The following is a 115,343-nucleotide window of genomic DNA, read 5'->3' as shown; positions in this document are numbered from 1 at the left end:
AGCGCCGGTCAAAGGGTTGGTGACACTCGATATCGGCTACAACGACAGCACGCTGCAGCGTCACTTCATTGGCTACGTCGAACGCTCCACCACGGCCAGCAGCACCCAGCAGGTGCTGTTCTGTCGCGAACTGGCGGCGATCCTGGCCAACCCGCTGCCGCTGAACCTGCGCCACGTTGATCTGCGCGCCGTCCTGGTCGAGATCAGCCAGCACACCGGCTTGCGCTTTCGTGTGCCAGACAAACCCTATGCCGGGGTTAAGGCGCCGTTCTTCTACAGCCTGGCCGCCGGTTACCAAGCGATGGACAGCCTGGCCCGGGTATTCAACATCCCCGACTTCATCTGGCAGCAGCAGGGTGATGGGGAGGTGTTCGTGGGCAGTTGGGCTGACAGCTTCTTTGGCGTTCGCCCGCCACTGCAGCTGCTGGCGGAACTGTTCGACGACTACCAGGGCAACCAAAGCGCGATGATTGCAGCCCTTCCCGGGTTACGACCAGGTGCAACGATTAACCACGGCGAGCGCATCACTAGTGTGGCCCTCGTCGATAACCAGATGGCCATCCGATGGACGACGCAATCAAGCGCAGCGTAGAGCGACAATTCCCCGAACTCACCGGCGGTTACCACCTGCCACGCTTTGCCCGGGTTGTCGCCGTGGCCGACGCCCCGGCCGGCGCCGGGATCTGTGACGACTTTCGGCCGCGCTATGCGGTTGATATCGAAGTCCTGGGGCCGGATGGCGAGCCAGACAGCAAACTGCCGATCCTGGCCGGGGTGCCGTTACCGCTGCCCACGGGTGGCGAGGAAATGGGCATTTATGCTTTTCCCGAGGAAGGCACCCAGGTGGTGGTGTGCTTTGCCTATGGCCTGCCGCACAAGCCCTATATCCAAACCATCCTGCCCCACGGCCTGAGCATGCCCAGCGTGCCGAAGGGTGACCAGGTGTGGCAGCACAGCGAAGCGTGTCAGCAGCGTGTCGATGCCGACGGCAACTGGCTACGCCAGACTGACGGCAAGATCCTGGACAAGGCGATCGAGCGGGAAGTGGAGGCCATGGGCAACACGGAGCGATATCAGAACCACACCAGGACGGTGGACGACCATTCAACCGAGTCGGTAGGCGGCATCAAGACGCTTGAGGCCTTGGGCGCGCTCAAGTTGCTGTCGGGCGGATCTGCGAGCATGGCGGCGGTGGATGATCTGCACCAAGCGACCGGGCGGGACTTGAACCTGGTGGTGGGGCAGAAGCACAACGCCACGGTGGGTGGCGATATGGAGGAAAGGATTGAGGGACTGCGTAAAAGCGTAGCTTCAGTCAGTCAGCGGTTGGTGGCACCAAAGAGCCATATCGGGTCTGAAAGCGTGAATATTTTTCAGATCCTTTGTGATTTGCTCAAACTCGTGGAGCACATGAACTCTCAAATAGCAGTACACACACACGGTCCTACGCCTGCTCCTTCTAATGCAGTTGCTTTTACTCAGTATGCTGAGTCTTCTAAAAGAATGGGCGAAAAAGTTGATTTGATTACTCTGTAATAGCTGTTAGTGAGTCGTAGTGGCAGTAAGGCGGTCAATATCAGCCTCTGCGATCGCTAGTAAATCTTGAAGTTCGATTGTTAGTAACTTCATGGAGTAAGAAGTCCGGTTCATTCGTAGTTTTTTGGCTTCCTGATGGGCATAATAATCATGATACTCCTCTAGTTTTTTAGCAAGCTCCTCATTAAGCTCCTTTCCCTCGGCAATAAATTTGTTTGCAAGTTCTTGAGTTGCATTCCTGCCCGCCTCATATATGGTTTGGCAGTCGGCGTTATTTAGATTGATCATTGAAACTAAACCTTTGACTCTCATGTAGATACGAACAATGTTTGCCGATATTTCTGGATCTATGTTAGCTAGGCATGAGTGCGCGGAGTCGTAAATAGGAAAAGGGTTATCTCCAATAGCGAAAATATCGACGCACGCTTCTCCTTCTGGTAGTTGCAGAAGGTCAGAGCCGTATTCAGAGTAATATATGTCCCATGCTGAGGTTAATTCGACCTTGATCAATTTAAGCGTGTTTCGGGTGTTTTCAAGGTTGTCGGTTTTTGATTTTTCGATTGAGAAGTTGTGAGCTTTTGTTGTCGCCTTGCTGGTTGCCCTTGCCCCTATATATGCGGCTACTAGGGCTATGAATACCTCTGCTGAGAGTGATTTCTCTATGGCTTTTGCAATAAAGTTTAGGATGTCAATTGATTGCATATCTGTATGTGCCTTTTGCTAATGGCTCTGGCTAGAGAGCACGTTCGCGGTAAATTTATATTGAGGGATGTTTATTTGTTACTCGACTTTGTTTGATGGCTCAAATGCCACGTTGAAGATTTCAACTGCCGGCATCATGACGTCCATGACTTCATTGGGCTCATACAGTGTGTAAGCACCAGTATATCCATATATATTCAAATTTAACTTATAGAAGAGAGTCAAGCACCGCATTAGACGACCACGCTCCTTCGCTTCTCTCTTTGCAGTCATTTCAGCGAATTTTGGGTGCGCAGAAGAATTCCTCAAATCTACCCACGCTTTAACTTCGTTTTTTGTGATAAGTCCTTTTTCAGCGAGGATTTTTAATGCAGCATTAGCGTGAATATTTCCCCATCGCATCACATGTGTAATGATAGTCTCTAAATGAATAGAGTTTATTTCGGTTTTTTTTAAAGTTTTAATTATTTCGTTTTTTTGGTTTTCGAAATCGGCATCTGCTCTTTCCGCTTCCAGTTCGGGAATGAACAAATCTATAAGCAGTCCTTCTATTGACACAGTAAGCGTCAACGCTGTAATCGACTGAGTGGCATTGAAGCCCTGCCATACCCGCTTCCATTGGCTAACTGTGCTGTTGAAAAAGCGCGGTAATTTTTTTTGAATTACTAGAATGTTTTGAAGTAGTTTAAAGTGATGAGGATCATTCCACTCATCTAGCGAAAGCATAAGCATGTGATTAATTGGTCTGGGGATTCTGGTTTGATTTATTTTTTTGTTTATGCTTCTGATATGGTGCTTCATATCGTCGCCGGCTCGCGTCGTTAAGACATATGCTGAGGGCATGGTTCCACTGGTGAAGCCGATATAAAACTTTAATGCTTCGAACAAACTGTCTATATCAAAATTTCCATTTGCATAAACTGTTGTGTAGTCCTGTTGATCGATGATTGAGACTTCGAAGTCGCTCAAGTCAAGCTTAGTCTGATTTCTTTTAAATGACTCGCCTGTAAGAGTGTCTTTGATTGTGTTTACTTTGTTTTTTGGGATATAGCTGGATTCTAGACTTTCAAACCAAAGGTAGTTTTGTTGCTGTACTGGAATGGTTTGCTTTGAGCAATGTACTATTTCGCTGAGAAAAAATTCACATTTGAATGGCGGGTCTGCGCTCATCATTGTTAAATGAAGTGCAAAGTTTTCCGCTTCCCATGTCTTGCCCTGGATGTCGACAGCTATGAATTTCAGATTTTTTGAATCATCTTCGTTATCAAATTGGTAGCTTTCACCAAAAGCGTCTAAATTTAGTCCGGTAGCGTTGGTGCAAATAAAGTCACAAAGTAGCGCCCCGGAAGCATTGATTTTTACAAGTCCGTGGCCGCTTAGCTTTAATCCATTGGCGCACGGTTGCCAGATAGTTATAGACACGAAATCGATAAGTAAGTCGTTCTTACGTACACCCTCTGCGTAATCTCTTAACGAAAACATCGCACTGTTCCCTGTAGAAGCTAACGGCACCTGATAACGGTTTTTACGACGTCGCATATGCCTGCTGTGAGTTTCGCCATTGCTGACCGTCCTGCTAGACATGGCAGTACGCCAGCCAATCTTATTGCTGTCAATTAGTCCATTACCCCTCATAGCTCAAAAAACGTCTAAGACGGAAAAAATAGCTGCAAAAAAGCACTTATCCCCCTCCCGCCGACGGGCTTTGTGTCCCTTTTTTGTGCAAACGGGTAGTGGGGTGCAAACGGTGCCCCAGCTCAAGCCCGCTGCGGGCTCTGGGGGAGGTTTCGCAATTGCACAGAGTGCAAGGCTTTGCAAAAAAGTGCAGTGGCCTTGCACATACGCCACGAGGCGGTAGGGGAGTGGTCACGCAGACGAGGTGCCCGGTTTACGGGGGCTATGGCTGTGAAAACCTACTGCAGGCGGTGTTTTCGTTTTCGGAACCGTTCATATCAGGGCTCAACCAGTCGCTTTCGGACCCTACGCAAAAACGACTGTGAGGCCCAGCCTGTCGGGGTTTCCAGCATTCTGCGGCATTGCACAGCATCACCATCAAGTTCAGGCTGTCAGTACCAATCCAGAGCGTGTGGAAAAACAACGCCGAAACGATGGGCGCATGACCATTTTCCAGACGAGGGGTGGGAAAAGGGTAATTTTAGTAATTGGTAGGTCAGAATTGGCTGGAGCCCTTATAGAACGTGGCTTTCAGCTATTACCTCGGAGGGTAATATAAGGTAACGAGAGAGGTAATGTTTTGTTCAGCCCCCCATTTTACTGGGTTTGGCAGCTCACTGGCATTACTGTCTCTGAAAGTAATTTTCTAACCACTTACTTACCTTATTATTATCTCTATAAATTTTACCAACTACCTGATTTTATTGAGGTTTATAAGGTTTTTGACAGCTCATTACCAAAATTACCTTTTTCCCATGGCTCAACATAAATCGTTCAAAACGCCTGTTGTGACCGTTTTCTGCAACCTGGTGCATTTTAGCCATGGGACTGCCATGGGACAGATCTTGTGCGCACCACCGGGCTGCAGCCCTTATAAACCGGGGGCCTTGGTTTCGAAAACCGCGAACGGGTAGTTTCGAATCTCTCCTTCACCGCCACATTCTACAAACACAAACCCCCGGTTTTCCTAGAGAAATCCGGGGGTTTGTGGTTTTTGGTGTCTGCGAAAATACCTCCGCCGCGCCAGCCGGTGTGTCTACGCTCGATCAATGGCGGGCGTTTAGAGTACAGAACATAAATCTGCCCTCTTTTCAGAGCAATGTTGATCGCCGCTTATATAAACCTTGAATCCCGGTACGCAGCCTTTTAGAGGCTGCTCTTTTCTAAACCTCATCAGCTTTTTGAAATCACACGACTCATGTATTGATTCAAGTCGCGTAGATCCTGAATGCTCCAAGAATGTGGCGACAACTTCACACCATTCTCTCGTAGGGTTCTTGGAATCAAGTCTCCATTTGGACGAAGTATTATCGATGAGACAATAACGCCCGGATAATCACCCAGCCGTTTCTTGAAGGCGGTTGTTGTAAGGTTTGGCGTAGGGGGATTGCTTTTATTCGCCAATGGCCCGGTTCCTTTGATATCTGTTCCGTGGCACATGGCGCATCTTTGCAAATAGAGGTTTTTTCCATTGGCATTATCCGCAACGGACAGTGAAGGTTGAATGAGCGATAGCAATCCCAGCGAAGCGATGAACAGTATTTTCATTTTTATAGGGTCTTGTTGTTTGAATCGGGTCTGAGTCGAGGATTTTTTACAACACAACCCCATGATTCGGCTAGATAAAATCGGTGGTTTTTGATTTTTCGGCGCCTGCAAGCACGTGATATGGGAATACGCAGTGAATCTGTTCCGTTATATTCCAACGCTCACTCAGTTGGTCCAATCAAGGAAGATCCATTGAAAGCATCCCTCGGCGCTCTGCTTCTGATCTGTGTAACCACCCCCGCACTTGCCAGTAATAACGCCATTGGCTTCCAGACTTCCACCCTGGCAGACCCAAGCAACGAGCGCCCATTGGAGATGGTCGTCTGGTACCCCAGCGCCACCACCGCCACGCCCGAATTGATCGCCGATAACGCCGTATTCATCGGCGCCCCAGCCGTGCGCAATGCGCCGCCGTCTATCGGCAAGCATCCATTGGTGGTGCTTTCCCATGGCTTCGGCGGTAATTGGGGCAACCAGGTGTGGCTGGCCAGTGCCCTGGCGCATCAGGGTTTTATCGTGGCGGCGGTCAATCATCCTGGTACGACCAGCAAGGACCGTCGGCCGGAGGCGGCCGCGCAGTTGTGGCAGCGGCCGGTCGATATCCGTCGGGCGATTGATGGGGTGATCGCGCAGCCCAAACAGTTTGGGGCAGTCGCTGATCATCGAATTGCGGTGGTAGGTCATTCACTCGGCGGTTGGACGGCGCTGGAAGTCGCCGGCGCACGTTTCGACCCAGAGCGTTACGCCCAGGACTGCAAGGTTCACTCGCAGTTGGCCCCTTGCGCGGTCTACCAGCAGATGAACCCCGCCAGTACTGCGGCTGCGCAGGCGCAGTTGGCGGCAGACTTGAGTGATCAGCGCGTCAGCGCCATTGTGTCACTGGACCTGGGCCTGTCCCGTGGGTTTACCGATGCCAGCCTCGCGGCGTTGCCGGTGCCGACGCTGGTGATTGCTGCGGGCGTGCCTTCAACGGAGCTTCCCGCCGAGTTGGAGTCGGCTGACTTGGCCAAGCGCCTGCCCCCGGCATCGACGCGTTATGTCGAGATCAGCGACGCGACTCACTTCAGCTTCATGGCGATCTGCAAGTCAGGCGGCGAGGCGCTGATCGAAGAGAGCTCGCCAGGCGACGGCATGATCTGCCGGGATGGCGACGGCGCGCGACCGCGTGAGGTGATCCAGCAGCAGACGGCCTCCCTGATCGTCGAGTTTCTGGGGCAAGTCAATCCGTCTCCTGAACCTGTTGCTCATACACAGTCCTCACCGACCCCATAAATGCCTGCATGGCTGACGACTTGATCCGATGCCGCCGGGTAATCAAGCCATACGGCGGCAGGCGCGGTTCAAACTCGATCGGCAGTACGGCCAGCAGGTGTTTGCCGGGGTATTCATTGACCACCGACAACGGTGTGACGCCCAACATGTCGGTCTGCTGGATCAGTGACAGCAGGGTCATGATCGAGGTGGTTTCGACGATGCTGCTCGGGATGTCGAGTTGAGCGTTGTAGAACGCCTGGTTGATGATCGAGCGCATCGGGCTGGGGTGTTGCTGCAAGACCCAGGTCATGCCTTGCAGTTGGCCCCAGCTCAGGTCCTGGGCCGTGGCGCTGGCCAACGGGTGTTGGGCGCCGACGATCACGCACAGGGCTTCCTCGCCGAGGCTGTCGAAGAGCAATTCATCGGCGCGGGCGCCAGGCGGGATACGCCCCAAAACCACGTCCAACTGGTCCTGCAACAGGGCCTGGACCAGCACGTCGCTGGTGTCTACCTGGATGCTCATCGAGAGGCGAGGATGACTCTGTTTGAGGGTGGCAATAGTGCGGGTCAGCAACCCGGACGCCAGTGCCGGAATCGCGCCGATGGTCACCCGGCCCAGGTTGCCGGATTCCAGCGCGGCCAGTTCTTCACGCATGCCTGACAGCTCGGCGAACACCATCCTGGCGTAGTAAATCACCGTTTCGCCAAACGGCGTGGCCCGCATCCCACGGGACATGCGCTCGAACAACTCGACCCCCAGCAGGTTTTCGGCCTCGTGCAGCATCTTGGTGGCGGCGGGTTGGGTCATGCCGATTTCATCGGCGGCCCTGCGCAATGAGCCCAATTCATCCAGAGCCAGCATCAAGCGCAATTGCCTCAGGCGCAGGCGGCTGTGGATCAGGTGCGCTTCGGGAATTCGGCTCATGGACAAGACTCGGGTCAGGAGGAGAGCACCCAGAGTTACAAGAATTGTGCAGGCTTGCCAAGGGGGAAGTGGGGGCATCTGGCGATAACCTCAGTGTATCGCCCTATCATCACCTTTGATTGGACGGTTATCACTCGTAGCGTTGATAGTTCATGCCATCCAACGGGCGATATCTTTTGTAACTGCGCCCCTATACAAGAACAACAATGCACGCCGTTTTAAGAGGAATCCCGCATGACCGCACCCCGCATTGCCATGGTCCTGGGCGACCCCGCCGGTATCGGCCCCGAGCTGGTGGCCCGGTTGCTGGCTGACCCTGTTGTCCGCGCCCAGGCCAATGTGCTGTTGATTGCCGATGAAGCGCAAATGCTGCGTGGTATGGCGATCGCCGGCCTGTCGTTTCCCTACCGCACCATCGACTCTCTGGATGACCTGGTGTTCAGCGACGATACGCCGCTGTTCTACCCCTTCCGAGGCGATGCCAGTTGTGACTTTGTCTATGCCCAGGCCAGCGCCAACGGTGGCCGCTACAGCCTCGACACCCTGCAAACAGGCCTGCGCCTGACCCAGCAAGGCACCACCGATGCCCTGCTGTTTGGTCCGCTGAACAAAACCTCCCTGCACATGGCCGGGATGGAGCATAGCGACGAGTTGCACTGGTTTGCCGAGCTGTTGGATTTTGACGGGCCGTTCTGCGAATTCAACGTACTCGACAACCTCTGGACTTCCCGGGTGACATCCCACGTGGCGCTGGCCCAGGTGCCAGGCTTGCTGAGCCAGGAACGGGTGGTGCAGGCCATCCAGTTGATCGACACGGCACTCAAGCGCAGCGGTTTGCCGCAGCCGCGCATCGGCGTCTGCGGGCTCAACCCGCACAACGGTGACAACGGCAGTTTTGGTCGTGAGGAGTTGGACATCATCGGCCCGGCAGTCAAGTCCGCCCAGGTCCTGGGGATCGATGCCGATGGCCCGTACCCGGCCGACACGATCTTCCTCAAGGTCCAGGGTGATGCCAATGCCTTCGATGCGGTGGTCACCATGTACCACGACCAGGGCCAGATCGCGATCAAGTTGATGGGCTTTTCCCGTGGCGTCACGGTGCAGGGCGGCCTGCCGATCCCGATCACCACGCCGGCCCACGGTACCGCGTTTGATATCGCTGGGCAGGGCAAGGCCAACGTCGGCGCGATGCGCCAGGCCTTCGAAATCGCTTGCCGCATGGGCCTCAACCGGCGCTAGCAACCCAAGTACTCAAGCGCTTCCACAAAAAAAATAATAAGTGGGAATCAAGATATGCAAACCAGCTCCCCGGCGACTACCCAGAGTCCGCCCGTTGTCGATCTTCGTTGGCTACGGGTGATTCCACCGATTGTCATCACCTGCATCATGTCTTACATGGACCGCATCAATATCGCCTTCGCCATGCCCGGTGGCATGGCTGACGAACTGGGTGTTTCTGCCAGTATGGTGGGCCTGGCGGGCGGTATCTTTTTTGTCGGCTACCTGTTCCTGCAAGTGCCCGGCGGCAAGTTGGCGGTACATGGCAGTGGCAAACGCTTCATCGGCTGGTCGCTGCTGGCCTGGGCGGTGATTTCGATCCTCACGGGCTTTGTCACCAACCACTATCAATTGCTGTTCCTGCGTTTTGCCCTGGGGGTGGCCGAGGGCGGTATGTTGCCGGTGGTGTTGACCATGATCAGCAACTGGTTCCCCGACAAGGAGCGCGGGCGGGCCAACGCGATTGTGATCATGTTCGTGCCATTGGCCGGCATCATCACCGCGCCGTTATCCGGCTGGATTATTGCGGCCCTGGACTGGCGGATGCTGTTCATCATCGAAGGCCTGTTGTCGGCGGTGGTGATGGTGTTGTGGATGCTGACCATCAGCGACCGACCGCAAGAGGCCAAGTGGATCAGTGAGCGTGAGCGCGATTACTTGATCACCACCCTGGCCGAAGAACAGAAAGCCATTGCCGCCAAGGCCGTGAAAAACGCCTCGTTGTCCGAGGTCATGGCTGACAAGACCCTATGGCATCTGATCGCCCTCAACTTCTTCTACCAGGCCGGTATCTATGGCTACACCCTGTGGCTGCCGAGCATCGTCAAGGAACTGACCCAGAGCGGCATGGGCAAGGTGGGCATGCTGGCGACCCTGCCTTATATCGCTGCGATGTTCGGCATGCTGATGTTCTCCAACCTGTCGGATCGCAGCGGCAAGCGCCGGGCATTTATTGCCGTGCCCCTGGCTGGCCTGGCGCTGTGCCTGACGTTGTCGGTGATCCTGCGTGAGCAGATCTGGCTGTCTTTTGCCGCGCTGGTGGGCTGCGGGTTCTTCCTGCAAGCGGCAGCGGGGATTTTCTGGACCATCCCGGCGAAAATTTTCAGCGCTGAAGCGGCTGGCGGTGCTCGTGGCCTGATCAATGCCCTGGGCAACCTCGGCGGGTTTTGCGGGCCGTACATCGTCGGCGTACTGATCAGCCAATACTCCCAAAGCATCGGCGTCTACAGCCTGGCCCTATCGGTGGCGCTGGCGGCGGTGCTCGCCATGACCTTGCCACGCAAGTGCGAACAGGCCTAAGACTTACCTTGAAGAGGAATCGAACCATGAATCAGGAAGTGCTCTTGCTGGTGCAAAAATGCGCCCACACCTTCAGTTTCTATGACGTGCAGACGGGGGCGGTGCTCAAGCACATCCGGTTGCCGGAGTTCCCGCACGAGTTTGTGGTGGACTCGAAAAACCGCTTTGCCTACGTCGGCCATTACGGCATCGAAACTTCCAGCCACGAAGGCGAGGGCGGTTGCTCGGTGTTCGTCATCGACCTTGAGCGCGCCGAGCATGTACGCACTCTGAGCATCTGGCCGTTCCGCCGCCCCCATGGCCTGGCGATGGATGATCAGGACCGCCTCTACGTGCTCAGCGAAGGCAACTCGACCTTGCTGATCTTCGATCAGCCCCACTTGCGTGATGTACCGGACCGGGCGATTCCTTCCGGCGGCTACAAGAGCCACCTGGTGGCTATGACTCGCAATGGCGAGACCGCGTTTGCCCTCAACCTGTTGAGCAACACCATCACCCGGCTCAAGCCCCAGGATCCGACGATTGCGCCGCTGCCCATGCAGCCGGGCAGCCAGCCGGAAGGCAATTGCTTCAGCCGTGACGAGCGCACGTTGTACGTGACCACGCGTGGCGATAACAGCATCGTCGCGGTCGACGTCGAGACCCTGAAAGTGACCCATCGTGGGCGTACCGGTGCGGACCCGACTCGGATCTACCGCGACCGCCAGGACCGGCTTTATGTGACCAATTACGGCGAACAATCGCTCTCGGTATTCAGCCCGCAGTTGGAGCAAATCCGCCGTGTCGAGTTGGACAGCACTGCCATTGCCATGAGCCTGCACCCCACGCGAGACCTGGCGTTTGTCACCCTCAAGGACCAGCGCGTGGGCATGCTCGACCTTAATACCTGGACCTTCGAGCGTTACTTCGAAACCCTACTGGAGCCGGATGTCTCCCAGGTCATCGTGCGGTGAGCAGCCTCTGCCTGCACGAACGCCTGGGCCTTGAGATGAACGGGGCTGCACCGATCACCCTGATCGACGCACACCATCACCTCTGGGACCTGGATTGCGGTCGTTACCCGTGGCTGCAAGGGGCGCCGGACCCGGGGTTTTTCCTTGGTGACTATCAGCCTTTGCGCCGGCATTACCGGGCGCCGGATTACCTGGCCGACAGCGCTGCGCACCGGGTGTTGGCCACTGTGCATTGCGAGGCCGAGCACGAGCGCAGCGATCAAGTGGGGGAGACCCGTTGGGTGCATGAGCAATATGCCCGCTACGGGTTCCCGAATGCGGTGGTGGCCCATGCCTGGCTGCATGCTGATAACTGCGCCGACATTCTGGGACAGCACCTGGAGTTTCCACTGGTGCGAGGTATCCGCAGCAAGCCGCTCACCGCTGCCACGCTACACCAGTCGGACACTGTGCGCGGCTTGTCGGGCAGCCTGCAGGACGAGCAGTGGCTCAGAGGCCTGGCGCTGCTGGAGCGGCATGGGCTGTCCTGGGATTTACGTGTGCCTTACTGGCATTTGGAAGAGGCGGCACAGGTGGCCGCGATGTTTCCGGGATTGACCATCGTGCTCAACCACATGGGCTTCCCGTGGGACCGCAGTGAGAGCGGCCTGGCCGGTTGGCGGCGAGGGATGCAGGCATTGGCGGCCCAACCCAACGTCTGGGTAAAGGTTTCCGAACTGGGGTTGCGCGACCAACCCTGGACGATGGAAGGCAACCGCGCAGTGGTTCGCGAAACCCTGGCCCTGTTTGGTATTGAGCGCTGCCTGTTCGCCAGTAATTTCCCGGTGGCTGGTTTGCGCATTGGTTATGACGCTTTGGTGCAGGCCATGGATGCCCTGTTGGATGGCTACGACGCAGTGCAGCGCGAAGGGTTTTTCTGGCGCAACGCGCAGCAGGTCTACCGCATCACGCTGTAGTCCCGAATAACAATAATGACGGTGCAATCCATGAATACTCTCGAACCTGGCCAGCGCGGCGCAGTGCCGTTGCTGCACTTTGAAAATGTCTGCAAAAGCTTTGGCGGTACCTTGGCCGTCAATCACGTAAGCCTTGAAGTCGAGGCCGGCAGCGTGCTGGCGCTGCTGGGGGAAAACGGCGCGGGCAAGTCGACATTGATCAAGCTCCTGGCCGGTGTGCATCGTCTCGACAGCGGGCGGATTCTATTTGACGGCCACCCCATCGAAACCGAGGCCGACCGCAAGGGCATCGCCTTTATCCATCAGGATTTGGGGTTGATCGACTCTCTGAGTGCTGCCGAAAACATTGCCTTTACCTGTGGTTTTGCCCGTCGCGGCGGCCTGATCGACTGGCGGCAAGTACGGCGCAAGGCCCGTGAAGCCCTGGCCCTGGTTGACGACAGCATTGACCCGGATACCCCGGTGGGTGAGCTGGAGCGCACCCAGAAATCCCTGGTCGCCATTGCCCGTGCGCTGGCGGTGGACGCGCGCCTGCTGGTGCTGGATGAGCCCACCGCGAGCCTGCCCGCCGACGACGCCGAGCGGCTGTTTGTGGTGCTCAAGCGCTTGCAGGTGCAAGGCGTGGGCATGATCTATGTGTCCCATCGCCTGGATGAGATTTTCCGGGTGGCCGATCAGGTGGCGGTGATGCGCGATGGTCGGCTGGTGTGCCGCAAGGCCATCGCCCAAACCGACCCCCAGGATCTGGTGCGCCAGATTGTCGGGCGTGAACCCGAACAACTCTACCAGGCGGCACCCTGCAGTCACGGCCCGTTGCTGTTGCAGGTGCGTGATATGGCGTGCGGCGGGGTCAGCGGTCTGTCCTTTGACCTGCACGCCGGGGAAATCCTGGCCCTGGCCGGGCTGCGTGGCGCTGGGCAGGAGCGCGTCGGCCGGGCCTTGTTCGGTTTGCTGGCGATAGACGCTGGCGAGGTGCTGCTCGACGGTGCGCGGTTGCGCACGCATTCGGCGGCCCAGGCCATGCGCCAAGGCTTGGGGTTGGTGGCGGGGGACCGTTGTGGTGAGTCGCTGCCAATGCCGTTGTCGGTGCGCGAGAACCTGTTTCTCAACCCATTGGCCAGCGGCAAAGGGCTGCTGGGCTGGATCTCGCCGCAGGCTGAGCGGCGCCAGGCCGAGGCGTTGGTCCGGCAATTCGATGTACGGCCCAATGCCACTGAATGTGCGGTGGAAACCCTGAGCGGTGGCAATCAGCAAAAAGTGGTGATGGCCCGTTGGTTGGAGATCACCGGGCGCCTGCTGATCCTCGAAGAGCCCACCGCCGGTGTCGACGTGGGAGCCAAGGCCGATATCTACCGGCTGGTGCAACGCGCCTTGGAGCGCGGCCTGGCGGTGTTGTTGATCTCCACCGATTTCGAGGAGGTGGCCAACATCGCCCACCGTGCCCTGGTGTTCAGCCGCTCGACTGTGGTGGCGACCCTGGGCAAGGAGGACCTGTCGCTCAGCAGCCTGTTACACCGCGCTTCGGCCAGCGATGCTGCCTGAACCCCTCTATTCCATTGAACTTTATCGATAACAAGAAGGCCTGCCATGAACGCTGATAATCCTGCCTCGGCGGTTAGCCCGAGGATCCTGACCCGCGACTTTTCGCGCCTGCTGCCGGTGTACGGCATGCCGGTCTTGTTGCTGGGGCTGATCGTGTTTTTCTCGGTGCTGCTGCCGGACTCGTTCCCTACGCTGCTCAACCTCAACTCGATCCTGGGCGACAAGGTGATCATCGCGATCCTGGCCCTGGCGGCGATGGTGCCGATGCTCACCAACAAGATCGACCTGACCGTGGGCTACGGCATTGTGCTGTGGCACATCCTGGCGATCAGCCTGCAGACCCGTTATGGCTTTTCCTGGCAAGCCTCGGTGCTGATCGTGCTGGCGGCCGGGTTGTTGTTCGGCCTGATCAACGGCTTGCTGGTGGAAATGGCCAGGATCGACTCGTTTATCGCCACCCTCGGCACCGGCACCGTGGTCTACGCCCTGGCGTTGTGGCACAGCGGTGGCCGCCAGGTGTTTGGGGATTTGCCAGAAGGCTTTCTGTTGCTTAACGGTGCCAGCCTGTTCGGTTTGCCGATCGCCGCGTTCTACGTGCTGGGCCTGGCGCTGTTGCTGTGGGTGGTGACCGAGTATCTGCCGATCGGGCGTTTTCTCTATGCGATTGGTGCCAACCCGAAAGCGGCCGAGTTGAATGGTATTCCCTGCCGGCGTTATGTGGTCGGGGCCTTTATGGGGTCGGGTGTGTTGACGGCGTTTGCCGGGGTGTTACTGGCCTCGCGTTTGCAGATCGGCCAGGCCAGCGTGGGCCTTGAGTTTCTGTTGCCGGCCCTGGTCGGGGCGTTTCTCGGCTCGACCACGATCAAGCCGGGCCGAGTCAATGTGTGGGGCACGCTGATTGGCGTGGCGGTATTGGCGGTGGGCATCGCCGGTATCCAGCAACTGGGCGGGGCGTTTTTTGTCGAGCCACTGTTCAACGGTGTGACCTTGCTGCTGGCCATCGGCATTGCCGGTTATGCGGGCCGGCGCCGGGTGCGGGTGCGCAATACACCGGCCAAACCCTGAACCATCATTTTTTTGGGAGAACCTTATGAGCCTTGAAGTGTTTCGTCGTACCCGCTTGCTCGTGTGTGTTGCCTTGATCTCGCTCGCCAGTATTGCCCAGGCTGCGGCAGACGAGTTTGTCGAACAGGCCCGGCAACGGGTGGAGGCGGCCACCCAGCCCTGGACCACTTGGCAAGGTCCGGACAGCGGGCCCGTGGCGCAAGCGGGCAAACAGGTGCTGTTTATCGCCTCGGACCTGCGCAACAGCGGTGTGCTAGGGGTCAGTGAAGGGGTCAAGGCCGCAGCGCAAGTCATGGGCTGGAAGCTGCGTATCCTTGATGGCCAGGGCAGTGTGTCCGGGCGCACGGCGGCGTTGAACCAAGGCATCGTGCTCAAGCCGGACGGGATCATTCTGGGTGGCTTCGACGCCCGGGAACAGCTCAGCACCCTGAAGAAAGTCCAGGCGGCCAAGATCCCCGTGGTGGGCTGGCACGCCGGACCAAGCGCCGGGCCGATGGCCGAGGAAGGCTTGTTCGTCAATGTCACCACCGACCCCGGTGATGTGGCGAAAATCGCCGCCTACTACGCTGTGGCGCAATCGGACGGCAAGGCCGGCGTGGTGATCCTCACCGATTCGCTGTACGCGGTGGCCACCGCCAAATCCGACGCTATGGCCGAGGTCATCAAGCAATGCAGCGGGTGCAGCCTGTTGGCGCTGGAAGATTCGCCGCTGGCTGAAACCTCGTCGCGCATGCCGCAGCTGACCACATCGTTGTTGCAGCGGTTTGGCGACAAGTGGAACTACACCCTGGGCATCAATGACCTGTATTTCGACTTTATCGGCTCGTCCCTCAGTCGCCTGGGGCGCAAGCCCGACCAGCCACCGCTGAGCCTGTCGGCGGGTGACGGCAGCGAATCGGCGTACCAGCGCATCCGCAAATCCAGCTACCAGGCCGCCACCGTACCGGAGCCGGTGACCTTGCACGGCTGGCAGTTGATCGACGAACTGAACCGCGCCTTTGCCGGGGTTGGGCCAAGCAACTATGTGACGGCGGTGCACTTGATCACGGCCAACAATATCCAGGTGGACGGCGGCCCGCGTAATACCTTCGATCCGGACAACGGTTATGCCGCGGCCTATCGCAAAATCTGGCAACGCTGAGGGCGAGGCTCATGACCGGTATCGAGATTTTTGACCCGCGGCTGCACAACATTCTCAAGCCTGGCAGCGTGTTGCAGCGCCTTGGCGGCGGCGCCATCTGGGGAGAAGGCCCGGTATGGCTACCCGCCGAACAGGCCCTGGTGTGGAGTGACATTCCCAACAACCGCATGCTGCGTTGGCATGAAGGGCAGGGCGTGAGTGTGTTCCGCCAGCCGTCGCATTTCAGCAACGGTAACAGCCTGGATCGCGAGGGCCGGCTGGTCAGTTGCGAGCACGGTCGCCGGGGCATTTCCCGTACTGAGTCGGACGGTGAGGTGCGGCTGCTGGTGGACCGTTATCAAGGACGACGGCTCAACTCGCCCAACGACCTGGTGGTCAAGTCCGATGGCAGCCTCTGGTTCAGCGATCCGGCCTACGGAATCATGAGTGACGTCGAAGGCTACAAGGCCGACAGCGAACAGGATGGCTGCCATGTGTACCGTTTCGACCCGCTCGCCAACGTCCTGGAACGGGTTGCCGATGATTTCCATAAGCCTAATGGCCTGGCGTTTTCGCCGGACGAATCCTTGCTGTACATCTCCGATACCTCGGCCTCCCATGATCCAGCAGGCTGCCATCACGTGCGCGTGTTTGATGTCGAGGCGGGCCGCAGGCTGGTCAATGGCCGGGTGTTTGCGGTGATCGAACCGGGGCTGCCGGATGGCTTTCGGGTCGATCATCAGGGTTGGTTGTACATCAGCTCCCTGGACAGCATTCAGGTATATGCGCCCGACGGCACCTGCCTGGGCAAGATCCATGTACCGGAGAAAATTTCCAATTGCACCTTTGGCGGGCTGCGTGGCGAGCGCTTGTTTATCAGCGCCTCGACATCGCTGTATGCCATCGACTTGAACACCCGGGGCTGTCAATTCGCAGCCGCTTGAACATCAACGCCGCGCCATAACAACAATAAGCGAGCCAGACATGTTTATGACCCTACCTTCGTGGTTGATCCACGGAGCGCTCCTGTGTGGGGTGCTCACCACCACCGCGGTTCTTGCTGAGCCGGAGCTTGACCGCCAGCAGGCCGCACAGTTGCTGCAGGCGCAGCAGGCCCGTGCGGTGCAGCCGTGGCGTGTGCCAAACGCAGTTGATATCGAACGTCAGCCCAACGCCGTGCTGATCCGCCAGGGCATGGCCTTGCTGCAGAACACCACGCGCCTGGCCGGCCCCTTGGTGGCGGATCCCGGCAAGCGTTTTTCGCGCAACAACCTCAACTGCATCAATTGCCACGAAGCCGGCCCGTCGGGGCTGCCGGGCAGCAAACCGTATGGGTTGGCACTGGTCAATGCGATCCACGACTACCCCAGGCTCGATATCAAGAGCATGCGCGTGATCACCCTGGAACAGCGGGTCGCCGGTATGTTCGGCAAGGGCGAGGCGAGCATGGGCGCGGACACGCCCGAGATGAAGGCGATCCTGGCCTACTTGAGCTGGCTGGGCAGTGAGGCGCAGCCGGGGATGAGCATGCAAGGCACGGGGCTGGCGCGTATTACCTTGCCTGAGCGAGCCGCCGACCCTGGTCGGGGCCAGGCCTTGTTCGGCCAATACTGTGTGCAATGCCATGGCGCCCAGGGCCTGGGGCTGAAGGCTCCGGACTTTGCCACTGGCGGCGGTTATGTGTTCCCGCCGATTGCGGGCGACGATACCTACGACGACGGTGGGCATATGTACATGGTGCCGCTGCTGACTCAATTCATTCACGCCAACATGCCGTTGGGCAGCACCGCCGACACACCATTGTTGAGTGTCGAACAGGCCTATGACATCGCCGCCTACATCAACAGCGAATTACCTCGCCGGCATGCGCCGCAACGGGGCGATGCCTACCCGGACCCCGCGTGGCGCCCGGCGGGTTTTGCCGTTCCTGAACACTTTCCCGATGACCCGACAGGTTATCAGCGTGCGCGTTTCGGCCCGTTCCCGACGCCTTCCGAATAGCCCTTTAACCCAACACTGACGGTTCCCCCGCCTCTGGGTCTTGTCGGCCTGGAAGGCTTCCTTGTGCCTATAAGAAAAGAGAGCAGCCATGAAACTTGCAGTAATCACACCCACGGCAATAGGGCTGGCACTGGTCACACCGATCAGTCCGTTGATGGCCCAGGAACACGGCTTTATTGAGGATTCGAGCGCCAACCTGCTGATGCGCAATTACTACTTCAACCGCGATTTCCAGGGGGCGAGCGCAACCCGCAACAAGGCCGAAGAATGGGCCCAGGGTTTTATCCTCGACTTCCGTTCCGGCTACACCCAGGGGCTGGTGGGATTTGGCCTGGATGTCAGCGCCATGAGCGGTTTCAAGCTCGACAGCAGCCCGGATCGCACGGGCACCGAGTTGCTGCCACGTCACGATGATGGTCGCGCGCCGGACAGCTATGGACGGGCGGGGGTGACGTTCAAGGCCAAGCTGTCGGCCACCGAGTTGAAGGTCGGTGAGTTGCGCCCGGATATCCCGGTGCTGCGCGCCGATGACGGACGCCTGTTGCCGCAGACCTTTGAGGGGCTGGCACTGACCTCCCGCGAATTTGAAGGCCTGACCCTGAGCGGCGGGCAGATCCGCAAGGTGGCGCAACGCAACTCCACCGATGACCAGGACATGTGGGCCAACCGTTTTCCGGGGGTTACCTCGGATCGTTTCAACTATGTCGGGGCCGAGTATCGCTTCAACCAGGAGCGCACCCAGGTGGGTGTATGGCAGGCGCAGCTCAAAGATATCTACCAGCAGCGCTATTACAACCTGACCCATCGCCAGCCTGTTGGCGACTGGACCCTGGCGGCCAAGCTTGGCTACTTCGTCGATCAGGAGCAGGGCAGTGCCAAGGCGGGCAACCTCGACAGCAAGGCCTGGGGCGGGTTGTTCTCCGCCAGCACCGGGCCGCACACGATGTTTGTCGGGTTGCAACGGGTCAGCGAGGGCACCGGCTGGCTGGCCCTGGCCGGCACCAGCGGCAAGACCATGGCCAACGATTCCTACAACAACAACTTCTCCAATTCCGATGAGCGCTCCTGGCAACTGCGTTACGACTTCAACTTCGTCGCCCTGGGCCTGCCCGGCTTGACCAGCCTGGTGCGCTACATCCACGGCTCTGATGCGAATGTCGGCCTGGTGCGTGATGGCACGTCATGGGAGCGCGATTTCGAATTGGCCTACACGGTGCAAAGCGGCCCGTTCAAAGACGTCAACCTGAGTTGGCGCAACTCCAGCGTGCGCAAAAGCTATGGCGAGGATTACGACGAGAACCGGTTGGTGGTGGCCTACAACCTGAATCTGTTTTAACGCTTCTGGTGGCCAGATAGCCGGTCTGTTTTTTTCAAGCCGGCTCTCCCACTAGAGATAACTCAAGCCTGATTTTTTTCTTAAAACGTATTACCCCAGGCTATCACTGGATGCACACAAGTGATTATCCAGCACCCGACCCCGTGGCTAGAGTTTGCGGACTTGAAGCGCTGCGGTGTCGGCGCTCTGCTCACCCGAAGGAGTTGAATAATGAAAATAAAATCCATCCGTACCCGTGTCTTCGAATGGAAGGGCAAGGTCGTGCCGCCCCAGGCGCACTTTTGCACCAATGCCAGCGACATCCTGTTCGAACGCGGTGACGCCATGGGCTCGTTCCGTTTCCATGGCTGGCTGGTGGTAGAGGTAGAAACCGATACCGGTCTGGTGGGCATCGGCAACTGTGCACTGGCGCCGCGTGTGGCCAAGGAAATCATCGACACCTACCTGGCGCCGATTGCCATTGGCGAAGACCCGTTCGACAACGAATACATCTGGCAGAAAATGTACCGCCAGAGCCACGCCTGGGGTCGCAAGGGCATTGGCATGGCGGCCATTTCGGCAATCGACATCGCCATCTGGGACATCATGGGCAAGGCCGTCAACAAGCCGGTGTTCAAGCTGCTGGGCGGGCGTACCAAGGAGAAGATCTGGACCTACGCGTCCAAGCTTTACGCCAATGACAACCTCGACCTGTTCCTGGAAGAGGCCCAGGGTTATTTGAACCAGGGTTTCACCGCGCTGAAGATGCGCTTTGGCTACGGTCCCAAGGATGGCCCGGCGGGCATGCGCAAGAACATTGAACAAGTGCGGGCCCTGCGCGAGCTGGCCGGGCCGGACGTGGACATCATGCTGGAGTGCTACATGGGCTGGACCCTGGAGTATGCGCGGCGGATGTTGCCCAAGCTGGCCGAGTTCGAACCGCGCTGGCTGGAAGAGCCGGTGATCGCTGACGATATCGAAGGTTATATCGAGCTGAAGAAGATGGGCATCATGCCCATCTCCGGTGGCGAGCATGAGTTCACCTCCTACGGTTTTAAAGACCTGCTGGAACGCCGTGCCGTGGACGTGATCCAGTACGACACCAACCGCGTCGGCGGGATCACCGCTGCGCGCAAGATCAACGCCATGGCCGAGGCTTGGTCGGTGCCGGTCATTCCCCATGCCGGGCAGATGCACAACTACCACCTGACCATGTCCACCACGGCCTCGCCGATGGCCGAGTTCTTCCCGGTGTTTGACGTCGAAGTGGGTAACGAATTGTTCTACTACGTGTTCAAGGGCGAACCGCAACCGGTCAATGGCTATATCCAGCTGGATGACCACACCCCGGGCCTGGGCCTGGAAATTTCCGATGAGTATTTGCACGACTTCAACATCATCGAATAAGGCGGGCCTGGCGATGCGATTGATTCAATTTGAAGACCCGCAAGGGCAACGGCAGGTTGGCTGTGTCGACGGTGCGCAGATCCAGGTGGTGCGCGATACCCGCTCTACCCGTGAACTGGCACTGAGTGCGATCCGCAATGGCATCAGCCTGCGGGATGAGGTGGCCAGGCGCGGCACCGACGCGGGGCCGTTGTATGCCGAGCTGCAGGACACGGCACGGGTCCTGCCACCACTGGACCATGAAGACCCGGCCCACTGCCTGGTCAGCGGCACCGGCCTGACCCATCTGGGCAGTGCCGCGACCCGTGACCAGATGCACCAGCAGGCGGACCAGGGTACGGCGGCGATGACCGACACCATGCGCATCTTCAAATGGGGCCTGGAAGGTGGGAAACCGCCGGCTGGCCAGCCTGGTGCGCAGCCAGAGTGGTTCTACAAGGGGGACGGCAGCATTGTGGTACGCCCCGGCGCGGACTTCCCGGTGCCGCCGTTCGCCGAGGATGCCGGCGAGGAGCCGGAGTTGACCGGCCTGTATGTGATTGGCGATGACGGGCAGCCCTGGCGCCTGGGTTATGCCTTGGGCAACGAGTTCTCCGACCATGTGATGGAGCGCCGTAATTATCTGTACCTGGCCCACTCCAAACTGCGTTTCTGCTGTTTCGGCCCGGAGCTGCGGGTCGGTGAGTTGCCGGCAGACCTGAGTGGCATGAGCCGGATTTTCCGTGAGGGCCAAGTACTGTGGGAGAAGCCGTTCCTGTCGGGTGAAAGCAACATGTGCCACAGCCTGGCAAACCTGGAATATCACCACTTCAAATACGCCCAGTTCCTGCGGCCGGGGGATGTGCATATCCATTTTTTTGGCACTGCCACCCTGTCGTTTGCCGACGGGATTCGTGTACAGCCGGGGGACCGTTTCGAGGTCAGTCTCGACGCCTTCGGTGCGCCGCTGCGCAATGGCATCAGGCTGACCGATGACGTACTGGCGATTGGCGCGATCAAGGCGTTGTGAGCCACCCCATGTTTTTCCAGGAGTCATCCATGTCTCAAATCAGTGGTCATAACTACATCGGCGGCGCCTACAGCGCGGCTGGCGATACCGTACTTCAGAGCTTCGATGCGGTGACCGGGGCGGCGCTGGACGGCCAGTTCATCCAGGCGACCCGTGAAGAGGTCGATGCTGCTGCCTTGGCGGCGAGCGCGGCGTATCCGGCGTACCGCGGTATGGCGGCGGCGCGCCGTGCCGGGTTTCTTGAGGCGATTGCCGCAGAACTCGATGCTCTGGACAGAACCTTCATTGACATCGTTTGCCGCGAAACCGCATTACCCGCTGCACGCATCGAAGGTGAACGCAGCCGTACCAGCAACCAGTTGCGCCTGTTTGCCCAAGTGCTGCGTCGCGGTGACTTCTATGGCGCGCGAATCGACCGCGCCTTGCCCCAGCGCCAACCCTTGCCACGGGCCGACCTGCGTCAGTGCCGCATCGGTGTCGGGCCGGTGGCCGTGTTTGGTGCCAGCAATTTCCCCCTGGCGTTTTCCACTGCCGGTGGCGACACCGCAGCGGCACTGGCGGCCGGCTGCCCGGTGGTGTTCAAAGCGCACAGCGGGCACATGCTCACCAGCGCCTGGGTGGCGGCCGCGATTGGTCGGGCGGTGGAGAAAACCGCAATGCCTGACGGCGTGTTCAATCTGATCTATGGCGGCGGTGTCGGTGAATGGCTGGTCAAGCACCCGGCGATCCAGGCAGTGGGGTTTACCGGGTCGTTGAAAGGCGGCCGGGCATTGTGTGATATGGCTGCGGCACGGGCGCAGCCAATCCCGGTGTTTGCCGAGATGTCGAGCATCAACCCGGTGCTCCTGATGCCGGCGGCATTGGCGTCTCGTGGTGAGGCATTGGCGGCGCAGTTGAGTGCGTCGGTGACCCAGGGTTGCGGCCAGTTCTGCACCAAACCGGGATTGTTGATGGGGGTGCGCTCAGCCGACTTTACGGCGCTGGTCGAAAAGCTCGGCACCAGCCTGGCCGCCTTGCCAGCGCAGTCCATGCTCAATGCCGGGACGTTGCGCAGTTATGAGCAGGGAGTGCAACGCCTGCATGAACACTCGGGGGTTCGCCACATCGCGGGCGCACCACAGCAGGGGAATCAGGCATGGCCTCAGTTGTTCCAGGCCTCGGCGCAGTTGCTGCTTGATGCCGACAAGGTGCTGCAAGAGGAAGTGTTCGGTCCCGCGACCGTGGTTGTGGAGGCGGCGGATGACGCGCAACTGCAGCACATCATCAGTGCCTTGAACGGTCAGTTGACCTTCACCCTGATCGCCGATGAAGCGGATCTGGGGCAGTGCGCGCCGCTGATTTCGCAATTGGAGCAAAAGGCCGGCCGCTTGCTGCTTAACGGTTACCCGACCGGCGTCGAAGTGTGCGATGCGATGGTACATGGCGGGCCTTATCCGGCAACCTCCGATGCCCGGGGTACCTCGGTGGGCACGTTGGCCATCGATCGTTTCCTGCGCCCGGTGTGTTACCAGAACTACCCGGACGCGTTGTTGCCGGCGCCGCTGAAAAATGCCAATCCGCTGGGGATTGCGCGCCTGGTGGATGGAGAGACCACGTCTGCACGCTTGATCGAGCACTAGCGCTGCTGCCAGTGCCGGATGATCCACCCGTACACCGCCAGGTTGACCAGCAACACCAGTGCGCCCAGGCCCAACTGGATCTGTGGCGTCAGCCCGGCGGGGTAAATCAGTGTCAGTACATAGTGCTCGATAAACCCCCCGCCATACCCTTCCTGCCCGGCCAGTTGGCGCAGCAGGTTTTCCCAGCGGGTCAGGGGGCAGGGCAGGTGGAAGAATTCGACCGCCATGCCCCAGGCTGCGGCGGGCAGGTGCAGCCAGATGACTCGGCGCCAGCGCAGGGCGAGCAGGCCACCGAACAGTACAAACAGGATAAAACACAGGTGAAACAGCACCAGGCTGTCGGCAGCAATGCGCAAAAGCATGTCGGGGTCGCTTGAACGGATGGGAGGCCAGTCTAAGGGATAATCAGTTGCTTGCAGGCCGACAGGGCCGTTATTGTGCTGAATCCTTTTAGTCCTTTGCCACGGATCTTTTGTGATGAGCGCATCGCGTACTGCTGTCGGCCCGATCAAGGCCGTGATTTTCGATATGGACGGGTTGTTGCTGGATACCGAAGGCATCTACACCGAAGTCACGCAGATCATCGCCGAGCGCTATGGCCGCACTTACGACTGGGGCATCAAGCAGCACATCATTGGCCGTGGTGCTCAGGACCTGGCTGAATACGTGGTCAAGGCGCTGGATTTGCCGATCAGCCCTGAAGAGTTCCTGCGTATCCGTGAGCCGTTGATGAGCGAGCGCTTTCCCAAGGCGCTGGGCATGCCGGGTGCCGAGGTGTTGGTGCGGCATTTAAGTGCGCACAATATCCCGATAGCCGTGGGCACCAGTTCGTCGCGTAACTCGTTCGAGCACAAGACCACGCTGCACCGTGAGTGGTTTAGCCTGTTCGGCACTATCGTCACCGCCGACGACCCGGAGGTCGGTGCTGCCAAGCCGGCGCCGGACATCTTCCTCACCGCCGCCCGCCGCCTGGGCGTTGCGCCCGAGGATTGCCTGGTGTTTGAAGACTCACCGTTTGGCGTGACGGCGGCCAAGGCTGCGCACATGACCGCTATCGCTGTGCCTGATGAAGCCATGGCCGACAGCAAGTACGCGCATGCCGACCAGATCATCCGCAAACTCGCGGACTTCGACCTGGCTGCCTACGGCCTGCCGCCCCTGCGCTGAATCTGTAGGAACGGCAGAAGGTGTTCAGGCGCTGAAACCGCCATCAATGGTCAAGCTGGCGCCGGTGATGTAGCCGGCTTCCGGCCCCACCAGATAAGCGACAAAGCTGGCCACTTCCTCGACATGGCCATAACGGCCAACCGCCATAAACCCGATCAGGCTCTCGGCAAACTCACTGTTGGCCGGGTTCATATCGGTGTCCACCGGGCCCGGTTGCACGTTGTTGATGGTGATGCCCCGTGGCCCCAGGTCGCGCGCCAGGCCTTTGGTCAAGCCCACCAGTGCCGCCTTGCTCATGGCATAGGGGCCGCCGCCGGCGAATGGCATGCGTTCAGCGTTGGTGCTGCCGATATTGATGATGCGTCCGCCTTCGCCCATGTGCCGGGTGGCTTCCTGAGTGGCGATAAATACGCTGCGTACGTTGATGGCCAGGGTCTGGTCAAAATCTTCCAGGGTGAAATCTTCCAGCGGGCCGACCGCCAGCACACCTGCATTGTTCACCAGGATATCCAGGCGCCCGAACGCCTTGACGGTGGCGTTTACCGCATTGCGGATGGCGTTCGCGTCGGCGCTGTCGGCGTGAATCGCCAAGGCTTGGCCGCCAGCGCTGATAACGCTGTTCTGCAGGGCCTCGGCCTTGGCGGCGGAGCTGACATAAGTGAAGGCAACGGCTGCACCTTGTGCCGCAAGGCGCTGGACGATGGCGGCACCGATGCCGCGGGAACCGCCCTGGATCAAGGCAACTTTACCGCTGAGGTTTTGCGTGGTCATGTCGATCTCCAGATCATTCAAGGCGAGGCTGCCTTGTTGTTGGAATTGAGTATCGACCTCGTTGGCCGGTCTCGGTAGACCGTGATTGCTATAGTCTGTGTAAACCAAAAGTTTAGAGTGTGGCGAGATGGAAAGCTTTGGCAGTATCGAATGCTTTGTGCGCAGTGCCGAAGGTGGCAGCTTTGCCGAGGCGGCCCGGCACCTGAGCCTGACCCCGGCGGCCGTCGGCAAAAGCGTCGCCAAGCTGGAGGCGCGCCTGGGCGTGCGACTGTTTCAGCGCAGTACGCGGCGCCTGACATTGACCGAAGCCGGCCAGTTGTTCCTGGAGCAAGTCGGCGCCAGCCTCACGACTATCCAGAATGCCGTGGCAAACCTGGCCAGTGCCGAAGGCCGGCCGGTGGGCACGCTCAAGGTGAGCATGGGCACCGTATTCGGCAATCGCTACGTGGTGCCCTTGCTGGCGGAGTTTTTGCGGCGATTTCCTGATATCAGCCCCGATTGGCACTTTGATAACCGTCAGGTCGACCTGGTCGGCCAAGGCTTCGATGCGGCCATTGGCGGCGGGTTCGAACTGCCCCAGGGAGTGGTTGCACGCAAATTGACCCCGGCCCACCGGATTTTGGTGGCCTCCGCCGATTACCTGGCGCAACGCCTGCCTGTGCGGGCCCCCGAAGACCTGGCGCTGTGCAATGGCATCCTGATTCGTTCGCCGCAAACCGGGCGCGTGCGCACCTGGCAATTGACCAACCGCGCCCGTGAGCAGCGGCCGTTGATGCTCAAGCCGCGCATGACCATGGGCGACTCTGAAGCGGCATGTTGCGCTTGTAGCCAAGGCTTGGGCATTGCGCTGGTGAGCATGCCGATGGCCGTGCCGTTCCTCGAAAGCAAACAGTTGCAACGGGTGCTGCCCGACTGGTACGTCGATGACGGCAACATCTCCCTGTATTACGCCGAGCATAAGTTGCTACCGGGCAAGACTCGGGTATTTGTCGACTTCATCATCGAACAGTTTGCCCAGCAACAGCTGGCGCAGCGGTTCCGCGCGGTGTAGGGGCGGAACTTGTGAGCGGTATCTGTTCTAAGCTGATACGAGCCAATGGGGCTTGCGACTGTCGAGATCAATCATGTCCAAATCACGCGTGTTGATTGTGTTCACCAGCCTGGCGTTGATCGCAGGTTCCCCGGCGCTGCTGGCCGATCCCGGCAATGGCAATGGCAATGGCAAGGACAAAGGCAGTGCCCATGGCAATAAAGGCGGGCAGGGCGGCTCGGGCAATCAGGGCCAGGGCGGCGGCAAGAAAGGCGGGGGTGGCGGCAATTACAGTGCGCCGCAGATTGATATCGGTGGCGTGCGGGTCATCCTCGGTGATAACCGCGACTACTGGCGCGGTGGTTCGTCCCTGCCGCCGGGTATCCAGAAAAACCTCGCCCGGGGCAAACCCCTGCCACCGGGGATTGCCAAGAAACTCGATGGCCGCCTGTTGGGGCGCCTGCCCCATTACGACGGTTACGAATGGCAGCAGGCGGGCACCGACCTGATCCTGGTGACGATCGCCACCGGGATCATTTATGAAGTGCTCAACGATGTGCTGAACTGATCGAAACCGGTCACTCAGCGTCCGAACTTCCCCGGCCAACCGATGACTTTCTTTGGCCGGGGTGTCGCATAGGTCCGCACCTTCGAGGTCGACAAGCCCAGCCTGACCAGTGATTCGGCCAGGGTCACGGCGGCGGTCACACCATCCACCACCGGCACGCCGGTGCGTTGACGGATCTGTTCATCCAGCCCGGCCATGCCGCCGCAACCCAGGCAGATCACTTCGGCCTTGTCTTCGCTGATGGCCAGTTCGGCCTGGCGCACAATCGCTTCCATGGCCCGCAACGGGTGCTCTTCCAACTCCAGCACCGCCATGCCACTGGCCCGTACCGAGGCGCAGCGCTCATACAGCCCGGAGAGCTTGAGTCGGTCTTCGATCAGCGGCACCGTGCGGTCCAGAGTCGTGACCACTGAGTAAGCATGGCCAAGGAACATCGCGGTGCTGGCCGCAGCGTCGGTGATGTCCACCACCGGCACGTTCAGCAACTCCTGCAAACCTTCACGGCCATGCTCGCCATAACCGGCCTGGATCACGGCGTCGAATGGCTGGTCGTAGGCCATTACCCGGTCCATCACCGCAATGGCCGCCAGGTAGCTTTCGAAATTGCCTTCCACCGATTCGGCGCCAAAAAACGGGGTCAACCCGACAATTTCGGTGCCCGCTGCCGCCACGCTGCGGGCCTGCTGGGCGATGGCTTGGGTGATGGATTCGGTGGTGTTGACGTTGATGACAAGAATGCGCATGGAATGTCCTTGATCAATGGCTGACATTGTCGACAGCGATGGCTTCGCCACTGATGTCGGCATAGAACGGTTGGCGCTTGGCGATCAGCAGGTACAGCACCCCGGCAATGCCGGCCCCAAACAACCAGGAGAATGGCGAGACGCTGGCAAACCCCGGCAGCAGCGCCAGCACAATGGCGATCACCGCCGCCGGGACAAACGCTGCCACCGCTCGCAGGTTGACCCCGCGGCTGTAGTAATAAGCGCCATTGGGGTCTTCGCTATACAGTTGCGGCACGTCGATCTGGCCCTTACGGATCAGCCAGTAGTCCACCATGATTACGCCATACAGCGGGCCCAGCAGCGCGCCCAGGCCGGAGAGGAAGTACACGATCACCAGTGGGCTGTTGTAGAGGTTCCACGGCAGGATCAGTACCGCGAGGAAGGCGCTGATCAGCCCGGCGCGGCGGAAGTTCAGGTACTTGGGCGCCAGGTTGCTCAGCACAAAGGCCGGGGCAACGAAGTTGGCCATGATGTTCACCGCCACGGTGACGATCAGGAACGCCAGGCAACCGAGCACCAGGAAGAAGGTATTGGGGATGGCTGCGATGATCTGGGTAGGGCTTTCGATTACCTGTCCATTGAGTTGGAACTGCCCGCCACACAGCAGCACGGTGATGATCGCGAACACCAGGATGTTCACCGGCAGGCCCCAGAAGTTACCGACCTTGATGGTCTTGCGGCACGGCGAGGAGCGGGCGAAGTCGCAGAAATTGAGGATCAGCGTGCCGTAGATCGCCAGCCACAAGGCGCCGCCGGCAAAGATATTGCGCCACATTTCGCCGCCGCTCAGAGGTTCGCGGATTGACCAGGCGATATTGCCGCTGGCCTGGAAGTACATCCAACCGGCCAGCGCCGCAACGGTCAGTAGAATCACCGGGCCGGCAAAACCTTCGTAGCGGCGGACCATTTCCATGCCGTAGGCCAGGATCACCAGTTGCACGAACCAGATGATCACAAAGCACGCCCAGCCCAAGGTTGAGAGGCCGAGGATCGCGTTGTGGTCGTAGTCGGCAAATCCTGGATGAATCGCCACCAACAGCACACGGAATACCACTGATGCGAGGTAGGTTTGAATCCCGAACCAGGCGATGGCGATCACGGCCCTGATCAGTGCGGGAATTTGCGCACCATGTATGCCGAAACTTATCCGGCTGATTACCGGAAACGGCACGCCGGTTTTCTGGCCCATGTAACCCGACAAGTTCATGAAGAAATACACCAGCGCCGCGCCGATCCCCAGGGACAACAGAATCTGCCAGCCGCCCAGGCCCAGGGCGTACAAGCCGATGGCAAAGGAATAGTTGGCGATGTTGTGCACATCGTTGGTCCATAGGGCAAAGATGCTGTAGCCGCCCCAGCGCCGGCCTTCGACCTTGGTGGGTGCCAGGTCCTTGTTATGCAGGCGCGGGCTCAGTACCAGCGGGCCAGGCGTGGTGGCCGTGGGTATTGACGTGGAGGAGGGCAGATCCAGTGCGAGGTTGTTGGAGAGACTTGTACGCATTCCGGCAGGCTCCTGGCATCTGCAGCAGGCGCGGACGCCTGGCATGCGGACACAAAGTGTATGATGGTTGTTGTTGAAGTTGTATACAAAGACTTCAACTCTCTTAGCCACTTGTGTGCCAGGTTTTATCTATCAAAAGTTTGGTTTATTTCGTTTTTGCATACTCGATTAATAAATGGCTGAATTTAAACAGTTATAAGTTGACCATTTGAACAGGTATTTATTTTTATGCGGGAATTTAGGAATAGGTTATGTAGGAAGTTGGCTGAGAAGGGGTGTAACTTTTCGGTGCGTAATTATTAAAGTGCACACAAAAATGGCACGGATGGTTACGTTTATGTGTACATAATGATGGTGTGCCGCAAGCAAATGTGGGAGCGGGCTTGCTCGCGAAAGCGGTGTATCAGTTAGCGAAATAGAGACTGATACACCGCTTTCGCGAGCAAGCCCGCTCCCACACAAGATCACCACACAAGCTCACCCGACATTTGTCATGTGTCGCCAGATCAGGCCTTGCTGATGATGTTCCCCGCATGCAGCCCGCATTCCTTCTGCGTCGCCTCTTCCCACCACCAGCGGCCTTCGCGCTCATGCTGGTTCGGCAACACCGGGCGGGTGCATGGCTCGCAGCCGATGCTGATAAAGCCGCGTTCGTGCAGGCTGTTGTAAGGCAGTTCCAGCATGCGGATATAGCCCCAGACCTCTTCGCTGGTCATTTGCGCCAGCGGGTTGAACTTGTAGAGGGTGCGTTCCGGCGTGGAGAACGCCGTGTCGATTTCCAGGGCTGCCACCTGGCTGCGGGTGCCGGGGCTCTGGTCGCGGCGCTGGCCGGTGGCCCAGGCGCTGACGCCCGAGAGTTTGCGGCGCAGCGGCTCGATCTTGCGCACGCCGCAGCATTCGCCATGGCCGTCCTTGTAGAAGCTGAACAAGCCCTTTTCCTTGACGAAGGGTTCCAGCTTGCTCTGGTCCGGGGAAATCAACTCGATATCAATCTTGTAGAAGTCACGCACCTGCTCGATAAACCGGTAGGTCTCCGGGTGCAGGCGGCCGGTGTCGAGGCTGAAGACCTTGACGTTTTTGTTCAGCTTCCAGGCCATATCCACCAGCACCACGTCCTCGGCACCGCTGAAGGAGATCCACAGGTCATCGCCGAACTGGCTGAACGCCAGCTTGAGGATGTCCTGGGCGGACTTGTTGGCATAGGTCGCGGCGAGTTCAGCGACGTCGAAGGCTTGGTTCATCAGGACGGTTCCTACAGGTCAGTGGCGCTGAGCGCTCTATAGGAGTGGGATGTTAACAAAATCCGCTCTGCGTTGCGGCGGCCAGCGCGAATCGCTAGAGTTCGGCAGTCCTTTTGCTCGCTCAACTGAAAAAAAATCCAAATGGGAGTGTCTTGTGGAAATTGCCTGTCTCGACCTGGAAGGGGTGCTGGTTCCGGAAATCTGGATCGCCTTTGCTGAAAAAACCGGTATTGAATCCTTGCGGGCGACCACCCGGGACATTCCCGACTACGACGTACTGATGAAGCAGCGCCTGCGGATTCTCGACGAACACGGTTTGAAACTGTCGGATATCCAGGAAGTGATCGCCACCCTCAAGCCGCTGGAGGGGGCCATCGAGTTCGTCGATTGGCTACGCGAGCGCTTCCAGGTGGTGATCCTGTCGGACACCTTCTATGAGTTTTCCCAGCCGTTGATGCGCCAACTGGGCTTTCCGACCCTGCTTTGCCACCGTTTGATCACCGATGAAAATGATCGGGTGGTGAGCTATCAACTGCGCCAGAAAGATCCCAAGCGCCAGTCGGTGCTGGCCTTCAAGACCTTGTACTACCGCGTGATCGCGGCCGGGGACTCCTACAACGACACCACCATGCTCGGGGAAGCGGATCGTGGGATTCTGTTCCATGCGCCGGAAAACGTGATTCGCGAGTTCCCGCAGTTCCCGGCGGTGCATACCTTTGAGGACTTGAAGCGGGAGTTCATCAAGGCTTCGAATCGTTCGTTGAGCCTGTAGGTGATTTAGCGAGGCTGGTTGCCTCATCGCGAGCAAGCCCGCTCCCACACTGTGGGCGCGGGCTTGCTCGCGATAGGGCCCTCTAAAACGCTAAAGATCAAGCTCCCGCAAGCAACTGCTCATAAGGAATGCGCAAACCCTCATGCAGGCGCTTGATCATGGCCAGGCTCAACTTGCGCTTGTGGTTCAGCACTTCGGACACGCGGCCGCTGGAGCCGATAAAGGGTTCCAGGTCCCGAGCCGTCAGGCCCAGTTGGTCCATGCGAAACTTGATTGCCTCCACTGGATTGGAAGGCGGCATGGGAAAGTGTTCGTCTTCGTATTTTTCGATCAGTAGCGCGAGGATTTCCAGCTCATCACCTGCCGGCGAGCCGATCTCTGCCCCCCATAGATGATCCACGCGCGCCAGTGAAGCGGCCAGGTCTTCGGGGGTACGAATAGGTTTGATGTGCATCACACAGTCTCCGCGTTGATCTGGTCGTACTGGGCGTGGGTGCCAACAAACCGTATGAAACCCAGCTGCCGCAAATAGTCGATCGCCATGATCACTCGATATTTATTGCCGCCGATATTGAACACCACCCTTCCACCTTTGAGGATACTTGCGGTGCGAAGCTCCGCCTTCAGGTCTTGGGGCCTGTGAAAGGTGGATTTCGCCATATGGCGATACCATTCAATCAGTGGTGTTTTGGCGTCGGTGTAAGCCGGGCTGCTTTCCCAGAACTCCCTCAAGGTGGCTCTTGCGATCAGTCGCATAAATCAAGCCTCCCAATTTGGGAGATATTAGGTGTCACATCTTGGATTTGCAACCCCTGGCAGGGAGCGCGATGCGTAGGAAATGGGCTTTGCTTCAACGGTGCAAGCGATAAAACGATAAAGGCAATAAGCAGTCGATCCATGTGATCCCTCACAGACGGCCAAGTGGAATGCTGATGGACGCTATCCTTGCGCTCCAGTACTGTCCACGGCGCTTCTGATTCAGGTTCTTTCCCTGGGAGGTGCGCTTACAGCCCTTCCAGCGTTTGCAGCAACACCCGCACCTTGGTCATCGATTCCTGATACTCCGCCTGCCACTCGGAGTCCGCGACGATCCCGCCGCCGCCCCAGCAACAGACCTGGCCATCCTTGACCAGCAGGCTGCGAATGGCGATTGAGCTGTCCATCTCGCCGCGTACATCCAGGTACAACAATGAGCCGCAGTACAGTCCGCGTCGGGTCGGTTCCAGCTCGTCGATGATCTGCATCGCGCGGATCTTCGGTGCGCCGGTGATCGAGCCGCCGGGGAAGCTGCCGGCGACCAGGTCCAGGGCGTCTTTGCCGTCGGCCAGTTCGCCGGTGACGCTGCTGACCAGGTGATGCACGTTCGGGTAGCTTTCCAGGCTGAACAGCTCCGGCACCTTGACCGAGCCGGTGCGGCAGGTGCGGCCCAGGTCATTGCGCAGCAGATCGACGATCATCAGGTTCTCTGCACGATCCTTGGGGCTGGCCAGGAGTTCGGCGGCGTTGGCCGCATCCTCCTGGGGGGTCAGCCCTCGGGGGCGGGTGCCCTTGATCGGGCGGGTTTCCACCTGGCGTTGGCTGATCCGGACGAAACGCTCTGGCGACAGGCTCACGACCGCGCCATCGTCCGGCAGGCTCTGAAAGCCCGAGAACGGTGTCGGGCAAGCGGCACGCAAGGCGCAATAGGCGGCCCAGGGATCACCGTTGCAGGTCGCGCGAAAGCGTTGGGCGAAGTTGACCTGATAGCAGTCACCCGCCTGGATATAGTCCTGGATGCGGGACAGGGCCTGTTCATAGGCACTGGCGCTCAGGTCCGGGGCCATCCGGGTGTGTAGCTTGAAGCTGGCCGGGGTGTGGGCGGCGGGGCGGCTGAACAGTGCCAGCAGCCGTTGCCGTTCGCTTTCCAACAGCTTTGGGTGGAACACCAATTGGCTGGTGCGCGCCTGGTGGTCACTGATCAGCGCCCAGGCATACAGGCCAAAACGTGCGTCGGGCAGGCCCAGGTCGTCGATCGCCTGGTGCGGCAGGTGTTCCAGATGGCGGCCAAAATCGTAGCTCAGGTAGCCGATCAAGCCGCCGGCAAATGGCAGTTCATACGGTGCGGGCAGGCTGGCTTCACCCAGTAGCGTGAGGTTTTCCCGCAGTCGTTGCAGAAAATCGCTACCGCTTTCGTCCGGCCACACCGCCAGTGTTGCCTCTGGCCAGGCGCTGAGCAGGTCATAGCGACCACGCTCGGCTGCCGGCCGGCCGCTGTCCAGCAGGATGGCGCCAGGGGCATGGCGGATCGCCGCGAAATACTCGGCAGGGTTTTCCAGGTAGGGCAGCGGGTGTACGGAGCAGGTCGACATGCGGGGGGTGGATCAGCCATGGGCGTGGGGAGGGGATTGTAGTCCCCTCCAGGATTTGCTCCTAGAGGGGATGTCGGGGATTGTTGGGTGGACGGCGGTGTGGTCTGTTGGGGCGCCATCGCCGGCAAGCCGGCTCCTACAAGGAGATCAGCCTTCCACGGGTGGAATATGGCCAAACATTTCCTGGGCAAATTTCACGCGTTCTTCCGCCGTTTCCGTCACGCCCGCCGCTTTCAGTTCTTCGAGGCGCGCTTCCACGGCATGGGTGCGCAAGGTCAGGCCGCAATCGTTGGCGATCTGGATGTTCAGCCCCGGCCGGGCATTGAGCTCCAGGATTAATGGGCCTTTTTCCTGGTCCAGCACCATGTCCACCCCGATGTAACCCAGCCCGCACAGCTCGTAGCAGCCGGCGGCGAGCTTCATGAAACCGTCCCAGTTGGGCAGTTGCACGCCGTCTACTGCGTTGGTGGTGTCCGGGTGTTTGGTGATGATGTTGTTCAGCCAGGTGCCGCGCAGGGTCAGGCCGGTGGCCAGGTCCACACCGACGCCAATCGCGCCCTGGTGCAGGTTGGCCTTGCCGCCGGATTGGCGGGTCGGCAAGCGCAGCATGGCCATCACCGGGTAGCCCATCAGCACGATGATGCGGATATCCGGCACGCCTTCGTAGCTGATGCTCTTGAAGATCTGGTCGGGCACCACCCGGTATTCGATCAGTGCGCGGTCACGGTGACCGCCCAGGGAGTAGAGGCCGGTGAGGATGCTGGAAATCTGGTGCTCGATTTCCTCATGGCTGATGATCTTGCCGGACACGGTGCGATAGCGTCCTTCAAAGCGGTCGGCGATCACCAGGATGCCGTCGCCGCCGGCGCCCTGGGCCGGCTTGATCACGAAATCGCTGCGGCCACCGATGATTTCGTCGAGCTTGTCGATTTCTTTTTCGGTGGAAATGATCCCGTACATTTCCGGCACATGGATGCCGGCCGCAATCGCCCGTTCCTTGGTGATGATCTTGTCATCGACAATCGGATACAGGCTGCGCTTGTTGTACTTGAGCACGTAGTCGGCGTTACGCCGGTTGATGCCCATGATGCCCCGCGCTTGCAGGGCCTTCCAGGTCTTCCAGAACCCGAACATTACGAATCAGCCTTGAGGAAGGCCTTGAAACGCACCAGTTCGGTCAGGCGGTAACCGCGATAGCGACCCATGGCCAGCATGAAACCCACCAGGATCAACAGGATCGCCGGGAAGGTGAACACGAAGTAGATCAGCTCCGGCACGCTCATGATGATGTGTGCCAGGGACGCGGCGAACAGGGTACCGATCGCGACTTTCATCGCGTGGCCGCCACCGCGTTCTTCCCAGGTAATCGACAGGCGTTCGATGGTCATGGTCAGGATCACCATCGGGAACAGCGCCACCGACAGGCCGCGCTCCAGGCCCAGCTTATGGCTGAACAGGCTGATGGCCGCGATCAGTACGACCACAAAGGTCAACACCACCGACAAGCGCGGCAGCATCTGCAATTTCAAGTGCTCCAGATAGGAACGCAGAGACAGCCCGAGCGCGGTAATCACGGTAAACAGCACGATGCCAAAGCCCAACTGCGTCTCGCGGAACGCCAGGGCGATCAGCACCGGGGTGAACGTCCCCAGGGTCTGCAGGCCGATAAGGTTGCGCAGGATCAGGATCACCAGCACGCCAATCGGGATCATCACCATGATCATGAAGGTCTGCTGGGTTTGCAGCGGCAGGCCGTAGAGCGAGTATTCGAGGAAGTTGGCGTCGGTGTTCTCATCCGTCAGCTTGGCCAGGCGAATGGCGTTCATCTCGCTGTTGTTCAGGCTGAAGGTCACGGCGGCTTTCTTGCCGCCGTCGACGGTGATCAGGTTTTCATCACCGGTCCACCACAGCAGGCGGTCAGAAGGCAGGCCCTGTTCGCCGGTTTCCGGGTTGAAGTACAGCCAGTCGTTGCCATTGAAGCTGCGCAGCCACAGTTCCGGGGTTTGCGGCTGGTCGGCCACCAGGCGGAGGGTGTGGACCTTTTCCACCGGCACATGGGCGATGGACAGCAGCAACTCGACGATCTTGGCCTTGTGCGGCGTCGACGGATCGCCCGCGAGCAGCAGCTTGACGTTGTCGTCGTTGAGGTTGTTGGTGCGCTTGATGGCTTCGCTGATAAAGGTCTCGACGTCGGCCGAGTGTTGGCGGATCGGCGCCAGCAGGGCTTCGGCGGCGATTTTTTCCGGGCCTTCGACGGCGATGCTGTCGCGGAAGGTCGGGCCCTTGACCTTGAGCTTTTCACCGCTGTAGCGCTTGGTCAGCACCAGGCGGTAGTAGAGGGTCTGGTTGCCCTTGGCGCGCCGGGCCGACCAGGTGACCTTGCGGTTGCCGTCGATGCGATTGACGCTCACCCCGTAGTTATTGGAGATGAAACTCTCATTGAGGCTGACGAAGTCGCGACTCAGGGGCGGCACGAACATCTGCACCTTGACCGGGTCCTTGGCGTTGGCGACGAACTCGACCTTGGCGTCGATGTTCCACAGGTCGTCAGTGGCGTCTTCGGTCACCGGGATGCCGAGGACGAAGATCTGATAGGCCGTGACCGAAATGCCCAGTACCACCAGGACGGCGATCAGAATCTTCAGGTGCATAGTAAGAGAGCGCATTGGAATTACTCGGCGGTATGAGCGTCGGTGGCGCAGGCAGGTTTGCCTGCTGCGTATTTAAGACTGGGGTCGACCAGCGCATCAAAGCGTTTCAAGGCTTCGGAGCCGATCAGCAGCGGATATTGGAAGGCGCTGCGGTCAGTCAAGTTCACTTCGATACTGCGTAAAGCGGTGCCCATGCAGATATCCAGGGCAATCACCGGACGGGCGGTGTAGTTCTTGTCCTCATCGGGGTCGTAGTCACCGGCGCGGCGCTTGATCTTGCTGACGCGGGCCAGGGGGCGCTCGATGGGGTGCGAATGGGCGGTATCGATGGCCAGGTAGAAGCGCACCCAGGATTCACCATTGCGCTTGAAACGCTTGATATCCCGGGCACTCAAGGACGCGGTCTTGGCGCCGGTGTCGAGCTTGGCGGCGACTTCCAGGTCAATGCCCGCCAGCTTGGCGTATTCATTGAGGCCATACACGGTCTTCTCGGCAGCGAAACCAAGGCCCGGAAACAACAGTAGGCAAAGCAATAGGGGGAAGGGCTTGAGTCTCATAGATCCTGAGGCGGTGCAGTGCGATGTTTGATTCAAGGCGACTGGCATTGCTGCGCAAGCTCCCTCGTGCGCCTTTTCATCAATAGATGTCAGGCAAATGCGGCGGGCATTCTAACATGAAGGTTTTCTGGCGCCAGCGCTGGCAGGCGGCCATGCCCTTATAAGGTGCAAGCAGGGTTATTAGACGATTGTCGACAATGTGTATTTATTCTTTGACTATCTTGGGCTGATTGGCTAGTTTTTGCGGCATTGATTTTAAAGGTGTCGACAATCATGCTGGATCAACTGGAAATTCCGGTGGCAGGGCAGGACGATTCCCAGACGATGTCCGAGAATGTCTTCCGCCGTATCCAGGCCGCCATCGTCAAGGGCGAGATAGCCCCCGGCAGCAAGATCTCGGAACCGGAGCTGGCGCGCACCTACGGCATCAGCCGTGGCCCGCTGCGCGAGGCGATCCACCGCCTGGAAGGCCAGCGCCTGCTGGTGCGCGTGCCCCATGTTGGCGCGCGGGTGGTGTCCCTGAGCGAGGCCGAACTGGTGGAACTCTACGAAATCCGCGAGTCCCTCGAAGGCATGGCCTGCCGCCTGGCCGCCGAGCGCATGACCGACGAAGAAATCGAGGAGCTGCGCCAGGTCCTGCACACCCATGAACGCGATGCCGCGTTCCAGGCCGGTGTTGGCTACTACCAGCAGGAAGGCGACTTCGACTTTCATTACCGGATCATTCAAGGCGCACGCAACCGCACCTTGACCCAGATGTTGTGCGGCGAGCTGTATCAATTGGTGCGCATGTACCGCATCCAGTTCTCCGCCACCCCCAATCGTCCACGCCAGGCCTTTGCCGAGCATCACCGTATTCTTGACGCGATTGCCGATCGCGACGGTGAACTGGCCGAGTTGTTGATGCGCCGGCATATCGGCGCCTCCAAACGCAATATCGCCCGTCACTTCCCCGACGGCGCCCCCCAGACAGTCACTCCACGAGGTGAGTCATGAGTTCCTATAAAAACAGCACCCCAGGCCAGCGTTTCCGTGACGCCGTCGCCAGCGAACACCCGTTGCAAGTGGTTGGCGCGATCAACGCCAACCATGCCCTGCTGGCCAAGCGCGCCGGTTTCAAGGCCATTTATCTGTCCGGTGGCGGTGTTGCTGCGGGCTCCCTCGGTGTGCCGGACCTGGGCATCACCGGCCTGGACGATGTGTTGACCGATGTGCGCCGTATTACCGACGTGTGCGACCTGCCGCTGCTGGTGGATGTGGACACCGGTTTCGGTTCCTCGGCCTTCAACGTGGCGCGCACCGTCAAGTCGATGATCAAGTTCGGTGCTGCCGCGATCCATATCGAGGACCAGGTGGGCGCCAAGCGCTGCGGTCATCGCCCGAACAAAGAAATCGTGTCCCAACAGGAAATGGTCGACCGCATCAAGGCCGCCGTGGATGCCCGCACCGATGACAGCTTCGTGATCATGGCGCGCACCGACGCCCTGGCCGTGGAAGGCCTGGAGTCCGCGCTGGAGCGTGCCGCCGCGTGCATCGAGGCCGGTGCCGACATGGTCTTCCCCGAAGCCATTACCGAGCTTGAGATGTACAAGTTGTTCGCTTCGCGCGTGAAAGCGCCAATCCTGGCCAACATCACCGAGTTCGGCGCGACGCCGCTGTACACCACCGAACAGTTGAAATCTGCCGATGTTTCCATCGTGCTGTACCCGCTGTCGGCGTTCCGCGCCATGAACAAGGCCGCCGAAAACGTCTACACCGCGATCCGTCGCGACGGTACCCAACAGAACGTGATCGACACCATGCAAACGCGCATGGAGCTTTACGATCGCATCGACTACCACACCTTCGAGCAGAAGCTCGACGCGCTGTTCGCCGCGAAAAAATAAAGGCTACGTGCTCACTGTAGGAGCGGGCTTGCCCGCGAAGATCGTCAACGATAACGCGGCCAACCTGAATAAACACGGTGCCCTGGCGTTTTTCGCGGGCCAGCCCGCTCCTACAGGGGGCGGTGGTCGCCCTGATAAATATAAGATTGGAGAAGAACCATGGCTGAAGCAAAAGTACTGAGTGGCGCCGGCCTGCGTGGCCAGGTGGCCGGGCAGACAGAATTGTCCACCGTGGGCCAGGCCGGTGCCGGGCTGACTTATCGTGGCTATGACGTACGTGAACTGGCCGCCGACGCGCAGTTCGAAGAAGTCGCCTACCTGTTGTTGTACGGCCAATTGCCGACCAAGGCCGAGCTGGCCGCCTACAGCGCCAAACTGAGCAAGCTGCGTGACCTGCCCCAGGCGCTCAAGGAAGTGCTGGAACGCATCCCCGCCGACGCCCACCCGATGGATGTGATGCGCACCGGTTGCTCGTTCCTGGGCAATATCGAGCCGGAAAAAGACTTCAGCGTGCAGCGCGATGTCACCGACCGCCTGCTGGCGGCCTTCCCGGCGATCATGTGCTATTGGTATCGCTTCAGCCATGACGGCAAGCGCATCGACTGTGTGACCGACGAGCCGTCGATTGGCGGCCACTTCCTGCACCTGCTGCACGGCAAAAAGCCGAGCGAGTTGCACGTCAAGGTCATGAACGTGTCGCTGATCCTCTACGCCGAGCACGAATTCAACGCGTCCACTTTTACCGCGCGTGTCTGCGCCTCGACCCTGTCGGACCTGTATTCCTGCGTCACCGCGGCCATCGGCTCGCTGCGCGGCCCGCTGCACGGCGGGGCGAATGAAGCCGCGATGGAAATGATCGAGCGTTTCTCCTCGGCAGAGGAAGCGGTCGAAGGCACCCTCGGCATGCTGGCGCGCAAGGACAAGATCATGGGCTTTGGCCACGCGATCTATAAAGACAACGACCCGCGCAATGAAGTGATCAAGGGCTGGTCGAAAAAACTCGCCGATGAAGTGGGCGACAAAGTGCTGTTCCCGGTCTCCGAAGCCATCGACAAGACCATGTGGGAGCAGAAGAAACTGTTCCCCAACGCCGACTTCTACCATGCCTCGGCGTACCACTTCATGGGCATCCCGACCAAGCTGTTCACCCCGATCTTCGTGTGCTCGCGCCTGACTGGCTGGGCGGCGCATGTGTTTGAGCAGCGTGCCAACAACCGCATCATCCGCCCAAGCGCCGAATACACCGGCGTCGAGCAGCGCAAGTTCGTGCCAATCGAACGTCGCTGAATGAGGAGACCGACAATCCAGAATGGGTAACCGAATCAAAAATGTGGGAGCGGGCTTGCTCGCGAATGCGGGGCAACAGTCACGGAATGTGTTGAATGACACACCCCATTCGCGAGCAAGCCCGCTCCCACATTTTGACTTCATTCCAATTCTGGGTCGGCACAGGTCTTCCTTTTGTAATTACCGTGACCGAGTCCTGACGATGAACACTGAATTTCGCAAACCGCTCCCCGGCAGCCGCCTGGATTACTTCGACGCCCGCGCGGCTGTCGAGGCAATCACCCCCGGCGCCTACGCCACGTTGCCCTACACCTCCCGCGTGCTCGCCGAGAACCTGGTACGCCGTTGCGACCCGGCAACCCTCAATGCGTCCCTGAGCCAGTTGATCGAACGCAAGCGCGACCTCGACTTCCCATGGTTCCCGGCCCGGGTGGTGTGCCATGACATCCTTGGCCAGACCGCACTGGTGGACCTCGCCGGCCTGCGTGATGCCATCGCCCTGCAAGGCGGCGATCCGGCCCAGGTCAACCCGGTGGTGCCGACGCAACTGATCGTCGACCATTCCCTGGCCGTCGAGGCCGGTGGTTTTGACCCGGACGCCTTCGAGAAAAACCGTGCCATCGAAGACCGCCGTAACGAAGACCGTTTCCACTTTATCGAGTGGACCAAGAAGGCCTTCAAAAACGTCGACGTGATCCCGCCGGGCAACGGCATCATGCACCAGATCAACCTGGAGAAAATGTCCCCGGTGATCCAGGTGCGTGACGGCGTGGCCTTCCCGGATACCTGCGTCGGTACCGACAGTCACACGCCGCATGTGGACGCCCTGGGCGTAATCGCCATCGGCGTTGGCGGCCTGGAAGCCGAGAGCGTGATGCTCGGCCGCGCGTCGTGGATGCGCCTGCCGGAAAGCGTTGGCGTCGAGTTGACGGGCAAACTGCAACCGGGCATCACCGCCACCGACATGGTGCTGGCGCTGACCGAGTTCCTGCGCCAGCAGAAAGTAGTGGGTGCCTGGCTGGAGTTCTTCGGTGAAGGTGCTTCGGCACTGACCCTGGGTGACCGCGCGACCATCTCCAACATGGCCCCGGAGTACGGCGCCACGGCCGCGATGTTCTATATCGACCAACAGACCATTGCCTACCTGAAACTCACCGGTCGCGAAGACGAACAGGTCGCCCTGGTCGAGCAGTACGCTCGCCACACCGGCTTGTGGGCCGATGACCTCAAGGGCGCGCAATACGAGCGTGGCTTGAGCTTCGATTTGTCCAGCGTCGTGCGCAACATGGCCGGCCCGAGCAACCCGCACGCCCGCGTGGCCACCAGCGACCTGGCGGCCAAGGGGATTTCCGGGCAATGGGACGACGTGCCGGGGCAAATGCCCGACGGTGCGGTGATCATTGCTGCCATCACCAGTTGCACCAATACCAGCAACCCGCGCAACGTGATCGCCGCCGGCCTGTTGGCGCGCAATGCCAATAAGCTCGGGCTGGCCCGTAAGCCGTGGGTCAAGTCATCCCTGGCACCGGGTTCGAAAACCGTGGCCATGTACCTCGACGAAGCCGGCTTGACCCGCGAGTTGGAGCAGTTGGGTTTTGGCGTCGTAGCCTTCGCCTGCACTACCTGCAACGGCATGTCCGGTGCACTCGATCCGGTGATCCAGCAAGAAATCATCGACCGTGACCTGTATGCCACCGCCGTACTGTCGGGCAACCGCAACTTCGACGGGCGCATCCACCCGTACGCCAAGCAAGCGTTCCTGGCGTCGCCGCCGTTGGTGGTGGCCTACGCGATTGCTGGCACCATCCGTTTCGATATCGAAAAAGACGTGCTGGGCCTGGATGCCGACGGCAAGGAAATTCGCTTGAAGGACATCTGGCCGAGCGACGAGGAAATCGACGCGGTGGTCAAGGCGTCGGTCAAGCCTGAGCAGTTCCGCCAGGTCTACATCCCGATGTTTGCCATCCATGAAGACACCGGCCCGAAAGTCACGCCGCTGTACGACTGGCGCCCGCAAAGCACCTACATCCGCCGCCCGCCGTACTGGGAAGGCGCCCTGGCCGGCGCACGTCCGCTCAAGGGCATGCGCCCGCTGGCGGTGTTGCCGGACAACATCACCACTGATCACCTGTCGCCGTCCAACGCGATCATGCTCGACAGCGCCGCCGGTGAATACCTGGCAAAAATGGGCCTGCCGGAAGTCGACTTCAACTCTTATGCCACGCACCGAGGCGACCACTTGACCGCCCAGCGCGCGACCTTTGCCAACCCCAAGCTGTTCAACGAAATGGTCCTGGAGAACGGCAAGGTCAAGCAGGGTTCCCTGGCGCGCATCGAGCCGGAAGGCAAGGTCACGCGCATGTGGGAAGCCATTGAGACCTACATGGAGCGCAAGCAGCCACTGATCATCATTGCCGGCGCCGACTACGGCCAGGGTTCGTCCCGCGACTGGGCGGCCAAGGGCGTGCGCCTGGCTGGTGTGGAGGCGATTGCCGCCGAAGGTTTCGAACGTATCCACCGCACCAACCTGGTGGGCATGGGCGTGTTGCCCCTGGAGTTCCTGGCGGGTACTGATCGCAAGACGTTGCAGATCGATGGCAGCGAAACCTATGACGTGATCGGCGAACGCACCCCGCGTGCGCAGTTGACCCTGGTGATCAACCGCAAGAATGGCGAACGTGTCGAGGTGCCGGTGACCTGCCGCCTGGACACTGCTGAAGAAGTGTCGATCTACGAGGCGGGCGGCGTGTTGCAGCGCTTTGCCCAGGACTTCCTGGAGTCGGCGGCCACCGCCTGACATAAACGAGGGCCGGGGGCTTCAAGCCCCCGGCGTCTTTTGAGGAACACCATGGCACACGTACCGCAAATCAAGATTCCCGCCACCTATATGCGTGGCGGCACCAGCAAGGGCGTTTTTTTCAATCTCCAGGACTTGCCCGAAGTGGCCCAGGTTCCGGGCGCTGCACGGGATGCCTTGCTGCTGCGGGTGATCGGCAGTCCCGATCCCTATGACAAACAAATCGACGGTATGGGTGGTGCCACGTCGAGCACCAGCAAGACCGTGATCCTGGCTAAAAGCACGCGTGCCGATCACGACGTCGATTACCTGTTCGGCCAAGTCTCCATCGACAAGCCTTTTGTCGATTGGAGTGGTAACTGCGGCAACCTGTCAGCAGCGGTCGGCTCCTTTGCTGTCAGCAGCGGTCTGGTAGCGGCTGAGCGGATCCCCCATAACGGCGTGGCCGTGGTGCGGGTGTGGCAGGCCAATATCGGCAAGACCATCATCGCCCATGTGCCGATCACCGACGGCGCGGTGCAGGAAACCGGCGACTTCGAGCTGGATGGCGTGACCTTCCCGGCGGCCGAAGTGCAACTGGAGTTCCTCGACCCGGCAGCGGAAGAAGAGGGCGGCGGTGGCTCTATGTTCCCCACCGGCAACCTGATCGACGACCTGGACGTGCCGGGTGTCGGTACGTTCAAGGCAACGCTGATCAATGCGGGTATCCCGACGATTTTTATCAATGCTGAAGATCTCGGCTACACCGGCACCGAGCTGCAAGGCGCGATCAACAGCGACCCCAAAGCCCTGGCGATGTTTGAGACTGTGCGAGCCTACGGCGCATTGCGCATGGGTTTGATCAAACACCTGGATGAAGCGGCCCAGCGCCAGCACACGCCGAAAGTGGCGTTCGTGGCCAAGCCAGCGGATTACCTGGCCTCCAGCGGCAAGGCGATCAAGGCGGGGGATGTTGACCTGCTGGTGCGAGCGTTGTCCATGGGCAAGCTGCACCACGCGATGATGGGCACGGCCGCGGTGGCGATTGGCACGGCGGCGGCGATTTCCGGGACCCTGGTCAACCTCGCGGCGGGCGGTGTGGAGCGCAATGCGGTGCGGTTCGGGCATCCGTCCGGCACCCTGCGCGTGGGCGCCGAGGCCAGCCAGGTGAACGGCGAATGGGTGGTGAAGAAAGCCATCATGAGCCGCAGTGCACGGGTGTTGATGGAGGGCTATGTGCGCGTCCCGGGCGATGCATTCTGAAACCAAGCACCGGCCAAAATGTGGGAGCGGGCTTGCTCGCGAAAGCGGTATTTCAGTCAGCAGCTGTATTGACTGATCCACCGCTTTCGCGAGCAAGCCCGCTCCCACAGGGGGGCATCGGTGGTTTCTTGATTTATGTACTAGAGCAGGCACTCAGACCTGCCACAAACGACCAGCCATGAGCCTGAGAAGGAACACACCCAACCCATTTTGGAGTACTGCCATGAGCGCCAACGTCGACCAGAACAACCGCCCCGACTACGACCAGGTTTTGCAGGACATTGCTGACTACGTCCTCACCTACCGGATCGATTCCCGGGACGCCCTGGACACTGCCCGCAACTGCCTGATGGACACCCTCGGCTGTGGCTTGCTGGCCTTGCGTTTCCCTGAGTGCACCAAGCACCTGGGGCCTATCGTCGAAGGCACGGTGGTGCCGTTCGGTGCACGGGTGCCGGGTACGTCCTATCGCCTGGACCCGGTCAAGGCCGCGTGGGACATCGGTTGCATCGTGCGTTGGCTCGATTACAACGACACCTGGCTCGCCGCCGAATGGGGCCATCCTTCGGATAACCTCGGTGGCATCCTGGCCGTCGCCGATCACCTTTCGCAAAAGCGCGTGGCCAATGGTGAAACGCCGTTGACGGTGCGCGCGGTCCTGGAAGCGATGATCATGGCCCACGAAATCCAGGGCGTGATCGCCCTGGAAAACTCCTTCAACCGCGTCGGCCTTGACCATGTGCTGCTGGTCAAAGTCGCCTCCACTGCGGTGTGCGCCAAGTTGATGGGCGCCAATCGTGAGCAACTGCTGGCGGCGTTGTCCCAGGCGTTTGTCGATGGGCAGGCCCTGCGCACTTACCGCCACGCGCCGAACGCCGGTTCACGCAAGTCCTGGGCGGCGGGGGATGCGTCGAGCCGTGGCGTGCGCCTGGCGGACATCGCCATGCGCGGCGAAATGGGGATTCCCGGCGTATTGAGCGCGCCGCAGTGGGGTTTCTATGACGTGCTGTTCAGCCATACCAACAAGGACCTGGCCCTCAAGCCCGAGGACAAGCGCGCGTTCAGCCTGCCCCAACCCTATGGCACCTATGTGATGGAGAACGTGCTGTTCAAGATCAGCTTTCCTGCCGAGTTCCACGCACAGACTGCCTGTGAAGCGGCGGTCACTTTGCATTCGCAGGTCAAAAACCGCCTGCATGAAATCGACAGGATCGTCATCACTACCCACGAGTCGGCGATTCGTATCATTTCCAAGGTCGGCCAATTGGCCAATGCGGCAGACCGTGACCATTGCCTGCAATACATGACGGCCGTGCCGCTGGCGTTCGGCAATCTGGTGGCCGAGCAGTACGAAGATGAGTTCCATGCCGCGCATCCGATCATCGATGAGTTGCGCGAGAAAATGGTCATTGTCGAAGACCCCCGCTACAGCCGCGAATACCTGGAGGCCGACAAGCGCTCCATTGCCAACGCGGTGCAGGTTTTCTTCAATGACGGTTCCAGCACTGAGCAGGTGGTGGTGGAGTACCCGATTGGCCATCGTCGTCGTCGGGTTGACGGGATTCCGTTGCTCGAAGCCAAATTCAAGGCCAACCTGGCCACACGCTTTACCGCCCAGCGCAGTGCGCAGATATTCGCCTTGTGCAAGGACCAGGCACGGCTTGAAGCGACTTCCGTAAGCCGGTTTGTGGACCTGTGGGCGATGTGAGAAGGTCGGGTGGCCGGTTGTGAAGTGGACACACTTTGCTATTCGTACGTCCTACATCGTCGGAACCTTATTCAGATAATCACCAATCAGGTAGCCAGATGACCTGTTTTACCGGGTCGCCTGGCACGCAATGTCCGTGAATCAAATACCTGAATCTGAGAGGTCCACCATGACGAGCGTAAGTCCTCAGCAGTACGCGCCCAACTACGCCTATGAAATGCCACCCAAGCCAGAGCACACACCGCAAGAAAACAGCGCCAAAGCAGGTACTCCTGACCAACCCCAGTCAGATTCAGCACCCTCTCGTCAGCCGATGACTACACCGCAGCGGGGGCAGTTTTCGACGCATAAGGGGCTGGTCAACTCGCCGCCATCGGCGAAGACTACCGACCCCGCCCAGCTTGCACAGCTTTTCCAAGAGAACACTCAGCTTAAAAACAAGATCAAGCAAGTGATGGCAGAGCTCACACCGATAGTAAATGGGCTTGCGCAGCAAATAGCCCAGTTGAAACAGCAGGTTGAGGCTAAAAAAAGTCCTACTTCGGCGACATCCCAAACGCCTGCCAGGGCGTCGACTCCAAGCACCGCTGATACCTCTGGTTCTGGGCGCGTCCCTAAACGCACTGAGCCTGAAGTGTCCGCTGCAGATGAGAGGGCACCCTCATCTGGCGCGAATACATCTAGCAATATCAAAAAAATGTCCGAAGAAAACAAGGAGCTTCATGCAACGATTGAGAGTATGAGGAATGATTTCAATAAAGTGGTTGCGCGACTTCAACAGGAAATCGGCGAGATCAAACAAAAAATCGGAAACTCCGGTTCAGATGCACCTCCAGAAGTCTCGTCGAATCAAGCCCACGACGCCGAATCAGCATCCAATGATGAGCAAGCCCCGCTGGCCTCTACTCCTGAGGCGGCGGCGGCTGGTTCCAGTGAACAGAGTCCCGCTACTCAGAGCAGCATTGACAGTCTGGCCCTTGAAACCAAAACGCTGAGCGCTGAGGTTGCAAAGATGATTGAGCATTTTAAAGCAGTGATTAAAGAGCTTGAGCGAGAAATTGTTGACCTTAACCAGAAAGTCAGCACTTCAGACGCTTAAGGTGGGGCACGGTGTAGCATTGCCGACAGTGCATGGAACGCTGTCGGCACACGATTCGCAAAACCTCACTTGTGTCTTTCGTGGAAAAAATCGCAGCCTGGCGAATGCGTTACTCAAACCGCAAGATCACCCTCCGGTTATGCTTGCTCTTCTTCTCGATTTTTTCGCAGAACACCCGGCCGATTTCCTCGGTGTTGACCACGTGGGTGCCGCCACACGGCTGGATATCGATGCCGGCAATTTCAATCACCCGCACTGCGCCCTGGATCACCGGTGGAGCGACGGCCTGAGTACGGGTGATTTGTAGCAGGGTGGAATATTCAGAGGCCGGCATCGACAGCGACTTGACCTCATGAGCCTGCTCGATCAAGGCGTTGAGGTCGCGGGTGATGCTTTCCTTGTCCAGGGTCATTTCCGGCAGGTCGAAATCCAGGCGGCCCTTGTCGGCGCTGATGCTGCAACCGGTCACCGGGGCGTCGATGATCGAGCACAGCAAATGCAGGCAGGTGTGCATCTTCATGTGCTGGTAGCGCCGCTCCCAGTCCAGGCCAGCATCCACCTGCACACCGGCCCGCAATGATTCGGGGCAATGTTCCACCTGGTGCCAGATGATCGAGCGCAGTACTGGGTCGCGCACGGTCCCTGTCACGTTGATGCGGCTGCCGTCGGGCAGGGTGAAGTAGCCGGTATCTCCCGGCTGCCCACCTCCGGTGGGGTAGAACAGGGTGTGTTCCAGGGCGACGCCCTGTTCGCTGACGGCGATCACGCGGGCGCTGAAGGCGTTCTGGTAAGGCGCGCTGTCGAACAGCGCCAGGGTTTCCATTGTGTGTACGGACATGTTCAACCTCCAACGATCAGTGGGCTGGTTTGCAGCAGGCGCCGCACCATTGCGCTCAACCCGGGTGGGGAAAGCAGGGTGACCTCGAACTTCGGCCCGCACACCTTCAGGTTCAGGGGCAGGCGCGGTGGATGGGTGGGAGCCTGCAGCGTGCGCAGGCGAAATTGCAGGTGGTGACGCTCCTTGACCGTAGGTTCCAGCACCAGGCTGGACAGCGGATGGAAGTCGGCATCCAGCACCGTAACCCGGTGGCTGGTGCTGACTTCGCCGACCACATGCAGACGTTCGTCGAGGGCAAATGCCCCGAGGTAATTGCTGGCGTCTGATTCGTCGTTTTTCTGCAACTGGATCTGATTGACTACCTTCACCTTGGTGCCGGCGGGCACGTCCTGGGTGATGACACAGGAGGGGCTGATAAACACGTTGTCGCCGATCAGCACATAACCCAGCACCCTGGCGCCCGAGCCGACTTCCACATTGTTGCCCAGGCGCGGGTGGCGCTTGCCGTCAGGGTTGTTGGCGATGCCTCGTGCGCCCAGGGTCACGCCACACAGGATGTAGCAGTCATTGCCGATCTCGCAGGTTTCGCCGATCACCGTGCCAAAGCCATGATCCAGTACAAAACGTCGGCCAATGCGGGCAGCCGGGTGGATTTCGGCCCCGGACAGGATCTTGCCCTGGTTGCTCAACGTCAGCGCGATGGCACAGAACTGGCTGTGGGGCTGGTCGGAAAGATTCCATACCCGGTGCGCCAACCGGTAATAAAGCACGGCCTTGAACGAGGCGTAGGATTCCAGGATCAGTTCGCCCCGGCCCCTGGACGCCGGGTCGCGCCAGGCATAGGCGATCAGGTCCTCGGCCACTTCCTGCGCCGCCGGCTGGATCAATTGCGCCAGGTGCGGCTGCAACTGTGCTATCTGCGCCGGCGAGAGGGTCTTGATGAGGTGGGTCAGCAACTCATCGTGCAACTGTTGCATGTCGATAAAGCCTCCCATGGAAGGCACCCCCGTAATTGTCGTTATTCGAAACAGGGCAGATAACTGTCGGCGCTGTCGTACACCATGGTCAGGACGACGGTGTCGGTGGGCAGTTCCGGGGCGAGCCTGGCGATGGCTACCATATTGGCGGCTGACGACAGCCCCAGGCTGATGGCATCGGTACGCATGATGCGCTTCATCATTTCCAGGCAGTCGAGGCGCGAAACCTTGAGCATGCCGTCCAGTACATTCAGGTTGAGAATGCTCGGGATCAAGCCGATGGACAGGCCCTGGATATGGTGCGGCGCATGGCGGTCGCTGAGCAGGTCGCACTCCTCGGGTTCGACCCCCATCACGCGGATCTGCGGCCAGGTGGCCTTGAGGGTTTCACCGATACCGGTGATATGACCCCCGGTACCGATGCCGCTGACAAAATAGTCGACCTGGCGCTCGCCAAAGGCGCGGATGATTTCCGGGGCGGTGGTGTCGCGATGGGTCTGGGGGTTGGCGCCGTTACGCTGTTGGTTGAGCATGACGAAGCTGGGGTTTTCCAACTGCAGTTCCATGCACTTTTCGCCATGGGAGTTGTTGCCCAGGCGGCTGTCCGACAGCACCACCTTGGCTCCATACAGGCGCAGCAGTTTCTGCTTTTCGGGGCTGTAGTTGTCGGGAATCACCAGCACCACTTTGTAGCCCAGCACATTGCCGGCCATGACCAGGCCGATACCCGTGTTGCCACCGCTGGGTTCGATGATGGTTTGCCCCGAATCGCGAATCAGGATGCCCCGGCGTTCGGCGTCGAGGATCATCCCCAGGGCGATCCGCGCCTTGTGGCTGCCGCCCGGATTCAGGGATTCGAGCTTGGCAAAGACCTCGATGCCGAGGTCTTCGGAGAATTGTTCCAGGCGCACGATGGGCGTTTGGCCAATGGCGTCGAGTATGGAGTTATGCAGCATCAGATAAGTACCCCCAAGGCCCGTGATCAGTACAAAGGCATGTCGGGTTCGACGTCACGCACCCAGTGTTTCATGCCGCCTTCCAGCACCCGGGTGTTGGCAAAGCCCGCTGCCAGCAAGGTACTGGCGGCTTGCTCGGCGCGGATGCCGGCGTAGCAGATCAGGTAATGGGTATTGTCACGGCTGAGGGTATCGAGCTGATCGTCGAGCTGGGCCAGGGGGATGTGCACCACGCCGGGGAGTTGGCACACCTCCAGCTCGCTGGCGTCGCGCACATCCAGCAGGATGTCGGCGCTGCTACGGCGTTCCAGCAACTGCTTGAGCACCTGGGGCTTGATGTAGTGTTCTTCGGCCAGGCTGGGGGCGTTGCGGATGGCATCGGCACACACGGCGGCTGTGGGTTGGTGCTCATCGCGCAGTTCGGAGCAGCACGGGCAATCGGCGCGACGCTTGAAACGGATTTCACTGAATTTCATGGCCAGGGCATCAAAGCGCATCAACCGACCTGACAAAGGTTCGCCCAGACCGATCAGCAACTTGATTGCCTCGGTGGCCTGGATCATCCCGACCACCCCGGGTAGTACACCGATGACCCCGCCGGCGCTGCAATTGGGCGCCAGTTCCGCCGGTGGCGCGTGGGGGTACAGGCAGCGGTAGCAGGGCCCGCCTTGATAATTGAACACGCTGATCTGGCCATCGAAACGATAGATTGCGCCGTACACCAGCGGCTTGCCCAACTGTACGCAGGCATCGTTGACGAGGTAGCGGGTCTCGAAATTGTCGGTGCCGTCGATCACCAGGTCGTAGGCACCGACCAGCTCCAGGGCATTGTCGGCATTCAATGCGGTGTCGTAGGTGTTGATTTGGATATGGCGGTTGAGGTCTTGCAGGCGCTGCTTGGCGGATTCGACCTTGGGCAGGCCCAGGGTGCTGTTGCCGTGGACAACCTGGCGTTGCAGGTTGCTGCTTTCCACCACGTCGAAGTCCACCAGCCCCAGGGTGCCGATGCCGGCGGCGGCCAGGTACAGGCTGATGGGCGAGCCCAGGCCACCCGTACCGATGATCAGCACCTTGGCCTTCTTCAGGCTCAGTTGCCCTTCGCGGCCAACGCCGGGCAGGGTGATATGACGCACATAGCGCTGCACTTCCTCGTTGCTCAGCGAGTCGATGTCCATGCCACCGGAGGTGGCCAGCAGCACTTCGATTTTTACCTTTTCGGGTAGCGGCTCGTCGGGGCCGATCAGTTCTTCCCCCGCCGTGAACAGGAAGTGCTCCTTGAGCTGACCGTTGTTTTCGTGGAACAGGTGCGCCCGCAGTTGCGGGTAGCGGGTGCAGGTGTCTTCAATGACTTCGCGCAATGTCGATCCGGCACCCTCAAGGGTCGATTCTGGCAACTTGGCCACGCGCACCAGGATGTCGGGGAAAGAGACAGCGTTCATGTACAACTCCGTTTGCAGGTCGTTGAAGGGGTTGAGGGCGAAGTGCGTGCCATCCCAGGCAAACAGTTTCGACCCAAGGGCCTTGCCCTGGCGGACATCCACCACCAGGTAGCTGACGGGGTAGATGGGTTCCCCCATGTACAGGGCCTTGTCCTGATCCTCGTCGCTGAAGTACGCACCGACATCCGGGTGGGAGTGGTAGATCACCACCACCGGGTTGTCCGTGCGAAAGGCCTTGTTCATCAGCAGCGTGTCGGTCACCGAGAAGGTGTAGCCGTTGGCCGCGCTGCGTGGGTACATCTCGGGGTTCTTGCGGTGCAACTCGTTCTGGATATTGCTGCCCAGGTACACACTGCCGTCGGCGAAGACAAAGCCGCAGCACTCTTCGGGATAGGTGCTGGCGGCGTGGGCGTAGATCTGTTCCAGGGTGGTTTGGCGGAGGACGTCCATGTTTCTCTCGCGTGGTGGGGAAAGGGTCAATTGGGCTTGGCCAGGAGCTTTTCGATGGGCAACTTGGTGATTGCAAAGCCGGCCAGCAGGATCGCGGAGTACAGCATCAGGTCCCGGGACAGCTCCAGGCCTTCGTACCAGGCGCCGATGATCACGGCGAACACCGGGAAAATGATAAAGACGAACGACAGGATGATCGGGCTCAGGCGCTTGAGCAGCATGAAATACACGATAAAACCGCCGACCGATGCCACCAGGCCCAGGTACAGCAGGGCGCTCCAGGAGCGCAGGGTGATGGCCTCGAAGGTCGGGGCTTCGAACCATAGGCCGGCGACGAACAGCATCAGCCCGGCAATCCCGATGGGCAGGGTGTTGTAGGTGATCACGCTGATGGCGCTGCCTTTTTGCTTGGTAATGACATAGCACAAGGCATGCATGATCGCGGCGGTCAGAATCGCCAGCACGCCGAAGAACTCGGCATGGTCAAGGTGCAATCCCTGGCTCCTGATGATCATGTACAGGCTGCCGAAACCGATCCCAATCCCCACGACCTGGGAAAAGTAGATGCGCTCGCGCAGGAACAGCGCCGAGAAAATCAGGATAAACACCGGCATGCAACTGAACAGCAGGGCGGTGAGGCCGGACGAGACGTGCATTTCGCCATAGTTGAGCAGGTAGTAGGGAACACTGAAGTAGCAGAGGGTCACGAATACAAAGAACCAGCGGCTTTCCCGTGGAAACAGGATCGGCTCGCGACGCACCAGGGCAAAACACAGGAACAGTGGAAAGGCGATCAGGAAGCGCAGGCCCGCCGAGGTCAATGGCGGCACGCTTTCCACCGCGATCTTGATCCCCAGCCAGGTGGTGCCCCAGCTCAGGCAGACAATCAGGAACATTACACTGGTGATCAGGCCAGCCAGCCATTGTTTGTGTGATTTGGTTTTTTCGGCATTTTCGAGAACGGCGGACATTGGCATCGTTTATTGCTTCCCTGAGCCGGAATTGAACTCTATATTGAACTTGTAATTAGAGGTTTTACCCGGTGATTGAACCCGTAAAAGCACACTATTAGGGCGAAAGATGGCTGTCAAAACAAATATTGACATGGTGTCAATTATGCGAGAGGGACTGTCCAGCGGGCAGGGCGTGAAGTACAAGCGCCTGTCCGACGTCATGGAACGGGGCATCCTCGAAGGCTTGATCGAGCCGGGACGAAAGCTGCCGCCTCACCGGGTGCTTTCGGACAACCTGGGGGTGACCATCGGTACCATCAGTCGTGCCTACGGCGAACTGGAACGCCTGGGCCTGGTAGTGGCGCGGGTGGGTGATGGAACATTCGTGCGCAAGCGTGGGATGGAGCGCCAGCGTGACGAGGGCTTTCGCAATTTCAGCGAGGAGCCGCGCCAGTACTTCGATATGAGTCGCAACATGCATATTCCGGGTCAGGAAACGACCTTCCTGGCCCAGAGCTTCCAAACCCTGTCGACCAACGCCAAGTTTCTCCAGGACATCAGTGCCTATACTCCGGACGCCGGTTTGCCCCGCTACCGCGAGGCGGGGGCGCAATGGCTGGTGCAGCGCGATTTTCATCCGATTCCAGAGCAGGTCATCTGTGTCAATGGCGGCCAGCATGGGTTGCTGTGCGCCTTGATGGCCTTGGTGCGCGCGGGCGACACGGTGGTGACCGAGCAGCTGACCTACCCTGGCCTGATCACCGCCGCACGGATGCTCGGCATCCGGCTGATTGGCCTGGAAATGGACGAGGAGGGCGTGTTGCCCACGGCGCTGGACGAAGTCTGTCGCAATCACCGGGTGTCGGCCCTGTATTGCACGCCGACCATCCAGAATCCCACGACCGCCGTGTTGTCGGTGGCCCGCCGTGAGGCGCTGGTGAAGGTGTGTCGCGAGCACAACCTGTTGATCCTGGAAGACGAGGCACATGGGGTGCTGGTGGAGGACCGGCCGCCACCTTTGAGTCATTTTGCCCCGGAGCGCACGATTCTGATCAGCAGCCTGAGCAAGGCTGTGTCGGCGGGCCTGCGGGTGGGGTATGTACATGCGCCGCCGGCGCTGGTCAGCCGTATTTCTGCGGCCTTGCGCTCAACCTGCTGGATGGCTACGCCGGTGACCCTGGAGCTGGCCACGCAGTGGATTGAAAACGGCACGGCAGAGTATTTGTTGCATCAGCAGATCAATGAGATCAGCCGCCGCAAAACGTTGGTTGAGGACCTGTTGATGGGCCTGGAATACCGAACGCACCCCAACAGCCCGCACTTCTGGATTGAAGTCCCGGAGCCTTGGCGTGCGTCGGAAATCGAGGCTGAACTCAAGCAGAACAATTACCTGATCGCCACGGCAGAAGCCTTTGCGGTAGGACAAACGGCGGTGCCGCAGTTCATTCGGGCAAGTATCTGCAATACGTCCGGGGACGATCAGCTGTTACGTGCGGGATTTGATGCGTTGGCCACGGCGCTGGGGCAGGGTGGCGACCGGTTTCATCTGTGAGACCGCGTTATCGTTTATCCCAGGCAAGCCAGCGCCCACATTTTGACGCGTGAACCCCATCAAGTGTGGGCGCTGGCTTGCCTGCGATAGCGATGGACCCAAAATGAAAACTACTTGAAACGCCGCTCAACACCTTTTTCTACCAGGATCTTCGCCGAAATCTCTTCCACCGAAAAATGCGTGGAATTGATGTGCGCAATATTTTCCCGGCGGAATAGGTTCTCTACTTCCCGCACCTCGAATTCGCACTGGGCATAGCTCGAATAGCGGCTATTGGGCTTGCGCTCATTGCGGATGGCCGTCAGACGATCCGGATCGATGGTCAGGCCAAACAACTTGTGCTGGTGGGTACGCAGCACCGCCGGTAGCTGCAGGCGCTCCATATCGTCTTCGGTCAGTGGGTAGTTGGCCGCGCGGATGCCAAATTGCATGGCCATATACAGGCAGGTCGGGGTCTTGCCACAACGCGACACGCCGACCAGGATCAGGTCGGCCTTGTCGTAGTAGTGGGTGCGGGCGCCGTCGTCGTTATCCAGGGCGAAGTTCACCGCCTCGATCCGCTCCATATAGTTGGAGTTATGGCCAATGGAGTGGGACTTGCCCACGGAGTACGAGGAGTGTTCACTCAGCTCCTGTTCCAGGGGCGCCAGGAAGGTCGAGAAGATGTCGATCATGAAACCATTGGAAGTCGCGAGGATCTCACGAATGTCCTGGTTGACGATGGTGTCGAAAATGATCGGGCGCATCCCGTCTTTTTCGGCGGCCAGATTGATTTGTTGTACCATGGCCCGCGCTTTATCCACGTTATCGATATAAGGCCGGGTGAATTTGGCGAAGGTAATGCTTTCGAACTGCGCCAGCAGGCTTTGACCCAGGGTTTCGGCGGTAATGCCGGTGCCATCGGAGATAAAGAAAGCAGATCGTTTCATTTGAGCCTTGGGCCTTAAGCTGATGACGAATCTTGGATATGATAGGCGCGATTTTGCCGTCCCACAGTGGGCCGCATTCTCACTTATTTTCCAGGTCCAGGCCACAAACGCCGGTAAATGCTCCTATTGAGCCGCCGGCGCCCTGAGCTTTTCCAACACAGTTAGTGGAGAGATCACCTTGGTAGAGTACGTAGTTTCCCTCGATAAGCTCGGCGTCCATGATGTAGAGCATGTGGGGGGCAAGAACGCATCCCTCGGCGAGATGATCAGTAATCTTGCAGGCGCTGGTGTCTCGGTGCCCGGTGGTTTCGCCACCACGGCCCAGGCATACCGCGATTTCCTCGAACTGAGCGGTCTCAACGACCAGATCCACGCTGCCCTGGACGCGCTGGACGTCGATGATGTCAACGCCCTGGCCAAGACCGGCGCACAGATCCGTCAGTGGATCATGGAAGCCGAGTTCCCCGAGAAGCTCAACGCCGAAATCCGCACTGCCTTCGCCAGCCTGTCGGCCGGCAACCCGGACATGGCTGTCGCCGTGCGTTCCTCGGCCACCGCCGAAGACTTGCCCGACGCCTCCTTCGCCGGCCAGCAGGAAACCTTCCTGAACATTCGCGGCGTGGAAAACGTCATCCGCGCGGCCAAGGAGGTGTTTGCCTCGCTGTTCAACGATCGCGCCATTTCCTACCGTGTGCACCAGGGTTTCGACCACAAGCTGGTAGCCCTGTCTGCCGGTGTGCAGCGCATGGTGCGTTCGGAAACCGGTACCGCCGGCGTGATGTTCACCCTGGATACCGAGTCGGGTTTCCGTGACGTGGTGTTTATCACCGGCGCCTACGGCCTGGGCGAAACCGTCGTACAAGGCGCGGTCAACCCGGACGAGTTCTACGTCCACAAGCACACTCTTGAAGCCGGTCGCCCGGCGATCCTGCGCCGCAACCTGGGCAGCAAGGCCATCAAGATGATCTACGGCGACGAGGCCAAGGCCGGTCGCTCGGTGAAAACCGTTGATGTGGACAAGGCCGAACGTGCCCGGTTCTGCCTCAGCGATGCGGAAGTCTGTGAATTGGCCAAACAGGCGATGATCATCGAGAAGCACTACAAGTGCCCGATGGACATCGAATGGGCCAAGGATGGCGACGACGGCAAGCTGTACATCGTCCAGGCGCGTCCGGAAACCGTGAAGAGCCGTACGTCGGCCAATGTCATGGAACGCTACCTGTTGAAAGAAACCGGCACCGTGCTGGTGGAAGGCCGTGCCATCGGCCAGCGCATCGGCGCCGGCAAGGTGCGGATCATCAAGGACGTGTCCGAGATGGACAAGGTCCAGCCAGGTGACGTGCTGGTCTCCGACATGACCGACCCGGACTGGGAGCCGGTGATGAAACGCGCCAGCGCCATCGTCACCAATCGTGGCGGGCGTACCTGCCACGCGGCGATCATCGCCCGTGAGCTGGGGATCCCGGCAGTCGTCGGTTGCGGCAACGCCACCCAACTGCTCAAGGATGGCCAGGGCGTCACCGTATCCTGCGCCGAAGGCGATACCGGCTTCATCTTCGAAGGTGAGCTGGGCTTCGATATCAAGCAAAACTCTATCGATGCCATGCCTGACCTGCCGTTCAAGATCATGATGAACGTCGGCAACCCCGACCGCGCCTTCGACTTCGCGCAGTTGCCGAACGCTGGTGTGGGCCTGGCCCGCCTGGAGTTCATCATCAACCGCATGATCGGCGTGCACCCCAAGGCCCTGTTGAACTACGACGGCCTGCCGGTGGAAATCAAGGACAGCGTCGACAAGCGTATCGCCGGCTACAACGACCCTGTTGGCTTCTACGTCGAGAAGCTGGTGGAAGGCATCAGCACCCTGGCGGCGGCCTTCTGGCCGAAGAAAGTCATCGTGCGCCTGTCGGACTTCAAGTCCAACGAGTACGCGAACCTGATCGGCGGCAAGCTCTATGAGCCGGAAGAAGAAAACCCGATGCTGGGCTTCCGTGGCGCTTCGCGCTACATCAGCGAAGCGTTCCGTGACTGCTTCGAGCTCGAATGCCGTGCGCTCAAGCGTGTGCGCAACGAGATGGGCCTGACCAACGTCGAGATCATGGTGCCATTCGTGCGCACCCTGGGCGAAGCGAGCCAGGTGGTTGACCTGCTGGCCGAGAACGGTCTGACCCGTGGCGAAAACGGCCTGCGCGTGATCATGATGTGCGAGCTGCCGTCCAACGCGATCCTGGCCGAGGAGTTCCTGGAGTTCTTCGATGGTTTCTCCATCGGTTCCAACGACCTGACCCAACTGACCCTGGGCCTGGACCGCGATTCCGGGATCATCGCCCACCTGTTCGACGAGCGAAATCCTGCGGTCAAGAAGCTGCTGGCCAATGCCATCCAGGCCTGTAACAAGGCCGGCAAGTACATCGGTATCTGTGGCCAGGGCCCTTCCGATCACCCGGACCTGGCCAAATGGCTGATGGAGCAGGGTATCGAAAGTGTTTCGTTGAACCCTGATTCCGTACTGGAAACCTGGTTCTTCCTGGCTGAAGGCCAAGCCTCGGCGTAATCGCCATTTGCCGGCCAGCCATTGTGGCTGGCCGGCATTTCTCATTCTGTACAGGGCGGAACTCCCTCCGGACGCCGCCCTTTTTTGTGCAAGAACATTATGCAGAGCAGCAGTAACCTGTTTCCCGTCGCCCTGATCAGCGCTGAGCGTCGTGGCGACCTGAGTGAAGATGTCTATCGCCTCAAGCCTGGCAACAGTCCCGACAGCACCGTAGAGCTGGCGGTGACACGCCTGGGCCTGGCCGATGTCGCGCAAAGCCGTGGTGTCCCGGTGGTGCTGGTGCATGGCAGCTTCTCCAATCGACGTTTCTGGTATTCGCCCAAAGGCATTGGTCTGGGGGCGTATCTGGCGCGCCAGGGCTTTGATGTATGGATCCCGGAAATGCGTGGGCACGGGCTTTCCCGGCGCAACCAGGATTACGCCAAGAATCGTGTCGCCGACTATGCTCGATACGACTTGCCCGCCATCGCCGCCTTTGTGCGTGAGCAAAGCGGGCAGATCCCGCACTGGATCGGCCATTCGCTGGGTGGCACGACCTTGGCGGCAGCCTTGGGTGGCCAGTACCTGGGCGCGCCGGCGGTGGCATCGGTGGCACTGTTTGGCTGCCAGGTCAGTCGTACTTACTGGCCGTTGAAAATTCCGCCGGTGGAGTGGGGTGGGCGCTTGATCCTGAAGCGCTTTGCCCAGCTCTCCGGCTCGCGGCTCAAGCGTGGTCCGGAAGACGAGCCCATTGGGTTGGCCCTGGAAAGCATGCGCTGGCATGGTTTGTTCGGGCGTTTTGGCGATGCCGAGCGCGATTGGTGGAAAGGTCTGGCTGAGGTCGATGTGCCGCTGTTGGCGGTGAGTGCCGCGGGTGACCATCAAGATCCGGACTGGGCCTGCCGCAAGCTGTTTGAACAAGTGGGCAGCGAGCATCGTCAATACCTGTGCCTGGGGCGCCAGCAAGGGTTCAGCGGTGATTTCGGGCATGTCGAGATGCTGGTCAGTAAAGCCGCCCAGGCCGAGGTGTGGCCACTGGTGCTGCGTTGGCTGAAAGATCCATTGACACCCTTGGTGGGCGCGCAGGCGCAGGTGCCCGTGACAGTCTGAGATAAGGCTCTGAGACGGGCGTTTCGCTTGATGGGACTTGCGGCTAAGATATGACGCACCAGGCTGTTCTGGTCATATTCAGTCGCGCAGTGGTTATTGCGTTACAGGCTGGTGGGTCTGATCATTGCGGCCCACGAGGCGGCAGGTCTTAAAGAATGCCCGTTGCGATGCGTTTTCTTGATGTGGCTGTGGATGTTCGACACCTTCTTTCACCGACAGGAGTTTTTCGATGAACCATTACGTTACCCCCGACCTGTGTGACGCCTACCCGGACCTGGTGCAGGTGCTGGAGCCGATGTTCGCCAACTTTGGTGGTCGGGACTCCTTCGGTGGCCAGATCGTGACCGTCAAGTGCTTTGAGGACAACTCCCGCGTCAAGGAACAGGCCGAGTTGGACGGCACCGGTAAAGTGCTGGTGGTCGACGGTGGTGGTTCGCTGCGCTGCGCCTTGCTGGGCGACATGATCGCCGATCGCGCCGCAAAAAATGGCTGGGAAGGGTTGGTGATCTACGGCTGTGTACGGGACGTTGATGTCCTCGCCCAGACTGACCTCGGCGTGCAGGCCCTGGCCAGCCATCCGAAGAAGAGTCATCGCCAGGGTGTGGGCGACCTGGGCGGGGCCGTGACCTTTGCCGGCGTGACATTCCGTCCAGGCGAATATGTCTATGCCGATAACAATGGCGTGATTGTTTCGCCCAGCCCGCTGAAAATGCCTGAATAACCGCAGTAATCGACGGGGTGAGGATGTTCGAGGAAGAAAACGCGCAGTGGGGGCTGGTGCATGCCCTGGTGCTGGACGGTAAAGGCGGTGCGCGTTCGATTGCCCGGACAGAGCTTGATGACCTGCAACTGCAGCCTCAGGAAAGCCTGTGGCTGCATTGGGACCGCAGTCATCCCCAGACCCAGACCTGGCTGCGCAAATCCAGTGGCCTGAGCGAGTTCGCTTGTGACCTGCTGCTGGAGGAGAACACGCGACCACGGCTGTTGCCGTTGCCGGACGACGAGTTGCTGCTGTTTCTGCGCGGAATCAACCTCAATCCGGGGGCCGAGCCGGAAGACATGGTGTCGGTGCGTATCTTTGCTTCGGCCGACCGGGTCATCTCCCTGCGGCTGCGGCCTTTGCGCGCCACGGACGAGTTGCTGGTGCAACTGGAGGATGGAAAAGGTCCAAGGACTGCTTCCGAACTGATCCTGTGCATGGCGCAATACCTGACCAACAAAGTGCAGGATCTGGTCAGTGACCTGTCTGAAATCGTCGATATCGAAGAAGAAAAACTGGATACCGACGAACGGTATACCCCAGAGCATGGCAGTGTCCTGCAGATCCGTCGGCGTGCCGCCGCGCTGAAGCGTTTCCTGGCACCGCAGCGCGATATTTTTGCGCAACTGACGCGCATAAAACTGCCCTGGTTCGTCGATGACGATGCCGACTATTGGAATGAATTGAACAACAGCCTGACCCGTTACCTGGAAGAGCTGGAACTGAGCCGGGAGCGCGTGGGGCTGGTGCTGGAGGCCGAGGATAGGCGTTTGAGCCTGCGCATGAGTCGCACCATGTATCGCTTCGGGATCATCACCGGGATCTTTTTGCCGATGAGTTTTCTGACCGGTTTGCTGGGGATCAACGTGGGGGGCATTCCGTTCTCCGAGAGCCCCTATGGCTTCGTGATTGCCTGCTTGTTGATGGTCTCGGTGGCCCTTGGGCAGTGGTGGTTGTTTCGACGTTTACGCTGGGTTTGACCTGAACGTGACCTGAACCGCGGGTGAGGTCATGTGACCCGATGAATTTTGCCCTCGTCTTTTAAATCACTTGCGAGAGGTCCCTATGCACGATCCGTTTGAACAGTCTTTGCGTGACATGCTTAACGCTTCGCCGTCCAACCGTGACGACGATGCTTGCCTGGGCCGCGTACTGAAAACCGCCAACCGCCAGGTAGGCGCGGGCGACCTGTTCGGTCTGCTCGGTCGCTGGCTGCCGGCACTGATGATGGCGCTGAACAACGGTTCGGCCCATGTATCACCTGTTTCTCGTCGTAAACCTATTGCTCGCACTGCTGATAAGGCTGATTGAATATGGAACTTGATCTCTGGACGCAGAGTCTGGTCACTGCAATGACTGCGTTGTGGACCAAGGTGGCGAATTTCATTCCCAACCTGTTTGGTGCGCTGGTGCTGGTGTTGCTGGGCTTTGTCGTGGCCAAGCTGCTCGACACCCTGCTTTCCAAACTGCTCGCCAAGCTGGGCCTCGACCGCTTGATGGCCGGCACCGGATTGACCAAGCTGCTGGGGCGCGTCGGGCTGCAAGTGCCGATCTCGACGTTGATCGGCAAGATCGTCTATTGGTTTGTTTTGCTGATTTTTCTGGTTTCTGCGGCGCAATCCCTTGGACTTGAGCGAGTTTCAGCTACGCTCGACATGCTGGCGCTGTATTTGCCGAAAGTATTCGGCGGCGCGCTGGTGTTGCTGGTAGGGGTTTTGCTGGCGCAGTTGGCCAATGGCCTGGTACGCGGTGCTGCCGAAGGTGTCGGCCTGGACTATGCCGCAGGCCTGGGGCGAATTGCCCAGGGGTTGGTGATCATCATCAGTATTTCGGTGGCGATCAGCCAGTTGGAGGTCAAGACTGACCTGCTCAACCATGTGATTGTGATCGTTTTGATTACCGTTGGTCTGGCCGTTGCGCTGGCCATGGGTTTGGGAAGCCGGGGAATTGCCGGGCAGATTCTTGCGGGAATCTATGTGCGTGAGTTGTATCAGGTGGGGCAACACGTGCGTGTTGGCGAGGTCGAAGGGCAGATTGAAGAGATCGGTACGGTGAAGACTACGGTGCTGACCGATGATGGCGAACTAGTGTCGCTGTCCAATCGGGTTCTGCTGGAACAGCAGGTCAATAGCCGCTAACCCGGTAAACCCTGCTAATGTACGCCGCCGCAATCCTGGCAACCCAGGGTGTGGCGGACATTGACCTGACTGTCGGCACGACTTGTTTTGAATAAAGCCCAAACGCTGTCCACGCGCTATGACCCCCGTGAGCTCTCTGATGAGGAGTTGGTCGCGCGCTCGCACACGGAGCTGTTTCACGTAACACGCGCGTACGAAGAATTGATGCGCAGGTATCAACGCACTCTGTTCAACGTTTGTTCAAGATATTTAGGGAACGATCGTGATGCGGATGATGTCTGTCAGGAAGTGATGCTCAAGGTGTTGTATGGCCTGAAGAACTTCGAGGGTAAATCGAAGTTCAAAACCTGGCTCTACAGCATCACGTACAACGAGTGCATCACGCAGTATCGTAAGGAACGGCGAAAGCGTCGCTTGATGGACGCGTTGAGCCTGGACCCCCTTGAGGAGGCGTCTGAAGAAAAGACGCCGGCACCCGAGGAGAAGGGCGGGCTTGATCGCTGGTTGGTGCATGTGAACCCAATTGACCGGGAAATTCTGGTGCTACGATTTGTCGCAGAACTGGAATTTCAGGAAATTGCTGACATTATGCATATGGGTTTGAGTGCTACAAAAATGCGTTACAAACGTGCTCTTGATAAATTACGTGAGAAATTTGCGGGCAGTACTGAAACTTAGTTCGGTGCAAATATCTCTTACGTGTAGGCAAGTTCTGTTAGACTTGTCGCCGAGTTGTCCCCCGGTATGTGGGACTGCTTTACAATCACCAGATGGGGATTTAACGGATGAAACTGAAAAACACCTTGGGCTTGGCCATTGGTTCTCTTATTGCCGCTACTTCTTTCGGCGTTCTGGCACAAGGCCAAGGCGCAGTTGAAGGCGAGCTGTTCTACAAGAAGCAGTACAACGATAGCGTCAAGCACATCGAAGACGGCTTCAATCCTGGCGCTCGCATCGGTTACTTCCTGACCGACGACCTGTCCTTGAACTTGTCCTACGACAAAACCAACCACACCCGTTCGAACGACGGTACTGGCAACCAGAAGATCAAAGGTGATACCGGCAGCCTGACTGCTCAGTACCACTTCGGTCAGGCTGGCGTCGACTCCCTGCGTCCATACGTAGAAGGTGGTTTCGGTCACCAGAGCCGTACCAACGTACTGGCTGACGGTCACAGCGGTCGCGATCAGACCACTCAAGCCATCATCGGTACTGGTGTTAAGTACTACTTCACCAACAACCTGTACGCTCGTGCCGGTGTTGAAGCTGACTACGGTCTGGACAACGGCAAGTGGGATTACTCCGCACTGGTCGGCCTGGGCGTAAACTTCGGCGGTAACGCTGGCGCAGCCGCTCCAGCTCCTACCCCAGCACCAGCTCCAGAGCCAGTTCCAGAGCCAGAAGCTCCGGTTGCTCAGGTTGTTCGTGTTGAGCTGGACGTTAAGTTCGACTTCGACAAGGCCGTTGTTAAGCCTAACAGCTACGGCGACGTGAAAAACCTGGCCGACTTCATGGCTCAGTACCCAGCTACCAACGTAGAAGTTGCTGGTCACACTGACTCCGTCGGTCCAGACGCTTACAACCAGAAGCTGTCCCAGCGTCGTGCTGACGCTGTTAAGCAAGTCCTGGTTAAAGACGGCGTTGACGCTGGCCGTATCACCTCCGTAGGTTACGGCGAATCCCGCCCAGTTGCTGATAACGCAACTGAAGCTGGTCGTGCTGTTAACCGTCGCGTAGAAGCATCGGTTGAAGCTCAAGCTCAGTAATTACTGAGTGGTAGAAAAAAGCCCGGCTCTTGAGCCGGGCTTTTTTTCGCCTGCGATTTACCTCAGGCGCTGGCCAACAATGCAGCTTCACCCGCTGTTGCCGCCACGGCACCGATTACCAGGATAGCCGGGCTCTTCAAGGCGAATGCCTTGGCATCATCCTGCATGCACGCCAGGGAACTGCGGCACTCACGCTGCTGGGGCAGCGAGGCATTCTCGATCATCGCCACTGGCATATCTGCAGCCATGCCACCGTCCAGCAACTGCCGGGCAATCTCTGAAAGCTTCGCCACGCCCATGTAGACCACCAGTGTCGTGCCACCCTCGGCCAAGGCCCGCCAATTGAGGCTGCTGTCGTCCTGGGTATGGGCCGTGACCAGCGTTACGCCGCGACTGATCCCGCGCAGTGTCAGCGGTATATCGCAATGGGTCGCACCTGCCAGCCCGGCGGTGATGCCATTGACCAACTCCACGCTCACGCCTCGCTCCCTGAGCCAGGTCGCTTCTTCGCCGCCACGGCCAAAAATGCACGGATCACCGCCTTTGAGGCGCACCACACATTTACCCTGTCGCGCATAACGCAGCATCAAACGATGAATGAAATCCTGGGGCGTGGAACGGCAGCCGCCGCGTTTGCCGACGGTAATCACCCGCGCGTTCGGGCAATGCTCAAGCACCGTCGGGTTGACCAGGTCATCTATCAACACCACATCGGCCTCGTGCAGGGCCCGTACCGCCTTGAGGGTCAACAGCTCCGGATCACCCGGCCCTGCGCCTACCAACCAGACTTTTGCGCTCATATTCATTGCCCTCACACACTGATTGCGATTGGCTGCGAGGTGCTCGCCAATAGCCGTTTGATTTCTGGTACGCATGAGCCACATTGCGTGCCGCAGCCCAGCTCCTGCTTCAGTCCATCCAGGCCCAGGCCGCGGCTGATGCCTGCACATATCGCGTGTTCACTGACGTTCTTGCAGTTGCAGAGGATTTTGTTGCTGCTCGTACCCGCACCGGGTGGCGCGCTTAACGGGGCCAGCAGCCAGCGGCGCAGTTGTTCATCGGCCCGGCCTTCCAGCCACAGGCTTTGCAGCCAATGGCGGGCCAGGGTTTCGCCGGCCAGACGGATCGCGGTAATCCGGCCTTTCTCGATTTTTACCCGTTTGCCGATGGAGCGCCGTGGGTCGTCATAAGCCATGACCGGGCCGTCGTTGAGGCCCAGCAATTGGTCGATGTTCTTGAGCAACTGCAGGTCCGGCGCCTCGGTATGGGCAGCACGCACCAACAGCGCCGGCCGTTCACGCCCGGTCAAGCTGAGGCTGACGTAGGCAAAGCGCTCGCACAAAGGGCGCAAGGCTTCGAAGTGTTGCTGGACGTCCCCTTCGATCAGCGCAAACAGCTGCCAAGGCAATTGCACCGCTTCCAGGCGCACACCGCTGTGCTTGAGTTCGGGTTGTTTCGACAAGGGGTCGAATGCCGGCTGAGTCAGCAGGTTGACGCCGCCCTTGAGGAAGCGATCACCCCAATGCATTGGCAGGAACGCCTGGCCGGGCCGCACGCTGTCATCACTGGTCACGGCCACAATCACATGGCCACGCCGACTTTTCAGGCAGACCAGATCGCCCTCTTTGAAGCGGTGCCGGCGCAGTTCGTCCGGGTGCAGGCCAAGCAATGCTTCGCTGACGTGGCCGAACAGTTGCGCCGCCGTACCGGTGCGGCTCATGCCGTGCCATTGGTCGCGCAGGCGGCCGGTGATCAGGGTCAGTGGAAAGCGTGCATCACGTTGTTCTTTGGCGGCGCGATAAGGCTCGGCGATAAAGTGCGCGCGGCCACTGTCGGTCGGGAAGATACCGTCGGTGTACAGCCGTGGCGTGCCGCTTTGCGCCTCGGCGGGAAACGGCCATTGCTGCGGGCCGATCCGGTCGAGCAGGGCATGGCTGATGCCTGACAGGTCCAGGTCCCGACCGCGTGTCAGCAGTTTGAACTCATCAAAAATCTGCGCCGGTTGCGCAAAGGCAAACAGGCTCGGTAGGCCAGGTCGCAAACGTTGCTCCAGGCGCTGTGCGAAATCCACGGTAATCGCCCAGTCCGACCGCGCCTCACCCGGTGGGGCAATGGCCTGGCGTACGTGGGAAATGCGCCGCTCGGAATTGGTCACGGTGCCTTCTTTCTCGCCCCAACTGGCGGCTGGCAATAGCAGGTCGGCAAAGGCCGCCGTTTCTGTGGTGCGGAAGGCTTCCTGCAACACCACGAATGGGCACGCGGCCAGGGCCAGGCGCACGTTGTTCTGGTCTGGCAACGATTGCGCAGGGTTGGTGCAGGCGATCCATAACGCTTTGATCTTGCCGGCCTGTACCTGCTCGAACAGCTCGATGGCGGTCAAGCCGGTGCTCGATGGCAGTTGCTCAACCCCCCAGTAGGCGGCCACTTGTGCGCGGTGCTCGGGGTTGTTGGCGTCACGATGGCTCGGCAGCAGGTTTGACAGGCTACCGGTTTCCCGGCCGCCCATGGCGTTGGGCTGGCCGGTCAGGGAAAACGGCCCGCAACCTGGGCGGCCAATGGTGCCGGTGGCCAGGTGCAGGTTGATCAGGGCGCTGTTTTTCGCACTGCCGGCGGTGGACTGGTTAAGCCCCATGCACCACAGCGACAGAAAGCTCGCCGAGGTGCCAACCCACTGCGCACACTGGCGCAGTTGCTCGACGCTGATCCCGCACAATTGCGTGACCATCTGCGGCGTGTAGTCGTGGACCAGGCGTTTGAGTTCGACCAGGCCATCGGTATGGGCCTGGATAAAGTCGCGATCTATCCAGTCTTCCCACAGCAGCAGATGCAAAATCCCATGGAACAACGCGACGTCAGTGCCCGGCAGGATTGCCAGGTGCATATCGGCCAGGTCACAGGTATCGGTGCGCCGTGGATCAATGACCAGCACTTTCATATCCGGGCGGCGCGCCTTGGCCTCTTCCAGCCGACGAAACAGTACCGGATGGGCGTAGGCCATATTACTGCCGACGATCATCACGCAATCGCTGGTCTCCAGGTCCTCATAGCTGCACGGCGGCGCATCGGCCCCCAGGCTGCGCTTGTAGCCGACCACCGCCGAGGACATGCACAGCCGGGAATTGCTGTCGATATTATTGGTGCCCACCAGTGCCCGGGCGAGTTTGTTGAAGCTGTAGTAATCCTCGGTCAGCAACTGCCCGGAGATATAGAACGCCACACTGTCAGGGCCGTGCTCGGCGATGGTGTCGGCGAACACCTGGGCGGCGTGGTCCAGGGCACTGTCCCAATCGGTACGGCCACGGGCCAGGCCTTTGCCCAGGCGCAACTCGGGGTACAACGCCCGCGCTGCCAGGTCGCCAGTCAGGTGCAGGCTCGACCCCTTGCTGCACAGTTTGCCGAAGTTGGCCGGGTGCGTCGGATCGCCACTGACCCCGAGGATCTGTGTGCCATCATGCTCGATCAGCACGCCGCAGCCGACCCCGCAGTAGCAGCAGGTCGATGCGGTGGTCTGGCGCTCCATCAACCGGCGTCCCGCAGGGCCAGCATCACCCGGCCGTTTTCAACCCGGGCGTGGTGATGGTGGGCGCAACCGATATCCGGGGCCTGGGCTTCGCCGGATGCCAGGTCGATCTGCCAGTTGTGCAGCGGGCAGGCCACGCGTTTGCCATAGATCAACCCTTGGGACAGTGGCCCGCCCTTGTGCGGGCAGCGGTCGTCGAGGGCGAAGACTTCGTCGTCACTGGTACGAAAAATCGCGATTTCACCTTTCGGGCCACTGATGATGCGCGAGCCCAGGGCGTTGATTTCGTCGAGGGCGCAGATATCCAGCCAGTTCATAGCACTACCTCCAGCTGTTTGACGGCGATGGTGTCGAATTCCTTCTTCAGCAACGGCTGTTCCAGACGTTCTTTCCATGGGTCTTGTTCGAACGACAGGGAGAACTGCAGGCGCTCGTTCAGGGCCTGGCGCCGTGCCGGGTCTTCCAGTACGGCCTTCTTGATATGGTCCATGCCGACCCGCTGCATGTAGTGCACGGTGCGCTCCAGGTAGAAGGCTTCTTCGCGGTACAGCTGTAGGAAGGCGCCGTTGTATTCGCGCACCTCCTCGGCGGTCTTGAGCTTGACGAAGAACTCCGCGACCTCGGTCTTGATCCCGCCGTTGCCGCCGATATACATCTCCCAGCCCGAGTCGACGCCGATAATGCCCACGTCCTTGATCCCGGCTTCCGAGCAGTTGCGCGGGCAACCGGAGACTGCCAGCTTGACCTTGTGGGGCGACCACATATTGAACAGGTCATGCTCCAGCTCAATGCCCAACTGTGTGGAGTTCTGCGTGCCGAAGCGGCAGAACTCGCTGCCTACGCAGGTCTTCACGGTACGAATGGATTTGCCGTAGGCGTGCCCGGAAGGCATGTCGAGGTCTTTCCACACACCGGGCAGGTCCTGTTTCTTGATGCCCAGCAAGTCGATGCGCTGCCCGCCGGTGACCTTGACCATCGGCACGTTGTACTTGTCGGCCACATCGGCAATCCGCCGCAGTTCGGAAGGATTGGTCACACCGCCCCACATCCGCGGGACTACCGAGTAGGTGCCGTCTTTCTGAATGTTGGCGTGGGCCCGTTCGTTGATCAGGCGTGATTGCGGATCGTCCTTGGCTTCCCCTGGCCAGGTGGAGATCAGGTAGTAGTTCAATGCCGGGCGGCAAGTGGCGCAGCCGTTGGGGGTACGCCAGTTCAGGTAGCTCATGGTGTCGGCGATGGTCAGCAGGTGCTGGTCGCGGATCGCCTGGCGAATTTGCCCGTGGTTCAGGTCGCTGCACCCGCAGATGGCTTTTTCGCTCTTGGGTTTGACGTCAGCCGCACCGCCCACGGTGTTGATCAGGATCTGCTCCACCAGCCCGGCGCAGGAGCCGCAGGAACTGGCGGCCTTGGTGTGTTTTTTCACCTCATCGACGCTGAACAGGCCCTGTTCCTGGATCGCCTTGACGATGGTGCCCTTGCACACGCCGTTGCAGCCGCAGACTTCGGCGCTGTCGGCCATGCTCATGGCTTTGTCCTGGCCTTGGTGGCCGACGTCGCCCAAGGCGTTTTCGCCGAACATCAGGTGGTCGCGGATCTCGCCAATGCCATGGTTCTCACGGATCTGCCGGAAATACCAACCGCCATCGGCGGTGTCGCCGTACAGGCAGGCGCCGACCAAGATGTCGTCCTTGATCACCAGCTTCTTGTAGACGCCGCCGATGGGGTCGGAAAGGGTGATGGTTTCGGTGCCTTCGCCGCCCATGAAGTCGCCAGCGGAAAACAGGTCGATACCGGTGACTTTCAGCTTGGTGGAGGTCACCGAGCCTTTGTAGGTGGCGAACCCCAGCTGGGCCAGGTGGTTGGCGCAGACCTTGGCCTGCTCGAACAGCGGCGCCACCAGGCCGTAGGCAATCCCGCGGTGGCTGGCGCATTCGCCGATGGCATAGATACGCGGGTCGTAGGTTTGCATCGTGTCGTTGACCAGGATCCCACGGTTGCACGGGATACCGGACTTTTCCGCCAGTTCGGTGTTGGGGCGGATCCCGGCGGCCATCACCACCAGGTCGGCGGGAATCACGTCGCCGTTTTTGAACTGCACCGAACCCACACGGCCATTGCCGGCATCGTGCAAGGCCTGGGTCTGTTCGCACAGGCGAAACACCAGGCCGCGGCTTTCCAGTTCGGTTTGCAGCAACTGGCCACTGGTCTTGTCCAGTTGCCGCTCCAGCAGCCATTCGCCGATATGCACCACGGTGACGTGCATGCCGCGCAGCATCAGACCGTTGGCTGCCTCCAGGCCGAGCAGGCCGCCACCGATGACCACGGCGTGCTTGTGGGTCTTGGCGGTGTCGATCATGGCTTGGGTGTCGGCGATATCGCGGTAGCCAATCACGCCCTGCAAGGTATTGCCAGGGATCGGCAGAATGAACGGGGTCGAGCCGGTGGCGATCAGCAGGCGATCGTACTCGGCCTCGGTGCCATCTTCGGCGATGACTTTGCGTTTGACCCGGTCGATCTGCACCACCTTGCGGTTGAGCAGCAACTTGATGTTGTTTTGCAGGTACCAGTCGAGGTCGTTGAGCACGATCTCTTCGAAGGTCTGCTCACCGGCCAGCACCGGCGACAGCAGGATGCGGTTGTAGTTGGTGTGGGGCTCGGCGCCAAAGACTGTGATGTCGTACAGCTCAGTGCTCAGCTTCAGCAGTTCTTCAAGGGTGCGAACCCCGGCCATGCCGTTGCCGATCATCACCAGTTTGAGTTTCTTCATGTCGTTCTCCGCAATGGCTCGACCAATCACGCGCAAACAAAAAAAGGCGTCCCGCTAGTTGCCTAGCGAGGACGCCTTTGTCCTGGTCCCGTTCTCTCGGGAAAGCCCCACCTTCGTCGTTGAAGGGTGGGCTGTATGTGGGGTGTTGCAGGAGCTAATGCAGTGGTTGTGCCAAGTCGTGAAAAGCCGGATTTACTGAGGTTCTGGCGGATGTCGCAAGGCTTTTTCGCACCATTTAAAGGCGCGACGCCCACAACTGGCGCGCCGACCACCTACAGGGATAACAGATACAGCAACACCAGATTGATCAGCAGCGACACCAGCGCCAGGGTTTGCCAGACCTTGAGAGGCTCGCGCTCCAGCAGCGGCCGGGGGCGCAGGCTCAGCTCGCGGCGGTCGGCCTGTTCCAGTACCAGCAGCCATTCCTCGGCGGTTTCGTAACGTTGATTCGGTTGTGCCGCCACCGAGCGTTCCAGGCTTTGCTGCAACCAGTCGGGCAGGTCCGGTCGATACCGGCTGGCGCTGACCGGCGTGTTGAAACGGGGCCGTTGGAAGGCTTCGATTTCACCGTAGGGATAGTGCCCGGTCAGCAGGTAATACAGGCTCACGCCGACACTGTACAAATCCTGCTGCGGGGTCGGACGTTCACCACTAAAGGCTTCAGGCGCGATAAAGCTGGGGGTGCCGGGTAGCAGATGAGCGCGGTCTTCGGATAACCCAGGGCAATAGGCCAGGCCAAAGTCCAGCACCCGCAATTCACCGTCGTCCCCCAGCAGCAGGTTTTCCGGTTTGATGTCGCGGTGCAGGATCTGCCGGCGATGCAGCATGCCCACCGCGCGCAGCAAACGCTCGGCGATGGACTGCCATTGCGCCAGCGGTAACGGGCCCTGGTGCTGGAACAGGGCGGCCAGGGTTTGCCCGCTGTATTCGCGCATCACATAGTACAAATGCTGGCGCCCGCTGGCCGGATGGACTTCAGGAAACGCCCGTCCGGCCACCCGGCGCAGAAACCACTCCTCCGAAAGCAATGCCTGGGCGGCGTCGTTGTCATCATCGTGGCCAGGGGGCAGGGTTTTCAGCAGCCAGGGTTGCTGCTGGGTGTCGCGTACCCGGTACAGCAACGACTGGCGACTTTGCGCCAGCACACTTTCCACCTGCCAGCCTTCAAAGGATTGCCCAGCCTTCAGGGGCGGCGGCAATGGCCATTGCTGCAACTGCACCAGCGCATCGCCCAGGGTCGCCGCGCCGAGCTGGTCAATGCGCACCAGCAAGGCGCTGGCATTGTCCTGGCTACCTGCCAGGTGGGCGGCACTGACCAGCGTATTCACGGCAAGGTTAAGGTCAGCCTGTTCGCGCAGGATCGCACGGATGCTGTGATCGGCCAGGGTCGACCACACGCCATCGCTGAGCAGCAGGAAACATTCGCCCTGGCGCAGTTCACCGTCGAGAAAGTCCACCACCAGATGCTGATCCAGGCCCAGGGCGCGCTTGAGCACATGCTGCATGCCCGGTTGCTCCCAGACATGCTCTTGAGTGATGCGCTGCAACTCGCCATCGAACCAGCGATACACCCGGCAGTCGCCGACGTGGGCCAGGGTAAAGCGCTGGCCACGAAACACCACGGCGCTGAGGGTGGTCAACAACGGCTGGCCGCCGCCATTGGCCTGCAGCCAGCGGTTCTGGGCCAGCAACAGCCGGTCCAGGGCCTGGGCCACGCTCCAGGTCTGCGGCGTGGCGTAGTAGTCCAGGGCCAGGGCCTGCAAGGTCGAGCGCGCGGCCAGGCCACCGTCGGCACATTGGCTGACGCCGTCGGCGATAGCACACAGGTAGCCTTTGCTCGCGGCCAACTCCAGGGCCGGGGTGACCAGGCGCAGGGCGTCCTGGTTTTCTTCCCGTGGCCCGATGGCGCTGGCCTGGGCAAAGCTCAGTTGCAGGCTCATCAGACCCGCGCTGCGGTGACGGCAGCCGAACCCCAAGTGGTCCTCCAGCGCCGCTTCACGCCATACAGGCCGAACCACGCCAGCACGCCCAGGCTGGCGAACAGCCACAATGCCAACTGGTAGCTACCGGTGCTTTGTTTTATTGCGCCCATGCCCGCTGCCAGGGCGAAGCCGCCGATGCCGCCGGCCATGCCGATCAGCCCGGTCATCACACCAATCTCCCGGCGAAAACGCTGCGGTACCAGTTGGAATACCGCGCCGTTGCCGGCCCCCAGGCCGAGCATGGTGCATACGAACAGCGCCAGTGCGGCGTAGGAACTGGGCAGGTTGAAACCCACGGCAGCGATGCACACGGCCGCTACGCCGTACATGCCCAGCAGCGTGCGGATCCCGCCGAAACGGTCAGCCAGGGCACCGCCCAGAGGGCGCATCAGGCTACCGCCGAACACGCAGGCGGCGGTGTAGTAACCGGCGGTGACTGGGCTCAGGCCATATTGGTCGTTGAAGTAGCCGGGCAGGGCGCTGGCCAGGCCGATAAAACCGCCGAAGGTCACGCTGTAGAAGAACATGAACCACCAACTGTCGCGGTCACCCAGGGCCTTGAAATAGTCGGCCATGGATTTGGCTTTTGGCCGTTCGGGGGCATTGCGCGCCAGCCAGGCGAAGACGATCAGGGTCAGGATCAACGGGATCAGGGCAAAGCCGAACACATTGCTCCAGCCAAATGCGGCGGCGATCAACGGCGCCAGCAGTGCGGCAAACACGGTGCCGGAGTTGCCGGCCCCGGCGATGCCCATGGCCTTGCCTTGGTGCTCGGCGGGGTACCACTGGGACGCCAGCGGCAGGGCAACGGCAAACGAGGCCCCGGCCATACCGAGGAACAGCCCCAGCAGCAGCGCCTGTTCATAGCTGTGGATCCCCAGCTTCCAGGCAAAGAACAGCGCCACAATCACGATCACCTGGCCAATCAGCCCGGCGGTCTTGGGCGACAGCTTGTCGGCCAGCATGCCCATCAAGAAGCGCAGGATCGCCCCCGCCAGGATCGGCGTGGCGACCATCAGCCCGCGTTGCTGGGTGGTCAGTTGCAGGTCGGCGGCGATCTGTACCGCCAGTGGGCCCAATAGGTACCAGACCATGAAACTCAGGTCGAAATACAAGAACGCGGCAAACAAGGTCGGGGTGTGCCCGGATTTCCAGAAGCTTGATTTCATCACGCACCTCACGATTGGGGATCTTGTAGAAGGCCTGGTGATGGAACGGCCAGCAAAAGCCGCCCCACCAAAACGAAAAAACGCCGCCACCGGGTTTGTGTATGCAAACCGGATGTGCGACGTCTTTGTCGTGGAGGGGCAACCGCCGTTGGCTACCTGTGATGTTTACATAGCAAGTCTTGCGCCAACCGTGACACCGCTATCTCAGCCCAACAACTCACTCATGGCAATAATCTGCTCGGCCACCTGGATCAGCTTCTGCTGGCGGCTCATGGCCTGGCGGCGCATCAGGGTGTAGGCCTGTTCCTCATTGCAGTCTTTCATCTTCATTAATAGGCCCTTGGCCAGTTCGATGCGCTTGCGTTCTGCCAGTTGCTGGTCGCGGGCTATGAGCTGCGCGCGCAAGGCCTGGTCGCTCTCGAAACGGGCCATGGCCACATCGAGGATCGGTTGCAGGCGCTGAGCCTGGATGCCTTCGACGATATAGGCGCTGACCCCGGACTTGATCGCCTGGCGCATCACGCCGGGGTCATGTTCGTCGGTAAACATCACGATGGGCCGGGGCTGGTCGCGGCTGACCAGCACCACTTGCTCCATCACATCGCGGCCGGGTGACTCGGTATCGATCAGAATCACGTCCGGGCGCACCGTTTCGACGCGCGCCGGCAGGTCGATGATCAGGCCGGACTCGTCGATCACTTCAAAGCCGGCCTCGGTCAGCGCACTCTTGAGGCGCCCGACTTTGCGCGGGGTGTCATTGATCAGCAGGATTCGCAACATGGGTCGGTCTCCCATCAGCGCAAGGCGTGGCGGACGACATCGTCGGCCAGGGCATGCAGGCGGAAGCTGCGGGCATAGGCGGCCGGGTCCGAGCCATCCCAGACCTTGCCGTCGATCAATTGGCTGCTGCGCATTTCCTCGCCCCAGGCGGCGACGCCCACGGCTGTCGCGGCCTGGCGATAGATATCCAGTTGTTGCACCTGGCGAGCAACGGCAAGGTAGTCGGGGTCTTCACGCAGCAGGCCCCAGCGGCGAAATTGGGTCATGAACCACATGCCGTCGGACAGATAAGGCAGATTGACCTCGCCACCCGCGTGGAAGCGCAGTGCGTGGGCGTCCTGCCAGTGATTGCCCAAGCCGTCGTTATACAGGCCCAGCAGGCGCGGCTCGATGCAGTCGAGTGGGGCGTCCAGGTAGTCCCCGGCACTGAGCAGTTGCGCAGTGGAGCGGCGGTTCTCGATGCTGTCGTCGATAAAACGGCTGGCCTCCAGAACCGCCATCACCAGCACGCGTGCGGTGTTGGGGTATTGCTCGACAAACGCCTGGGTGCAGCCCAGGACTTTTTCCGGGTGGTCCGGCCAGATCGCCTGGCTGGTGGCAAGGGTGAAGCCCTGGTTCTGCTGCACCGCGCTGGCACACCAGGGTTCGCCGACGCACAGGCCATCGATCCGCCCGGCTTGCAGGTGCGCGACCATTTGCGGCGGTGGGACCACCACACTTTCGACATCGCGCAGCGGATGAATGCCCTGGCTGGCCAGCCAGTAATACAACCACATGGCGTGGGTGCCGGTAGGAAACGTCTGGGCGAAGGTGAGTTTTGTTCGGCTTTGGTGCACCTTACGCTCCAGTGCCTCAGGACTGGTCACGCCCTGCTGTTGCAGGCCCTGGGACAGGTTGATGCCTTGGCCGTTCTGGTTCAGGCCCATCAGCACCGCCATGTCGGTCGCAGCGACGCCGCCGATGCCCAGGTGGACCGCATAGATCAGGCCGTACAGGCTGTGGGCGGCGTCCAGTTCGCCGCTGACCAGCTTGTCCCGCAGGCCGGCCCAGGATGACTGGCGCTTGAGGTTCAATGTCAGGCCGTACGGTTGGGCAAACCCCTGTGTCGCCGCGACCACCAGCGAAGCGCAGTCGCTCAGGGCCATGAAGCCCAGGTCGAGGCTGCTCTTTTCCGGGGCATCGCTGCCGTTGACCCAGGCCAGGGGATTGGTTGCCTGTCTGTTGCCGACCTGATCACTCATCAACACCTACCTTCTGTGTGAAAAAGGCGTCGTTCCGTAGGGTGGCTTGCAAGCCTCCTGCCGATAACGACGCCTTTGTCTTTGCGCCCGTTCCGTCATTGGCACGGGCCGCCATAGCCAAGGCAAAGCAAGGCACATGCCACGGTGTGCAAGTGGGCACTGGAAGGTCAGAATTTCATCAAGATTGCACTACGGGGGCCTTTCACTATGGCGCTCCTTCATGCAAGACCATTCAGGAATCCCCCGCGTGCTCCTTGACCGATATGCCGCAGCGACCTGCCGGGCCTTTTTGCAGCGCTGGTTGCTTGGCGGGCTGTTGCTGCTCAATGCCCTGCCTGTGGCGGGCGAGTCCTACCTGGTGTGGAACGAGAGCCTGCAGGGCTTCTTCTCCCGGCTCGCGGTGCCCCTGGGCCAGCCCATCGTGGTCAGCAAGCTGGCGGCGGGTAAGCGTATTACCGGGCAGTTTGATTTTGCCGACCCGCAAGCGGTCCTGGAGACCGTGGTGTTGCAGCACGAACTGATCTGGTACAGCGACGGCCAGGTGCTGCATCTCTACGACGCCAGCGAGGCCAAGAGCTCCGGGGTAACCCTGCGGCACATGACTGTCGACCGGTTGCGCAAAGTCATGCGGCGCTCGGGACTCGACGAGGCGCGCTACCCCATTCGCAAGGCCGGTCCTCGATTGTTTTATGTGTCCGGGCCTGCCAATTATGTCGATCACGTATTGCGCCTGGCCCAACTCATGGATCGCCAGCGTCCAGCGCGCCGGCAGGCGTTGCCCGGCGTCGGTGTTGTCCAGGTGCTTAATGCTGACGTCGCGGACCATCAGTACGACAGAGGGGCGCAAACGGTCACCGTGCCCGGCATGGCGACGATGGTCGAGCGGCGGCTTGCCGAGCTTGGGCGCAAGGCCGGTGCGGGTGCTGCGGTCATAGCCTACCCGCAGCTCAACAGCCTGTTGATCAAGGGCAGTGAACAGCAGTTGAAACTTATCAAAACGCTGGTGACTGAGCTGGATAACCCTGCGCCTGCCGTGGTCGAGGGGCGCGTCGCTTCGGTCCCCCTGAGCACCGAGCAGTACGAGCGTGTACGACGCGCATTTGCACGGGTAGCCGAGCAGTAAAGCGAGGCGCAAGGGCTGGTATCGTACAGGCTTCGAAAGGTCCTACGCGATACTCCTGGAAAACTTCGAAGCAGCGGGCTTTTTCCTAGCGTGAAATTGGCTGCGGGTTTTTATAGTGGCGATATCTCCCAGGCGGTGCGATATGTCCGCAGACAGGTATAGAGGTTTGAATGGTTGTTGCAATTGAGGGCTTGATGATGGCGTCCCTCGTCTTTGGGCAGTGGACGTTGCAAGGGGATGGCAGGCTGACCACCCAAGGGCGCGATGTTCAATTGCCACCCAAAGAGTGTCATGTCTTGCGCCTCTTGCTGGCCACGCCCGGCATACTGGTCACCAAGGACTGGTTGCTGGAGCAGGTGTGGCCCGATATCGATATCGCCGAAGAATCCCTGACCCGGTGCATCTACTCGTTGCGCAAGCAATTGCAGAGTGACCGGGGCTTGATTGCGACGGTGTATGGCCGCGGTTATCGCTTCAATGGCAGGGTACGGATGGTTGAGCTGCCTGGCCAGGCAGCGCGAACTGCGGGGACACCACCGCGTTTTTGCCCGGCCTGTGGATGGGGCGCCGAAGTGGATGTCGACCTGGCATGAAGCGGGCCTGTTGGCTGGGGCTGCTGTTCATCGTGGGCGTGGCAAGTGAGGCCAGGGCTTATTGCTGGGCAGAGGCTGCTCGCCAATACGATATCGAGCCGCAACTGTTGCAGGCGATTGCTGCCGTAGAGTCCGGCTACCGCGCCGAGGCCATGAACTACAGCAATACCAATGGCTCCCGTGATATTGGCCTGATGCAAATCAACAGCATTCATTTGCCGCGCCTGCTCAAGCAGGGGATTACCGAGCAGCGGTTGCTGGATGAGCCGTGCCTGTCGGTGGAAGTGGGGGCGTCGATCCTGGCCGACTTCATCAAGCAGTTCGGCTACAACTGGACCGCCGTAGGTGCCTATAACGTCGGGCCCGGGGCAGGGGCCGAGCGTGATGCACTGCGCCTGCGTTATGCGCAGAAGATCTGGAGCCGTTATGAAGAGTTGATGGCCCATGGCAGTGGATGATCGACCGGCGGTGTGTCACGCCTCGCACGGACTCGCCACCCCGGCTATAATCGCCGCCACCTTTCGCCGCCATCCGAGTCAAGCCCGCCCATGTATACCCTGGCCCGCCAGCTGTTGTTCAAACTCTCCCCGGAAACTTCCCACGATCTGTCCCTGGACCTGATCGGCGCGGGCGGCCGCCTGGGGCTCAATGGCCTGGTGTGCAAGGCGCCGGCGAAAATGCCGGTCTCGGTGATGGGGCTCGATTTCCCCAACCCGGTTGGCCTGGCGGCTGGCCTGGACAAGAACGGCGCGGCCATCGACGGCTTTGCGCAGTTGGGGTTCGGTTTTGTCGAGATCGGCACGGTCACGCCGCGTCCGCAGCCGGGCAATCCCAAGCCGCGCATTTTCCGCCTGCCGGAAGCCGAGGCGATCATCAATCGCATGGGCTTCAACAACCTGGGCGTTGACCATCTGCTGTCACGGGTGCAGGCCGCCAAGTACAAGGGCATCCTGGGGATCAACATCGGCAAGAACTTCGATACCCCGGTTGAACGTGCGGTGGATGACTACCTGACTTGCCTGGACAAGGTTTACGCCCATGCCAGCTATGTAACGGTCAACGTCAGTTCCCCCAACACCCCGGGCCTGCGCAGCCTGCAGTTTGGCGATTCCCTCAAGCAACTGCTCGAAGCCCTGCGCCAGCGCCAGGAAGACCTGGCGGTACGGCATGGCAAGCGTGTGCCGTTGGCGATCAAGATCGCCCCGGACATGAGCGACGAAGAAACCGTGCTGGTGGCCCAGGCCCTGGTGGATTCGGGGATGGATGCGGTGATTGCCACCAACACCACGCTCAGCCGTGTAGGCGTTGAAGGCCTGGCCTACGGTGATGAGGCCGGTGGGCTGTCCGGTGCGCCGGTACGCGACCAGAGTACCCATATCGTCAAGGTGCTGGCGGCCGAGTTGGCCGGGCGTCTGCCGATCATCGCCGTGGGCGGGATCACCGAAGGCCGGCACGCAGCAGAGAAAATCGCTGCGGGGGCCAGCCTGGTGCAGTTGTATTCCGGGTTTATCTACAAGGGGCCGGCGCTGATTCGCCAGTCGGTGGACGCCATTGCGGCCTTGCCCAAATCCTGAACCCATAAAAAAGGGCTCCTCGAAGGAGCCCCTGGGCCGAAGCCCGCCGCCCGGATGGGGCGTGCGTGGTTAAGTCGTTACATTCTTCAAGGTGGTTGTCGGAATTAAGTGCCCTGATTAGCCGACGGCGTGAAGTTCGTTGAGTCTGTGGATCCCCGCAGTGCCGGTCATACCGTCCCAGTTGTCGCCGCGTCCTTCGCGCCACCCGTTAATCCAGGCCTGGCGTACCGACGGTAGAGTAAATGGGCAAAGCTCACGGGATTTGCCATGAACGCCATACTGATATCCGCGTAAAAATGCTCTTTCCAACGGATCACGCTTAAGTCTTCTCATAGGGTGTTTCCCTCACTTGTTGACTGTCTTGATATCCTTCGACCTCATCCGAGGCCGGGCAGAGTTTTTCTGCCGTTGGTGTGGCTCGCTGCCGGCGTGGCGAGCCGATGTGTCAGCGTCGTTGCGGCGCTGACCTGTGTTGAGTTCTAACCAATAGGTCACATGGATTCAATGATCGTTTTGTCATAAGCACGTAACGATAACGATGCTATAGCCATAAGCTGGGATGGCTTTTCGCCCCATTTATTGGGCAAAGCCAGCTATGATGTGCCCTGTAAAGAGGATGGGTTTAATCCTTTAGTGAGAATACCCGCCGCTTGCAGTCGGTTATTATTCGACGAAGGGTCGGAATATTTCCTTTTGTTGCGCGAATTATCTCTCTGCCCTGGCAATCAAGGCCTACAGGTCTGGACACCGGGGTGGAACGGCACACATTCGTGCCACGCGAGCGCTCTTCAAGAAAAGCGCTTGATTGAAAACCGAACGCGCGATGCGTCGCCCGTTCATTTATTGCTGAAAAGCCTGGAATGCCCATGTCGGACCGTTACGAACTCTTCCTCACCTGCCCCAAGGGCCTCGAAGGCCTGCTGATCGAGGAAGCCGTCGGGCTTGGCCTTGAAGACGCCCGCGAGCACACCTCGGCCGTGCGCGGCATGGCCGACATGGAAACCGCCTACCGCCTGTGCCTCTGGTCGCGCCTGGCCAACCGCGTGTTATTGGTACTCAAGCGCTTCCCGATGAAGGATGCCGAAGACCTGTACCACGGCGTGCTGGATATCGAATGGCAAGACCATATGGTCCCGGATGGCACCCTCGCGGTGGAATTCAGCGGCCATGGCTCGGGCATCGACAATACCCACTTCGGCGCGCTGAAGGTCAAGGATGCGATTGTCGACAAGCTGCGCACCCCGACCGGCGAACGCCCGTCCATCGACAAGATCAACCCCGACCTGCGCATTCACCTGCGCCTGGACCGTGGCGAAGCGATCCTCTCCCTCGACCTGTCCGGCCACAGCCTGCACCAGCGCGGCTACCGCCTGCAGCAAGGTGCAGCGCCGTTGAAGGAAAACCTCGCGGCGGCGATTCTGATTCGTGCCGGCTGGCCGCGCATTGCTGCAGAAAACGGCGCACTGACGGACCCGATGTGCGGCGTCGGTACCTTCCTGGTGGAGGGTGCGATGATTGCCGCCGACATGGCGCCCAACCTCAATCGCGAGCAGTGGGGCTTCACCGCCTGGCTCGGTCACGTGCCAGCCCTGTGGAAAAAACTGCATACCGAGGCCAGCGAGCGTGCGGCCATCGGCATGAACAAGCCACCACTGTGGATCCGTGGCTACGAAGCTGACCCGCGCTTGATCCAGCCCGCGCGCAACAACATCGAGCGCGCCGGCCTGAGCCACTGGATCAAGATCTACCAGGGCGAAGTCGGCACCTTCGAACCGCGCCCGGACCAGAACCAGAAAGGCCTGGTCATCTGCAACCCGCCGTACGGCGAGCGCCTGGGTGATGAAGCCAGCCTGCTGTACCTCTACCAGAACCTCGGCGAGCGTCTGCGCCAGGCGTGCATGGGCTGGGAGGCGGCGGTGTTCACCGGCGCCCCGGACCTGGGCAAGCGCATGGGCATCCGCAGCCACAAGCAGTATTCGTTCTGGAACGGCGCCTTGCCGTGCAAGCTGCTGCTGATCAAGGTCAACCCGGACCAGTTCGTCACTGGCGAGCGTCGTACCCCGGAACAGCGTCAGGCCGAACGTGAGCAAGCCGCTTACGATCAGGCCCCGACCGAGCCGCAAGAGCGTCAGTACAACAAGAACGGTAACCCGATCAAACCTGTACCGGCACCGGCTCCGGTGGTCGAACAGGCGCGCTTGAGCGAAGGTGGGCAGATGTTTGCCAACCGCCTGCAAAAGAATCTCAAGCTGCTGGGCAAGTGGGCCAAGCGCGAAGGTGTCGATTGCTACCGTGTGTACGATGCCGATATGCCGGAATACTCCATGGCTATTGACCTGTACCACGACTGGGTGCATGTGCAGGAATACGTGGCGCCCAAGTCCATCGACCCGGAAAAAGCCTCGGCGCGCATGTTTGATGCCCTGGCCGCGATTCCCCAGGCGTTGAACATCGACAAGAGCCGTGTGGTGGTCAAGCGCCGCGAGCGCCAGAGTGGCACCAAGCAGTACGAGCGCCAGAGCGCCCAGGGCAAGTTCACTGAGGTCAGCGAAGGCGGGGTGAAGCTGCTGGTCAACCTGACCGACTACCTGGATACCGGCCTGTTCCTCGATCACCGCCCGATGCGCATGCGCATCCAGAAAGAAGCCGCCGGCAAGCGCTTCCTCAACCTGTATTGCTACACCGCCACCGCCAGTGTGCACGCGGCCAAGGGCGGTGCGCGCAGCACCACCAGCGTCGACTTGTCGAAAACCTACCTGGACTGGGCGCGCCGCAACCTGTCGCTCAATGGCTTCTCTGACAAGAATCGCCTGGAGCAGGGTGACGTGATGGCCTGGCTGGAAGCCAGCCGTGATGAGTTCGACCTGATCTTCATTGACCCGCCGACCTTCTCCAACTCCAAGCGCATGGAAGGCGTGTTCGACGTTCAACGCGATCACGTGCAACTGCTCGACTTGGCCATGGCGCGTCTGGCGCCAGGCGGGGTGTTGTATTTCTCCAACAACTTCCGCAAGTTCCAGTTGGAAGACAACCTGGGCGAGCGCTATGCCGTCGAGGAAATCAGCGATAAAACCATTGATCCGGATTTTGCCCGTAACGCGAAAATCCATCGTGCCTGGAAAATCACCGCACGCTGATCGACCTTGATGCTGCAGGCCTGGATTTTTCCGGGCTTGCGGCTTTTTTGCACTGGTCAAAACTGGACCCGATGGCTATAACTAATCACCTAGCCAAAGTGGCGCTCCTGCACGCTGGTGTTTCGAGTTTTGCCTATGCCGTTGCAAGCCGTCCGCCCGAAAATACTGGGATTTATCAGCGAACAGGCGTCGGCTTGGCTGGTGGCATTGGTGGTCTTGCTGGTGGGGGTGGCACTCACCGCCGTGCTGGCGCTGACCACGGCCGATGTTTATCAGCAGCAGGTTCGCCAGCGGTTCCAGTTGCTGGTCAATGAGCGCTACACTCGTCTGGAAGAGCGTTTTGAAGACCAGGAACAGCGCCTTGGCAGCCTGCGACGCTTTTTCGTCAACTCCCATAATGTTTCCCGCGAAGATTACGATGGGTTCGCCCAACCGCTGCTGTTGCGTGCGCGTGCCTACGCCTGGGCGCCACGTATCTTTCACGATCAGCGCCAGGCTTTCGAGCAACAGGTGTCACTCCAGCGTGGCATGGCGTTTTCCATTCGCGAGCTGAACGAAGCCGGGACCCTTGTGCCTGCGGGCGAGCGCGACGAATACGTGCCGGTGTTGTACAGCCAGACCCAGAGCCTGCTCGGCTCACCCTTGGGGTTTGACCTGCTCTCCCAGCCACTGCGCCGCTCGACGATAGAGCGCGCATACCGTTCCGGGGCCATTGCGGTGTCCCAGCCCATGTCGCTGGTGGGGGTGGAACCGGCGTATGCCACGGGGGTGTTGCTGGTCGCTCCGGTCACGCGACCGCCCACCGCGCAAATGCCCTACAGCGAACCCTATGGTTTTGTCATGGCGGTGATCAGCATGCGCCAATTGGTGGCCGACGGTTTGCCCAAGCCCTCGCGGGACAACCTGGTGATGCAGATTGTCGATACCTCAGATACGCAACAGCGGGTGCTGTATGAGTCGGACAATGCGGTGGGCGATAGCAGCCTGAAGGCGATCCGCCGGCTGACCCTGGGCGATCATGTCTACGCCCTGAGCCTGCGCCCCAGCCAGGTGTTTGAGCAGGCCAATCGTTCCTCGGTCACCAGCATCCTGGCCATGGGCAGTTTGCTCAGTCTGCTGCTCAGTGCCTTGCTCTACGTACTGGTCAGCCAGCGTCAGCGGGCGGTGCGGCTGGTGCAGCAGCGCACGGGGCAATTGCATCAGCGCGAGTATGAATTGCGCGGGGCCCACGCCCAGTTGCGCAGTGTGCTCAACGCCGCGACCCAGGTGGCGATCATTGCCACGGACCTGCGCGGCGTGATCAATACCTTCAATGCAGGTGCCGAGCAGATGTTGGGTTACCAGGCCGAGCAGGTGCTCGGCCACATGACCCTCGAAAGCCTGCACCTGGCACCCGAGCTGGAGGCCCGGGCCGCGCAGTTGAGCCAGGTCCTCGGTAAACGCATCATGCCAGGCCAGGCGATGCTGGTGGAGGGCTCCGACAGCCTGCATGAAGCTCGGGAATGGACGTTGGTGCGCCACAATGGCAGCCAGTTGACCGTGAATATGCTGGCAACGGCATTGCTTGACGATCATGGCCTGTGGATCGGGCACCTGGCGATCTGCCTGGATGTCACCGAGCAGAAGCGCGCCTATGAGGCCCTGGCGGCGCGGGATCGCCTGTTGAAAAAACTCAGTGCCCATGTGCCGGGCGGGATCTTCCAGTTCACCCTGGAGCCCAACGATAACTGGCGGTTTATCTACGCCAGCGACGGCATTCGCGATATCTATGAAATCGATCCGGGGCTGCTGCAGCAGGATGCCAAGCAAGTCTTCGAACGCATTCATCCTCTGGACGCTGAACGCATCCGTGCGTCCATCCGCTTGTCAGCGCTGCAATTGAGCCAATGGCGTGAAGAATATCGGGTGCAACTACCAGGCCGGGGCCTGCGCTGGATCCGTGGCGAGGCGACGCCGGAAGAATTACCCGGCGGCGGTACGTTATGGCATGGCTATGTGTCGGATATCTCCGATCTCAAGCGGGTGGAGGAAGAGCTGCGCGCGCTGTCCATCACCGACTCGTTGACGGGTATCCATAATCGTCGCTACTTCCAGGACCGATTGAAGGCCGAGATGAGTCGGGTTCGGCGTACCTCGGGCACATTGGCGGTGATCATGCTGGATATTGATCACTTCAAGCGCATCAATGACCAGCATGGGCACGCAGTAGGGGATGGGGTATTGCAGGAGCTGTGCCGGCGAATCGCCCAGCGCTTGCGCCGTAGCGATGTGTTCTGCCGCCTGGGCGGCGAAGAATTCATGGTGCTGTGCCCGAACACCGATGGCGCGCAGGCCTACAGCCTGGCGGTTGAATTGTGGGAAGTGTTGCGCAGTACGCCGATCGAGAATGTCGGGACAGTGACGGCCAGCTTCGGCGTGGCCAGTTGGCGTATTGATGAGGGGGTGGATGGCTTGTTGCTGCGCGCGGACTCGGCGGTGTATGCGGCCAAGCAGGCGGGGCGGGACCGGGTTGAGGCAGAACGCTTGCCTGCGTGAGCGCCGCATACCTAATGTGGGAGCGAGCAAGCCCGCTCCCACATTTAGTCCGTAGCGGTTTTTAAAGGTGGGTAAGCCAACCGTTCTATAGACCCGGAGCCGCGGCCGCCAGCTTCGGCTGGCGATACAGATCCAGCAGCACCTGGTCCAGCACCGACGATGCACCCCACGGCTTCGGATCGTTGAGAATCGCCACTACCGCCCAGGTATTGCCATTGTTGTCACGGCTGAAGCCGGCAATCGCACGCACCGTGTTCAGGGTGCCAGTCTTGACGTGGGCTTCGCCGCGCAGGGCCGTGGTTTTCAGGCGCTTGCGCATGGTGCCGTCACTGCCGGCAATCGGCATCGAGCTGATGAACTCTGCGGCATACGGGCTTCTCCAGGCGGCTTGCAGCATGGTCGCCATTTCCCGGGCGCTCACGCGCTCGGCACGGGACAGGCCGGAGCCGTTTTCCATCACCAGGTGCGGTGCGGTAATGCCCTTTTTCGCCAGCCACTGACGAACCACGCGCTGGGCGGCCCTGGCGTCGTCGCCGTCGGCATCGGTGCGGTATTGCGCGCCGAGGCTGAGGAACAGTTGCTGGGCCATGGTGTTGTTACTGTATTTGTTGATGTCGCGGATGATCTCCGCCAGGTCCGGGGAGAACGCCCGGGCCAGGACCTTGGCGGTTTTCGGCACTGGGGCCAGCACGTCGCGGCCCTGGATAGTGCCACCCAGCTCTTTCCAGATCGCCCGCACGGCACCGGCGGTGTAGGTGGCATGGTCGAGCAGCGACAGATACGTCTGCGAGCTGCAGCCGTCGCCCAACTGGCCGCTGACCGTCACGGTGACGCTGCCATCGGCGGCAGTGACCGGGTTGTAGCGCACGTCACCGGTGCATTGCTTGGCGTTGGTGGCTTTGACCTGATTGTCGATCTGGATGCTGGCAATCGGCGGTTCGACCGAGACCAACACCCTTCCTGAATCATTGCGGGTCACGAAGCGCAGGGCCTTGAGGTTGACCAGCAGGGCGTCCGGCTTGACCAGAAATGGCTTGTTCGCGTCGTTGCCGTCGTCGTTGAACTCTGGCAGTTGCGGCTGGATAAAGAAGCCGCGGTCAAGCACCAGGTCGCCGGTGACTTGCTGTACGCCATTGGCACGCAGGTCACGCATCAGCAGCCAGAGTTTCTCCATGTTCAGCTTGGGGTCACCGCCGCCCTTGAGGTACAGGTTGCCCCGCAGGACACCGCCGCTGAGAGTGCCGTCGGTGTAGAACTCGGTTTTCCACTGATGGTTGGGCCCGAGCATTTCCAGGGCGGCGTAGGTGGTGACCAGCTTCATGGTCGAAGCCGGGTTGACCGAAACGTCGGCGTTGAACACCGTGGCGGTGCCGGGCCCATTGAGCGGAATCATCACCAGGGACAGCGCATTGTTTTGCAGTTTGGCTTTCTGCAGGGCTTCCTGGACTTTAGGTGGCAGGGTGGTATTGATCGGGGCAGCGGTGACGGAGAGCGCCAGGGGCAAAAGGAAACTGGCGAGTAACAATGGACGCAAGGATTTGATCATAAGAAGTAAGACCCTACTGCTGAGGAGGGTGAATATGGCGGGGGTTATGTAAGAAAATCCCCCAGTGGTCATGAAAGTGTCGGCATTATGCCCCAAGGTGGGGCTACTTGTGCCTCAACGATAGCTGCAAATGATGGTTTTTTTCGCGGGTTCATGCCACCCGTCTTGGATAGCCGGGCAATTGCCGCCTTAAACTGGTAGAGTGCCGGCCGTTAATACTTAAGAGGATTGTTCCAATGGCGACTAATCGTTCCCGGCGTCTGCGCAAAAAACTGTGCGTTGATGAATTTCAAGAGCTGGGTTTCGAACTGAACCTGGATTTCAAAGAAGGTTTGGACGACGAAGCGGTTGACGCTTTCCTCGACGCCTTCCTGACCGAAGCGATGGATGGCAATGGCCTGGACTACGTGGGCGGCGACGACTTCGGTCTGGTTTGCAAAGCCACCCGTGGTTCGGTTACCGCTGAGCAGCGTGCAGCTGTTGAAGCGTGGCTCAAGGCTCGCCCAGAGCTGACCCGCGTTGAAGTCAGCGAACTGCTGGACGCCTGGCACCCAGAAAAGCCGATCAACCCGGCTGTCTGATGTCATGAAAAAGCGACCCGCCCGGGTCGCTTTTTCGTTTCAGGGTAATTATCAGGCCTTGCGCCAGTTCAGAATCACCAGCGTCAACACCCCCGCGACAATCCCCCAGAATGCCGAACCGATGGAAAACAGCGTCAACCCCGACGCCGTGACCATAAAGGTGACCAGCGCGGCTTCCCGTTCCTTGGGCTCATTCATGGCAATGCTCAGGCCATTGATGATCGAGCCAAACAACGCCAATGCGGCGATCGACAGCACCAGCTCCTTGGGCAGCGCTGCGAACAAGGCCGCCAGCGTGGCGCCAAACACTCCGGCAAACCCGTAGAAAATCCCGCACCAGACCGCCGCGGTATAGCGCTTGTTGCGGTCCTCATGGGCATGCGACCCGGTGCAGATAGCGGCGCTGATCGCGGCCAGGTTGATACCGTGGGAGCCGAACGGGGCCAGCACCAGCGAGGCCAGGCCCGTGGTGGTGATCAGCGGCGAGGCCGGCACGTTGTAGCCGTCGGCGCGCAATACCGCGATCCCTGGCATGTTCTGCGAGGTCATCGCCACCACAAACAGCGGGATGCCGATGCTGATGGTCGCGGCCAGGGAAAAGTGTGGGGTGGTCCATACCGGCGTCGCCACTTCCAGGCTGAACCCGCTGAAATCCAGCAGCCCCATCAGCCCGGACAAGGCGGTGCCGATCAGCAGGGCGGCCAGCACCGCATAACGGGGCGACAGGCGCTTGATGATCAGATAGGTGAAGAACATGCCCAGCACCAGGGCAGTGCGGTGCTGCGCGGCGACGAAAATCTCGCTGCCGATCTTGAACAGAATCCCGGCCAGCAGCGCGGCGGCAAGCGAGGCGGGAATCTTCTTCACCAGCTTTTCAAAGCTGCCGGTGAGGCCGCAGATCGTCACCAGTACCGCGCAGGTGATGTAGGCGCCGATGGCTTCGCCATAGCTGACCCCGCCCAGGCTGGTGATCAACAGTGCTGCGCCTGGGGTCGACCAGGCGATAGTGATCGGCGTGCGGTAACGCAGGGACAGGCCGATGCTGCACACCGCCATGCCGATGGAGATCGCCCAGATCCACGAGGAAATCTGTGCGCTGGTGAGGCCGGCAGCCTGGCCGGCCTGGAACATCAGCACCAGGGAGCTGGTGTAGCCGGTCATCATGGCGATGAAGCCGGCAACGATGGCCGAAGGCGAAGTATCGGCCAAAGGGCGCAGGGGCGCCTGGGTCGCGTCGGTCATGGAAAAGTCTTCCTTGTACCCGGCACCCTGTAGGAGCCGGCTTGCCGGCGAAGACCGTCAACGATGACACGGGCATTCTGGAGGAACGCGGCGCTCTCGGGTTCTTCGCGAGCAAGCTCGCTCCTACAGGGGGGGGGTGATTGATGATTGTGGGAAATCGTGGAATCAAGCCTAAACTCAAACGTAACTGACTGTTGCAATACAGCCGGCTACGCAAACAGCCGTACAGTGTGTTGGCGCAACGGGTTGTGTACAATGTGCGCTGTTTTTACGCGATACTTGCCAGCGACCCTCTGTGCCGTATTACAGTCAACGTCAATTCGCCGCCGTTCTCCCGACCCGAGTGCCCATGAACGAACAGTTGCAGCCCCTCAAGAAACAGCCGCGAGCCGGTAAGGCCGGTCGCAGTGGAACCCAGGACGATATCGTCTACGCGCATATCTTCGAGGCCATCCTCGAACAACGCCTGGCGCCCGGCACCAAATTGAGTGAAGAGGCACTGGGCGAAATCTTTGGCGTCAGCCGCACTATCATTCGCCGTGCACTCTCGCGCCTGGCCCATGAAGGTGTGGTGTTGCTGCGCCCCAATCGTGGCGCCGTGGTAGCCAGCCCGAGTGTCGAGGAGGCCCGCCAAGTGTTCATGGCGCGGCGCCTGGTAGAGCGGGCCATCACCGAATTGGCGGTGCAACATGCCACGGCCGAAGAATTGGCCGCGCTGCGTCAGATGGTCAATGATGAGCGCGACAGCTTCTCACGCGGTGATCGTGGGGCCGGCATCCGGCTTTCTGGCGAGTTCCACCTCAAGCTGGCCGAGGCGGCGAAGAATGCACCGCTGATCAGCTTCCAGCGCAGCCTGGTGTCCCAGACCTCGCTGATCATCGCCCAGTATGAAAGCGGCAACCGCTCACACTGTTCCTACGATGAGCACACCCAGTTGATCGACGCGATCGAAGCTCGGGATGCGGTGCTGGCGGTGGACCTGATGATGCATCACATGGATCACATCGACAGCAAGCTCAACCTCGATGAGGAAAGTGCGTCGGATGATTTGCATGCGGTGTTCTCGCATTTGCTGCAGACCAAGAAGCCGAGTCGCTCGTCGATCAAGCTGTAAACCCGATCAAACTGTAGGAGCTGGCAAGCCAGCTCCTACAGGGTTTTGTGGTGTTCTCTGGATCAGCGCTGGTGTACCAGATTGCCCGCTGCATAGGTTTGCATCACTGCCCGATCATCCCCCAGCGTCATCAACACAAACAACGTCTCGGCAATGTTATTGGCCTGCTTCAAGCGATAGCTGAGCAGCGGCGTGGCGTTGTAGTCCAGTACCAAAAAGTCCGCATCGGTGCCCGGCTGCAGGGTGCCGATCTTGTCTTCCAGGCGCAGCGCTTTTGCACCGCCCAGGGTCGCCAGGTACAGCGATTTGAACGGGCTCAGGCGTGCGCCCTGCAATTGCATGACCTTGTAGGCTTCGTTCAGCGTCTGTAGCAGCGAGAAGCTGGTGCCGCCCCCCACGTCCGTGCCCAGGCCTACATTGAGCTGGTGCTTCTCGGCCATCGGCAGGTTGAACAAACCGCTGCCGAGGAAGAAGTTCGATGTCGGGCAGAACGCCACCGCCGAACCGGCTTCGGCCAGCCGCGCGCACTCGTCGTCGCACAGGTGTACGCCATGGGCGAATACCGAACGCTCCCCCAGCAGCTTGTAGTGGTCGTACACGTCCAGGTAGCCACTGCGCTCCGGGAACAGTTCCTTGACCCATTGCACTTCCTGCAGGTTTTCACTGATGTGGGTCTGCATGTACAGGTCTGGATATTCCCCCAGCAACTGCCCGGCGAGGGTCAACTGTTCAGGTGTGCTGGTAGGCGCGAAGCGCGGCGTCACCGCATAGTGCAAACGGCCCTTGCCGTGCCAGCGCTCGATCAGCGCCTTGCTTTCCTGGTAGCCGGATTCGGCGGTGTCGGTCAGGTAGTCCGGCGCATTGCGGTCCATCATCACCTTGCCGGCGATCATGCGCAGGTCGAGCTTCTCGGCCGCTTCAAAGAATGAATTTACCGATTGCGGATGCACGCTGCCGAACACCAGGGCGGTGGTGGTGCCGTTGCGCAGCAGTTCCTTGATAAAGATATCCGCGACTTCTTCGGCGTGGGCCTTGTCGGCGAACTGGCTTTCGCAAGGGAAGGTATAGGTGTTCAGCCAATCCAGCAGTTGTTCGCCGTAGGCACCAACCATGCCGGTTTGCGGCAGGTGGATATGGGTGTCGATCAGGCCGGGGGTGATCAGCGCATCCTGGTAATGGGTGATTTCGATATCGGCGTCCAGCGTCGGCAGCAGGTCGCTGGCATGCCCCAGGGCACTGATCTGGCCGTTGTCGATCACCAGCAGGCCGTCTTCGAAATACTCATAGGAGGCTTCGATCCCGACGATGGCAGGGTCGGCGAGGCTGTGCAGGATGGCAGCACGGTAGGCTTTGCGAGTCAAAGGCATGGTCGTCTCAATTGATAGCTTGGCTGCGGCGCGAAGCCGGCAGCAGTTTGGCAATGGGTTCGGCACTCGCGGTGTGCAGGCCGAAGTTGGCGTTATAGGTGGCGATGATCTCGCCGGCGATGGAGATGGCGATTTCCACCGGCAATTTGCCCTTCACCTCGGTGAGGCCCATGGGGCAGCGCATGCGTTGCAACTGTGCGGCCTCGAAGCCGCGCTCGCGCAGGCGGTGTTCAAACTTGACGCGCTTGGTCTGCGAGCCGATCAGGCCGAAGTAGGCAAAATCATTGCGCTTGAGCAGGGCGGCGGTCAGTTCCAGGTCGAGCTGATGATTGTGGGTCATGACGATGCAATAACTGCCGGCGGGCAGATCGGCAATTTCATCCACCGGCTCTTCGCTGACGATTTTACGCACGCCCTGGGGGATATGCTCCGGGAATTCCTGCTCCCGCGAGTCAATCCAGCGTACCCGGCACGGCAGGCTCGCCAGCAGCGGCACCAGCGCGCGACCGACATGGCCGGCGCCGAATACGGCAATCTGTGCCTGCACCTGGCCCATGGGCTCGAACAGCAGCACGGTCACGCCGCCACAGCATTGGCCGAGGCTGGCCCCCAGGCTGAAGCGCTCCAGGTGGGTGTTGTGCTGGCCACGCACGAGCATGTCGCGGGCGATCTGCATCGCCTTGTATTCCAGGTGGCCGCCGCCGATGGTGTCGAAGGTGTGACTGGCGCTGACCACCATCTTGGAGCCTGAATTGCGCGGCGTGGAACCGAGCTCTTCGATGATGGTCACCAGCACGCAGGGTTCGCCCTGGGTTTGCAGGTTGGCGAGGGCGCTGATCCAGTTGTTCATGTCTACCTCAACATTTCTGTTGTCAGTTCGGCCGTCTTCGCGAGCAAGCCCGCTCCCACAGGGGAATGCATTCCAAATGTGGGAGCGGGCTTGCTCGCGAAGGCAGCACCTCGGTCTAGAGCGAAGCCATCTCGGCCTGTGCCTCAACCGCCTTCGCCGCCTGCAACTGGCGCATCTGCTCGCACCCCCACAACACCCGCTCCGGCGTGGCCGGCGCATCGATCTTCGGTTGATGGCGATAGTCACCCAGGCTCGCCACCGCATCCTTGATCGCGCACCACGAGGCAATCCCGAGCATGAACGGCGGCTCGCCCACGGCCTTGGAGTGGAACACCGTGTCCTCCGGGTTCTTGCGGTTTTCCACCAGCTTCACCCGCAAATCCAGCGGCATGTCCGCCACCGCCGGGATCTTGTAGCTGGCCGGGCCGTTGGTCATCAGCTTGCCCTTGTTGTTCCACACCAGCTCTTCCATGGTCAGCCAGCCCATGCCCTGGATAAAACCGCCCTCGACCTGGCCGATATCGATGGCCGGGTTCAGCGAGGCGCCCACATCATGGAGGATGTCGGTGCGCAGCATCTTGTATTCACCGGTCAGGGTATCGACGATCACTTCGCAGCAGGCCGCGCCGAAGGCGAAGTAGTAGAACGGCCGCCCTCGTGCCTGGCTGCGGTCATAGAAGATTTTCGGGGTTTTGTAGAACCCGGTGCTCGACAGCGAGATCTGGGCGAAATACGCCTGCTGGATCAGTTCCTCAAAGGTCAGGATCTGCTCACGCACCCGCACATGGCCGTTGTGGAACTCAACATCCGCCTCGCTGACGTCGTACTTGCGCGCGGCAAATTCCACCAGGCGCTGCTTGATGGTCTCGGCGGCATTCTGCGCGGCCTTGCCGTTGAGGTCGGCGCCGCTGGATGCGGCGGTCGGCGAGGTGTTGGGCACCTTGTCGGTGTTGGTCGCGGTGATCTGCACCCGGTCGATTTCCACCTGGAAGATCTCGGCCACCACTTGCGCGACCTTGATGTTCAAACCCTGGCCCATTTCGGTGCCGCCGTGGTTCAAGTGGATGCTGCCGTCGGTGTAGATATGGATCAAGGCGCCGGCCTGGTTGAGGAAGCTGGCGGTAAACGAAATGCCGAACTTGACCGGGGTCAGCGCCAGGCCTTTTTTCAGGATCGGGCTGTTGGCGTTATAGCGGCGAATGGCTTCGCGGCGCTCGGCGTATTGGCTGCTGGCTTCCAGTTCGGCAGTCATTTCTTCGAGCATGTTGTGCTCGACGGTCTGGTAGTAATGGGTGACGTTGCGTTCGGTCTTGCCGTAGTAGTTGGCCTTGCGCACGGCCAGTGGGTCCAGCGCCAGATGGCGGGCGATGGCGTCCATCACTTCCTCGATGGCCACCATGCCTTGCGGGCCACCGAAGCCACGGTACGCGGTGTTGGACGCGGTGTTGGTCTTGCAGCGATGGCCATTGACCGTGGCATCGCCCAGGTAATACGAGTTGTCGGAGTGGAACATCGCACGGTCGACAATCGAGTTGGACAGGTCCGGCGAACAGCCGCAGTTACCTGCCAGGTCCAGATTGATCCCATGCAGACGCCCGCTGTCGTCGAAGCCCACGTCGTATTCGATATAGAAGGGGTGGCGCTTGCCGGTCATCAGCATGTCTTCGACGCGCGGCAGGCGCATCTTGGTCGGCTGGCCGGTCAGGCGCGCCACCACCGCACACAGGCATGCAGGGCTGGCGGCCTGGGTTTCCTTGCCGCCAAACCCACCGCCCATGCGGCGCATATCAACGACGATCTTGTTCATCGACACGTCGAGGACTTCGGCCACCAGCTTCTGCACTTCGGTGGGGTTCTGGGTGGAGCAGTAGACGATCATGCCGCCGTCTTCGGTGGGCATCACCGAAGAGATCTGGGTTTCCAGGTAGAAGTGTTCCTGGCCGCCGATATGCAGGGTGCCCTGGATACGGTTTTTCGCGCTCGCCAGGGCGCCTGCCGAATCACCGCGCTGGTGGGTGTGGCTGTCCAGTACGAAATGTTTTTTGCGAAAGGCCTCGACCACATCCAGCACCGGTTCCAGGTCTTCGTATTCGATCACCGCCGCCATGGCGGCCTTGCGCGCGGTTTCCAGGTCGCGGGCGGCCACGGCCAGCACCACCTGGCCGACGAACTGCACGGTGTCGATGGCCAGCAACGGGTCGCCGGGCATCAGCGGGCCGATGTCTTTCAGGCCCGGCACGTCTTCGTGGGTGATGACGATGCGCACACCCTCGAAGGCGTAGCAGGGCGCGGTGTCGATACTGAGGATTTTGGCGTGGGCGCGGTCGGACATGCGCGCATACAGGTGTAGCTGATTGGGGAATTCCAGGCGGTCATCGATGTATTGCGCTTCGCCCGACACGTGTTTGGCGGCGCTGTCGTGCTTGACGCTGCGCCCGACTCCGCTCGTAAGGTCCTGGGCAAACAGTTCGGCCATTTCGGCTTGGGTTTTTACCACGGCGTGATGGTTAGACATAAGCGGTCACCCGAGTCTCGATGTGTGGCGTTTGCAGTTCGATGAAGTATTTGCGTAGCAGGTTCTGTGCGCTGAGCAGGCGGTATTCCTTGCTCGCCCGGAAGTCCGACAGCGGGGTGAAGTCCTCGGCCAGGGCGGCGCAGGCGTTCTCCACGGTGGCGGCGTTCCAGGTGGCGCCGATCAGTACCGTTTCACAGTGTTTCGCACGTTTGGGCGTGGCCGCCATACCGCCGAAGGCGACACGGGCATCGCTGATCACCCCGTTGTCGATCTTCAGGTTGAAGGCTGCGCACACCGCAGAAATGTCATCGTCCAGGCGTTTGGAAACCTTGTAGGCGCGAAACAGCGCGTGGCCCTTGGGCACGATGATTTTCTCGATGAACTCGCTGTCCTGGCGGGCGGTGACGCGGTAGTCGATGAAATAGTCTTCCAGGGCCAGGGTACGGCGCACGTTGCCCTTGCACAGCACGATCTGCGCGCCGAGGGCGATCAGCAGCGGCGGCGAGTCACCGATCGGCGAGGCGTTGCCGATGTTGCCGCCGAGGGTGCCCTGGTTGCGGATTTGCAAGGAGGCGAAGCGGTGCAGCAGGTCGCCGAAGTCCGGGTATTCGTGGTGCAGTGCGCCGTAGCAGTCGGAGAGGGCGGTGGCGGCGCCGATTTCCAGGCGGTCGTCAAAGGTCTCGATGCGCTTCATGGCCTCAATGTTGCCGACGTAGATCATCACCGGCAGCACCCGGTGGAACTGGGTGACTTCCAGCGCCAGGTCGGTGCCGCCGGCCAGCAGCCGGGCTTGAGGGTAGGCGTCGTAGAGGTCGGCCAGGTCGGCGACGGTCAGGGGCACCAGGCAGCGTTTATCGCCGCTGTTCAGCTCACCGGTCTGGGTCGGCGCGATGGCCTTGAGGCGGGCGATGGTCTGCGCCTCGCGGCTGTCGAACTGGTCCTGGGGTTTGTTGCAGCAGGCTTGTTCGGCGGCGGCCAGGATCGGGCGGTAGCCGGTACAGCGGCACAGGTTGCCGGCCAGGGCTTCGTGGGCCTTGGCACTGTCCGGGGCGTCGCTGTTCTTTTGCAGGGCGAACAGCGACATCACAAAACCAGGCGTGCAGAAACCACACTGCGAGCCATGGCACTCGACCATGGCCTGTTGCACGCTGTGCAGTTGACCCTGGTGCTTGAGGTCTTCGACAGTGATCAGTTGCTTGCCGTGCAGGGACGAGACAAAGGTCAGGCACGAATTGAGGCTGCGATAGCGAATCTGCTCGGCGCCCTGTTCGTCACTATGCAGTTCGCCGACCACCACGGTGCAGGCGCCACAGTCACCGCTGGCGCAGCCTTCCTTGGTACCGGATTTGCCCAGGTGCTCACGCAGGTAGTTGAGCACAGTCAGGTTCGGGTCCAGGGCATGCTCGCTACGGAGTTCCTGGTTAAGTAAAAACTGGATCACGGAAGGCCTCGCAGACTCATTATTGTTGTTAACCGCTTTGCGCCGAATCTAGTCATGTCTGACTTTTCGGTCAATGATTTTCTGACCTAAGGGTCAAGAAAGTGCGATTGCAACACCTTTGATTATGGTTCATATCCCTGTAACCACCGTTTTCAGCGGCGCCTGGGCTTTATCGTCTGCTTATTTCATGCCAAATTCGGCGTTGTGGGCCCAGCGATTGCGCTACACTGCCGCCCTTGTACCGATAGAAGATTTTGAAGGGAAAACATGACGTTCAAGGCGCCGGACAGTCTCGCCGAGCAAATCGCTCACCACCTCGCCGAACGCATTATCCGCGGCGACCTTAAGCCTGGGGAGCGGATCCAGGAGCAGAAAGTCACGCTGGCACTCAATGTCAGCCGTGGCTCCGTGCGCGAAGCCTTGCTGATCCTTGAGCGGCGGCATTTGATTGCCATCCTGCCGCGCCGTGGAGCCCACGTCACCGAACTCACCGCGCACAAGGTGCAGAGCCTGTGCACACTGATGAGCGAGCTGTACATCCTGCTGGGCAATGCGGTTGCCGACGGTTGGCAGACCCAGGCCGACATGGCGCCGTTCATACAGATCCAGCAACGCCTGGTGAGCAACTTCGAACGCCAGGACATCCGTGCCTTTGTCGAAGAGTGCTTCAACGTGATGCGCGCCGCGTACCCTTTCGCCAATAACCCGTACTTGCAGGAAACAGTCGAGAACCTGCAGCCGGCGATGAACCGTGCCTATTACCTGGCCCTGGATCAGCGCAAGGCGTCCATGAGCGAGTACCTGGCGCTGTTCGAGCAACTGCTCGCCGCCGTTCTTGCCCGTGACCTGCCGCAGATCCGAAAGGTGCTCTCGGCTTACTGCCAGCGCAGTGCCACGTTGGTCATCGCAGCCCTGGCGGACGCCTAAGCGTGCGTCTCAAGTGCATCAAACTGGCGGGGTTCAAATCCTTCGTCGACCCGACCACGGTGAACTTCCCCAGTAATATGGCGGCAGTGGTCGGGCCTAATGGTTGCGGCAAGTCGAACATCATCGACGCCGTCCGTTGGGTGATGGGCGAGAGCTCGGCAAAGAACCTGCGTGGCGAGTCGATGACCGACGTCATCTTCAACGGCTCCACCAGCCGCAAGCCGGTAAGCCAGGCCAGCATCGAACTGGTGTTCGACAACTCCGACGGCACGCTGATTGGCGAGTATGCGGCGTATGCGGAAATTTCCATCCGCCGCAAAGTGACGCGCGACAGCCAGAACAGTTACTTCCTCAACGGCACCAAGTGCCGCCGCCGGGACATTACCGACATCTTCCTCGGCACCGGCCTGGGCCCGCGCAGCTACTCGATCATCGAGCAGGGCATGATCTCCAAGCTGATCGAAGCCAAGCCTGAGGACTTGCGCAACTTTATCGAGGAAGCGGCCGGCATCTCCAAGTACAAGGAGCGCCGTCGCGAGACTGAAAACCGCATCCGCCGCACCCACGAGAACCTGGCACGCCTGACCGACCTGCGTGAAGAGCTGGAGCGCCAGTTGGAGCGCTTGCACCGCCAGGCCCAGGCCGCCGAAAAATACCAGGAATACAAAGGCGAAGAACGCCAGCTCAAGGCGCAGCTTTCGGCGCTGCGCTGGCAGGCCTTGAATGACCAGGTGGGCCAGCGCGAAGCGATCATCGGCACCCAGGAAATCAGCTTCGAGGCCCTGGTGGCCGAGCAGCGCAATGCCGATGCGAGCATCGAGCGCCTGCGCGACGGTCACCATGACCTGTCCGAGCGCTTCAACCTGGTGCAGGGACGCTTCTATTCGGTGGGCGGTGACATTGCGCGGGTCGAGCAGAGCATCCAGCACGGCCAGCAGCGTTTGCGCCAGTTGCAGGATGACTTGAAGGAAGCGGAACGGGCGCGCCTGGAAACCGAATCCCACCTGGGGCATGACCGCACCTTGCTGCTGACCCTTGGGGAGGAGTTGGACATGCTCACCCCCGAGCAGGAAATCACCAGCGCTGCTGCTGAAGAAGCCGCCGCCGCCCTGGAAGAATCCGAAACCACCATGCACGGCTGGCAGGAGCAGTGGGACGCTTTCAACCTGCGCTCCGCCGAACCGCGTCGCCAGGCTGAGGTGCAGCAATCGCGCATCCAGCAACTGGAAACCAGCATGGAGCGCCTGGCCGAGCGCCAGCGCCGGGTCCTGGAGGAGCGCGCGTTGCTCGCCGCAGCCCCGGAAGATGCGGCGATCATGGCGTTGAGCGAGCAGTTGGCTGAAAGCGAAATGACCCTGGAAGAGCTGGAGGCCAGCGAAGAACAACAAGTGGAGCGCCTGGAGCAATTACGCCAGGAGCTGCACCAGGCAACCCAGGCGCAGCAGCAGGCCCAAGGTGATTTGCAGCGGCTCAACGGTCGTTTGGCATCCCTTGAAGCCTTGCAGCAGGCGGCCCTGGACCCGGGCACCGGCACCGCCGAATGGCTGCGCGACCAGCACCTGGCCGAACGCCCGCGCCTGGCCGAGGGCTTGAAGGTTGAAGCGGGCTGGGAGCTGGCGGTGGAGACCGTGCTCGGTGCCGATCTGCAGGCGGTACTGGTGGACGATTTCGCCGGGTTTGATCTGGCCGGCTTTGCCCAGGGCGATTTGCGCCTGCTCAGTCCGTCGGCTGATGGCACCCGCGTACCGGGCAGCCTGCTGGATAAAGTCGAGGCGCAGATTGACCTGTCGCCGTGGCTGGGCCAGGTCAAACCGGTGGATTCCCTGGAGGAGGCCCTGGCATTGCGTGGCCAATTGGCCTCTGGCGAAAGCCTGATCAGCCGCGACGGCTATTGGGTTGGCCGGCACTTTTTACGGGTGCGCCGCGCCAGTGAGGCTGAAAGTGGCGTATTGGCCCGAGGCCAGGAAATCGTCAACCTGGGGGCCGAGCGTGAAGAGCGCGAGGCCACTCTGGAGTCCCTGGAAACCCAACTGCAAACCCTGCGCGCTACCCAACGCCAGCAAGAGACCGGCCGCGAACACTTGCGCCGCCTGCTGCAGGACGAAGCGCGCCAGCAGGGCGAATTGAAAGCCCAGCTCTCGGCGAGCAAGGCCAAGGCCGAACAATTGACCCTGCGCCGTACCCGTCTCGATGAAGAAGTGGCCGAGATGGGCGAACAGCGTGCCCTCGAACACGAACAAGTCGGCGAAGCGCGCCTGCAATTGCAGGGCGCCCTCGACAGCATGGCGCTGGACACCGAGCAGCGTGAACTGCTGCTGGCCCAGCGTGACAGCCTGCGCGAACGACTCGACCGGGTGCGCCAGGAAGCGCGCCAGCACAAGGATCACGCCCATCAGTTGGCCGTGCGCCTCGGCTCGTTGCGGGCCCAGCACGATTCCACGCGCCAGGCCCTTGAGCGCCTTGAAATGCAATCCGAGCGCCTGACGGAAAAACGCGAGCAGTTGAGCCTCAACCTGGAGGAGGGCGAGGCGCCGCTGGAAGAGTTGCGGCTCAAGCTTGAAGAATTGCTCGACAAGCGCATGAGCGTTGACGAAGAACTCAAGACCGCGCAAATCGCCCTGGAAGATGCTGACCGCGAACTGCGTGATGCAGAAAAGCGCCGGACCCAGGCCGAGCAGCAATCGCAATTGATCCGCGGCCAGCTCGAACAGCAGCGCATGGAATGGCAGGCACTGACGGTGCGCCGCAAAACCCTGCAAGAGCAGTTGCTGGAAGATGGCTACGACCTGCACGGCGTACTCAATACGCTGACCGCCCAGGCCAATGAAAAAGAGGCTGAAGAAGAACTTGAGCGCATTGCTGCGCGTATTCAACGTCTGGGGGCGATCAACCTCGCGGCCATCGATGAATATCAGCAGCAGTCCGAGCGTAAACGTTATCTGGATGCCCAGAACGCCGATCTGGTGGAAGCTCTGGACACGTTGGAAAACGTCATTCGCAAGATCGACAAGGAAACCCGCAATCGTTTCAAAGATACCTTTGATCAGATTAATGGCGGTTTACAGGCGTTATTCCCGAAAGTTTTCGGTGGTGGCAGCGCTTACTTGGAACTGACGGGCGAAGATCTACTCGATACAGGGGTAACGATCATGGCGCGGCCTCCGGGCAAGAAGAACAGCACCATCCATTTGTTGTCCGGTGGCGAGAAGGCCCTGACTGCACTGGCGCTGGTATTTGCGATCTTCAAGTTGAACCCGGCGCCGTTCTGCATGCTCGACGAAGTTGACGCGCCGCTGGATGACGCTAACGTTGGACGGTATGCCCGCCTGGTTAAAGAGATGTCCCAGACGGTGCAGTTCATCTATATCACCCACAACAAGATCGCCATGGAAATGGCGGATCAATTGATGGGGGTGACCATGCATGAGCCGGGTTGTTCGCGACTGGTGGCGGTGGATGTTGAAGAGGCAATGGCAATGGTGGAAAGTTAGCGGCAAGTTGCTGGCTTCCAGCGCCAAGGGCGTCAGTTTGGGGCTTATGGTTTGTAGCCTGATTCCTGCGCCAGCCGACACATTTTGCGCCAACTGTGTAAAGTTATCTTTGGTCGTGCTAGTTTAATGTCAATTTTTCGTATGCGTGGGCAAAACGTCAGTCAGAACATAGAGTTGGCGCCACGTTTTAAAGCGGTTTGCACGGTGCTAAACCCCTTATTTTTCAGCATTTTTTATAGAGGCAAGGGATTACATGGAAATCGGTCTGCGCGAGTGGCTGATCGTCATCGGCATTATTGTAATTGCCGGTATTCTTTTTGATGGCTGGCGCCGTATGCGCGGCGGCAAGGGCAAGCTGAAATTTCGCCTGGACCGCAACCTGTCCAATTTGCCCGACGATGACGGTGCCGCCGAGCTGCTGGGGCCGCCCCGTGTCCTGGATACCCATAAAGAACCGCAGCTGGACGAGCACGACTTGCCGTCGATGAGCGCGCCGGTGCGTGAAGCCCGCGAGCCGTCCTCCAAGCGCGGCAAGCGTGGCAGTGCCGCTGTCGCCGAGCCGCATCAGGGTGACCTGAACCTCGACGTGGATGATGGCCCGAGCTTCAGCAGCCGTGATGGTGACTTCCCGGATGAAGCCCCGGCCAAGGGCGCATCGCGTGAGTCCGCCAAGGATCAGCCGGCGGCCGAAGAAGTGCTGGTGATCAGTGTGATCTGCCGCGACGCGGCTGGTTTCAAGGGCCCGGCCCTGTTGCAGAACATCCTGGAAAGCGGCCTGCGTTTTGGCGAGATGGATATTTTCCACCGCCACGAAAGCATGGCCGGTAACGGTGAAGTACTGTTCTCCATGGCCAATGCGGTCAAGCCGGGCACGTTCGACCTGGACGATATCGACCTGTTCAGCACCCCGGCGGTGAGTTTCTTCCTCGGTCTGCCAGGCCCGCGTCATCCGAAACAGGCGTTCGACGTCATGGTGGCCGCAGCCCGCAAGCTGTCCCAGGAACTCAACGGCGAGCTCAAGGACGACCAGCGCAGCGTGCTGACCGCCCAGACCATCGAACATTACCGTCAGCGTATCGTCGAGTTCGAGCGTCGCGCCCTGACACAGAAGCGCTAAGGTTCAATCCTAAGCGTTGCCTGTAGAATCCGTGCACTACATATTGAGCAGCTTCGGCTGCTCTTTTGCTTTATGAGAGAACACCCATGACCGCCGCCCACACCCGCATCCTCGAACTGCGCGCTGAACTGGATCAGCACAACTACCGCTATCACGTACTCGACGAGCCGAGCATCCCGGACGCCGAGTACGATCGGTTGTTCCACGAACTCAAGGCCCTTGAGGCCGAGCACCCGGACCTGGTTACCCGTGATTCGCCCACGCAGCGGGTCGGCAGCGCGGCGTTGTCGGCCTTTACCCAGGTGCGCCACGAGATCCCGATGCTCAGCCTGGGCAACGCCTTTGATGAAGCCACCATGCTGGAATTCGATCGCCGGGTCACCGAGGGCCTCGACCTGCCAGTGGGCGATCTGTTTGGTGGTGGCGCGGCGGTGGAATACAGCTGTGAGCCCAAGCTCGATGGCCTGGCGGTCAGCCTGCTGTATCAGGACGGCGAGCTGGTACGTGGCGCGACCCGCGGCGATGGCACCACGGGAGAAGACATCAGCGTCAATGTGCGCACCGTGCGTAATATTCCGTTGAAGCTGCAAGGCAGTGGCTGGCCGGCGACCCTGGAAGTGCGCGGCGAAGTGTTTATGTCCAAGGCTGGTTTTGAGCGTTTGAATGCCACGCAGTTGGAAGTCGGCGGCAAGACGTTCGCCAACCCACGCAACGCAGCCGCCGGGAGCCTGCGCCAACTCGACTCGAAGATCACCGCCAGCCGCCCGCTGGAGTTCTGCTGCTACGGCGTGACGACGGATATCAGCGACACCCATATCGGTAACCTGCAGCAGTTGCAGAAGTGGGGCATGCCCATCAGTCACGAGCTGAAGCTGGCCAAGGGCATTGAGGATTGCCTGGAGTACTACCGCGATATCGGTGAGCGGCGTAACAGCCTGCCGTATGAAATCGACGGTGTGGTGTTCAAGGTCAACAGCATCGCCTACCAGCGTGAACTGGGCTTTCGCGCCCGCGAGCCGCGTTGGGCCATCGCCCATAAATTCCCGGCGATGGAGGAGCTGACCGAGTTGCTGGACGTTGAATTCCAGGTCGGTCGCACCGGCGCCGTGACGCCAGTGGCGCGCTTGAAGCCGGTCAAGGTCGCGGGCGTCACCGTGTCCAATGCGACGTTGCACAACATGGACGAAGTGGCGCGCCTGGGCTTGATGATTGGCGACACGGTGATCATCCGCCGTGCCGGTGATGTGATCCCACAGGTCGTGTCGGTGGTTGTCGAGCGTCGCCCGGAAAATGCCCGCGCCGTGCAGATCCCGCAGAGCTGCCCGGTGTGTGGCTCCCACGTGGAGCGCACGCAACTGGTCAAGCGCAGCAAGGGCAAGGAAACCGTCAGCGAAGGCGCGGTGTATCGCTGCGTCGGGCGCCTGGCCTGTGGTGCGCAGCTCAAGCAGGCGATTATCCATTTCGTTTCGCGCCGGGCCATGGACATCGACGGCCTGGGTGACAAGACCATCGAGCAGTTGGTCGATGAAAAGCTCATTGGCTCGCCGGCCGACCTCTACAAACTCAAGTACGAGCAGATCATCGACCTGGAAGGCTTTGCCGATGTTTCCAGCAAGAAACTGATCGCCGCCATCGAAAACAGCAAGACCCCGACCCTGGCGCGTTTCATCTACGCCCTGGGCATTCCCGATGTGGGCGAGGAAACCGCCAAGGTGCTGGCGCGCTCCCTGGCCTCTCTTGAGCGTGTCCAGCAGGCGCTGCCGGAAGTGTTGACGTACTTGCCGGATGTTGGCCTGGAAGTGGCTCACGAGATCCACAGCTTCTTTGAAGACAGCCACAACCGGCAGGTGATTGGCGCTCTGCTGTCGCCGGATGAATGTGCGCTGGTCTTGCAGGACCAGGGCGAACTCAGTGCCGAGTTTGCCGCCAGTACCACCCTGGGCGGCTTGCTCGACAAGTTGCACGTACCTTCCGTGGGGCCGGGGGCTGCGCAGAAGCTGGCAGACAAGTTCGGCTCCCTGGAGGGCGTGATAAAGGCTGACTGGCTGGACATGCGCCAGGCTTTGCCGGAGAAGCAGGCCAAGTCCGTGCGTGAGTTCTTTGATAATGAAGAGAATGCCCGTCGTGCGCTGGCCATTGAGCAGCAGCTCAAGGACTTCGGCATGCACTGGCAGAGCGAGAAGAAGGTGGTCGAGGGCCTGCCTGAGGCGGGCCGCACGTGGGTCTTGACCGGGTCGCTGGAGCTGATGAGCCGCGACGTGGCCAAGGAAAAGCTCGAAAGCCTGGGCGCCAAGGTGGCGGGCTCGGTATCGGCGAAAACCCATTGTGTGGTCGCAGGGCCGGGCGCCGGGTCGAAACTGGCCAAGGCCAGCGAGCTGGGGGTGAAGGTCTTGGACGAGGAGGCGTTCGTCGCCTTCCTGGCCAAGCACCACATCACGGTCTGATACCGACCCGATCCTGTAGGAGCGAGCTTGCTCGCGAAAAACCTCAACGATAACGCGGGGTATCTGGTTCCCCGTGGCGGTCTCAGGTTCTTCGCGAGCAAGCTCGCTCCTGCAGGGCATTCACTTTGAACGATCTTGCGTGGGAAATGATCTAGTCTTGGGCACGCCCTAGGGAAAGATCGCCATGTTCCGCTACTTCGAGCAACTCAGTTCGCGCATTGCTGCGCCGCACATGGCCGGGACTTCGCGCAACAGTAAGGTCTGGCAATGCCGTTGCGGGCAGTCGCTGTTCTTTCGCAACAGCCAGTGCCTGACCTGCTCGGCGCTGTTGGGCTATCAGCCTGAGCACAGCCGCCTATCGTCCCTACAGCCGGGCCCCGTGGTCGATACCTGGTTGCAGGACGATAACCTGCAGGCGGGCGCCTTCCGCCGTTGCGCCAACCTCGACACCGCGGCCGCCTGCAACTGGCTGATTCCGGCCCAGAGCACCGCGCAGTTGTGTGTGGCGTGTAGCCTCAATCGCACCATTCCCGACCTGTCGATCCCGAAAAACCCAGAGCGCTGGCGCAAGGTCGAAACCGCCAAGCGCCGGCTGGTGGCGCAATTGATCAGCCTGGGGTTGCAGGTCATCCCCAAGACGGTTGATGAGGACAGCGGCCTGGCGTTTGACTTCGTGGGCATCGACCTGGAAGGCAAGGCCCCCACCACCGGCCATGCCAATGGCCTGATCACCCTGGATATCAAGGAGGCTGACGACGAGCACCGTGAGAAAATTCGCGTGCAGATGCGCGAACCGTACCGCACCTTGCTTGGCCATTTTCGGCATGAGGTCGGCCACTATTACTGGGATCGCCTGATCGCCGGCAGCCACTGGCTAGAGCCCTTTCGCAACCTGTTCGGCGATGAGCGCGCCAGCTACGCCGACGCACTTGACCAGCACTACCAGAACGGCCCGCGACCGGACTGGCAGCAAAGCTGCGTCAGCGCCTACGCCACCATGCACCCCTGGGAGGACTGGGCGGAAACCTGGGCTCACTACCTGCACATGATGGACGCCGTCGACACCGCCTTGGGCTTTGGCATGAGCGCAAGGGAGATGGACCTGGACTACCAGTCGTTTCCCCTTGCGACCCTTTACGACCCGGAACACCCAGGCGGCGCGGCGTTCCTGTCATTCGTCAACGCCTGGATCGAACTGGCCGGCATGCTCAACGAACTGTCCCGCAGCATGGGGCAGCCGGATTTCTATCCGTTCGTGCTGCCGCCGGCGGTGATCGCCAAGCTGCATTTCATTCACCTGGTGATTCAAGAAGAGGGCGGTCGGGCCGACGAAGCCGTTCATCTGTAGGCGCGAGCTTGCTCGCGAAGATCGTTAACGATAACGCGGACATTCTGGATGAATGTGGAGCATCCGGATTCTTCGCGAGCAAGCTCGCTCCTACAGGGCCTCTGCGAAACCAGTGGGCAAGTACTTGAACCTCATAAGATTTTTAATCCTGCACCAACGGTTGTAACTTCCGATGAGATCGGTACAATGGCCCCGCTTGCCGAGAGGCCAGCGTCGTTATGGTGACCCCATCGGTCCCCCCGCAACGATTACCCGTGAACCTGGTCAGAGCCGGAAGGCAGCAGCCACAGCGGGAACATTGTGTGCCGGGGTGTGGCTGGTGGGGTTGCCTCCATAACGCTCTCCTTCGCAACAACCCTCCTGCTTTATCCCTGACTCATCAGAACTTTTCACTTGCCCATGCCTGATTGCGCACGGGGCCAAGTTGTCTGTACGCCGCGATTTCCTGCGGCGTTTTCGTGTCTGGCAATCAGTCCTTGTTGCGATTGAAGAACTTGCGCGCGCCTGCCAGCAACGCCACCACGCCAATCACCAGAAACTTCTTCGCTGCCAGCAGGAAGATGCCGATCTTGGCAAACAGTCCGGCCTTGCCGGCAATCCCGCCGGCGACCAGCGCGGCCAGGCCGTACGAGGCCAGTTTGTCGGTGCCCGGGCTGTAGTCGGTGTAGAGGTTGCCGTCGGTGAAGTTGGTGAAGGCCAGGACCTTGGGCAGTTCCTGTTTGATGGTGGGCAGGTCGGCCATGGCGGCGACGGCGTTGAGTTCCAGCACACCCTCGCGGCCGAGCACGCGGATGCTGTAGTTGAGCGTGTTCTGCTCGGCGTCGTCGGCTTTCAGTTCGCGGGCCCAGTACATCTTGTGGGACTGCTGGTCGTAGTGCGGCGGTTCGGCCCAGCCCAGCAGGTGCAGGCCGGCGTAGCCCTGTTTCTGGCGTTCCTTGTTGTCCTCGGCGTCGTCCTCCTGCATTTGCTTGAGCAGTTCGGCGTAGTCGATTTTTGCTGCGTCTTCGTCGGCAATATGCCCGTCGTCCTTGTAGCTGACGATCACGCCCCAGCCGCGTTCCGACAGCGGGCTGACGGCCTTGGGCACGATCATGCCCAGGGTGTTGAAGCCCGGCGGGTTGCCCCAGCCGTCGGTGAGCAGGCGTTCGGTGTCCTTGGGGTCAAGGTAATAGAACTCGTCGTTGAGCTTGAGCGTGGCAATGCCGCCGGGCAGGGTGACGGTGCCGGTTTGTTGCTTGAGGGAGGCGAGGAAGTGCTCGGCGGTTTCGGCGGGCGCGCTGGTTTCGACCGGTGCCGGGGCTGTGGTGGCATAGGCTGGCGCGGCAGGCAGGCTTAGTGCGGCAGCCGCCAGCAGCAGGCGGAAGTAGTTCATGGTAGTCCCTTACATTTTGAAATGATTCTGCGAAAGGATATCGAATCCGCCTGGGGCGCGCGAGCATGCTGGCAAAAGGCGTGGCCCAGCGCCTGCCAAAAGAGGGGCTGTCCGGTCGGATCATGTCTGGAGGCTGAGGGCAGGCTGCATCAGCGGCCTGCTCTTGTTATGTCGTACGAGCTCTAAGGCTTGGACAAGGCCTGGTCTACCGCCGCTATCAGCTTTCCCAGATCCTTCGGGGTGGCTTTATGAATGACACCGAACAGATAAGCGCGCTGTTCGTCTTCATCGCCCAGATCGGCAAAAAAGACTTTCAGCTTCACTCCCAGAGCCTCCGCAAACAAGAACAGAGCGTCAACGCTGGGTGTATAGGTGCCGGTTTCGAAGCGGCTGATGGTTTTAGGGTCAAAACCGGTTTTCTCACCTAGTTCAGCCTGAGTAAGCCCCGCTACCTTTCGGTAGCGTCTGATGGCTGGACCCAAACTTGAAATTTGCATCGCTCAATTCCCATTTAGAATCAAGAACTTAACGATAAATATTGGCATTAGACAACGGCACGCACCATCACCTTTTCTTGCAAAATGTGATGTAATTCGTAGAATCGGCGTTTAGGACAAGTATTTGGCGGTGTCGTTTCACAGGGCAGCTTTATGAAACAGGAAATCATTGCTTTCTCCTCACTTTCATAAAGGTGGCTGCAAAACAGTTGCTTGGCCGCAGCGCCAGGCTTGCTCTTGCGTGCCCGTGCAGCCCCCGCCTTTCACACCAGACGCTCGAATTAAAGCCTAGTTGATCTTCGTCGAACCGAAGGTCAAGTGCTGGGTAAAACCTGGTTTGGCTGCCAAATGGCGCCAGCCAGCCGATTGACGGTTTACCCGTCTGGAAATACCTCTCTATCTACGGGACCTATCCGGTCCCGGCCGGGTAGATCGAATGCTGTCCATGGAGTTTCAAAGTGCGCGTCAACTTGCCGGTCACCACTGTTGAACAGACTTTCGGGGAGCAGCAACGGCTGATTTCCGCGACTGACATCAACAGTCATATTACCTACTGCAACGCCGAGTTTGCTGCGATGAGCGGCTTTACCCAGGCCGAGCTGATCGGCAGTACCCACAACCTGGTGCGTCATCCGGACATGCCGCCAGCGGTTTTTGAACTGATGTGGCGCTACCTCAAGGCCGGCCACAGCTGGATGGGCGTGGTCAAGAATCGCTGCAAGAATGGCAACTTCTATTGGGTCAGCGCCTATGTGACGCCGATCCTCGAAGGGGGCCGCTTGGTGGGCTACGAATCGGTACGGGTCAAACCGACGCGCGAGCAGGTCCGGCGAGCCGAAGCGCTCTACGCACGCTTGCGTGCCGGGCGTTCGGCGGTTGCGCCGCTGCAACGCCTTGGTGCGGTCAGCCAGGCGCTGGCAGTGCCCGCCCTGGCGGCGGTGGCCGCGAGTGGGGCGGTGCAATGGCTGCCCACGGGGTGGGCGCAGGCATCGACCGCGCTGCTGTTACTCGGGGTGGGTGCCTGGGCGCACCTGCGTCTTGGGCAGCAACTCAAGCAGATTGTCGAGCACACGCCCAATACCTTTTCCGACCCGATCAGCGCCATGACCTACAGCGATGCGCTGGGGCCGGCTGCGCAGTTGGAGATGATCCTGATCAGCGAAGAAGCGCGCTTGAAAACCGCCCTCACGCGCCTCAGTGACCTGGCCACGCAGATGGCTGGGGCGGCGACCGACTCCAGTGCACTGTCGGCGACTACCGAGTCGGCGCTGCTGGAACAGCGCGCCGAAACCGATATGACGGCCGCCGCCATGACCGAAATGGCCGCATCCATCGCCGAAGTGGCGGTGCACGTCCAACAGACCGCCAGCGAAGCCCGTACCGCCAATGACCTGGCTGGACACGGCAGCCAAGTGGTCGGCACCACACGCGAAGCGATTCAACTGCTGGCGGCCACCGTCACCCAGATCAACCAGGCCGTTGGCCATCTGGCCGGCCAGACCCAGGAAATCCGCGTAGCCGCGAGCATGATCCAGGCCATCGCCGACCAGACCAATCTGCTGGCCTTGAATGCCGCCATCGAAGCGGCGCGGGCGGGCGAGCAAGGGCGTGGTTTTGCCGTGGTGGCCGATGAAGTGCGGGCGCTGGCGGGCAAGACCCGGGAGTCGACCGAACAGATCCAGGGCATCATCCAGAACTTGCGCGCCGGCGCCGACGAGGCTGTTGAAATCGCCAGCACCGGCATTCGCGAAGCCGAGCAGGGCGTGCAACAGGTATTGCAAGCGCAACAGGCACTGCTGGGCATTCGCCAGGCAGTGGAGCGCATTACCGGCATGAGTCAGCAAATGGCGGCTGCCTCACAGGAACAATCCCACGTCGCAGAGGATGTTTCACAACAGATCAATAACGTCGCGGCCACGGTGCAAAAGACAGCGGGCAATGCCAACGCTGCAGTCATCCGGGGCCGGGAACTTGAAAGCATCTCTTCCGGGTTGCGTGCCCTGGTCGAGCGGTTCAACCGCTAGCCACCTAGAGCCTCATTCATGGATGAGAAATACCGCAGGGCCGTGGATGCCGCCGCCATTTTCTCCGAGACAGACCTCACCGGCCGCATTACCTACGTCAACGACCAATTTTGCGGCATGTCCGGCTACAGCCGCGACGAGTTGCTGGGGCGCAACCACCGGATCCTCAGTTCCGGGTTGCACCCTGCCGGGTTTTTCCAGGGCATGTGGCGCACGCTCACCGAGGGCAAGGTCTGGCGTGGGGAAATCTGTAACCGCGCCAAGGATGGATCGCTGTATTGGGTCGACAGCACCATGGTGCCGTTGGTCGATGAGCGTACCAAGCAGGTGCAGAAGTACGTGTCGATCCGTTTTGATGTCAGCGAAAAGCGCCAACTGCTGCAAACCTTGCAATGGCGGGTCGGTCACGATGTGCTGACCGGGCTGCCGAACCGGGCTTACCTGTCGGAGTTGCTGGTGCAGTCCCTGGAGTTTTCCCGCAGCGAGCACATCCCCCTGGCGGTGTGCATGCTCGACCTGGATGGCTTCAAGGCGGTCAACGACGGCTATGGCCATGCCTCTGGCGACCTGTTGCTGGTGGAGGTGGCCAGCCGCCTGCGTGACATCATCCGTGGCGAAGATGTGGTCGCCAGGCTGGCGGGTGATGAGTTCGTGCTGATCCTGCGCTATGTGCGCGATACAGATGAACTGAATCGCGCGCTGCGGCGCATCCTCTCGGCGATTTCCGAGCCTTATTCGATCCTCGGCGCGCAGATCAACGTGTTTGCCAGCATTGGCGTGACCTTGTTTCCGCTGGATGACGAGGACGCCGACACCTTGCTGCGCCATGCCGACCAGGCGATGTATGTGGCCAAGCAGAGTGGTCGCAACCGCTATCAACTGTTTGACGTGTCACTGGAGCAGGAGGTCAAGGCCACCCACCAGACCGTGCAGCAGATTCGCCAGGCCCTGGCGGCGGGGGAGTTGTGCCTGCACTTTCATCCAAAGATCAACCTGCGCCATGGTCAGGTCGTGGGGTTTGAGGCACTGCTGCGCTGGCAGCATCCGATACGTGGGCTGGTGTCGCCCAAGGATTTCCTGTCCTTGATCGAGCAGACTGACCTGATCGTCGATGTCGGCGAATGGGTGATGGACCAGGTACTGGCGCAGATGCGTGAGTGGCAAGAGGCTGGGCATTGCTGGCCGGTCAGTGTGAATATCGCGGCCCGGCATTTCCAGCGCGCGGATTTTGTCGAGCGCCTGCAACAACTGTTGGCGCAGCACCCCGAGGTTGCACCGCACATGCTCGACCTGGAGATTGCCGAGTCGGTGGCCATCGACCATATCGAGCGAGTCACCGAGCACCTTGCAGCATGCCAGGCGCTGGGGGTGCGGTTTTCCCTGGATGATTTCGGCACCGGCTATTCCTCCCTCAGCTACCTCAAGCGCCTGCCGACCCAGACCATCAAGATCGACAAGTCGTTTGTGCGCGACATCCTGCATGACAAGGACGATTTGGCCCTGACTCAGGCGGTGATCGGCCTGGCCCGGGCGTTTGGCCGCGAAGTGATCGCCGAGGGCCTGGAAACCCTGGAGCATGGCCAACTGCTGCTGCGCATGGGCTGTGAAGTGGCCCAGGGTTATTATTTCGCCCAGCCCATGCCGGCTGACGAGGTTCCGGCCTGGGCCGCCGGGTTTGATTTGCTCAACTATGGCGCCGGCGAAGAGGGAAGCTGACGTCCGCGGTCGCCGGTATAGAGCTTGATGATTGCGTCAATCTCTCCTGACATCTTCATGCGCAGCAGCGTACGCAAAATTCGTTGGACGGGCAGGGCTGGGTCGTTGCGCACGAAGCAGCCCAGGCTTTGCTCTTCGACCACTGCCACCACGTGTAACCTGCGACCCACCGGCAACTGTTGATTGAAACGCTCCAGGGTCCATTCATTGGTGACCGCGTACTTGAAGCGTCCGGCTACCAGTTTTTGCAGCACCTGCTCTTCGCTGCGGGCGTCGTCGCGTTTGAGTTGGCCTTTGGCGAATAGCGGTTCAAGGGTCGGGTAGCTGTAATTGAGCACCGTGCCGATATTCTGCGCCGCCAACTTGGGCACGCGTACCGACAACGGGGGAATATGGGCACTGACCAGCACATTGCGCTGCACCAGCAAGGGGATGCTCCACACATGATCGCCTGACAGGTCATTGAGCCACGCTTGTGCGACGTAGCAGCGCACATCGATCTCACCGCGCTCCATGGCCGGGGCGATGCGGGCCCGGGCCAGGACCTGGAACTGCGCTGGATGGCCGACCTGGGTCGCCAGGCTCAACATCAGGTCATACAAAATGCCCTGGGTCGGCTGGTCGTCCTCGATCTGCACCAAGGGCATGGCCCAACTGTCGGAAATCGAGAAGCGCAGCGGTGCAGGTGCCGCCAGGCTCAGTGTGGTTATCATCCATAAAGCGCCCAGGACTACGCGCATAAACTCTCCGGGATCAGCCCTTTGCAGGGCATGCCACTACCAGCTTAGTCAGATTAGGCGAGCGTGCCGGATGCAATTTCCCCCCTGCTCCGCTAGCATTACCGGCTTCCGCTTCCCAGTTGCGACGGTTTTCGATGAGTTATCAGGTTCTTGCACGTAAATGGCGTCCGCGCTCGTTCCGCGAAATGGTCGGCCAGACCCATGTGCTCAAGGCTCTGATCAATGCCTTGGACAGCCAGCGGCTGCACCACGCCTACCTGTTCACTGGCACCCGCGGGGTGGGCAAGACCACTATTGCGCGGATCATCGCCAAGTGCCTGAACTGTGAGACTGGCATCACGTCGACCCCCTGCGGCACTTGTTCGGTGTGCCGGGAGATCGACGAAGGGCGCTTTGTCGACCTGATCGAGATCGATGCCGCGAGCCGCACCAAGGTCGAGGACACCCGTGAACTGCTGGATAACGTGCAGTACGCGCCTAGCCGTGGCCGCTTCAAGGTCTACCTGATCGACGAAGTGCACATGCTCTCCAGCCATTCCTTCAACGCCCTGTTGAAGACCCTGGAGGAGCCGCCGCCCTACGTGAAGTTCATCCTGGCCACCACCGACCCGCAGAAACTTCCTGCAACGATTTTGTCGCGGTGCCTGCAGTTCTCCCTGAAGAACATGACCCCCGAGCGGGTGGTCGAGCATTTGACGCATGTGCTGGGTGTCGAGAACGTGCCGTTCGAAGACGACGCCCTGTGGCTGCTGGGTCGCGCCGCCGATGGCTCGATGCGTGATGCCATGAGCCTGACCGACCAGGCGATTGCCTTCGGTGAAGGCAAGGTCATGGCCGCCGACGTGCGGGCCATGCTCGGCACCCTCGATCACGGGCAGGTCTTTGATGTGCTGCATGCGCTGATCGAAGGCGATGCCAAGGCGCTGCTCGAAGCCGTGCGCCATTTGTCGGAGCAGGGCCCGGACTGGAATGGCGTGCTGTCGGAAATTCTCAATGTGCTGCACCGCGTCGCTATCGCCCAGGCCCTGCCGGAAGGCGTCGATAACGGCCACGGTGACCGCGATCGCGTGTTGGCCCTGGCGCAGGCGTTGCCGGCCGAAGATGTGCAGTTCTACTACCAGATGGGCCTGATCGGTCGTCGTGACTTGCCATTGGCGCCAGACCCGCGCGGTGGCTTTGAAATGGTCATGTTGCGCATGTTGGCGTTCCGCCCGGCGGATACCGCCGACGCGCCGAGACAGCCGCTAAAGCCAGTGGGGATCAGCCAGGCCACAGTTGATTCCGCCAAACCAGTGGCTGGCGCAGCGGTTGCTGCACCAGTGGTCGCGCCGACGCCTGTCGCACCGGAGCCGAAGCCGGTCGTCGCACAGCCTGTGGCGCCCGTGGAGGTAGCTGCGCCGGTTGCCGAGCCTGCGCCCGCGCCTGTGGTCGACCTGCCCTGGAATGAGCCGGTAGAGGCGGTGGTCGAGCAGCAGCCGGCAGTCGAGCCCGTGCTGGAAACCGCTGGCGAACAGCCCGAACTCACGCCAATGCCGACGCCAACTCCCGACAGCGTGGTGCCCGATGCGCCGGAATGGGTCGCCGCGCCCGTGCCTGAGCCGACCTTCGCCGAAGTGGATGCCGCCACGCCGGGCATTGACCTGGACGACGAGCCACCGCTGGACGAAGACTACATCGAGCCGGATATGGATTCGGCCTACAGCTACCTGGACGATCTCGCCAGCGAGCACACCGCCGAGCCTGCGCCCGAGCCCGAGGCGGAACCCGCCGCGATGCCGGCCACGGGCCTGGCCCTGCAATGGCTGGAGCTGTTCCCGAAATTGCCGATCTCCGGCATGACCGGCAGCATCGCCGCCAACTGCACCTTGATCGCCGTCGATGGCGATCACTGGCTGTTGCACCTGGACCCGGCCCACAGTGCCCTGTTCAACGCGACCCAGCAGCGCCGGCTCAACGATGCCCTGAACCAGTTCCACGAACGCACCCTGACGGTGACCATCGAGCTGATCAAGCCCGAGCAGGAAACCCCGGCCCAGGCTGCGACCCGTCGCCGTCTCAACCGTCAGCGCGAGGCCGAGGAGTCGATCCAGGCCGATCCGCTCATCCAGCAGATGATGGAGCAGTTTGGCGCGGTGGTGCGACACGATACTATTGAGCCCGTCGAAGCCCAGGCAGCACAGGGCTGATAATTGAAGGCGCCGTGCCCCAAGGCTCGGCGCCGTATTGATCCACGTACTTTTGAGGTGATTCCCATGATGAAAGGTGGCATGGCCGGCCTGATGAAGCAGGCGCAGCAGATGCAGGAAAAAATGGCCAAGATGCAGGAAGAACTGGCCAACGCCGAAGTCACCGGTAAAGCCGGTGGCGATATGGTCAGCGTGGTGATGACCGGTCGTCACGACATCAAGCGCGTGAGCATCGACCCAAGCGTATTGCCGGGCGTGGGTGAAGACGACCTGGAAATGCTCGAAGCCCTGTTCGCCGCGGCCGTCAACGACGCTGTGCGCAAGATCGAAGCCAACAGCCAGGACAAAATGTCCGGTGTGACCGCAGGCATGCAACTGCCGCCGGGCATGAAGCTGCCGTTCTGATCGGTGACATGCAATAAAAAATGCCAGGCCTCGTGCCTGGCATTTTTGTTTGTGTCGGTCAAAATCGAACGTCAGTATTGCAACAGCTGTCTGCACCCTATACCGCTGAATTCAATCACCGATAAAAGGAGCCTTGCTGATGACTCAAGCCATGACCCTTAACCAGCGCATCGTCCTGGTATCCCGCCCGCAAGGGGCGCCCGTACCGGAGAACTTCCGCCTGGAACGTGTGGCACTGCCAGACCTGGCAGACGGCCAGGTCCTGCTCAAGACCCTGTTCCTGTCCCTGGACCCCTACATGCGTGGGCGTATGACTGACGCGCCCTCCTACGCCGCTCCAGTGGAAATCGGCGAGGTAATGACCGGCGGCGCTGTCAGCCGTATCGAACAGTCGCGCAACCCCAAGTTTGAAGTGGGTGACCTGGTGGTCGGTGCCACCGGCTGGCAAAGCCATAGCATCAGTGACGGTCGCAACCTGATGCCGGTGCCCAAGGGGTTGCCGAGCCCGTCCATGGCCCTTGGCGTGTTGGGCATGCCCGGTATGACGGCCTACATGGGATTGATGGATATCGGCCAGCCCAAGGCCGGGGAAACCCTGGTCGTGGCGGCGGCCTCCGGTGCGGTGGGCTCGGTGGTCGGTCAGGTGGCCAAGCTCAAGGGCCTGCGGGTGGTGGGCGTTGCGGGCGGCGCGGACAAGTGCCGCTATGTGGTGGATGAGCTGGGTTTTGACGCCTGTATCGACCACAAGAGCGCGGACTTTGCCAATGAACTGGCCCTGGCCTGTTTCAAAGGGGTGGATATTTATTACGAAAATGTCGGCGGCAAGGTCTTCGACGCCGTGCTGCCCTTGCTCAATGCCAAGGCACGGATTCCCCTGTGCGGCCTGATTGCCGGTTACAACGCCCATGAAGCCCCCACCGGACCCGATCGGTTGCCGGCGCTGCAACGCACCCTGCTGACCAAGCGCGTGCGCATCCAGGGCTTTATCGTGTTCGACGACTATGGCGATCGACACCCCGAATTTATCAGCGCCATGGCGCCGTGGGTGCGTGACGGCAAGGTCAAGTTCCGCGAAGACATGGTCGAGGGTCTGGAGCAGGCGCCCGAAGCCTTTATCGGCTTGCTGGAAGGGCGCAACTTCGGCAAGTTGGTCGTGCGTATTTGACGCTTATCCGAGGCGCGGGTATAAACCGCGTCTCGTTGTTTTGTCGGACCTTTGCCCCATGAGCTTCAGCCCCCTGATTCGTCAACTGATCGATGCCCTGCGCACCTTGCCGGGCGTGGGCCAGAAAACTGCCCAGCGCATGGCGCTGCAACTGCTGGAGCGTGACCGCAGCGGCGGCTCCCGCCTGGCCCAGGCACTGAGCCAGGCCATGGACGGCGTGGGGCATTGCCGCCAGTGCCGCACCCTGACCGAAGAAGAACTGTGCCCGCAATGCGCCGACCCCCGTCGCGACGACACGCTGCTGTGCGTGGTCGAAGGGCCGATGGACGTGTACGCGGTGGAGCAGACCGGCTATCGCGGGCGCTATTTTGTGCTCAAGGGCCACCTCTCGCCCCTCGACGGCCTGGGGCCGGAGGCGATTGGTATCCCGCAACTGGTCGCGCGCATTGAAGAGCAGGGCACCTTCAGCGAAGTGATCCTGGCCACCAACCCGACGGTGGAAGGCGAAGCCACGGCGCATTACATCGCACAACTGCTAAGCAACAAAGGCCTGGTCACTTCGCGCATCGCCCACGGTGTGCCGTTGGGTGGCGAGCTGGAGCTGGTGGACGGCGGCACGCTGGCGCACTCGTTTGCCGGGCGTAAACCTATCGCCCTCTAACACCGACCACAAATTCCCAGATATGAATGAGCTTATGTGGGGGATTTTTGGTGGGGTCGAAAATTTTGTGTCGCTTGATAACCAAGCAAGCGCTTGGTAAGTTCGCTCCACCTCTCCGTGGAGCTTGCCGATGTCTGCCTATCAGGAATACTTCGATCCCAGCCACCAATTGGTCCGCGACAGCGTGCGCCGTTTTGTCGAGCGCGAGATGCTGCCGGGCGTCGAGCAATGGGAGGAAGCCGAGCTCTTCCCCCGCGAGTTGTACCTCAAGGCCGGCGCGGCGGGGATTCTCGGGATCGGCTACCCCGAAGCGCTGGGCGGTAGCCACGAAGGCGATCTGTTCGCCAAGGTCGCCGCCAGCGAAGAGTTGATGCGCTGTGGCTCCGGCGGCGTGGTGGCCGGGCTGGGCTCGCTGGATATCGGCCTGCCGCCCATCGTCAAATGGGCGCGTCCCGAAGTGCGCGAGCGCGTGGCGCCGCAAGTCTTGTCCGGCGAGAAGATCATGGCCCTGGCCGTCACCGAGCCCGGTGGCGGTTCCGATGTCGCCAGCCTGCAAACCCGTGCCGTGCGTGATGGCGATTGTTATCGGGTCAGTGGCAGCAAAACCTTTATCACCAGTGGCGCGCGTGCCGACTATTACACCGTCGCCGTGCGTACTGGTGGGCCAGGGTTTGCCGGCATCAGTCTGCTGTTGATCGAGAAGGACACGCCTGGCTTCACCGTTGGTCAGCCGTTGAAGAAGATGGGCTGGTGGGCGTCGGACACTGCCGAGTTGTTCTTCGATGATTGCCAGGTGCCCGTAGGCAATCTGATTGGTGCCGAAAACATGGGTTTTGCCTGCATCATGGGCAACTTCCAGAGCGAGCGCCTGGCTTTGGCATTGATGGCCAATATGACCGCGCAGATGGCCTTGGAGGAGAGCTTGAAGTGGGCCGCCCAGCGCGAGGCCTTTGGCAAGCCGATCGGCAAGTTCCAGGTGCTCAAGCATCGCCTGGCGGAGATGGCCACGGCGGTCGAGGTTTCCCGGGAGTTCACTTATCGCCAGGCGGCGAAGATGGCGGCTGGCAAGAGTGTGATCAAGGAGATTTCCATGGCCAAGAACCTCGCCACGGACACCGCCGACCGCGTGACGTATGACGCGGTGCAGATTCTTGGAGGG

Annotated in this window: 95 protein-coding genes, 1 other RNA gene and 1 pseudogene (2 of these 97 running past the window's edge); 58 read left to right on the top strand and 39 right to left on the bottom strand. The window is 60.3% G+C overall.

The features are described 5' to 3' along the window. Positions 1-592, top strand: the 3' portion of a protein-coding gene (locus H097_RS26070; protein ID WP_032863429.1) for a hypothetical protein. 113 nt of this gene lie to the left of the window's left edge; the window shows 592 of its 705 coding nt (coding positions 114-705); its start codon lies off the left edge, out of view; its stop codon occupies positions 590-592. After that, positions 565-1,536 (top strand): hypothetical protein, encoded by a 972-nt coding sequence (locus H097_RS26065; RefSeq protein ID WP_032863428.1) that lies wholly within the window; start codon positions 565-567, stop codon positions 1,534-1,536. The genes H097_RS26070 and H097_RS26065 overlap by 28 nt, the downstream gene beginning before the upstream one ends. Positions 1,537-1,542: 6 nt before the next feature. Here H097_RS26065 and H097_RS26060 read toward each other — a convergent pair whose 3' ends face one another. The 3 genes from H097_RS26060 to H097_RS28075 all read right to left on the bottom strand — a co-directional run bounded on the left by H097_RS26060 (position 1,543) and on the right by H097_RS28075 (position 5,460). Then, the gene (locus H097_RS26060; protein WP_032863427.1) at positions 1,543-2,238 is read right to left on the bottom strand and encodes a hypothetical protein; all 696 of its coding nucleotides are present in this window, start codon (positions 2,236-2,238) and stop codon (positions 1,543-1,545) included. A gap of 78 nt (positions 2,239-2,316) precedes the next feature. Continuing rightward, on the bottom strand, positions 2,317-3,822 hold the full coding sequence (locus H097_RS26055; protein ID WP_156356827.1) for a hypothetical protein: 1,506 nt from the start codon (positions 3,820-3,822) through the stop codon (positions 2,317-2,319). 1,263 nt (positions 3,823-5,085) lie between these two features. Continuing rightward, a complete protein-coding gene (locus tag H097_RS28075; protein ID WP_082445674.1) occupies positions 5,086-5,460 on the bottom strand; it encodes a cytochrome c in 375 nt (124 codons plus the stop codon). Positions 5,461-5,652: 192 nt separating this feature from the next. On the opposite strand from H097_RS28075, the gene H097_RS26050 reads away from it, so the two are divergent. Further along, entirely contained in the window at positions 5,653-6,732 is a 1,080-nt protein-coding gene (locus H097_RS26050) for an alpha/beta fold hydrolase (RefSeq protein ID WP_050593451.1), read from the top strand. Here the strand turns inward: H097_RS26050 and H097_RS26045 are convergent. Beyond that, a complete protein-coding gene (locus H097_RS26045; protein ID WP_032863425.1) occupies positions 6,680-7,639 on the bottom strand; it encodes a LysR family transcriptional regulator in 960 nt (319 codons plus the stop codon). The two genes, H097_RS26050 and H097_RS26045, sit on opposite strands and share 53 nt — an antisense overlap. Positions 7,640-7,873: 234 nt before the next feature. Between H097_RS26045 and H097_RS26040 the strand changes: the two genes are divergently transcribed. The 13 genes from H097_RS26040 (at position 7,874) to H097_RS25980 (ending at position 23,203) form a co-directional block, all read left to right on the top strand. After that, on the top strand, positions 7,874-8,878 hold the full coding sequence (locus tag H097_RS26040; protein WP_032863424.1) for a 4-hydroxythreonine-4-phosphate dehydrogenase PdxA: 1,005 nt from the start codon (positions 7,874-7,876) through the stop codon (positions 8,876-8,878). Between the two features lie 54 nt (positions 8,879-8,932). After that, positions 8,933-10,216, top strand: a complete 1,284-nt coding sequence (locus H097_RS26035; RefSeq protein WP_032863423.1) for an MFS transporter — start codon at positions 8,933-8,935, stop codon at positions 10,214-10,216. A gap of 26 nt (positions 10,217-10,242) precedes the next feature. Next, on the top strand, positions 10,243-11,169 hold the full coding sequence (locus tag H097_RS26030) for a YncE family protein (protein ID WP_032863422.1): 927 nt from the start codon (positions 10,243-10,245) through the stop codon (positions 11,167-11,169). After that, positions 11,166-12,125 (top strand): amidohydrolase family protein, encoded by a 960-nt coding sequence (locus H097_RS26025; protein WP_241495444.1) that lies wholly within the window; start codon positions 11,166-11,168, stop codon positions 12,123-12,125. The genes H097_RS26030 and H097_RS26025 overlap by 4 nt, the downstream gene beginning before the upstream one ends. Before the next feature lie 30 nt (positions 12,126-12,155). Then, on the top strand, positions 12,156-13,667 hold the full coding sequence (locus H097_RS26020) for a sugar ABC transporter ATP-binding protein (RefSeq protein ID WP_050593450.1): 1,512 nt from the start codon (positions 12,156-12,158) through the stop codon (positions 13,665-13,667). 45 nt (positions 13,668-13,712) lie between these two features. After that, positions 13,713-14,732: an ABC transporter permease gene (locus H097_RS26015; protein WP_032863421.1), complete on the top strand. Its 1,020-nt coding sequence runs from the start codon at positions 13,713-13,715 to the stop codon at positions 14,730-14,732. 25 nt (positions 14,733-14,757) lie between these two features. Then, positions 14,758-15,873, top strand: a complete 1,116-nt coding sequence (locus tag H097_RS26010) for a substrate-binding domain-containing protein (protein WP_032863420.1) — start codon at positions 14,758-14,760, stop codon at positions 15,871-15,873. A gap of 11 nt (positions 15,874-15,884) precedes the next feature. Beyond that, positions 15,885-16,796, top strand: a complete 912-nt coding sequence (locus tag H097_RS26005) for an SMP-30/gluconolactonase/LRE family protein (RefSeq protein ID WP_032863419.1) — start codon at positions 15,885-15,887, stop codon at positions 16,794-16,796. A gap of 40 nt (positions 16,797-16,836) precedes the next feature. After that, on the top strand, positions 16,837-17,853 hold the full coding sequence (locus tag H097_RS26000) for a c-type cytochrome (protein ID WP_032863418.1): 1,017 nt from the start codon (positions 16,837-16,839) through the stop codon (positions 17,851-17,853). An 88-nt stretch (positions 17,854-17,941) separates the two neighbouring features. Next, positions 17,942-19,189 (top strand): OprD family porin, encoded by a 1,248-nt coding sequence (locus H097_RS25995; protein WP_032863417.1) that lies wholly within the window; start codon positions 17,942-17,944, stop codon positions 19,187-19,189. Positions 19,190-19,399: 210 nt separating this feature from the next. Further along, positions 19,400-20,575 carry an L-rhamnonate dehydratase gene (locus H097_RS25990; RefSeq protein WP_032863416.1) on the top strand — a complete coding sequence of 392 codons (1,176 nt, stop codon included), beginning with the start codon at positions 19,400-19,402 and terminating at the stop codon, positions 20,573-20,575. A gap of 13 nt (positions 20,576-20,588) precedes the next feature. Then, positions 20,589-21,584 carry an AraD1 family protein gene (gene araD1, locus H097_RS25985; protein ID WP_032863415.1) on the top strand — a complete coding sequence of 332 codons (996 nt, stop codon included), beginning with the start codon at positions 20,589-20,591 and terminating at the stop codon, positions 21,582-21,584. Positions 21,585-21,613: 29 nt separating this feature from the next. Then, positions 21,614-23,203, top strand: a complete 1,590-nt coding sequence (locus H097_RS25980; RefSeq protein ID WP_032863414.1) for an aldehyde dehydrogenase (NADP(+)) — start codon at positions 21,614-21,616, stop codon at positions 23,201-23,203. Here the strand turns inward: H097_RS25980 and H097_RS25975 are convergent. After that, entirely contained in the window at positions 23,200-23,565 is a 366-nt protein-coding gene (locus H097_RS25975; protein ID WP_032863413.1) for a DUF2784 domain-containing protein, read from the bottom strand. The two genes, H097_RS25980 and H097_RS25975, sit on opposite strands and share 4 nt — an antisense overlap. A gap of 115 nt (positions 23,566-23,680) precedes the next feature. Between H097_RS25975 and H097_RS25970 the strand changes: the two genes are divergently transcribed. Beyond that, positions 23,681-24,370 carry an HAD-IA family hydrolase gene (locus H097_RS25970; RefSeq protein WP_032863412.1) on the top strand — a complete coding sequence of 230 codons (690 nt, stop codon included), beginning with the start codon at positions 23,681-23,683 and terminating at the stop codon, positions 24,368-24,370. 24 nt (positions 24,371-24,394) lie between these two features. Here H097_RS25970 and H097_RS25965 read toward each other — a convergent pair whose 3' ends face one another. Next, the gene (locus H097_RS25965) at positions 24,395-25,141 is read right to left on the bottom strand and encodes a 3-oxoacyl-ACP reductase family protein (protein WP_032863411.1); all 747 of its coding nucleotides are present in this window, start codon (positions 25,139-25,141) and stop codon (positions 24,395-24,397) included. A gap of 127 nt (positions 25,142-25,268) precedes the next feature. Between H097_RS25965 and H097_RS25960 the strand changes: the two genes are divergently transcribed. Then, positions 25,269-26,192 (top strand): LysR family transcriptional regulator, encoded by a 924-nt coding sequence (locus tag H097_RS25960; RefSeq protein WP_032863410.1) that lies wholly within the window; start codon positions 25,269-25,271, stop codon positions 26,190-26,192. Between the two features lie 73 nt (positions 26,193-26,265). Next, positions 26,266-26,739 (top strand): anti-virulence regulator CigR family protein, encoded by a 474-nt coding sequence (locus H097_RS25955; protein WP_032863409.1) that lies wholly within the window; start codon positions 26,266-26,268, stop codon positions 26,737-26,739. A 14-nt stretch (positions 26,740-26,753) separates the two neighbouring features. Here H097_RS25955 and H097_RS25950 read toward each other — a convergent pair whose 3' ends face one another. The 3 genes from H097_RS25950 to H097_RS25940 all read right to left on the bottom strand — a co-directional run bounded on the left by H097_RS25950 (position 26,754) and on the right by H097_RS25940 (position 30,266). Further along, on the bottom strand, positions 26,754-27,482 hold the full coding sequence (locus H097_RS25950) for an aspartate/glutamate racemase family protein (RefSeq protein ID WP_032863408.1): 729 nt from the start codon (positions 27,480-27,482) through the stop codon (positions 26,754-26,756). A 13-nt stretch (positions 27,483-27,495) separates the two neighbouring features. Continuing rightward, entirely contained in the window at positions 27,496-29,025 is a 1,530-nt protein-coding gene (locus tag H097_RS25945; RefSeq protein WP_032863407.1) for an NCS1 family nucleobase:cation symporter-1, read from the bottom strand. A 506-nt stretch (positions 29,026-29,531) separates the two neighbouring features. Next, positions 29,532-30,266, bottom strand: coding sequence for a phosphoadenylyl-sulfate reductase (locus H097_RS25940; protein WP_016973617.1), 735 nt, complete (start codon positions 30,264-30,266; stop codon positions 29,532-29,534). A gap of 154 nt (positions 30,267-30,420) precedes the next feature. Here H097_RS25940 and thrH point away from each other — a divergent pair, with 154 nt between their 5' ends. Beyond that, positions 30,421-31,038 (top strand): bifunctional phosphoserine phosphatase/homoserine phosphotransferase ThrH, encoded by a 618-nt coding sequence (gene thrH, locus H097_RS25935; protein ID WP_029298307.1) that lies wholly within the window; start codon positions 30,421-30,423, stop codon positions 31,036-31,038. Between the two features lie 97 nt (positions 31,039-31,135). Here the strand turns inward: thrH and H097_RS25930 are convergent, their stop codons facing one another. From H097_RS25930 to H097_RS25905, 6 genes are all read right to left on the bottom strand, one after another. After that, on the bottom strand, positions 31,136-31,492 hold the full coding sequence (locus H097_RS25930) for a transcriptional regulator (protein WP_032863406.1): 357 nt from the start codon (positions 31,490-31,492) through the stop codon (positions 31,136-31,138). Then, complete coding sequence (locus H097_RS25925) at positions 31,492-31,794, bottom strand: type II toxin-antitoxin system HigB family toxin (protein WP_032863405.1); 303 nt, start codon at positions 31,792-31,794, stop codon at positions 31,492-31,494. Before H097_RS25925 ends, H097_RS25930 begins: the two co-directional genes overlap by 1 nt. Before the next feature lie 248 nt (positions 31,795-32,042). Beyond that, on the bottom strand, positions 32,043-33,386 hold the full coding sequence (pabB, locus tag H097_RS25920; RefSeq protein ID WP_032863404.1) for an aminodeoxychorismate synthase component I: 1,344 nt from the start codon (positions 33,384-33,386) through the stop codon (positions 32,043-32,045). Between the two features lie 147 nt (positions 33,387-33,533). Next, positions 33,534-34,520 carry an alpha-L-glutamate ligase-like protein gene (locus tag H097_RS25915; RefSeq protein ID WP_032863403.1) on the bottom strand — a complete coding sequence of 329 codons (987 nt, stop codon included), beginning with the start codon at positions 34,518-34,520 and terminating at the stop codon, positions 33,534-33,536. Beyond that, entirely contained in the window at positions 34,520-36,052 is a 1,533-nt protein-coding gene (locus H097_RS25910) for an inactive transglutaminase family protein (protein WP_032863402.1), read from the bottom strand. The genes H097_RS25915 and H097_RS25910 overlap by 1 nt, the downstream gene beginning before the upstream one ends. A gap of 5 nt (positions 36,053-36,057) precedes the next feature. Then, positions 36,058-36,594, bottom strand: a complete 537-nt coding sequence (locus tag H097_RS25905; protein ID WP_032863401.1) for an ATP-dependent zinc protease — start codon at positions 36,592-36,594, stop codon at positions 36,058-36,060. Between the two features lie 273 nt (positions 36,595-36,867). On the opposite strand from H097_RS25905, the gene H097_RS25900 reads away from it, so the two are divergent. From H097_RS25900 to H097_RS25870, 7 genes are all read left to right on the top strand, one after another. Next, positions 36,868-37,590: a GntR family transcriptional regulator gene (locus H097_RS25900; protein WP_032863400.1), complete on the top strand. Its 723-nt coding sequence runs from the start codon at positions 36,868-36,870 to the stop codon at positions 37,588-37,590. Continuing rightward, a complete protein-coding gene (gene prpB, locus H097_RS25895; protein WP_029298299.1) occupies positions 37,587-38,480 on the top strand; it encodes a methylisocitrate lyase in 894 nt (297 codons plus the stop codon). Before H097_RS25900 ends, prpB begins: the two co-directional genes overlap by 4 nt. 159 nt (positions 38,481-38,639) lie before the next feature. Next, a complete protein-coding gene (gene prpC, locus H097_RS25890; protein WP_032863399.1) occupies positions 38,640-39,767 on the top strand; it encodes a 2-methylcitrate synthase in 1,128 nt (375 codons plus the stop codon). 202 nt (positions 39,768-39,969) lie between these two features. After that, the gene (gene acnD / locus H097_RS25885; protein ID WP_032863398.1) at positions 39,970-42,564 is read left to right on the top strand and encodes a Fe/S-dependent 2-methylisocitrate dehydratase AcnD; all 2,595 of its coding nucleotides are present in this window, start codon (positions 39,970-39,972) and stop codon (positions 42,562-42,564) included. Positions 42,565-42,615: 51 nt separating this feature from the next. Next, on the top strand, positions 42,616-43,806 hold the full coding sequence (gene prpF, locus H097_RS25880) for a 2-methylaconitate cis-trans isomerase PrpF (protein WP_032863397.1): 1,191 nt from the start codon (positions 42,616-42,618) through the stop codon (positions 43,804-43,806). Between the two features lie 223 nt (positions 43,807-44,029). Beyond that, the gene (prpD, locus tag H097_RS25875) at positions 44,030-45,514 is read left to right on the top strand and encodes a 2-methylcitrate dehydratase (RefSeq protein WP_032863396.1); all 1,485 of its coding nucleotides are present in this window, start codon (positions 44,030-44,032) and stop codon (positions 45,512-45,514) included. Between the two features lie 169 nt (positions 45,515-45,683). After that, on the top strand, positions 45,684-46,613 hold the full coding sequence (locus H097_RS25870) for a hypothetical protein (RefSeq protein ID WP_050593449.1): 930 nt from the start codon (positions 45,684-45,686) through the stop codon (positions 46,611-46,613). Positions 46,614-46,722: 109 nt separating this feature from the next. Here the strand turns inward: H097_RS25870 and H097_RS25865 are convergent, their stop codons facing one another. From H097_RS25865 to H097_RS25845, 5 genes are read right to left on the bottom strand one after another with little or no spacing between them, the layout of a single operon-like run. Further along, entirely contained in the window at positions 46,723-47,451 is a 729-nt protein-coding gene (locus tag H097_RS25865) for an alanyl-tRNA editing protein (protein ID WP_032863395.1), read from the bottom strand. A 2-nt stretch (positions 47,452-47,453) separates the two neighbouring features. After that, entirely contained in the window at positions 47,454-48,446 is a 993-nt protein-coding gene (locus H097_RS25860) for a serine O-acetyltransferase (protein WP_032863394.1), read from the bottom strand. Between the two features lie 23 nt (positions 48,447-48,469). Next, complete coding sequence (locus H097_RS25855) at positions 48,470-49,384, bottom strand: PLP-dependent cysteine synthase family protein (RefSeq protein WP_032863393.1); 915 nt, start codon at positions 49,382-49,384, stop codon at positions 48,470-48,472. Between the two features lie 26 nt (positions 49,385-49,410). After that, entirely contained in the window at positions 49,411-51,273 is a 1,863-nt protein-coding gene (gene moeB, locus H097_RS25850; RefSeq protein WP_032863392.1) for a molybdopterin-synthase adenylyltransferase MoeB, read from the bottom strand. A 26-nt stretch (positions 51,274-51,299) separates the two neighbouring features. Continuing rightward, on the bottom strand, positions 51,300-52,193 hold the full coding sequence (locus H097_RS25845; protein WP_162237661.1) for an EamA family transporter: 894 nt from the start codon (positions 52,191-52,193) through the stop codon (positions 51,300-51,302). A 160-nt stretch (positions 52,194-52,353) separates the two neighbouring features. Here H097_RS25845 and H097_RS25840 point away from each other — a divergent pair, with 160 nt between their 5' ends. Then, entirely contained in the window at positions 52,354-53,778 is a 1,425-nt protein-coding gene (locus tag H097_RS25840; RefSeq protein WP_032863390.1) for a PLP-dependent aminotransferase family protein, read from the top strand. Between the two features lie 110 nt (positions 53,779-53,888). Here the strand turns inward: H097_RS25840 and H097_RS25835 are convergent, their stop codons facing one another. Further along, positions 53,889-54,707: a pyruvate, water dikinase regulatory protein gene (locus H097_RS25835; protein WP_032863389.1), complete on the bottom strand. Its 819-nt coding sequence runs from the start codon at positions 54,705-54,707 to the stop codon at positions 53,889-53,891. 178 nt (positions 54,708-54,885) lie between these two features. On the opposite strand from H097_RS25835, the gene ppsA reads away from it, so the two are divergent. The 8 genes from ppsA to H097_RS25795 all read left to right on the top strand — a co-directional run bounded on the left by ppsA (position 54,886) and on the right by H097_RS25795 (position 63,014). Further along, positions 54,886-57,261: a phosphoenolpyruvate synthase gene (ppsA, locus tag H097_RS25830; protein ID WP_032863388.1), complete on the top strand. Its 2,376-nt coding sequence runs from the start codon at positions 54,886-54,888 to the stop codon at positions 57,259-57,261. A 99-nt stretch (positions 57,262-57,360) separates the two neighbouring features. Continuing rightward, a complete protein-coding gene (locus H097_RS25825) occupies positions 57,361-58,350 on the top strand; it encodes an alpha/beta fold hydrolase (protein WP_032863387.1) in 990 nt (329 codons plus the stop codon). Between the two features lie 229 nt (positions 58,351-58,579). After that, complete coding sequence (gene rraA / locus H097_RS25820; RefSeq protein WP_029298280.1) at positions 58,580-59,071, top strand: ribonuclease E activity regulator RraA; 492 nt, start codon at positions 58,580-58,582, stop codon at positions 59,069-59,071. Positions 59,072-59,094: 23 nt separating this feature from the next. Beyond that, positions 59,095-60,090 (top strand): zinc transporter ZntB, encoded by a 996-nt coding sequence (locus H097_RS25815; protein WP_032863386.1) that lies wholly within the window; start codon positions 59,095-59,097, stop codon positions 60,088-60,090. A gap of 85 nt (positions 60,091-60,175) precedes the next feature. Further along, positions 60,176-60,421 carry a hypothetical protein gene (locus H097_RS25810; protein WP_029298275.1) on the top strand — a complete coding sequence of 82 codons (246 nt, stop codon included), beginning with the start codon at positions 60,176-60,178 and terminating at the stop codon, positions 60,419-60,421. A gap of 2 nt (positions 60,422-60,423) precedes the next feature. Then, complete coding sequence (locus tag H097_RS25805; RefSeq protein WP_032863385.1) at positions 60,424-61,248, top strand: mechanosensitive ion channel domain-containing protein; 825 nt, start codon at positions 60,424-60,426, stop codon at positions 61,246-61,248. Positions 61,249-61,335: 87 nt separating this feature from the next. Further along, positions 61,336-61,926: an RNA polymerase sigma factor SigX gene (sigX, locus tag H097_RS25800; protein ID WP_032863384.1), complete on the top strand. Its 591-nt coding sequence runs from the start codon at positions 61,336-61,338 to the stop codon at positions 61,924-61,926. Positions 61,927-62,033: 107 nt separating this feature from the next. Then, on the top strand, positions 62,034-63,014 hold the full coding sequence (locus tag H097_RS25795) for an OmpA family protein (RefSeq protein WP_032863383.1): 981 nt from the start codon (positions 62,034-62,036) through the stop codon (positions 63,012-63,014). Positions 63,015-63,076: 62 nt separating this feature from the next. On the opposite strand, the gene cobA is transcribed toward H097_RS25795, so the two are convergent. The 8 genes from cobA to H097_RS25755 all read right to left on the bottom strand — a co-directional run bounded on the left by cobA (position 63,077) and on the right by H097_RS25755 (position 74,473). Continuing rightward, complete coding sequence (gene cobA / locus H097_RS25790; protein ID WP_032863382.1) at positions 63,077-63,814, bottom strand: uroporphyrinogen-III C-methyltransferase; 738 nt, start codon at positions 63,812-63,814, stop codon at positions 63,077-63,079. An 11-nt stretch (positions 63,815-63,825) separates the two neighbouring features. After that, entirely contained in the window at positions 63,826-66,534 is a 2,709-nt protein-coding gene (locus tag H097_RS25785; RefSeq protein ID WP_032863381.1) for a nitrate reductase, read from the bottom strand. After that, complete coding sequence (gene nirD, locus H097_RS25780) at positions 66,534-66,851, bottom strand: nitrite reductase small subunit NirD (RefSeq protein WP_032863380.1); 318 nt, start codon at positions 66,849-66,851, stop codon at positions 66,534-66,536. Before nirD ends, H097_RS25785 begins: the two co-directional genes overlap by 1 nt. Then, complete coding sequence (gene nirB, locus H097_RS25775) at positions 66,848-69,301, bottom strand: nitrite reductase large subunit NirB (RefSeq protein ID WP_032863379.1); 2,454 nt, start codon at positions 69,299-69,301, stop codon at positions 66,848-66,850. The genes nirD and nirB overlap by 4 nt, the downstream gene beginning before the upstream one ends. A gap of 272 nt (positions 69,302-69,573) precedes the next feature. Further along, positions 69,574-71,241: a bifunctional protein-serine/threonine kinase/phosphatase gene (locus H097_RS25770; RefSeq protein WP_032863450.1), complete on the bottom strand. Its 1,668-nt coding sequence runs from the start codon at positions 71,239-71,241 to the stop codon at positions 69,574-69,576. Further along, positions 71,241-72,452, bottom strand: a complete 1,212-nt coding sequence (locus tag H097_RS25765; RefSeq protein WP_032863378.1) for a nitrate/nitrite transporter — start codon at positions 72,450-72,452, stop codon at positions 71,241-71,243. Before H097_RS25765 ends, H097_RS25770 begins: the two co-directional genes overlap by 1 nt. Positions 72,453-72,656: 204 nt before the next feature. Further along, positions 72,657-73,232, bottom strand: coding sequence for an ANTAR domain-containing protein (locus tag H097_RS25760; protein ID WP_032863377.1), 576 nt, complete (start codon positions 73,230-73,232; stop codon positions 72,657-72,659). A gap of 14 nt (positions 73,233-73,246) precedes the next feature. After that, positions 73,247-74,473 (bottom strand): CmpA/NrtA family ABC transporter substrate-binding protein, encoded by a 1,227-nt coding sequence (locus H097_RS25755; RefSeq protein WP_032863376.1) that lies wholly within the window; start codon positions 74,471-74,473, stop codon positions 73,247-73,249. A 247-nt stretch (positions 74,474-74,720) separates the two neighbouring features. On the opposite strand from H097_RS25755, the gene H097_RS25750 reads away from it, so the two are divergent. The 4 genes from H097_RS25750 to H097_RS25735 all read left to right on the top strand — a co-directional run bounded on the left by H097_RS25750 (position 74,721) and on the right by H097_RS25735 (position 77,763). After that, positions 74,721-75,596, top strand: a complete 876-nt coding sequence (locus H097_RS25750) for a secretin N-terminal domain-containing protein (RefSeq protein WP_032863375.1) — start codon at positions 74,721-74,723, stop codon at positions 75,594-75,596. Between the two features lie 194 nt (positions 75,597-75,790). Beyond that, a complete protein-coding gene (locus tag H097_RS25745; RefSeq protein ID WP_241495443.1) occupies positions 75,791-76,189 on the top strand; it encodes a winged helix-turn-helix domain-containing protein in 399 nt (132 codons plus the stop codon). After that, on the top strand, positions 76,186-76,647 hold the full coding sequence (locus H097_RS25740; RefSeq protein ID WP_032863373.1) for a transglycosylase SLT domain-containing protein: 462 nt from the start codon (positions 76,186-76,188) through the stop codon (positions 76,645-76,647). Before H097_RS25745 ends, H097_RS25740 begins: the two co-directional genes overlap by 4 nt. Before the next feature lie 90 nt (positions 76,648-76,737). Next, complete coding sequence (locus H097_RS25735) at positions 76,738-77,763, top strand: quinone-dependent dihydroorotate dehydrogenase (protein WP_032863372.1); 1,026 nt, start codon at positions 76,738-76,740, stop codon at positions 77,761-77,763. Positions 77,764-77,880: 117 nt separating this feature from the next. Here the strand turns inward: H097_RS25735 and H097_RS28070 are convergent, their stop codons facing one another. Beyond that, positions 77,881-78,096: a ribosome modulation factor gene (locus tag H097_RS28070; RefSeq protein ID WP_002553055.1), complete on the bottom strand. Its 216-nt coding sequence runs from the start codon at positions 78,094-78,096 to the stop codon at positions 77,881-77,883. A 533-nt stretch (positions 78,097-78,629) separates the two neighbouring features. Between H097_RS28070 and rlmKL the strand changes: the two genes are divergently transcribed. Both rlmKL and H097_RS25725 read left to right on the top strand, forming a co-directional pair. Beyond that, entirely contained in the window at positions 78,630-80,900 is a 2,271-nt protein-coding gene (gene rlmKL / locus H097_RS25730; RefSeq protein ID WP_032863371.1) for a bifunctional 23S rRNA (guanine(2069)-N(7))-methyltransferase RlmK/23S rRNA (guanine(2445)-N(2))-methyltransferase RlmL, read from the top strand. 135 nt (positions 80,901-81,035) lie between these two features. Continuing rightward, on the top strand, positions 81,036-83,435 hold the full coding sequence (locus H097_RS25725; RefSeq protein ID WP_032863370.1) for a GGDEF domain-containing protein: 2,400 nt from the start codon (positions 81,036-81,038) through the stop codon (positions 83,433-83,435). Between the two features lie 85 nt (positions 83,436-83,520). Here the strand turns inward: H097_RS25725 and dacB are convergent, their stop codons facing one another. Continuing rightward, the gene (dacB, locus tag H097_RS25720; RefSeq protein ID WP_032863369.1) at positions 83,521-84,981 is read right to left on the bottom strand and encodes a D-alanyl-D-alanine carboxypeptidase/D-alanyl-D-alanine-endopeptidase; all 1,461 of its coding nucleotides are present in this window, start codon (positions 84,979-84,981) and stop codon (positions 83,521-83,523) included. A gap of 236 nt (positions 84,982-85,217) precedes the next feature. Here dacB and H097_RS25715 point away from each other — a divergent pair, with 236 nt between their 5' ends. After that, positions 85,218-85,562 carry a YggL family protein gene (locus tag H097_RS25715; RefSeq protein WP_032863368.1) on the top strand — a complete coding sequence of 115 codons (345 nt, stop codon included), beginning with the start codon at positions 85,218-85,220 and terminating at the stop codon, positions 85,560-85,562. A gap of 51 nt (positions 85,563-85,613) precedes the next feature. On the opposite strand, the gene H097_RS25710 is transcribed toward H097_RS25715, so the two are convergent. After that, complete coding sequence (locus H097_RS25710) at positions 85,614-86,804, bottom strand: benzoate/H(+) symporter BenE family transporter (protein ID WP_032863367.1); 1,191 nt, start codon at positions 86,802-86,804, stop codon at positions 85,614-85,616. Positions 86,805-87,153: 349 nt separating this feature from the next. Between H097_RS25710 and H097_RS25705 the strand changes: the two genes are divergently transcribed. Then, a complete protein-coding gene (locus H097_RS25705; RefSeq protein ID WP_032863366.1) occupies positions 87,154-87,918 on the top strand; it encodes a GntR family transcriptional regulator in 765 nt (254 codons plus the stop codon). Between the two features lie 62 nt (positions 87,919-87,980). Here H097_RS25705 and guaD read toward each other — a convergent pair whose 3' ends face one another. From guaD to xdhA, 4 genes are all read right to left on the bottom strand, one after another. After that, positions 87,981-89,285: a guanine deaminase gene (gene guaD / locus H097_RS25700; protein WP_032863365.1), complete on the bottom strand. Its 1,305-nt coding sequence runs from the start codon at positions 89,283-89,285 to the stop codon at positions 87,981-87,983. Positions 89,286-89,292: 7 nt separating this feature from the next. Then, positions 89,293-90,135: a xanthine dehydrogenase accessory protein XdhC gene (xdhC, locus tag H097_RS25695; protein WP_032863364.1), complete on the bottom strand. Its 843-nt coding sequence runs from the start codon at positions 90,133-90,135 to the stop codon at positions 89,293-89,295. Positions 90,136-90,250: 115 nt separating this feature from the next. After that, positions 90,251-92,650, bottom strand: coding sequence for a xanthine dehydrogenase molybdopterin binding subunit (gene xdhB, locus H097_RS25690; protein WP_032863363.1), 2,400 nt, complete (start codon positions 92,648-92,650; stop codon positions 90,251-90,253). Further along, positions 92,643-94,091 carry a xanthine dehydrogenase small subunit gene (gene xdhA, locus H097_RS25685; RefSeq protein WP_032863362.1) on the bottom strand — a complete coding sequence of 483 codons (1,449 nt, stop codon included), beginning with the start codon at positions 94,089-94,091 and terminating at the stop codon, positions 92,643-92,645. Before xdhA ends, xdhB begins: the two co-directional genes overlap by 8 nt. Before the next feature lie 267 nt (positions 94,092-94,358). On the opposite strand from xdhA, the gene H097_RS25680 reads away from it, so the two are divergent. From H097_RS25680 to ffs, 7 genes and pseudogenes are all read left to right on the top strand, one after another. After that, positions 94,359-95,018, top strand: a complete 660-nt coding sequence (locus tag H097_RS25680) for a GntR family transcriptional regulator (protein WP_032863361.1) — start codon at positions 94,359-94,361, stop codon at positions 95,016-95,018. A 2-nt stretch (positions 95,019-95,020) separates the two neighbouring features. Further along, positions 95,021-98,509: a chromosome segregation protein SMC gene (gene smc, locus H097_RS25675; protein ID WP_032863360.1), complete on the top strand. Its 3,489-nt coding sequence runs from the start codon at positions 95,021-95,023 to the stop codon at positions 98,507-98,509. 253 nt (positions 98,510-98,762) lie between these two features. Then, the gene (gene zipA / locus H097_RS25670; protein ID WP_032863359.1) at positions 98,763-99,626 is read left to right on the top strand and encodes a cell division protein ZipA; all 864 of its coding nucleotides are present in this window, start codon (positions 98,763-98,765) and stop codon (positions 99,624-99,626) included. 86 nt (positions 99,627-99,712) lie between these two features. Then, positions 99,713-102,070, top strand: coding sequence for an NAD-dependent DNA ligase LigA (gene ligA, locus H097_RS25665; protein ID WP_032863358.1), 2,358 nt, complete (start codon positions 99,713-99,715; stop codon positions 102,068-102,070). A 27-nt stretch (positions 102,071-102,097) separates the two neighbouring features. Next, a pseudogene (locus tag H097_RS29135) lies at positions 102,098-102,181 on the top strand (outer membrane lipoprotein carrier protein LolA); the annotation flags it as partial. 73 nt (positions 102,182-102,254) lie between these two features. Continuing rightward, entirely contained in the window at positions 102,255-103,418 is a 1,164-nt protein-coding gene (locus H097_RS25660) for a putative zinc-binding metallopeptidase (RefSeq protein ID WP_032863357.1), read from the top strand. A 228-nt stretch (positions 103,419-103,646) separates the two neighbouring features. Next, positions 103,647-103,743: signal recognition particle sRNA small type (gene ffs, locus H097_RS28060), an RNA gene on the top strand. 144 nt (positions 103,744-103,887) lie between these two features. On the opposite strand, the gene H097_RS25655 is transcribed toward ffs, so the two are convergent. Together H097_RS25655 and H097_RS25650 are read right to left on the bottom strand one after the other, a co-directional pair. Then, positions 103,888-104,790 carry a DUF2167 domain-containing protein gene (locus tag H097_RS25655; protein ID WP_032863356.1) on the bottom strand — a complete coding sequence of 301 codons (903 nt, stop codon included), beginning with the start codon at positions 104,788-104,790 and terminating at the stop codon, positions 103,888-103,890. A gap of 182 nt (positions 104,791-104,972) precedes the next feature. Beyond that, on the bottom strand, positions 104,973-105,287 hold the full coding sequence (locus H097_RS25650) for a helix-turn-helix transcriptional regulator (RefSeq protein WP_032863355.1): 315 nt from the start codon (positions 105,285-105,287) through the stop codon (positions 104,973-104,975). Between the two features lie 458 nt (positions 105,288-105,745). Here H097_RS25650 and H097_RS25645 point away from each other — a divergent pair, with 458 nt between their 5' ends. Both H097_RS25645 and H097_RS25640 read left to right on the top strand, forming a co-directional pair. Beyond that, positions 105,746-107,311, top strand: a complete 1,566-nt coding sequence (locus H097_RS25645) for a PAS domain-containing methyl-accepting chemotaxis protein (RefSeq protein ID WP_032863354.1) — start codon at positions 105,746-105,748, stop codon at positions 107,309-107,311. Positions 107,312-107,329: 18 nt separating this feature from the next. Beyond that, complete coding sequence (locus tag H097_RS25640) at positions 107,330-109,027, top strand: EAL domain-containing protein (protein WP_050593448.1); 1,698 nt, start codon at positions 107,330-107,332, stop codon at positions 109,025-109,027. Here the strand turns inward: H097_RS25640 and H097_RS25635 are convergent. Next, complete coding sequence (locus tag H097_RS25635; protein WP_032863353.1) at positions 109,000-109,767, bottom strand: transporter substrate-binding domain-containing protein; 768 nt, start codon at positions 109,765-109,767, stop codon at positions 109,000-109,002. The two genes, H097_RS25640 and H097_RS25635, sit on opposite strands and share 28 nt — an antisense overlap. Before the next feature lie 134 nt (positions 109,768-109,901). Here H097_RS25635 and dnaX point away from each other — a divergent pair, with 134 nt between their 5' ends. The 5 genes from dnaX to H097_RS25610 all read left to right on the top strand — a co-directional run. After that, positions 109,902-111,953 carry a DNA polymerase III subunit gamma/tau gene (gene dnaX, locus H097_RS25630; protein ID WP_032863352.1) on the top strand — a complete coding sequence of 684 codons (2,052 nt, stop codon included), beginning with the start codon at positions 109,902-109,904 and terminating at the stop codon, positions 111,951-111,953. Between the two features lie 66 nt (positions 111,954-112,019). Next, positions 112,020-112,358: a YbaB/EbfC family nucleoid-associated protein gene (locus tag H097_RS25625; RefSeq protein WP_003193199.1), complete on the top strand. Its 339-nt coding sequence runs from the start codon at positions 112,020-112,022 to the stop codon at positions 112,356-112,358. Positions 112,359-112,497: 139 nt separating this feature from the next. Continuing rightward, on the top strand, positions 112,498-113,523 hold the full coding sequence (locus H097_RS25620) for an NADP-dependent oxidoreductase (RefSeq protein ID WP_032863351.1): 1,026 nt from the start codon (positions 112,498-112,500) through the stop codon (positions 113,521-113,523). A 58-nt stretch (positions 113,524-113,581) separates the two neighbouring features. Next, positions 113,582-114,184 carry a recombination mediator RecR gene (gene recR, locus H097_RS25615; protein WP_032863350.1) on the top strand — a complete coding sequence of 201 codons (603 nt, stop codon included), beginning with the start codon at positions 113,582-113,584 and terminating at the stop codon, positions 114,182-114,184. Positions 114,185-114,314: 130 nt separating this feature from the next. Then, positions 114,315-115,343: the 5' portion of an acyl-CoA dehydrogenase family protein gene (locus H097_RS25610; RefSeq protein WP_032863349.1), read on the top strand. It continues 120 nt past the right edge of the window; the window shows 1,029 of its 1,149 coding nt (coding positions 1-1,029); it begins with the start codon at positions 114,315-114,317; its stop codon lies beyond the right edge, outside the window.

The organism is Pseudomonas sp. FH4, from assembly GCF_000510915.2.
GTDB lineage: Bacteria > Pseudomonadota > Gammaproteobacteria > Pseudomonadales > Pseudomonadaceae > Aquipseudomonas > Aquipseudomonas brenneri.
This window is presented reverse-complemented; position numbering and strand designations above follow the sequence as displayed.

Coding starts and splice junctions, on each gene's coding strand:
- H097_RS26020 (WP_050593450.1), top strand. CDS start 12,156: ATGAATACTCTCGAACCTGGCCAGCGCGGCGCAGTGCCGTTGCTGCAC.
- H097_RS25715 (WP_032863368.1), top strand. CDS start 85,218: ATGGCGACTAATCGTTCCCGGCGTCTGCGCAAAAAACTGTGCGTTGAT.
- H097_RS25710 (WP_032863367.1), bottom strand. CDS start 86,804: ATGACCGACGCGACCCAGGCGCCCCTGCGCCCTTTGGCCGATACTTCG.
- H097_RS25785 (WP_032863381.1), bottom strand. CDS start 66,534: ATGGAGCGCCAGACCACCGCATCGACCTGCTGCTACTGCGGGGTCGGC.
- H097_RS25865 (WP_032863395.1), bottom strand. CDS start 47,451: ATGTCCGTACACACAATGGAAACCCTGGCGCTGTTCGACAGCGCGCCT.
- ligA (WP_032863358.1), top strand. CDS start 99,713: ATGACCGCCGCCCACACCCGCATCCTCGAACTGCGCGCTGAACTGGAT.
- prpD (WP_032863396.1), top strand. CDS start 44,030: ATGAGCGCCAACGTCGACCAGAACAACCGCCCCGACTACGACCAGGTT.
- xdhB (WP_032863363.1), bottom strand. CDS start 92,650: ATGTCTAACCATCACGCCGTGGTAAAAACCCAAGCCGAAATGGCCGAA.
- H097_RS25805 (WP_032863385.1), top strand. CDS start 60,424: ATGGAACTTGATCTCTGGACGCAGAGTCTGGTCACTGCAATGACTGCG.
- dnaX (WP_032863352.1), top strand. CDS start 109,902: ATGAGTTATCAGGTTCTTGCACGTAAATGGCGTCCGCGCTCGTTCCGC.
- H097_RS25930 (WP_032863406.1), bottom strand. CDS start 31,492: ATGCACATCAAACCTATTCGTACCCCCGAAGACCTGGCCGCTTCACTG.
- dacB (WP_032863369.1), bottom strand. CDS start 84,981: ATGATCAAATCCTTGCGTCCATTGTTACTCGCCAGTTTCCTTTTGCCC.
- H097_RS25640 (WP_050593448.1), top strand. CDS start 107,330: ATGGATGAGAAATACCGCAGGGCCGTGGATGCCGCCGCCATTTTCTCC.
- H097_RS25815 (WP_032863386.1), top strand. CDS start 59,095: ATGTTCGAGGAAGAAAACGCGCAGTGGGGGCTGGTGCATGCCCTGGTG.
- prpB (WP_029298299.1), top strand. CDS start 37,587: ATGAGTTCCTATAAAAACAGCACCCCAGGCCAGCGTTTCCGTGACGCC.
- H097_RS25995 (WP_032863417.1), top strand. CDS start 17,942: ATGAAACTTGCAGTAATCACACCCACGGCAATAGGGCTGGCACTGGTC.
- H097_RS25725 (WP_032863370.1), top strand. CDS start 81,036: ATGCCGTTGCAAGCCGTCCGCCCGAAAATACTGGGATTTATCAGCGAA.
- acnD (WP_032863398.1), top strand. CDS start 39,970: ATGAACACTGAATTTCGCAAACCGCTCCCCGGCAGCCGCCTGGATTAC.
- H097_RS25945 (WP_032863407.1), bottom strand. CDS start 29,025: ATGCGTACAAGTCTCTCCAACAACCTCGCACTGGATCTGCCCTCCTCC.
- H097_RS25870 (WP_050593449.1), top strand. CDS start 45,684: ATGACGAGCGTAAGTCCTCAGCAGTACGCGCCCAACTACGCCTATGAA.
- H097_RS28070 (WP_002553055.1), bottom strand. CDS start 78,096: ATGAGAAGACTTAAGCGTGATCCGTTGGAAAGAGCATTTTTACGCGGA.
- H097_RS25625 (WP_003193199.1), top strand. CDS start 112,020: ATGATGAAAGGTGGCATGGCCGGCCTGATGAAGCAGGCGCAGCAGATG.
- H097_RS25770 (WP_032863450.1), bottom strand. CDS start 71,241: ATGAGCCTGCAACTGAGCTTTGCCCAGGCCAGCGCCATCGGGCCACGG.
- H097_RS26045 (WP_032863425.1), bottom strand. CDS start 7,639: ATGAGCCGAATTCCCGAAGCGCACCTGATCCACAGCCGCCTGCGCCTG.
- H097_RS26040 (WP_032863424.1), top strand. CDS start 7,874: ATGACCGCACCCCGCATTGCCATGGTCCTGGGCGACCCCGCCGGTATC.
- H097_RS25975 (WP_032863413.1), bottom strand. CDS start 23,565: ATGCTTTTGCGCATTGCTGCCGACAGCCTGGTGCTGTTTCACCTGTGT.
- H097_RS25655 (WP_032863356.1), bottom strand. CDS start 104,790: ATGAACTACTTCCGCCTGCTGCTGGCGGCTGCCGCACTAAGCCTGCCT.
- H097_RS25620 (WP_032863351.1), top strand. CDS start 112,498: ATGACTCAAGCCATGACCCTTAACCAGCGCATCGTCCTGGTATCCCGC.
- H097_RS25755 (WP_032863376.1), bottom strand. CDS start 74,473: ATGAGTGATCAGGTCGGCAACAGACAGGCAACCAATCCCCTGGCCTGG.
- H097_RS25760 (WP_032863377.1), bottom strand. CDS start 73,232: ATGTTGCGAATCCTGCTGATCAATGACACCCCGCGCAAAGTCGGGCGC.
- H097_RS25825 (WP_032863387.1), top strand. CDS start 57,361: ATGCAGAGCAGCAGTAACCTGTTTCCCGTCGCCCTGATCAGCGCTGAG.
- H097_RS25960 (WP_032863410.1), top strand. CDS start 25,269: ATGGAAAGCTTTGGCAGTATCGAATGCTTTGTGCGCAGTGCCGAAGGT.
- pabB (WP_032863404.1), bottom strand. CDS start 33,386: ATGTCGACCTGCTCCGTACACCCGCTGCCCTACCTGGAAAACCCTGCC.
- H097_RS25795 (WP_032863383.1), top strand. CDS start 62,034: ATGAAACTGAAAAACACCTTGGGCTTGGCCATTGGTTCTCTTATTGCC.
- H097_RS25735 (WP_032863372.1), top strand. CDS start 76,738: ATGTATACCCTGGCCCGCCAGCTGTTGTTCAAACTCTCCCCGGAAACT.
- H097_RS25950 (WP_032863408.1), bottom strand. CDS start 27,482: ATGCGCATTCTTGTCATCAACGTCAACACCACCGAATCCATCACCCAA.
- H097_RS25765 (WP_032863378.1), bottom strand. CDS start 72,452: ATGAAATCAAGCTTCTGGAAATCCGGGCACACCCCGACCTTGTTTGCC.
- prpF (WP_032863397.1), top strand. CDS start 42,616: ATGGCACACGTACCGCAAATCAAGATTCCCGCCACCTATATGCGTGGC.
- H097_RS25835 (WP_032863389.1), bottom strand. CDS start 54,707: ATGAAACGATCTGCTTTCTTTATCTCCGATGGCACCGGCATTACCGCC.
- H097_RS25990 (WP_032863416.1), top strand. CDS start 19,400: ATGAAAATAAAATCCATCCGTACCCGTGTCTTCGAATGGAAGGGCAAG.
- H097_RS25705 (WP_032863366.1), top strand. CDS start 87,154: ATGAACGAACAGTTGCAGCCCCTCAAGAAACAGCCGCGAGCCGGTAAG.
- rraA (WP_029298280.1), top strand. CDS start 58,580: ATGAACCATTACGTTACCCCCGACCTGTGTGACGCCTACCCGGACCTG.
- H097_RS26065 (WP_032863428.1), top strand. CDS start 565: ATGGACGACGCAATCAAGCGCAGCGTAGAGCGACAATTCCCCGAACTC.
- moeB (WP_032863392.1), bottom strand. CDS start 51,273: ATGGACGTCCTCCGCCAAACCACCCTGGAACAGATCTACGCCCACGCC.
- cobA (WP_032863382.1), bottom strand. CDS start 63,814: ATGAGCGCAAAAGTCTGGTTGGTAGGCGCAGGGCCGGGTGATCCGGAG.
- prpC (WP_032863399.1), top strand. CDS start 38,640: ATGGCTGAAGCAAAAGTACTGAGTGGCGCCGGCCTGCGTGGCCAGGTG.
- H097_RS25840 (WP_032863390.1), top strand. CDS start 52,354: ATGGCTGTCAAAACAAATATTGACATGGTGTCAATTATGCGAGAGGGA.
- guaD (WP_032863365.1), bottom strand. CDS start 89,285: ATGCCTTTGACTCGCAAAGCCTACCGTGCTGCCATCCTGCACAGCCTC.
- H097_RS25745 (WP_241495443.1), top strand. CDS start 75,791: ATGATGGCGTCCCTCGTCTTTGGGCAGTGGACGTTGCAAGGGGATGGC.
- nirD (WP_032863380.1), bottom strand. CDS start 66,851: ATGAACTGGCTGGATATCTGCGCCCTCGACGAAATCAACGCCCTGGGC.
- H097_RS25660 (WP_032863357.1), top strand. CDS start 102,255: ATGTTCCGCTACTTCGAGCAACTCAGTTCGCGCATTGCTGCGCCGCAC.
- araD1 (WP_032863415.1), top strand. CDS start 20,589: ATGCGATTGATTCAATTTGAAGACCCGCAAGGGCAACGGCAGGTTGGC.
- H097_RS25970 (WP_032863412.1), top strand. CDS start 23,681: ATGAGCGCATCGCGTACTGCTGTCGGCCCGATCAAGGCCGTGATTTTC.
- H097_RS26035 (WP_032863423.1), top strand. CDS start 8,933: ATGCAAACCAGCTCCCCGGCGACTACCCAGAGTCCGCCCGTTGTCGAT.
- H097_RS25955 (WP_032863409.1), top strand. CDS start 26,266: ATGTCCAAATCACGCGTGTTGATTGTGTTCACCAGCCTGGCGTTGATC.
- H097_RS25740 (WP_032863373.1), top strand. CDS start 76,186: ATGAAGCGGGCCTGTTGGCTGGGGCTGCTGTTCATCGTGGGCGTGGCA.
- H097_RS25915 (WP_032863403.1), bottom strand. CDS start 34,520: ATGTTCGGGTTCTGGAAGACCTGGAAGGCCCTGCAAGCGCGGGGCATC.
- H097_RS25925 (WP_032863405.1), bottom strand. CDS start 31,794: ATGCGACTGATCGCAAGAGCCACCTTGAGGGAGTTCTGGGAAAGCAGC.
- xdhC (WP_032863364.1), bottom strand. CDS start 90,135: ATGAACAACTGGATCAGCGCCCTCGCCAACCTGCAAACCCAGGGCGAA.
- H097_RS25810 (WP_029298275.1), top strand. CDS start 60,176: ATGCACGATCCGTTTGAACAGTCTTTGCGTGACATGCTTAACGCTTCG.
- H097_RS25910 (WP_032863402.1), bottom strand. CDS start 36,052: ATGCGCTCTCTTACTATGCACCTGAAGATTCTGATCGCCGTCCTGGTG.
- H097_RS25980 (WP_032863414.1), top strand. CDS start 21,614: ATGTCTCAAATCAGTGGTCATAACTACATCGGCGGCGCCTACAGCGCG.
- zipA (WP_032863359.1), top strand. CDS start 98,763: ATGGAAATCGGTCTGCGCGAGTGGCTGATCGTCATCGGCATTATTGTA.
- H097_RS26000 (WP_032863418.1), top strand. CDS start 16,837: ATGTTTATGACCCTACCTTCGTGGTTGATCCACGGAGCGCTCCTGTGT.
- H097_RS25680 (WP_032863361.1), top strand. CDS start 94,359: ATGACGTTCAAGGCGCCGGACAGTCTCGCCGAGCAAATCGCTCACCAC.
- H097_RS26030 (WP_032863422.1), top strand. CDS start 10,243: ATGAATCAGGAAGTGCTCTTGCTGGTGCAAAAATGCGCCCACACCTTC.
- H097_RS25905 (WP_032863401.1), bottom strand. CDS start 36,594: ATGAGACTCAAGCCCTTCCCCCTATTGCTTTGCCTACTGTTGTTTCCG.
- H097_RS26055 (WP_156356827.1), bottom strand. CDS start 3,822: ATGTCTAGCAGGACGGTCAGCAATGGCGAAACTCACAGCAGGCATATG.
- H097_RS25650 (WP_032863355.1), bottom strand. CDS start 105,287: ATGCAAATTTCAAGTTTGGGTCCAGCCATCAGACGCTACCGAAAGGTA.
- H097_RS28075 (WP_082445674.1), bottom strand. CDS start 5,460: ATGAAAATACTGTTCATCGCTTCGCTGGGATTGCTATCGCTCATTCAA.
- H097_RS26060 (WP_032863427.1), bottom strand. CDS start 2,238: ATGCAATCAATTGACATCCTAAACTTTATTGCAAAAGCCATAGAGAAA.
- H097_RS25900 (WP_032863400.1), top strand. CDS start 36,868: ATGCTGGATCAACTGGAAATTCCGGTGGCAGGGCAGGACGATTCCCAG.
- rlmKL (WP_032863371.1), top strand. CDS start 78,630: ATGTCGGACCGTTACGAACTCTTCCTCACCTGCCCCAAGGGCCTCGAA.
- H097_RS25635 (WP_032863353.1), bottom strand. CDS start 109,767: ATGCGCGTAGTCCTGGGCGCTTTATGGATGATAACCACACTGAGCCTG.
- H097_RS25940 (WP_016973617.1), bottom strand. CDS start 30,266: ATGAACCAAGCCTTCGACGTCGCTGAACTCGCCGCGACCTATGCCAAC.
- recR (WP_032863350.1), top strand. CDS start 113,582: ATGAGCTTCAGCCCCCTGATTCGTCAACTGATCGATGCCCTGCGCACC.
- nirB (WP_032863379.1), bottom strand. CDS start 69,301: ATGAAGAAACTCAAACTGGTGATGATCGGCAACGGCATGGCCGGGGTT.
- H097_RS25965 (WP_032863411.1), bottom strand. CDS start 25,141: ATGACCACGCAAAACCTCAGCGGTAAAGTTGCCTTGATCCAGGGCGGT.
- H097_RS25855 (WP_032863393.1), bottom strand. CDS start 49,384: ATGCTGCATAACTCCATACTCGACGCCATTGGCCAAACGCCCATCGTG.
- H097_RS26015 (WP_032863421.1), top strand. CDS start 13,713: ATGAACGCTGATAATCCTGCCTCGGCGGTTAGCCCGAGGATCCTGACC.
- H097_RS26005 (WP_032863419.1), top strand. CDS start 15,885: ATGACCGGTATCGAGATTTTTGACCCGCGGCTGCACAACATTCTCAAG.
- H097_RS26010 (WP_032863420.1), top strand. CDS start 14,758: ATGAGCCTTGAAGTGTTTCGTCGTACCCGCTTGCTCGTGTGTGTTGCC.
- H097_RS25860 (WP_032863394.1), bottom strand. CDS start 48,446: ATGGGAGGCTTTATCGACATGCAACAGTTGCACGATGAGTTGCTGACC.